107 protein-coding genes, 5 tRNA genes and 2 pseudogenes (1 of these 114 running past the window's edge) are annotated in these 113591 nt (G+C 61.2%); 74 read left to right on the top strand and 40 right to left on the bottom strand.

Features of this window, described 5'->3' with window-relative positions:
- Positions 1 to 608 carry the 5' portion of an ornithine carbamoyltransferase gene (argF, locus tag E4T66_RS09545; RefSeq protein ID WP_136848806.1) on the bottom strand. 283 nt of this gene lie to the left of the window's left edge, so 608 of the gene's 891 nt are visible here — the first part of the coding sequence; its start codon is at positions 606 to 608; its stop codon lies off the left edge, out of view.
- A 64-nt stretch (positions 609 to 672) separates the two neighbouring features.
- On the bottom strand, positions 673 to 1248 hold the full coding sequence (locus E4T66_RS09540; RefSeq protein ID WP_136848805.1) for a superoxide dismutase: 576 nt from the start codon (positions 1246 to 1248) through the stop codon (positions 673 to 675).
- Between the two features lie 162 nt (positions 1249 to 1410).
- Between E4T66_RS09540 and grxD the strand changes: the two genes are divergently transcribed.
- The gene (grxD, locus tag E4T66_RS09535) at positions 1411 to 1740 is read left to right on the top strand and encodes a Grx4 family monothiol glutaredoxin (protein ID WP_136848804.1); all 330 of its coding nucleotides are present in this window, start codon (positions 1411 to 1413) and stop codon (positions 1738 to 1740) included.
- A 69-nt stretch (positions 1741 to 1809) separates the two neighbouring features.
- Here grxD and E4T66_RS09530 read toward each other — a convergent pair whose 3' ends face one another.
- Positions 1810 to 2358, bottom strand: a complete 549-nt coding sequence (locus E4T66_RS09530) for a DJ-1 family glyoxalase III (RefSeq protein ID WP_136848803.1) — start codon at positions 2356 to 2358, stop codon at positions 1810 to 1812.
- A gap of 126 nt (positions 2359 to 2484) precedes the next feature.
- Between E4T66_RS09530 and icd the strand changes: the two genes are divergently transcribed.
- The gene (gene icd / locus E4T66_RS09525; protein WP_136848802.1) at positions 2485 to 4251 is read left to right on the top strand and encodes an isocitrate dehydrogenase (NADP(+)); all 1767 of its coding nucleotides are present in this window, start codon (positions 2485 to 2487) and stop codon (positions 4249 to 4251) included.
- A 74-nt stretch (positions 4252 to 4325) separates the two neighbouring features.
- A complete protein-coding gene (locus tag E4T66_RS09520) occupies positions 4326 to 5099 on the top strand; it encodes a competence/damage-inducible protein A (RefSeq protein WP_136848801.1) in 774 nt (257 codons plus the stop codon).
- A gap of 22 nt (positions 5100 to 5121) precedes the next feature.
- On the opposite strand, the gene E4T66_RS09515 is transcribed toward E4T66_RS09520, so the two are convergent.
- Positions 5122 to 5991, bottom strand: a complete 870-nt coding sequence (locus E4T66_RS09515) for a DMT family transporter (RefSeq protein ID WP_136848800.1) — start codon at positions 5989 to 5991, stop codon at positions 5122 to 5124.
- Between the two features lie 187 nt (positions 5992 to 6178).
- Here E4T66_RS09515 and E4T66_RS09510 point away from each other — a divergent pair, with 187 nt between their 5' ends.
- The 24 genes from E4T66_RS09510 (at position 6179) to E4T66_RS09395 (ending at position 31825) form a co-directional block, all read left to right on the top strand.
- Positions 6179 to 6604, top strand: a complete 426-nt coding sequence (locus E4T66_RS09510) for a response regulator (protein ID WP_248679591.1) — start codon at positions 6179 to 6181, stop codon at positions 6602 to 6604.
- A gap of 155 nt (positions 6605 to 6759) precedes the next feature.
- Complete coding sequence (locus E4T66_RS09505; protein WP_136848798.1) at positions 6760 to 7848, top strand: sensor histidine kinase; 1089 nt, start codon at positions 6760 to 6762, stop codon at positions 7846 to 7848.
- Between the two features lie 60 nt (positions 7849 to 7908).
- Complete coding sequence (locus E4T66_RS09500) at positions 7909 to 8202, top strand: FmdB family zinc ribbon protein (protein WP_136848797.1); 294 nt, start codon at positions 7909 to 7911, stop codon at positions 8200 to 8202.
- Between the two features lie 62 nt (positions 8203 to 8264).
- Positions 8265 to 8903 (top strand): DUF502 domain-containing protein, encoded by a 639-nt coding sequence (locus E4T66_RS09495; RefSeq protein WP_136848796.1) that lies wholly within the window; start codon positions 8265 to 8267, stop codon positions 8901 to 8903.
- A gap of 157 nt (positions 8904 to 9060) precedes the next feature.
- On the top strand, positions 9061 to 10881 hold the full coding sequence (gene aspS, locus E4T66_RS09490; RefSeq protein WP_136848795.1) for an aspartate--tRNA ligase: 1821 nt from the start codon (positions 9061 to 9063) through the stop codon (positions 10879 to 10881).
- Positions 10882 to 10906: 25 nt separating this feature from the next.
- Positions 10907 to 12268 (top strand): Ig-like domain-containing protein, encoded by a 1362-nt coding sequence (locus tag E4T66_RS09485; RefSeq protein ID WP_169577559.1) that lies wholly within the window; start codon positions 10907 to 10909, stop codon positions 12266 to 12268.
- Between the two features lie 103 nt (positions 12269 to 12371).
- Complete coding sequence (nadA, locus tag E4T66_RS09480) at positions 12372 to 13484, top strand: quinolinate synthase NadA (RefSeq protein ID WP_136848793.1); 1113 nt, start codon at positions 12372 to 12374, stop codon at positions 13482 to 13484.
- 120 nt (positions 13485 to 13604) lie between these two features.
- Positions 13605 to 14879 (top strand): serine hydroxymethyltransferase, encoded by a 1275-nt coding sequence (gene glyA / locus E4T66_RS09475; protein WP_136848792.1) that lies wholly within the window; start codon positions 13605 to 13607, stop codon positions 14877 to 14879.
- A gap of 19 nt (positions 14880 to 14898) precedes the next feature.
- Positions 14899 to 15438, top strand: a complete 540-nt coding sequence (gene nrdR, locus E4T66_RS09470; RefSeq protein ID WP_136848791.1) for a transcriptional regulator NrdR — start codon at positions 14899 to 14901, stop codon at positions 15436 to 15438.
- Positions 15439 to 15454: 16 nt separating this feature from the next.
- Positions 15455 to 16552, top strand: a complete 1098-nt coding sequence (gene ribD / locus E4T66_RS09465; protein WP_248679589.1) for a bifunctional diaminohydroxyphosphoribosylaminopyrimidine deaminase/5-amino-6-(5-phosphoribosylamino)uracil reductase RibD — start codon at positions 15455 to 15457, stop codon at positions 16550 to 16552.
- Positions 16553 to 16563: 11 nt separating this feature from the next.
- Positions 16564 to 17163: a riboflavin synthase gene (locus E4T66_RS09460; RefSeq protein ID WP_136848790.1), complete on the top strand. Its 600-nt coding sequence runs from the start codon at positions 16564 to 16566 to the stop codon at positions 17161 to 17163.
- Positions 17160 to 18305 carry a bifunctional 3,4-dihydroxy-2-butanone-4-phosphate synthase/GTP cyclohydrolase II gene (ribBA, locus tag E4T66_RS09455; protein ID WP_136848789.1) on the top strand — a complete coding sequence of 382 codons (1146 nt, stop codon included), beginning with the start codon at positions 17160 to 17162 and terminating at the stop codon, positions 18303 to 18305. The genes E4T66_RS09460 and ribBA overlap by 4 nt, the downstream gene beginning before the upstream one ends.
- Positions 18302 to 18829: a 6,7-dimethyl-8-ribityllumazine synthase gene (gene ribH / locus E4T66_RS09450; RefSeq protein WP_136848788.1), complete on the top strand. Its 528-nt coding sequence runs from the start codon at positions 18302 to 18304 to the stop codon at positions 18827 to 18829. The genes ribBA and ribH overlap by 4 nt, the downstream gene beginning before the upstream one ends.
- On the top strand, positions 18826 to 19266 hold the full coding sequence (gene nusB, locus E4T66_RS09445; protein ID WP_136848787.1) for a transcription antitermination factor NusB: 441 nt from the start codon (positions 18826 to 18828) through the stop codon (positions 19264 to 19266). Before ribH ends, nusB begins: the two co-directional genes overlap by 4 nt.
- Positions 19267 to 19278: 12 nt before the next feature.
- Positions 19279 to 20232 carry a thiamine-phosphate kinase gene (gene thiL, locus E4T66_RS09440; RefSeq protein ID WP_136848786.1) on the top strand — a complete coding sequence of 318 codons (954 nt, stop codon included), beginning with the start codon at positions 19279 to 19281 and terminating at the stop codon, positions 20230 to 20232.
- A gap of 19 nt (positions 20233 to 20251) precedes the next feature.
- Entirely contained in the window at positions 20252 to 20779 is a 528-nt protein-coding gene (locus E4T66_RS09435) for a phosphatidylglycerophosphatase A family protein (RefSeq protein WP_136848785.1), read from the top strand.
- A 105-nt stretch (positions 20780 to 20884) separates the two neighbouring features.
- Positions 20885 to 22693 (top strand): acyclic terpene utilization AtuA family protein, encoded by a 1809-nt coding sequence (locus E4T66_RS09430; protein WP_136848784.1) that lies wholly within the window; start codon positions 20885 to 20887, stop codon positions 22691 to 22693.
- Between the two features lie 143 nt (positions 22694 to 22836).
- Positions 22837 to 24498 (top strand): electron transfer flavoprotein-ubiquinone oxidoreductase, encoded by a 1662-nt coding sequence (locus tag E4T66_RS09425; RefSeq protein ID WP_136848783.1) that lies wholly within the window; start codon positions 22837 to 22839, stop codon positions 24496 to 24498.
- A gap of 60 nt (positions 24499 to 24558) precedes the next feature.
- Positions 24559 to 25305 (top strand): electron transfer flavoprotein subunit beta/FixA family protein, encoded by a 747-nt coding sequence (locus tag E4T66_RS09420; protein WP_136848782.1) that lies wholly within the window; start codon positions 24559 to 24561, stop codon positions 25303 to 25305.
- Between the two features lie 28 nt (positions 25306 to 25333).
- Positions 25334 to 26269, top strand: coding sequence for an electron transfer flavoprotein subunit alpha/FixB family protein (locus E4T66_RS09415; RefSeq protein WP_136848781.1), 936 nt, complete (start codon positions 25334 to 25336; stop codon positions 26267 to 26269).
- Between the two features lie 73 nt (positions 26270 to 26342).
- A complete protein-coding gene (locus E4T66_RS09410) occupies positions 26343 to 27206 on the top strand; it encodes an SDR family oxidoreductase (RefSeq protein ID WP_136848780.1) in 864 nt (287 codons plus the stop codon).
- Positions 27207 to 27314: 108 nt separating this feature from the next.
- Positions 27315 to 28940: an acyl-CoA carboxylase subunit beta gene (locus E4T66_RS09405; RefSeq protein ID WP_136848779.1), complete on the top strand. Its 1626-nt coding sequence runs from the start codon at positions 27315 to 27317 to the stop codon at positions 28938 to 28940.
- An 18-nt stretch (positions 28941 to 28958) separates the two neighbouring features.
- On the top strand, positions 28959 to 29777 hold the full coding sequence (locus E4T66_RS09400; RefSeq protein WP_136848778.1) for an enoyl-CoA hydratase/isomerase family protein: 819 nt from the start codon (positions 28959 to 28961) through the stop codon (positions 29775 to 29777).
- 56 nt (positions 29778 to 29833) lie between these two features.
- Positions 29834 to 31825 carry an acetyl-CoA carboxylase biotin carboxylase subunit gene (locus E4T66_RS09395; RefSeq protein ID WP_136848777.1) on the top strand — a complete coding sequence of 664 codons (1992 nt, stop codon included), beginning with the start codon at positions 29834 to 29836 and terminating at the stop codon, positions 31823 to 31825.
- A gap of 128 nt (positions 31826 to 31953) precedes the next feature.
- Here the strand turns inward: E4T66_RS09395 and E4T66_RS09390 are convergent, their stop codons facing one another.
- Together E4T66_RS09390 and E4T66_RS09385 are read right to left on the bottom strand one after the other, a co-directional pair.
- Positions 31954 to 33462, bottom strand: a complete 1509-nt coding sequence (locus E4T66_RS09390; protein ID WP_136848776.1) for an OmpA family protein — start codon at positions 33460 to 33462, stop codon at positions 31954 to 31956.
- Between the two features lie 738 nt (positions 33463 to 34200).
- Positions 34201 to 37044 (bottom strand): beta strand repeat-containing protein, encoded by a 2844-nt coding sequence (locus tag E4T66_RS09385; RefSeq protein WP_136848775.1) that lies wholly within the window; start codon positions 37042 to 37044, stop codon positions 34201 to 34203.
- Between the two features lie 123 nt (positions 37045 to 37167).
- Between E4T66_RS09385 and E4T66_RS09380 the strand changes: the two genes are divergently transcribed.
- On the top strand, positions 37168 to 38718 hold the full coding sequence (locus tag E4T66_RS09380; protein WP_136848774.1) for an Ig-like domain-containing protein: 1551 nt from the start codon (positions 37168 to 37170) through the stop codon (positions 38716 to 38718).
- 61 nt (positions 38719 to 38779) lie between these two features.
- Here the strand turns inward: E4T66_RS09380 and E4T66_RS09375 are convergent, their stop codons facing one another.
- Positions 38780 to 39925, bottom strand: coding sequence for an acyl-CoA dehydrogenase family protein (locus tag E4T66_RS09375; RefSeq protein WP_136848773.1), 1146 nt, complete (start codon positions 39923 to 39925; stop codon positions 38780 to 38782).
- Positions 39926 to 40096: 171 nt separating this feature from the next.
- Positions 40097 to 40960 carry a bifunctional methylenetetrahydrofolate dehydrogenase/methenyltetrahydrofolate cyclohydrolase FolD gene (folD, locus tag E4T66_RS09370; protein ID WP_136848772.1) on the bottom strand — a complete coding sequence of 288 codons (864 nt, stop codon included), beginning with the start codon at positions 40958 to 40960 and terminating at the stop codon, positions 40097 to 40099.
- 110 nt (positions 40961 to 41070) lie between these two features.
- Here folD and ccmA point away from each other — a divergent pair, with 110 nt between their 5' ends.
- The 15 genes from ccmA (at position 41071) to E4T66_RS09295 (ending at position 56191) form a co-directional block, all read left to right on the top strand.
- Positions 41071 to 41664: a heme ABC exporter ATP-binding protein CcmA gene (ccmA, locus tag E4T66_RS09365; RefSeq protein WP_136848771.1), complete on the top strand. Its 594-nt coding sequence runs from the start codon at positions 41071 to 41073 to the stop codon at positions 41662 to 41664.
- Positions 41661 to 42326 (top strand): heme exporter protein CcmB, encoded by a 666-nt coding sequence (gene ccmB, locus E4T66_RS09360; RefSeq protein WP_136848770.1) that lies wholly within the window; start codon positions 41661 to 41663, stop codon positions 42324 to 42326. Before ccmA ends, ccmB begins: the two co-directional genes overlap by 4 nt.
- Positions 42327 to 42336: 10 nt before the next feature.
- A complete protein-coding gene (gene ccmC, locus E4T66_RS09355; protein ID WP_136848769.1) occupies positions 42337 to 43101 on the top strand; it encodes a heme ABC transporter permease CcmC in 765 nt (254 codons plus the stop codon).
- Positions 43098 to 43253: a heme exporter protein CcmD gene (ccmD, locus tag E4T66_RS09350; protein WP_248679587.1), complete on the top strand. Its 156-nt coding sequence runs from the start codon at positions 43098 to 43100 to the stop codon at positions 43251 to 43253. The genes ccmC and ccmD overlap by 4 nt, the downstream gene beginning before the upstream one ends.
- On the top strand, positions 43250 to 43729 hold the full coding sequence (ccmE, locus tag E4T66_RS09345; RefSeq protein WP_136848768.1) for a cytochrome c maturation protein CcmE: 480 nt from the start codon (positions 43250 to 43252) through the stop codon (positions 43727 to 43729). Before ccmD ends, ccmE begins: the two co-directional genes overlap by 4 nt.
- Before the next feature lie 18 nt (positions 43730 to 43747).
- The gene (locus E4T66_RS09340) at positions 43748 to 45721 is read left to right on the top strand and encodes a heme lyase CcmF/NrfE family subunit (protein ID WP_136848767.1); all 1974 of its coding nucleotides are present in this window, start codon (positions 43748 to 43750) and stop codon (positions 45719 to 45721) included.
- Positions 45721 to 46239, top strand: a complete 519-nt coding sequence (locus E4T66_RS09335; RefSeq protein WP_136848766.1) for a DsbE family thiol:disulfide interchange protein — start codon at positions 45721 to 45723, stop codon at positions 46237 to 46239. The genes E4T66_RS09340 and E4T66_RS09335 overlap by 1 nt, the downstream gene beginning before the upstream one ends.
- Positions 46240 to 46301: 62 nt before the next feature.
- Positions 46302 to 46694: a cytochrome c-type biogenesis protein gene (locus tag E4T66_RS09330; RefSeq protein WP_441347699.1), complete on the top strand. Its 393-nt coding sequence runs from the start codon at positions 46302 to 46304 to the stop codon at positions 46692 to 46694.
- Entirely contained in the window at positions 46691 to 47914 is a 1224-nt protein-coding gene (gene ccmI, locus E4T66_RS09325) for a c-type cytochrome biogenesis protein CcmI (protein ID WP_136848765.1), read from the top strand. Before E4T66_RS09330 ends, ccmI begins: the two co-directional genes overlap by 4 nt.
- Before the next feature lie 48 nt (positions 47915 to 47962).
- Complete coding sequence (locus E4T66_RS09320) at positions 47963 to 48811, top strand: MaoC/PaaZ C-terminal domain-containing protein (RefSeq protein ID WP_136848764.1); 849 nt, start codon at positions 47963 to 47965, stop codon at positions 48809 to 48811.
- A gap of 90 nt (positions 48812 to 48901) precedes the next feature.
- On the top strand, positions 48902 to 49804 hold the full coding sequence (gene galU, locus E4T66_RS09315; protein WP_136848763.1) for a UTP--glucose-1-phosphate uridylyltransferase GalU: 903 nt from the start codon (positions 48902 to 48904) through the stop codon (positions 49802 to 49804).
- 52 nt (positions 49805 to 49856) lie between these two features.
- Positions 49857 to 52709: a 2-oxoglutarate dehydrogenase E1 component gene (locus tag E4T66_RS09310; RefSeq protein ID WP_136848762.1), complete on the top strand. Its 2853-nt coding sequence runs from the start codon at positions 49857 to 49859 to the stop codon at positions 52707 to 52709.
- Positions 52710 to 52771: 62 nt separating this feature from the next.
- Positions 52772 to 53965, top strand: a complete 1194-nt coding sequence (gene odhB, locus E4T66_RS09305; protein ID WP_136848761.1) for a 2-oxoglutarate dehydrogenase complex dihydrolipoyllysine-residue succinyltransferase — start codon at positions 52772 to 52774, stop codon at positions 53963 to 53965.
- Positions 53966 to 54074: 109 nt separating this feature from the next.
- Positions 54075 to 55103 (top strand): AraC family transcriptional regulator, encoded by a 1029-nt coding sequence (locus E4T66_RS09300; RefSeq protein WP_136848760.1) that lies wholly within the window; start codon positions 54075 to 54077, stop codon positions 55101 to 55103.
- Between the two features lie 194 nt (positions 55104 to 55297).
- Positions 55298 to 56191 (top strand): metal-dependent hydrolase, encoded by an 894-nt coding sequence (locus E4T66_RS09295; protein ID WP_136848759.1) that lies wholly within the window; start codon positions 55298 to 55300, stop codon positions 56189 to 56191.
- 27 nt (positions 56192 to 56218) lie between these two features.
- Here the strand turns inward: E4T66_RS09295 and E4T66_RS09290 are convergent, their stop codons facing one another.
- The gene (locus E4T66_RS09290; RefSeq protein ID WP_169577558.1) at positions 56219 to 57028 is read right to left on the bottom strand and encodes a class I SAM-dependent methyltransferase; all 810 of its coding nucleotides are present in this window, start codon (positions 57026 to 57028) and stop codon (positions 56219 to 56221) included.
- A 197-nt stretch (positions 57029 to 57225) separates the two neighbouring features.
- Between E4T66_RS09290 and lpdA the strand changes: the two genes are divergently transcribed.
- The 17 genes from lpdA to E4T66_RS09205 all read left to right on the top strand — a co-directional run bounded on the left by lpdA (position 57226) and on the right by E4T66_RS09205 (position 69346).
- Entirely contained in the window at positions 57226 to 58662 is a 1437-nt protein-coding gene (lpdA, locus tag E4T66_RS09285) for a dihydrolipoyl dehydrogenase (protein WP_136848757.1), read from the top strand.
- 74 nt (positions 58663 to 58736) lie between these two features.
- On the top strand, positions 58737 to 59318 hold the full coding sequence (locus tag E4T66_RS09280; protein WP_136848756.1) for a YfaZ family outer membrane protein: 582 nt from the start codon (positions 58737 to 58739) through the stop codon (positions 59316 to 59318).
- Positions 59319 to 59336: 18 nt separating this feature from the next.
- Positions 59337 to 60056 carry a YebC/PmpR family DNA-binding transcriptional regulator gene (locus tag E4T66_RS09275; RefSeq protein WP_136848755.1) on the top strand — a complete coding sequence of 240 codons (720 nt, stop codon included), beginning with the start codon at positions 59337 to 59339 and terminating at the stop codon, positions 60054 to 60056.
- Positions 60053 to 60568 (top strand): crossover junction endodeoxyribonuclease RuvC, encoded by a 516-nt coding sequence (gene ruvC, locus E4T66_RS09270; protein WP_136848754.1) that lies wholly within the window; start codon positions 60053 to 60055, stop codon positions 60566 to 60568. The genes E4T66_RS09275 and ruvC overlap by 4 nt, the downstream gene beginning before the upstream one ends.
- Positions 60565 to 61155 (top strand): Holliday junction branch migration protein RuvA, encoded by a 591-nt coding sequence (ruvA, locus tag E4T66_RS09265; protein ID WP_136848753.1) that lies wholly within the window; start codon positions 60565 to 60567, stop codon positions 61153 to 61155. Before ruvC ends, ruvA begins: the two co-directional genes overlap by 4 nt.
- On the top strand, positions 61152 to 62186 hold the full coding sequence (gene ruvB / locus E4T66_RS09260; protein ID WP_136848752.1) for a Holliday junction branch migration DNA helicase RuvB: 1035 nt from the start codon (positions 61152 to 61154) through the stop codon (positions 62184 to 62186). Before ruvA ends, ruvB begins: the two co-directional genes overlap by 4 nt.
- Positions 62183 to 62608 (top strand): tol-pal system-associated acyl-CoA thioesterase, encoded by a 426-nt coding sequence (gene ybgC / locus E4T66_RS09255; protein ID WP_136848751.1) that lies wholly within the window; start codon positions 62183 to 62185, stop codon positions 62606 to 62608. Before ruvB ends, ybgC begins: the two co-directional genes overlap by 4 nt.
- 125 nt (positions 62609 to 62733) lie before the next feature.
- Positions 62734 to 63420: a protein TolQ gene (tolQ, locus tag E4T66_RS09250; protein ID WP_136848750.1), complete on the top strand. Its 687-nt coding sequence runs from the start codon at positions 62734 to 62736 to the stop codon at positions 63418 to 63420.
- Positions 63421 to 63424: 4 nt separating this feature from the next.
- Positions 63425 to 63847: a protein TolR gene (gene tolR / locus E4T66_RS09245; protein ID WP_136848749.1), complete on the top strand. Its 423-nt coding sequence runs from the start codon at positions 63425 to 63427 to the stop codon at positions 63845 to 63847.
- On the top strand, positions 63847 to 64839 hold the full coding sequence (tolA, locus tag E4T66_RS09240) for a cell envelope integrity protein TolA (protein WP_136848748.1): 993 nt from the start codon (positions 63847 to 63849) through the stop codon (positions 64837 to 64839). Before tolR ends, tolA begins: the two co-directional genes overlap by 1 nt.
- A 78-nt stretch (positions 64840 to 64917) precedes the next feature.
- The gene (gene tolB / locus E4T66_RS09235) at positions 64918 to 66201 is read left to right on the top strand and encodes a Tol-Pal system beta propeller repeat protein TolB (protein ID WP_136848747.1); all 1284 of its coding nucleotides are present in this window, start codon (positions 64918 to 64920) and stop codon (positions 66199 to 66201) included.
- A 49-nt stretch (positions 66202 to 66250) separates the two neighbouring features.
- A complete protein-coding gene (gene pal, locus E4T66_RS09230; protein ID WP_136848746.1) occupies positions 66251 to 66769 on the top strand; it encodes a peptidoglycan-associated lipoprotein Pal in 519 nt (172 codons plus the stop codon).
- Between the two features lie 51 nt (positions 66770 to 66820).
- On the top strand, positions 66821 to 67720 hold the full coding sequence (gene ybgF, locus E4T66_RS09225; RefSeq protein ID WP_136848745.1) for a tol-pal system protein YbgF: 900 nt from the start codon (positions 66821 to 66823) through the stop codon (positions 67718 to 67720).
- An 18-nt stretch (positions 67721 to 67738) separates the two neighbouring features.
- On the top strand, positions 67739 to 68404 hold the full coding sequence (queE, locus tag E4T66_RS09220) for a 7-carboxy-7-deazaguanine synthase QueE (RefSeq protein ID WP_441347698.1): 666 nt from the start codon (positions 67739 to 67741) through the stop codon (positions 68402 to 68404).
- Positions 68405 to 68406: 2 nt separating this feature from the next.
- Positions 68407 to 69093, top strand: coding sequence for a 7-cyano-7-deazaguanine synthase QueC (queC, locus tag E4T66_RS09215; RefSeq protein ID WP_136848744.1), 687 nt, complete (start codon positions 68407 to 68409; stop codon positions 69091 to 69093).
- 46 nt (positions 69094 to 69139) lie between these two features.
- Positions 69140 to 69215 (top strand) — tRNA-Lys (locus E4T66_RS09210).
- Positions 69216 to 69269: 54 nt separating this feature from the next.
- Positions 69270 to 69346: transfer RNA gene (locus E4T66_RS09205), tRNA-Pro, on the top strand.
- Positions 69347 to 69357: 11 nt separating this feature from the next.
- On the opposite strand, the gene E4T66_RS09200 is transcribed toward E4T66_RS09205, so the two are convergent.
- The 3 genes from E4T66_RS09200 to hemP all read right to left on the bottom strand — a co-directional run bounded on the left by E4T66_RS09200 (position 69358) and on the right by hemP (position 71570).
- Positions 69358 to 70197, bottom strand: coding sequence for a heme ABC transporter ATP-binding protein (locus E4T66_RS09200; RefSeq protein WP_248679581.1), 840 nt, complete (start codon positions 70195 to 70197; stop codon positions 69358 to 69360).
- A complete protein-coding gene (locus tag E4T66_RS09195; protein WP_136848743.1) occupies positions 70194 to 71231 on the bottom strand; it encodes a FecCD family ABC transporter permease in 1038 nt (345 codons plus the stop codon). The genes E4T66_RS09200 and E4T66_RS09195 overlap by 4 nt, the downstream gene beginning before the upstream one ends.
- A gap of 147 nt (positions 71232 to 71378) precedes the next feature.
- Positions 71379 to 71570 (bottom strand): hemin uptake protein HemP, encoded by a 192-nt coding sequence (gene hemP / locus E4T66_RS09190; protein WP_136848742.1) that lies wholly within the window; start codon positions 71568 to 71570, stop codon positions 71379 to 71381.
- A 124-nt stretch (positions 71571 to 71694) separates the two neighbouring features.
- Here hemP and E4T66_RS09185 point away from each other — a divergent pair.
- The 4 genes from E4T66_RS09185 (at position 71695) to clpX (ending at position 75230) form a co-directional block, all read left to right on the top strand.
- Positions 71695 to 71779 (top strand) — tRNA-Leu (locus E4T66_RS09185).
- A 44-nt stretch (positions 71780 to 71823) separates the two neighbouring features.
- A complete protein-coding gene (gene tig, locus E4T66_RS09180) occupies positions 71824 to 73149 on the top strand; it encodes a trigger factor (protein WP_136848741.1) in 1326 nt (441 codons plus the stop codon).
- 94 nt (positions 73150 to 73243) lie between these two features.
- Positions 73244 to 73864 (top strand): ATP-dependent Clp endopeptidase proteolytic subunit ClpP, encoded by a 621-nt coding sequence (gene clpP, locus E4T66_RS09175; RefSeq protein WP_136848740.1) that lies wholly within the window; start codon positions 73244 to 73246, stop codon positions 73862 to 73864.
- An 88-nt stretch (positions 73865 to 73952) separates the two neighbouring features.
- Positions 73953 to 75230 (top strand): ATP-dependent Clp protease ATP-binding subunit ClpX, encoded by a 1278-nt coding sequence (clpX, locus tag E4T66_RS09170; protein ID WP_136848739.1) that lies wholly within the window; start codon positions 73953 to 73955, stop codon positions 75228 to 75230.
- Positions 75231 to 75314: 84 nt separating this feature from the next.
- On the opposite strand, the gene E4T66_RS09165 is transcribed toward clpX, so the two are convergent.
- The 4 genes from E4T66_RS09165 to E4T66_RS09150 are packed head-to-tail and all read right to left on the bottom strand — an operon-like array spanning position 75315 to position 80192.
- Positions 75315 to 77885 carry a TonB-dependent receptor gene (locus tag E4T66_RS09165; protein ID WP_136848738.1) on the bottom strand — a complete coding sequence of 857 codons (2571 nt, stop codon included), beginning with the start codon at positions 77883 to 77885 and terminating at the stop codon, positions 75315 to 75317.
- Positions 77882 to 78448, bottom strand: coding sequence for a TetR/AcrR family transcriptional regulator (locus E4T66_RS09160; RefSeq protein WP_169577557.1), 567 nt, complete (start codon positions 78446 to 78448; stop codon positions 77882 to 77884). Before E4T66_RS09160 ends, E4T66_RS09165 begins: the two co-directional genes overlap by 4 nt.
- Positions 78449 to 78498: 50 nt before the next feature.
- The gene (locus E4T66_RS09155; RefSeq protein WP_136848736.1) at positions 78499 to 79821 is read right to left on the bottom strand and encodes an aminotransferase class V-fold PLP-dependent enzyme; all 1323 of its coding nucleotides are present in this window, start codon (positions 79819 to 79821) and stop codon (positions 78499 to 78501) included.
- Positions 79815 to 80192, bottom strand: a complete 378-nt coding sequence (locus tag E4T66_RS09150) for a hypothetical protein (protein WP_136848735.1) — start codon at positions 80190 to 80192, stop codon at positions 79815 to 79817. The genes E4T66_RS09155 and E4T66_RS09150 overlap by 7 nt, the downstream gene beginning before the upstream one ends.
- A gap of 192 nt (positions 80193 to 80384) precedes the next feature.
- Between E4T66_RS09150 and E4T66_RS09145 the strand changes: the two genes are divergently transcribed.
- The 4 genes from E4T66_RS09145 to E4T66_RS09130 all read left to right on the top strand — a co-directional run bounded on the left by E4T66_RS09145 (position 80385) and on the right by E4T66_RS09130 (position 84213).
- Positions 80385 to 80747 carry a c-type cytochrome gene (locus E4T66_RS09145; protein WP_248679579.1) on the top strand — a complete coding sequence of 121 codons (363 nt, stop codon included), beginning with the start codon at positions 80385 to 80387 and terminating at the stop codon, positions 80745 to 80747.
- 19 nt (positions 80748 to 80766) lie between these two features.
- Complete coding sequence (locus E4T66_RS09140) at positions 80767 to 82176, top strand: D-arabinono-1,4-lactone oxidase (protein ID WP_136848734.1); 1410 nt, start codon at positions 80767 to 80769, stop codon at positions 82174 to 82176.
- Positions 82169 to 83479 carry a DSD1 family PLP-dependent enzyme gene (locus E4T66_RS09135; RefSeq protein ID WP_136848733.1) on the top strand — a complete coding sequence of 437 codons (1311 nt, stop codon included), beginning with the start codon at positions 82169 to 82171 and terminating at the stop codon, positions 83477 to 83479. Before E4T66_RS09140 ends, E4T66_RS09135 begins: the two co-directional genes overlap by 8 nt.
- 107 nt (positions 83480 to 83586) lie before the next feature.
- The gene (locus tag E4T66_RS09130) at positions 83587 to 84213 is read left to right on the top strand and encodes a porin family protein (protein ID WP_136848732.1); all 627 of its coding nucleotides are present in this window, start codon (positions 83587 to 83589) and stop codon (positions 84211 to 84213) included.
- An 84-nt stretch (positions 84214 to 84297) separates the two neighbouring features.
- On the opposite strand, the gene E4T66_RS09125 is transcribed toward E4T66_RS09130, so the two are convergent.
- From E4T66_RS09125 to ppsA, 4 genes are all read right to left on the bottom strand, one after another.
- Positions 84298 to 84373, bottom strand: a tRNA-Glu gene (locus tag E4T66_RS09125).
- Positions 84374 to 84382: 9 nt separating this feature from the next.
- Positions 84383 to 84458 (bottom strand) — tRNA-Ala (locus E4T66_RS09120).
- Between the two features lie 66 nt (positions 84459 to 84524).
- Positions 84525 to 85169 (bottom strand): ribonuclease T2 family protein, encoded by a 645-nt coding sequence (locus E4T66_RS09115; protein WP_136848731.1) that lies wholly within the window; start codon positions 85167 to 85169, stop codon positions 84525 to 84527.
- Positions 85166 to 87538: a phosphoenolpyruvate synthase gene (gene ppsA / locus E4T66_RS09110; RefSeq protein ID WP_136848730.1), complete on the bottom strand. Its 2373-nt coding sequence runs from the start codon at positions 87536 to 87538 to the stop codon at positions 85166 to 85168. Before ppsA ends, E4T66_RS09115 begins: the two co-directional genes overlap by 4 nt.
- A 69-nt stretch (positions 87539 to 87607) precedes the next feature.
- On the opposite strand from ppsA, the gene ppsR reads away from it, so the two are divergent.
- The 3 genes from ppsR to recR all read left to right on the top strand — a co-directional run bounded on the left by ppsR (position 87608) and on the right by recR (position 90949).
- Entirely contained in the window at positions 87608 to 88432 is an 825-nt protein-coding gene (gene ppsR, locus E4T66_RS09105; RefSeq protein WP_136848729.1) for a posphoenolpyruvate synthetase regulatory kinase/phosphorylase PpsR, read from the top strand.
- Between the two features lie 116 nt (positions 88433 to 88548).
- Positions 88549 to 90255: an alkaline phosphatase D family protein gene (locus E4T66_RS09100; protein ID WP_136848728.1), complete on the top strand. Its 1707-nt coding sequence runs from the start codon at positions 88549 to 88551 to the stop codon at positions 90253 to 90255.
- A 94-nt stretch (positions 90256 to 90349) separates the two neighbouring features.
- Complete coding sequence (gene recR, locus E4T66_RS09095) at positions 90350 to 90949, top strand: recombination mediator RecR (RefSeq protein WP_136848727.1); 600 nt, start codon at positions 90350 to 90352, stop codon at positions 90947 to 90949.
- 21 nt (positions 90950 to 90970) lie between these two features.
- Here recR and E4T66_RS09090 read toward each other — a convergent pair whose 3' ends face one another.
- Together E4T66_RS09090 and E4T66_RS09085 are read right to left on the bottom strand one after the other, a co-directional pair.
- Positions 90971 to 91306 carry a 4a-hydroxytetrahydrobiopterin dehydratase gene (locus tag E4T66_RS09090; RefSeq protein ID WP_136848726.1) on the bottom strand — a complete coding sequence of 112 codons (336 nt, stop codon included), beginning with the start codon at positions 91304 to 91306 and terminating at the stop codon, positions 90971 to 90973.
- Between the two features lie 77 nt (positions 91307 to 91383).
- Positions 91384 to 92235: an HAD family hydrolase gene (locus E4T66_RS09085; protein WP_136848725.1), complete on the bottom strand. Its 852-nt coding sequence runs from the start codon at positions 92233 to 92235 to the stop codon at positions 91384 to 91386.
- A 111-nt stretch (positions 92236 to 92346) separates the two neighbouring features.
- Between E4T66_RS09085 and orn the strand changes: the two genes are divergently transcribed.
- Positions 92347 to 92895 carry an oligoribonuclease gene (gene orn / locus E4T66_RS09080; RefSeq protein ID WP_136848724.1) on the top strand — a complete coding sequence of 183 codons (549 nt, stop codon included), beginning with the start codon at positions 92347 to 92349 and terminating at the stop codon, positions 92893 to 92895.
- 72 nt (positions 92896 to 92967) lie between these two features.
- Here orn and E4T66_RS09075 read toward each other — a convergent pair whose 3' ends face one another.
- From E4T66_RS09075 to E4T66_RS09045, 7 genes are all read right to left on the bottom strand, one after another.
- Positions 92968 to 94278, bottom strand: coding sequence for an ATP-binding protein (locus tag E4T66_RS09075; protein ID WP_136848723.1), 1311 nt, complete (start codon positions 94276 to 94278; stop codon positions 92968 to 92970).
- A gap of 86 nt (positions 94279 to 94364) precedes the next feature.
- Positions 94365 to 95042, bottom strand: a complete 678-nt coding sequence (locus tag E4T66_RS09070; protein WP_136848722.1) for a response regulator transcription factor — start codon at positions 95040 to 95042, stop codon at positions 94365 to 94367.
- A gap of 52 nt (positions 95043 to 95094) precedes the next feature.
- The gene (locus E4T66_RS09065; RefSeq protein ID WP_136848721.1) at positions 95095 to 95346 is read right to left on the bottom strand and encodes a hypothetical protein; all 252 of its coding nucleotides are present in this window, start codon (positions 95344 to 95346) and stop codon (positions 95095 to 95097) included.
- A 57-nt stretch (positions 95347 to 95403) separates the two neighbouring features.
- Positions 95404 to 96000, bottom strand: coding sequence for a glycine zipper 2TM domain-containing protein (locus E4T66_RS09060; protein ID WP_136848720.1), 597 nt, complete (start codon positions 95998 to 96000; stop codon positions 95404 to 95406).
- Positions 96001 to 96148: 148 nt separating this feature from the next.
- A complete protein-coding gene (locus tag E4T66_RS09055; RefSeq protein WP_136848719.1) occupies positions 96149 to 97531 on the bottom strand; it encodes a DUF1329 domain-containing protein in 1383 nt (460 codons plus the stop codon).
- A 49-nt stretch (positions 97532 to 97580) separates the two neighbouring features.
- Positions 97581 to 99932 carry an efflux RND transporter permease subunit gene (locus tag E4T66_RS09050; RefSeq protein WP_136848718.1) on the bottom strand — a complete coding sequence of 784 codons (2352 nt, stop codon included), beginning with the start codon at positions 99930 to 99932 and terminating at the stop codon, positions 97581 to 97583.
- 174 nt (positions 99933 to 100106) lie between these two features.
- Positions 100107 to 100742 carry a TetR/AcrR family transcriptional regulator gene (locus E4T66_RS09045; protein ID WP_136848717.1) on the bottom strand — a complete coding sequence of 212 codons (636 nt, stop codon included), beginning with the start codon at positions 100740 to 100742 and terminating at the stop codon, positions 100107 to 100109.
- A gap of 237 nt (positions 100743 to 100979) precedes the next feature.
- Here E4T66_RS09045 and E4T66_RS09040 point away from each other — a divergent pair, with 237 nt between their 5' ends.
- Entirely contained in the window at positions 100980 to 101621 is a 642-nt protein-coding gene (locus tag E4T66_RS09040; RefSeq protein WP_136848716.1) for an HD domain-containing protein, read from the top strand.
- Positions 101622 to 101635: 14 nt separating this feature from the next.
- On the opposite strand, the gene E4T66_RS09035 is transcribed toward E4T66_RS09040, so the two are convergent.
- From E4T66_RS09035 to E4T66_RS09020, 4 genes are read right to left on the bottom strand one after another with little or no spacing between them, the layout of a single operon-like run.
- The gene (locus E4T66_RS09035) at positions 101636 to 102052 is read right to left on the bottom strand and encodes a PspC domain-containing protein (protein WP_136848715.1); all 417 of its coding nucleotides are present in this window, start codon (positions 102050 to 102052) and stop codon (positions 101636 to 101638) included.
- Complete coding sequence (gene pspB, locus E4T66_RS09030; RefSeq protein ID WP_211242843.1) at positions 102039 to 102275, bottom strand: hypothetical protein; 237 nt, start codon at positions 102273 to 102275, stop codon at positions 102039 to 102041. Before pspB ends, E4T66_RS09035 begins: the two co-directional genes overlap by 14 nt.
- Before the next feature lie 36 nt (positions 102276 to 102311).
- On the bottom strand, positions 102312 to 103004 hold the full coding sequence (gene pspA, locus E4T66_RS09025; RefSeq protein WP_136848714.1) for a phage shock protein PspA: 693 nt from the start codon (positions 103002 to 103004) through the stop codon (positions 102312 to 102314).
- 38 nt (positions 103005 to 103042) lie between these two features.
- Entirely contained in the window at positions 103043 to 103324 is a 282-nt protein-coding gene (locus E4T66_RS09020; RefSeq protein WP_136848713.1) for a hypothetical protein, read from the bottom strand.
- 187 nt (positions 103325 to 103511) lie between these two features.
- On the opposite strand from E4T66_RS09020, the gene pspF reads away from it, so the two are divergent.
- Entirely contained in the window at positions 103512 to 104564 is a 1053-nt protein-coding gene (gene pspF, locus E4T66_RS09015) for a phage shock protein operon transcriptional activator (protein WP_136848712.1), read from the top strand.
- 408 nt (positions 104565 to 104972) lie between these two features.
- Here pspF and E4T66_RS09010 read toward each other — a convergent pair whose 3' ends face one another.
- From E4T66_RS09010 to E4T66_RS08980, 7 genes and pseudogenes are all read right to left on the bottom strand, one after another.
- A complete protein-coding gene (locus E4T66_RS09010; protein ID WP_136848711.1) occupies positions 104973 to 108197 on the bottom strand; it encodes a type I restriction endonuclease subunit R in 3225 nt (1074 codons plus the stop codon).
- A gap of 26 nt (positions 108198 to 108223) precedes the next feature.
- Positions 108224 to 108502: pseudogene (gene rhuM / locus E4T66_RS09005) on the bottom strand (RhuM family protein); the annotation flags it as partial.
- A gap of 133 nt (positions 108503 to 108635) precedes the next feature.
- Complete coding sequence (locus E4T66_RS09000; RefSeq protein WP_136848709.1) at positions 108636 to 110042, bottom strand: ATP-binding protein; 1407 nt, start codon at positions 110040 to 110042, stop codon at positions 108636 to 108638.
- Positions 110043 to 110062: 20 nt separating this feature from the next.
- Positions 110063 to 110461, bottom strand: a pseudogene (locus tag E4T66_RS08995) (virulence RhuM family protein); the annotation flags it as partial.
- Complete coding sequence (locus E4T66_RS08990) at positions 110458 to 111204, bottom strand: abortive infection family protein (protein WP_136849072.1); 747 nt, start codon at positions 111202 to 111204, stop codon at positions 110458 to 110460. The gene E4T66_RS08990 and the pseudogene E4T66_RS08995, both read right to left, overlap by 4 nt.
- Positions 111205 to 111283: 79 nt before the next feature.
- Entirely contained in the window at positions 111284 to 113050 is a 1767-nt protein-coding gene (locus E4T66_RS08985; RefSeq protein WP_136848708.1) for a GmrSD restriction endonuclease domain-containing protein, read from the bottom strand.
- Complete coding sequence (locus E4T66_RS08980; RefSeq protein WP_211242840.1) at positions 113047 to 113352, bottom strand: restriction endonuclease subunit S domain-containing protein; 306 nt, start codon at positions 113350 to 113352, stop codon at positions 113047 to 113049. The genes E4T66_RS08985 and E4T66_RS08980 overlap by 4 nt, the downstream gene beginning before the upstream one ends.
- Positions 113353 to 113591: the final 239 nt, after the last annotated feature.

Here is a 113591-nt window from a genome sequence, read left to right as displayed (position 1 = left end):
TCCGGCGTGCACAGCTCGATGTGCGTGCCGGCGGCAGCGACGAGTTCAGGATCGGGCTCATAGCCTTTGGGCGTCGCGATACGCAGTGTGAAACCGAACATCGCCGCGGCTTCGATCCAGGAATGGCAGACGTTGTTGCCGTCACCGATCCACGCGGCGATCTTGCCGGCGGGATCGCCGCGATGCTCGAACCAGCACTGCAGATCGGCCAGCATCTGGCACGGGTGGTGCAGATCCGACAGTCCGTTGATGACGGGCACGCGGGAGTTCGCCGCCAGTTCCTGCTGGTCCGCCTGCGAGTCGTTGCGAATCATGATGATGTCGCACATGCGTGACAGCACCTGTGCGGTATCGCTGATCGGCTCGTCACGGCCGAGCTGGGTTGCGCCCGAATGCAGGAACAGTGCGTGTCCGCCGTAGCGCGCCATGCCGGCTTCGAAGCTGACACGCGTGCGCGTCGAGTTCTTGGTGAAGATCATGGCCAGGGTCTTGCCGACGAATGGCCGGTACGCCGGATCGGGTTGGGTCTTCAGCGCGATGGCGCGCTCAATGACCTGTCGCGTTTCGACGGGGCTCAGATCGGTCAGGCGCAGAAAATGCCGGGCCATGGTGTTCTCCAGAAAAAGAAAAAGGCCGCGCCGGGCGCGGCCTCGACAGCATTCAAACGCAGGATCAGCCGAGGTTGGCCTCGACGAAGGCCCAGTTTGCCAGTGCCCAGAAGTGCTCCAGATACGACGGCCGCGCATTGCGGTAGTCGACGTAGTAGGCGTGTTCCCAGACGTCGCAGGTCAGCAGCGGCGTCTTGCCGTCAGTCATCGGGTTGCCTGCGTTCGAGGTGTTGACGATCGCCAGCGAGCCATCTGCATTCTTGACCAACCAGGTCCAACCGGAGCCGAAGTTGCCCAGCGCCGATTCGGTGAACTGCGCCTTGAACTGATCAACGCCGCCGAACGCCTTGGTCAGTGCGTCCGTCAGCTTCTGTGAGGGCGCGGTCTGATTCGGCGTCAGACAATTCCAGAAGAACGTGTGGTTCCACACCTGCGCGGCGTTGTTGAAGATCTTGCCGGTGGATTTCTTGACCATGTCTTCGAGGGACATGTTTTCAAACTCGGTGCCGGCAATCAGCTTGTTGCCGTTGTCGACATAAGCCTTGTGATGCTTGCCGTAGTGGTAGTCGAGCGTTTCCGCAGACATGTGCGGCGCAAGCGCGTCGCGGGCATAAGGGAGTTCGGGGAGAGTCAGAGCCATGATGGTGGTTCCTTAAAATCTTAGCGTTGGCATGCGCCGTGCTGGACGCAAATAGGGCGAACAAAATAGGCGGTCGAGGAGTCAAATTCAATAGCACACCTACACCGACGGATTGCGACGCGTATAATCCGCCGCCGTTCCCCATCCGGACAGGAGATGTCGATGGATGCCCTTGAGCGAATCAAGAAGCAAGTGACTGAAAACCCTATCATTTTATACATGAAGGGCACCCCTGATTTTCCCCAATGCGGGTTTTCTGCGCGGACTGTGCAGGCGCTGCGCGCGTGTGAAGTTCCGTTTGCCTCGGTCAATATCTACGAGGACGAAGAGATTTATCGCGCACTGCCGAAGTTCGCCAACTGGCCGACCTTTCCGCAGCTGTACGTGAAGGGCGAGTTGATTGGCGGCTGTGACATCACGCTGGATCTGCACCAGTCGGGTGAATTGCAGAAGATGCTGAAGGAGGCCGTCGCCGAGCCGAAGGCCGCCTGAACGGTGGGTGCAAGCGCCGCATCAAAAACGCCCGCAAGTCGCGGGCGTTTTTTTATGCGGGGTCTGAATTCAGTGGCCATGGTGCAGTAGGTCTGCGGCAATTTCCTTGCGTAGCGCGCTGCCCGCCAGTGACTCCACCAGCTGCAGCGCAAATGTCATCGCGGTCGCCGGTCCCTGGCTGGTAATGCAGTGGCCGTCCACGACGACCGGCAGGTCGACGAAATGCAGCAGCGCATCGCGAAACGCCGGGTAGCAGGTGGCCTGCTTGCCATCGAGCAGGCCGGCTGGCGCCAGCGCCAGTGCCGGCGCGGCGCAGATCGCGGCAGTCCAGCGGTGTGCATGGCGCTGGTCGTTCAGCATCTGGATCAGAGCAGCGTGCGCGCCCAGGGTGCGGGCCCCGGTTTCGCCACCAGGCAGAACGATCAGATCAAAGGTTTGCGCTGCAACATCCGCAAACAGCGCGTCTGCGGTCAAAGTGATTTCGCGTGTGGCCTTGACGGCCAACTGACCCGTGATGCTGGCGACCGTGACCTCGAATCCGGCACGGCGCAGGACGTTGACGACAGTGACAGTTTCGAGTGATTCCGACCCTTCTGCGACGGCTACCATTGCTTTCATGCGGCTGTTCTCCTTGAACTTTGGTCGCACGGTACTCCACCGTGATGGCGGTCGTCACTGCGCGGACGCAAACGAGCGTAAAATCGACCAGCATTCACACGCCTGAACCTTCCGGAGATTGCTCATATGTCCGCGTATCGCCATATCAAAATTCCCACCACCGGCGAAAAAATCACCGTCGAGAACGGCAAGCTGAAGGTGCCAGACCAGGCGATCGTGGGTTATGTCGAAGGCGATGGCATCGGGCCGGACATCACCAAAGCCTGCCTGCGCATCTGGGACGCTGCGGTCGAGAAGGCCTACGGCGGCACGCGCAAGATTCACTGGTGCGAAACCTACCTCGGCGAAAAGGCCGCAGGCCTCTACGACGGCAATTACTGCCCGGACGAAACCCTGAAAGTCCTGCAGGATCTGGTGGTTTCAATCAAGGGCCCGTTGACCACCCCGGTCGGTGGCGGCTTCCGCAGCCTCAACGTTGCGCTGCGCCAGGATCTCGATCTGTACGCCTGCGTGCGCCCGGTGCGTCACTATGCCGGTGTGCCAAGCCCGCTGAAGAATCCGGGCAAGGTCGATGTCGTGTTGTTCCGCGAGAACACCGAGGACGTCTACGCCGGTATCGAATACAAGACCGGCACGCCGGAGAACGAGAAGATCGCGAAGTTCTTGCGCGAGGAGATGAAGGCCAAGTTCTTCGAAGGTGCGGGCATCGGTATCAAGCCGATCTCGGAATTCGGTTCCAAGCGTCTGGTGCGCAAGGCGATCCAGTACGCGATCGACAACGGTCGCGAATCGGTGACCCTGGTGCACAAGGGCAACATCCAGAAATTCACCGAAGGTGCGTTCCGCAACTGGGGCTACGAAGTCGCACGCGAGGAATTCGGCAGCGTCACCATCACCGAAGAGCAGCTCTACGCCGAGTACAAGGGCAAGCAGCCCGAAGGCAAGATTGTCATCAAGGACCGCATTGCCGACATCATGTTCCAGATGATGTTGCTGCGTCCGGACGAGTTCGACGTGCTCGCCACGACCAATCTAAACGGGGATTACCTGTCCGACGCGATCGCGGCGGAAGTCGGCGGCATGGGGATCGCGCCGGGCGCAAATATTGCCGATCACGTCGCGGTGTTCGAAGCGACTCACGGCACCGCGCCGAAATACGCCAACCTCAACAAGGTCAACCCAGGTTCGCTGCTGTTCTCCGGTGTGATGATGCTGGAGTACATGGGTTGGAACGAGGCTGCAGATCTGATCACGCTGGTGTATCCGGAGGTGATCGCCGACGGCATCGTGACCTACGACTTTGCGCGTCAGATCGATGGCGCCAAGGAAGTCGGCACCAGCCAGTTTGCCGATGCACTGATCGAGCGCATCAACGGCGGCGTCGATCTGGAGGCCAAGCGCAAGGCATTGCAGGCGCAGCTGATCAAGGAGCGCAAGCAGCGCGAGATCCGTCGCCTGTTGCAGCCGATGGAAGAGATGATCGATTCCGGTCGCGTCCCGCAGACCGTGGCCGATCTGATGACGCGTTCCCTGATTACCGTCACCGATAGCGAAACGGTCGAAAGCGCAATGCATGTGATGACGGACAACGACGTCAGCTCAGTGGTTGTTGAGCCGAATGCCGATGGCGTCTGGGGCATCGTCACGCGCCGCGACATCGTCGCCAAGATCGTTCATGCCGGCAAGAATCCGGCGACCACGCGGGTTCAGGATGTCTGTACCCGCCCAGTGGCGTCAGTGCCGGCCGAGTTGAGCATCCGCGAGGCGGCTGCACGCATCTCGGATTCGGACTACAGCCGCATGACGGTCGAGCAGAGCGGCAAGATCATCGGCATCGTCACCGAGACCGATATCTTCAATGCCGTCGACAAGTTCGGCTGGGCTCAGGAATAGTTACGACAATTCTGGTCAGGTTGGACTGAACGAGGCGGCTACGGCCGCCTCGTGCTTATGGGGCATCAATCATCATGGCAATCGGACTGTTCGTGATTGGCGACGAGATCCTGTCGGGCAAACGTCAGGACAAGCATCTGTCGCGAGTGATCGAGCTGTTGGCCGCACGCGGCATGGCTCTGGCTTGGGCGCGATTTCTGGGTGACGATGAGCAGGCGATCGCCGATGCGCTGTGTGCCGCGGTCCGCGACGGCGACGTTGTCCTGTCCTGCGGGGGTATCGGCGCGACGCCGGATGATCGCACCCGGCAGGCTGCGGCACTGGCATTTGAGCGCCCACTCGAGCGGCATGCCGAGGCGGAGGCGCTGATTCTTGCGCAATACGGAGAGGTTGCACGCCCGAACCGGGTGTTGATGGCGGATTTTCCGAGTGGAGCCGGTTTGATCCCCAATCCGGTCAATCGGGTTGCCGGTTTTTTTGTGGGTGACTGCAATTTTGTTCCGGGCTTTCCGGAGATGGCGTGGCCAATGCTCGAATGGGTGCTGGATCAGCGTTATGCGAAGCTGCACCTGCAGCAGCCTCCGGTGGAGTATCGATTGCGTGTGGTTGGCACCAGCGGTGAGGGAGATCTGTTGCCGCTGATGGAGGAGACCCTGCAGCGATTTCCCGGCATCAAGCTGTCGAGTCTGCCCAGCCGCGGCGATGCTGAGCGAGCGCGTCATATCGAATTCGGCTTTCGCGGCTCGGTCGCCGATGCGGCGGCGGCGTACCGCCATTTCGAGCTCGGCTTGCGCGCATGGGCCGACATTGCTGTCGAGGCTCTGGCGCCGCCGCCTGCGGGCACCTGAGGCAGGCTTCAGGGGGAGCCGATCAGCCTGTGCGCGCAACGCGTGGTTTGGATAGCGTACTGACCAGAACGCAGGTTGCCATCACCAGCAACGCCCCGATCATTGACCATCGATCGGGCCGTTCCTGCCAGACCGCCCAGGCAAGCAAGCCGGAAAAAATCACGGCGAAATAGGTGAACGGGCCGATCAATGCGGCTGGAGCGCAGGCATAGGCGCGGGTCAGCTGCATCTGTCCGGCGGTGGCTAGCAGGCCAGCACCGAGCAGCCACAGCATCAGTTTTGGGGAGGGTGTTTCCCAGGCCCACAGCAGCGGAATCGCCGCGATGGTCGTGCCCAGCAGCGCAAAGTAGAAGACGATGCGTGCAGGCGGTTCAGTGTCCGAAATCCGCCGGATGCTGACCATCGCACAGGCCGCCATGACACCGGATGCAGCGCCGACGGCACCTGCGACTGGATCGATGTCGGCGAATCCCGGTTTGACGATCAGCGCTACCCCGATCAGTCCGAGTACGACGGACGGATAGACTACCGGTGCCGGTCGTTCGCCGATCCAGGCCCAGCCGATGAAGGGAATCCATAGCGGCGTGGAATAGGTCAACAGCATGGCTTCCGCCAGCGGTAATTTGGCGATGGCATAGAAGAAGGCATACATCGCCAGGATGCCGAAGCCGGCTCGCCACAAGTGACCCGAAAGGCGGGTAGTGCGTATGCCCAGGCCGCCGCGCCGGGTCAGCCACGGCAGCAGGATCAGCAGCGATACTGCGCAGCGCACGAACACGATGACCGCATTGTTGGTCTCGGCCGCGGCGACCTTGATGCAGACCCCCATCAGCGAAAATGCCAAGGCGGCGGCAATCGCGTGCAGGGCGCCGAGGCGCAGGTCGTTGCGCATGGGATCAGGAGGCGGGCGGGCGGAGTAATCGAAGGGGCAAACGGAGAACACCAATCACCCCCGTCGCGGTACAGTGTAGCGGTTGCCGTCGCCCGGAAGCGTCCAAAGCGCCACCATGCCAGAATCGTCCCCTCGCTCAGAAGTGTCTCCAAGCTCGACGCCGCAGGCAGCTGGGCCGCATGCGCCCGTGATTTTGCTGGTCGAAGACAATCCGGCTGATTTGCGCTTGACTCAGGAAGTGCTGCGGATGGCGGCGTTTCCACATCAGCTGATGGTTGCGCGGGATGGAGAACAAGCGCTGCATATGCTGCATCGTCGCTCCGGCTACGAAGAAGGCCTGCTTCCCGACCTGATTCTGCTCGATCTCAATCTGCCGCGGCTGGACGGACGAGAGGTGCTGCGCGAGATCAAGAACGACTCGCAGCTGCGCCGCATTCCGGTCATGGTTCTGAGTACTTCCAAGGCCGAACGTGACGTGCAGGCCTGTTACGACGCTCATGCCAATTGCTATGTCGCCAAGCCGGTCGATCTGATGGAGTTCACTCGCCTGATCGAACTGGTTCGCGACTTCTGGTTTGGCGTTGTGCGTCTGTCGACCCGGCCGTCTGATTAGTGTCCGGTGACTCTGATGAACAGTAGAAGCGCGTTGAGTTGTCGGATGGGCGTCGCCCGATCGCAACGCTTGGGCATCGCGCAGCGCCCATATCACCGCAGTGATCGACAGGGGCTAACGGCCGTGCATGCCATTGAGCAGCTGGCCCGAGCGTTATGAGCCTGGGCCTCGGAATTGAGTTTTTTGCTGCGCTGACGTCCGCAGCGGCGTTGGCAGCAACAGGGTGGCTTGCGCGCGCGCTGCTGCGTGGCCAGCTGCCCAGGAATGCGCGCAGCTGCACCGTGCTCGCGGTGCTGGCTGCATTTGCGCTCGAACGTGCCGCGATGGCTATGCAGTCGACAGCTCTGGCGGTGGTGGCAGCCGTTCTTTTGATGCTGGTGGCGCTGATCGGTCTGTGGGTGTGGAGGCCGATGCGCAACCCCGGATCCGATTCGGCCGGCGCCCTGGCGCGGGCGAATGAACGGCTGCAGCAGGAGGTGAACCTGCGCGAAGCCGCTGAGCGGAACCTGCGACAGACTTTGTCCGATTTGCGCAGAGCGGCTGTTGAGCAGGAGCAGTTCGCATACGTCGCCTCGCATGATCTGCAGGCGCCGTTGCGTAATGTCGCGGGATTCGCACAGTTGCTGGAACAGCGCGCCGGGGCTGGGCTGGACGCGGATTCCCGTGAGTTTCTGGGCTACATCAGTCAGGGCGTCAAGCAGATGCAGCAGCTGATCAACGATCTGCTGAAGCTTTCGCGTGTTGGACGCTCGGGCGGGGTCATGCAACCGCGACCGTTGGCGGATACGTTGGCACAGGCCTGCGAGCCTCTGCAGCCGGAAATCGCCAAGGCCCAGGCTCAGATCGTCAGCGCCGACCTGCCGGTGGTGATTGCCGATCATCAGCTGCTTGCGCAGTTGCTGCAGAATCTGATCGGCAACGCCATCAAGTTTCGTCGTCCCGATTTGCCGCCTTTGATCGACGTTCGCTGCACGCGCGAGCGTGACGACTGGCATCTGGTGATTCAGGACAACGGGATTGGCATCGCTCCGGATCAGCTGGAGCAGATCTTCGGAGTATTCAAGCGACTGAATCCACAGGATCTCTACGAGGGTACCGGGATCGGCCTGACGATCTGCCGCAAGATCGCGGCCTATCATGGTGGCCAGATTTGGGCAGAGTCGGCCGGTTACGGCACTGCGTTTCATCTGAAATGGCCGATCAATCCGCCTGCGATCGCTGGACCTGCGCGCGCGGCCGCTTGAAAATACGTCGCCTGTCCCCAACAAGCGGGGAAGGTGTTGAGTTTGTAAGGAAATCCAGTAATGCCAATCTACGAATACGTTTGCTCGGCATGCGGTGCCGAATCCGAGGTCATGCACAAGATTTCCGATCCGCCCGCACGCAAGTGCCCGGTGTGCGGAAAGCTGAAATTGACCAAGCTGGTGTCCGCAGCGGGCTTTCGGCTTGGCGGTGGCGGCTGGTACGAAACCGACTTCAAATCTGACGGCAAGAAGAATCTGGCCGGGGGCGCGTCGGAGTCCAAGGCAGAGACCACGTGTAGTCCTGGTGGCTGTGACAAACCCGCGTGTGCGGGCAAGTCAGACGCTGCGGCCTGAGACTTTGCTTCCGATCAACAGCGTCTGATTCCAGTGGCCGGATCAGCGCGGAGAACTTATTTTTGAGCACCCTTTTGCGGCGCTGGCTGATCGCAGGCATGTTGGTGTGGTTGCCGTTGGGCGCCACGCTGCTGGTCATCCGCTTCGTCATCAATCTGCTTGATATCAGCCTGTTGCTGATTCCCGAAAGTTATCGCCCTGAAATTCCGGGTCTGGGCGTGCTGCTGTCTGTGTTATTGGTGCTCGGGACCGGGGCAATCGCCGCCAACTACATTGGCAGCAAGCTGGTGGTCTGGACCGAGGCGATGCTGTCGCGGATTCCGCTGGTGCGCACGGTCTATGGCGGCATCAAGAAGCTGGCCGAGACGATTTTTTCTGAAAAGTCCGTCTCGTTCCGCCAGCCGATTCTGATCGAGTACCCGCGCAAGGGGCTCTGGTCGGTTGCGTTTGTTACCGGCGATCCGATTGGAGAGGTGCAGGACAAGACGGCAGAACACGTGCTGACCTGTTTTGTGCCGACGACGCCCAATCCGACGTCGGGTTTCATTGTGCTGGTGCCGGATCGCGACATCATCCGCCTCGACATGTCGGTCGAGGCTGCAATGCGTCTGGTCATCTCCCTGGGTGTGGTCACGCCGGAAGATGTTGCGCGGCGCGGTGTGCGAGTGGTTCCTGGCGCCGATCCTGCCTCCGAGATTTAAGCCGTTTTCATGGCCGCGCGATCGCGGCGCGGGTACACTACGCGGCTTTCGGTACTCCACTGCGGGTTCTGGCGCCGTCTTCCGGCGGCACCGCTGCGGCCGTGTCAACCGGACTTTCAACAGACGCCGCCGAGCGTCATGCGGGCAGAATATTCAGATGCGTAGTCATTATTGTGGGCTGGTCACCGAGCAACTGACGGGACAGACGGTGACGGTGTGTGGCTGGGTTCATCGGCGCCGTGATCATGGCGGAGTGATTTTCATCGATCTGCGTGATCGTGAGGGTCTGCTGCAGTGCGTGTTCGATCCGGATACGCAAGAGGCCTTTGCGGCTGCGGATCGTCTGCGCTCCGAGTATGTCGTGCAGATCACCGGACGGGTGCGCCCGCGTCCGGCCGGGACTGAGAATGCCAATATGACGACCGGCAAGATCGAGGTGCTGGGTCAGACGGTGACTCTGCTGAACCGGGCCGAGACGCCGCCGTTTCATCCGGATGACGAAACCGTCGGCGATGACACCCGCCTGAAGTATCGTTACATCGATCTGCGTCGTCCCGAGATGCAGAACAACCTGCGCCTGCGTCATCAGGTGATCAAGCGCATCCGCGATTTCATGGATGCCAACGGCTTCATCGATGTCGAGACGCCGATCCTGACCAAGGCAACGCCGGAAGGCGCGCGCGACTATCTGGTGCCGTCGCGTACCCATGCCGGGCAGTTCTTCGCATTGCCGCAATCGCCGCAGCTGTTCAAGCAGTTGCTGATGATGTCGGGCCTGGACCGCTACTACCAGATCGCCCGCTGTTTCCGCGACGAGGACCTGCGCGCCGACCGTCAGCCGGAGTTCACCCAGCTCGACGTCGAGACCTCGTTCATGGGGCAGGACGAGATCATGGCGCTGATGGAACAGCTGGTGAAGGACCTGTTCCAGGGTGTGATGGGCGTGGATCTCGGCGAATTGCCGCAGATGCCTTACGCCGAAGCCATGCAGCGCTTCGGATCTGACAAACCGGATCTGCGCAATCCGCTGGAGCTGGTTGACGTCAAGGATCTGGTGGCCGACGTCGACTTCAAGGTGTTCTCGGCCCCCGCCAACAACCCCAAATGCCGCGTCACCGCACTGCGAGTCCCTGGCGGTGCCAAGCTGTCGCGCGGCGAGATCGACAAGTACACGGATTTCGTCAAGGTCTATGGCGCACGCGGCCTTGCGTACATCGTGATCGAGGACAAGGACAAAGGCCGTGACGGCCTGAAATCACCGATCGTCAAGAACCTGCACGATGCGGCGCTGAACGGCATTCTCGAGCGCACCGGGGCCCAAACCGGTGACGTCATTTTCTTCGGCGCCGATACCTGGCGCGTGGTGAGCGATGCGCTGGGTGCGCTGCGTCTGCGCGTTGGCAACGACCTCGGACTGACTGCGAGCGGTTGGCGTGCGTTGTGGGTGGTTGATTGGCCGATGTTCGAGTGGGATGAGACTGACGAAGGCGGGCGCTGGGTCTCGCTGCACCATCCGTTTACCGCGCCCAAGCCCTTCGACGCTACCGCGCTGCGAGCAGACCCTGGCGCGACGCTGTCCCAGGGCTACGACATCGTGCTGAACGGCGTCGAAGTCGGTGGAGGATCGGTGCGCATTCATGCACCGGAAGTACAGCAGGCGGTGTTTGACCTGCTGGGCATTGGCGCCGAGGAGCAGCAGGAGAAGTTCGGCTTCCTGCTGGAGGCACTGTCTTACGGGGCGCCGCCGCACGCCGGCATTGCGCTGGGTCTGGACCGTCTGGTCATGCTGATGGCTGGCCGCACCAGCATCCGCGACGTCATCGCATTCCCGAAGACCCAGACCGCGCATTGCCCATTGACCAACGCCCCGAGCACGGTCGATGCACGCGCACTCAGGGAACTGCAGATCCGATCCACGGTCCAGCCTAAGGCCACACAGCAACAGTCACCGGCGGCGGATGCCCCGGGCGCTGCCTGAAATTCAAACGATGGAGAACTTCTGCATGTCGAGCAGCACGCATATCCGGGTCCGGATCGGCCTCGGACTGATGATGGTCGCGCTGCTGAGCGCTTGCGATATCCAAGGGATCGGGCACGGTAATCGGATCGAGACACTGACGATCCAGAAAGCGACCGCTACCGGTCTGTTCGGCAATTCGGACAACACCGCATATCTGTGTTTCAGTGACAAGCTGGTCGCAGTGGGCACGTTTACCGACGGCGGGCAGGCCGACTACAGTTCGCGGGGTCATTGGACCAGTTCGAATCCGGCCGTGATCAAAGTCAGTAACGGCGACATCCAGTTACCGACCGATGAGACCTTGGCATTCGCCTCTGGGTCCATCATTCCGGTTGCCGAGGGCACCGCGACGATTTCAGTCGACTTTGTTGGTCTGCATGCGAGCTACGACGTCACCGTCAAGCCGATCGAGTCGCTGACACTCAATCAAAGTTCGATCACCCTTGCTCCGGAAACATCGACGGCGTTGAGCCTGAGTGCGCAGGTCGCAGGCTACGAGATCAATGCGACCAACGCTGCAGCGTGGTCGTTCGATACCCCGGACGATGCGGTGGCCTCGATCGGTGCCGGAACCGGCAAGGTCACTGCAATTGCAGTGGGCGGTCCACTGACGGCGCGCGCAGAGCTGCCGTTGTGCCCCAGCTATGTGGCGGCGCAGGGGCTGACAGCGACGGTGAATGTCGCGGTGCCGGAAAGCCTGAGCCTCGAACGCGAATTCACCGACGCTCCTAATGGCGAATTGGTGGTGGGAACCACAGAGGCGTTGAAGGTGGCCGCGCACTTCGCCGATGGCAACTCGCAGGACCTGTCTCTGCAAGTGCCGGTCAGTAGTGACAATGTCGACGCGGTGGTTTCTTTGGGTGTGCTGCCCAATTATGTATCAGCGCCTGCAGCCGGGCAGGCCAATCTGACTGCGGTCTATGGTGGTGATGACGGCATCAACACGGAAGGCGACACCGATCCTCCGGAGGTTTCCAGCAATGTGCTGAGCCTGACGGCAGTTGAGCGCACGCTGGACAGCATCAGCATCACACCGAAGAATTCGCGCGTGACCGCGCTGGGAACAATTCAGCTGGAGGCCATCGGCAGCTACGACAACGGTGCCGCGACCCAGCCGGTCACGCGCAGCGTGACCTGGGCCAGCTCCGACACGTCGATTGTCACTGCGGGTAGCGGCTTGCTTTTCGGCGGCATCATGCAATCGCAGAAGCCCGAAGACGGCGCCGTCACGATCACCGCAACCTATGGCAGCGGCGATACCGCGCTGACGGACGAGACCGCGCTGTGCGTGTCGACGCCGGGGGCGCCGGTGACCGGCGAGTGCAGCGTCCCCGAGACCCCCTAGTCGCGGTTTATACAACCCGTGGACGCAAGTGGTAGTGGCGCCGCGGGCAAGCCGCTACAATAGCTTGTTTGTTGCAGGCGTATGAACGCCGGAGGCCGTAAGCATGGCAGCCGTCCTTGAGCCCACCGCGCTCGGCATCGACCATTACACATTGCTCGACGACGATGAGTGCGACGAGCGTATTCGCGCGGCCCGGCAGGCGCTGGGCGCGCGGCTGTGCATTCTCGGGCACCACTATCAGCGCGATGAAGTCTTCAAGCACGCCGATTTTTCCGGCGACTCGCTGAAGTTGTCGCAGATGGCGGCGCGCACCGACGCTGAGTTCATCGTGTTCTGCGGTGTGCATTTCATGGCCGAGGTCGCGGACATCGTCACCGATGGTCTGCGCACGGTCGTGCTGCCGGATCTCGCCGCTGGCTGCTCAATGGCCGACATGGCCAATCTGGCCAAGGTCCGCAAGTGCTGGTCGGAGATTTCCGAGGTGCTGGATCCGGATGAGATGGTCACGCCGGTCACCTATATCAATTCAGCAGCGGACCTGAAGGCCTTCTGCGGCAGTCATGGTGGCATTGTCTGCACCTCGAGCAATGCCCGGGCGGTGCTTGAGTGGTCGTTTGCCCGCCGGGAAAAGGTGCTGTTCTTCCCGGATCAGCATCTGGGACGCAACACGGCGTTCGAGATGGGTATTCCGCTCGAAGAAATGCTGGTGTGGGATTTCACCAAGCCCATGGGCGGTGCCACGCCGGAACAGATCCGTGCAGCGAAGATGATCCTGTGGAAAGGCTTCTGCTCGGTGCACCAGATGTTTCAGCCGGCGCACATCGACAATTTCCGTTCGCGCGTGCCGGGAGGCAAGGTCATCAGCCACCCCGAAAATGCGTTCGAGGTCTGCCGCAAGTCCGATTTCGTCGGCAGCACCGAGTACATCCTGCGCACCGTGCGGGCCTCACAGCCGGGTGATCACTGGCTGGTGGGTACCGAGCTGAATCTGGTCAATCGGCTTGCGGACGAGATGAAGCCGCAAGGTGTCAGCGTCGAATTCATGTCGCCGACCGTGTGCATGTGCTCGACGATGTTCCGTACCGATCCTCAGCATCTGGCCTGGACGCTCGACAACCTTGTTGCAGGGCGCACCGTCAACCGTATTCAGGTGACGCCGGATGTCGCCAAGCCAGCACGTGCGGCGCTGGACCTGATGCTGGAAGTCGTTGACTGAGACGCCTCACGATCACTGTGAGCGCCGTGCCGTATGAATGGCAGGCGCATTGCTGTCGGACCGCGATGTGCGCGGACACAGACCCTGAACCCCACCCAAGACCTCGGATTCGCCAGACCCATGTGGACCCACGCCAAGACTCTCGCCCAGTTTGATCCCGAGCTCGCTGCCTGCGTCAGCGCTGAAGCCGCGCGTCAGGAAGCGCATATCGAGCTGATCGCCTCGGAAAATTACGCCAGCCCGGCGGTGATGGAAGCGCAGGGCTCGCTGCTGACCAACAAATATGCCGAAGGCTATCCGGGCAAGCGCTACTACGGTGGCTGCGAGCACGTCGACGTTGCCGAGCAGTTGGCGATCGATCGCATCAAGCAGGTATTTGATTGCGATTACGCCAATGTGCAGCCGCACTCGGGCGCGCAGGCCAATGCCGCGATCTTCCTGGCCCTGGTATCGCCCGGCGACACCGTGATGGGCATGAACCTGGCGCAGGGCGGACATCTGACGCACGGCAATCCGGCGAATTTCTCCGGCAAGCAGTACAAGATCGTGCCTTACGGCCTCGACGTCGAGACCGGGCTGATCAACTACGATGAAATGGAGCGCGTGGCGCTGGAAACCAAGCCGAAGATGATCATCGGTGGTTTCTCGGCGTACTCGCGGGTCAAGGATTGGGCGCGCATGCGTCAGATCGCGGACAAGGTCGGCGCATGGTTCTGGGTCGACATGGCGCACGTGGCGGGTCTGGTCGCTGCCGGTGAGTATCCAAGCCCGCTGCCGCACGCACATGTCGTGACCAGCACCACGCACAAGACGCTGCGCGGCCCTCGTGGCGGCATCATTCTGTCCAAGGGCCAGGACGAGGCGTTCTACAAGAAGCTCAATTCGGCGGTGTTCCCTGGCATTCAGGGCGGCCCGTTGATGCACGTGATCGCCGCCAAGGCGGTGGCCTTCAAGGAAGCGCTGGACCCGAGTTTCAAGACCTATCAGAAGCAGGTGGTCGCCAACGCCCGCGCCATGGCCAAGGTCTTTCTGGATCGCGGCTACAAGGTCGTGTCCGGCGGCACCGACAATCACCTGTTCCTGCTGGACCTGATCGACAAGAACGTGACCGGCAAGGATGCCGAGGCGGCATTGGGCCAGGCACACATCACGGTCAACAAGAACTCCGTTCCGAATGATCCGAAGTCGCCGTTCGTGACCTCAGGACTGCGTCTGGGTTCGCCGGCATCGACCACGCGCGGCTTCGGTGAGGCCGAGATGGCGCAGATTGCGGGCTGGATTGCCGACATCGTGGATGCCATGAGTGCGAGCGGTGACGTTGACGCTGCCGTGTCCCAGGTGCGCGGCGAAGTCGGGCGTCTGTGCGCCCGTTTCCCCGTGTATCGCGCGGGCTAGGCGCACTCCGAGACGTCGCATGCACTGTCCTTTCTGCAAGGCGATCGACACCCGCGTCGTCGATTCGCGTCTGGCAGAGGACGGCGCCCAGGTGCGCCGCCGCCGCGAGTGTGAGCACTGTGGCAGCCGCTTCACCACATTCGAGCGTGCGCAGCTGTCGATGCCCAACATCGTCAAGCGCAGCGGCGATCCGGAACCGTTCTCCGAGGAGAAGCTGCGGCGCGGCATGGAAAGCGCGGTGTACAAGCGTCCGGTGTCGGCCGAGCGGCTGGATCATGCGATCGAGTCGATCAAGCGCAAGCTGCGCGCGACTTCGGATCGTGAAGTCAATTCGCAGCAGCTCGGCGAGTGGGTGATGGAGGAGCTGCGCGATCTGGATCACGTTGCCTACGTGCGTTTCGCCTCGATCTACCGCAGCTTCGAAGACGTCAACGCATTCCGTGAAGAGATCGAACGCCTGCAGACTTTGCCGACGGCCGAGCAGCGGCGCTCGCAGATGTCCTTGATCGATCCGGAGTCGCCGCAGACGCCGCCGGCGCCGCCGCGCGGCGTGCGCTGACGCAGGTTCAAGCACGATGTCCGATCTGACGCCGCCTGAAGTCTGGATGGCGCGTGCGCTGCAGCTGGGTGAGCGCGGGCGTATGACGACGCATCCGAATCCGCGGGTCGGTTGCGTCATCGTGCGCGACGACAAGGTAGTTGGCGAGGGTTTTCATCAACGTGCTGGCGAAGCGCATGCAGAAGTGCACGCGCTGGCTGCAGCAGGCGAGCTGGCGCGCGGGGCCGAGATGTTCGTCACGCTGGAGCCATGCAGCCATCATGGCCGCACGCCGCCCTGCGCTGATGCGGTGATCGCGGCGGGGCTGCGCAAGGTCTGGGTCGCGATGCAGGACCCCAATCCCGAAGTCGCCGGTCGCGGCATTGAGCGCCTGCGTGCTGCCGGCATCGAAGTCGAGGTCGGCATGATGCAGGCCGCCGCCGAGCAGCTGAACCGCGGATTCGTGAAGCGCATGCGTGCGCAGCGTCCGTGGGTCACGCTGAAGCTGGCGGCGAGTTTCGACGGCCGCACCGCGATGGCCAGCGGCGAGAGTCAGTGGATTACGGCAGAGCCGGCGCGCGCCGATGTTCATCGTTTGCGCGCCGAGGCCGGTGCAGTGCTGACTGGAATCGGCACCGTGCTTCAGGATGACCCGCAGCTCAGCGTGCGTGGATTGTTGCAGTCATGCCGGCAGCCGGATCGCATCGTGCTCGACAGTCGGGCTCGTGCGCCGCTGGATGCGCGCGTCTGGTCGCCTGGCGCGCGTCGCTTCTGGATCGTCGGGCAGGAGCCCGTAGCATGCCCGGCGGAGGTCAAGCCGCTGCAGGTGTCAATCCAGGACGGCCGTCTGTGTCTGGACGCCGTGCTGACCACGCTGGCTGCCGCACAGATCAACGAAATATTGGTCGAGGCTGGCGCCAGGCTGGCGGGTGCTTTGCTGCAGCAGGGCTGCGTCGACGAAATCGTCGCCTATGTTGCGCCCAGCCTGCTGGGTGACGATGCGCGGCCATTCGTGCGGCTGCCCGGGCTGCAGCGCCTGGACCAGCGCATACGGCTGCAATGGCTGGATTGCCGGCAGATCGGGCCGGACCTGCGTATCATCGCGCGCCCGATACCGGCGTTGGCCGCCGATTGAGGAAGGACCTAATGTTTACCGGAATTATTGAGTGTGTGGGCCGTATCGCAGCGGTGGAACCGCGCGGTGGGGACTGCCGCATGCGAATCGCCGCGCCGGACTATCTGTCGGGAGTGCGGATCGGTGACAGCATCGCCACCAGCGGCGTGTGTTTGACCGCAATCGAAATTGCCGACGGGACCTACGTCGCCGATCTGTCGGCGGAAACGCTGTCCTTGACCACTGCAGGCAGCTGGCAGGTGGGACGTGCAGTCAATCTGGAACGTGCGCTGACGCCGGACAAGCCCTTGGGCGGACATCTGGTCACCGGCCATGTCGACGGTGTCGGCCACCTGCTGGAAAAGACCGAGGATGCGCGTTCGTGGCGGCTGGAATTCGAGGCGCCACAAGAACTTGCACGCTATATTGCACGTAAGGGCTCGGTCTGCGTGGATGGCGTGAGCCTGACCGTCAATGCCGTTTCTGGCGTACGCTTCGGCATTAATATCGTGCCGCATACCGCTGCCCACACAACCCTGGGCGAGCTGAAGCCGGGCGATGCGGTCAATCTCGAAGTTGACCTGATTGCCCGCTATCTGGAACGTCTGTTGTCGAGTCGGGAAGAAGCATGAACAAAGTGACCAATCTGGAGCAGGTGCGCTCCTCCAAGCTCGATCCGGTCGAGGACATCATCGCCGCGTTCAAGGCCGGCAAGATGGTGATCCTGATGGACGACGAGGATCGTGAAAACGAAGGCGATATCGTCATGGCGGCCGAGCTGGTGCGTGCCGAGGACATCAACTTCATGGCGCGCTTCGGTCGTGGGCTGATTTGCCTGACACTGACCCAGGACCGGTGTCGCCAGCTGCGCCTGCCGCAGATGGTGTCGCGCAACGAAGAAAGTCACAAGACTGCGTTCACGGTGTCGATCGAGGCGGCCAGCGGTGTCACCACCGGAATTTCCGCGCATGATCGCGCGCATACGATCCGCACGGCGGTCAAGGCTGATGCCAAGCCTGACGATCTGGTCCAGCCGGGACACATCTTTCCGCTGATGGCGCAGCCGGGTGGTGTGCTGACACGTGCCGGCCATACTGAAGCCGGCTGTGATCTGGCGCGTCTTGCCGGCCTGACGCCGGCAGCGGTGATCGTCGAGATCCTCAATGAAGACGGCACCATGGCGCGTCGGCCGGACCTCGAGAAATTTGCCCGCGAACATGATCTCAAGCTCGGTACGATCGCCGATCTGATCCGCTACCGGCTTGAGAATGAGCACACGGTCGAGCGTGTGGCTGAAACCCACGTTGACACTGAATTTGGCGAGTTTCGTCTGGTGACCTATCAGGACACCGTCGACAACACCGTGCACCTGGCCATGGTCAAGGGCACCATCGACCCGGCCAAGCCGACGCTGGTGCGCGTGCATCTGCGCAATACCCTGCAGGACGTGCTGGGCGTTCAGCACGAGGACTTCGCCTGGCCACTGCGTCGCGGTCTGCAGCGTGTGGCCGAGGAGGGCAGCGGTGTGGTCGTGCTGCTGCGCAAGCCGGAAACGTCGCGCGAGCTGGTGCAGCAGATTGTGTCCTTGAACAAGGAGCAGATCGACGAGCACGGTGGCGATCACCGCCAGGTGATGTTGCGCACCTACGGAATCGGCGCACAGATCCTGTCCGACCTCGGCGTGCGCAAGCTGCGCGTGCTGTCAGCGCCCAAGCGCATGCAGGGCATCTCGGGCTTCGGTCTGGAAATTCTCGATTACGTGCAGCCTGAATGAAGAAGAAAAGTACTGCGGCGGCGGTGCCCTCCGACGCCAAGACCGGCTATGCCGCTCCGGAAGCGGCGGCGCCCGGCGAATTTGCCAATCTGCGTGTGGCACTGCTGATGACGCGCTGGAACGTCGGCATCGTCGATGCGCTCAGCGCAGGTGCGCGCAAATGTCTGCGTGAGTGGGGCGTCAAGCGAAGCGGTATTGTCGAGTTTCGTGCGCCGGGCGCCTACGAGGTGCCGCTGGCGGCGCAAATGCTGCTCGGTGATGGCGGATTTGATGCGGTGATCGCGCTGGGTGCTGTGATCCGCGGTGACACCCCGCATTTCGACTACGTCGCCGGAGAGTGCGCAAGCGGCATCATGCGGGTGCAGCTGGACATGAACAAGCCGGTCGGTTTCGGCGTACTGACAGTGAATACCGTACAGCAGGCCTGGGACCGAGCCGGCAAGGGCCGCGACAACAAGGGCTACGAAGCCACTGCCGCGGTACTGGAAATGATTCGTTTGTCGCGGAGTCTCGGCAGCCTATGAGCGATCCTCAGCCGCAAAGCCGTCGCGGACTTGCACGCCGTCTGACAGTGCAGGCGCTGTATCAATGGTTGATCAACGAGAACACGCCGGCTGGACTGGTGCGCCAGTTCCGTGAGCAGAAGGAAGGGCTCGGCCGTGCCGATCCGGACTACTTTGAAGAACTGCTCAGCGGCGTGGTCGAGCGGGCCGCCGACCTGACCGTTGCGCTGGTGCCGTACCTGGATCGTCCGATCAGTCAGCTTGATCCGGTCGAGCATGCGGTGCTGCTGTTGGGCGCCTATGAGCTCAGCGAGAAGCCTGAAGTGCCGTGGAAGGTTGTCGTCAACGAGTCGGTCAATCTGGCCAAGATGTTCGGCGCCGAGGACGGCTTCAAATTCGTCAATGGCGTACTCGACAAGCTGGCGCATCAGGTTCGCCCTCACGAAGTCGGCCGCTAGCCCGGATGCATCATGGATGAGTTCTCACTCATCCGCCGTTACTTCAGCGATATCGGCGGCGACTCCGGTGTCGTGCTCGGCGTCGGTGATGATGCCGCATTGCTGCGGCCCACTGCCGGCTGCGAACTGGCTGTCACCACGGACACGCTGATTGCCGGGCGTCACTTCCCGATCCGGACCGCTGCCGCGGATATCGGCTGGAAGGCGCTCGCGGTGAATCTGTCGGATCTGGCGGCGATGGGCGCGTTGCCGCGATGGTGCACGCTGGCGCTGAGCCTGCCGGACGCCGACGCCGACTGGTTGCGCGAGTTTGCCGCCGGCTTCGCTGCACTCGCGCATACACACGGTGTCGCGCTGGTCGGCGGCGATACCACGCGCGGTCCGCTGAGCCTGTCCGTGACCGCGATGGGTGAGGTGCCGACGGGACGGGCGATTCGTCGTGACACCGCGCATGCTGGCGATTGCATCTGCGTCACCGGTGCGCTGGGTGATGCAGCACTGGCGCTGCAACGGCTGAATGCTGCAAGTACAACGATGCAGTCTGAGGATGATCTTGCGCTGCGCGCGCGGCTGGATCGTCCGCAGCCGCGCGTGGCGGAGGGGCTGGCGTTGCGCGGCATCGCCAGTGCGGCGATTGATCTGTCCGACGGACTGATCGGCGACCTCGGACACATTCTCGAACGTAGCCAGGTAGGGGGCGAGATCCGCGTAGATGCGCTGCCGTCGTCTGCCGCATTCGCACGTTTGGCGCTCCCAGCGGAGCGCGCTGACTTACAGTTGGCAGGCGGCGACGATTACGAACTGTGTCTATGTGTACCGGAGGGCCGACTCGACGCGGCACGCGCCGCGATCGCATCCCCCTTGAGCGTGATCGGGCGCATCGTCGAAGGTCGCGGACTGCGCGTGCTGGGGGCTGACGGCGCTACCATGTCGCCCAGCCGGTCCGCGTACCGGCACTTCGAATAAGAGACCACCGGAGAAACCGATGACGACGTCGCCCTCGACCGCGCGACCGCCTGCGCAGCTGATCCTGAGCACGACGGAACACTTTGTCGCCTTTGGCTTCGGTGCGGGACTGTCGCCGTGGGCGCCGGGAACCATGGGAACCCTGGTGGCAATTCCGGTCTTCCTGGCGATGTCGTTGATGAGTCCGACGGTGTACGCCATCGCGGTTGCCGTGCTGTTCATCTTTGGCTGCTGGGTCTGCGGCGAAAGCGCGCGGCTGCTGGGTGTGCACGACTACGGCGGCATCGTCTTCGACGAGATCGTCGGTTATCTGATCGCCGCAGCGCCCTTGATGCTGATCGAACCGGCTTCCGTCGGGGCGTGTGCTGTGGGCGTTGCCGCGGCGTTCGTGCTGTTTCGCGTGTTCGACATCCTCAAGCCGTGGCCGATCCGCTGGCTGGATCGGCGTATCCATGGCGGCTTCGGCATCATGATCGATGACGTGTTGGCGGGCGTGATGGCTGCATTGCTGCTGTGGATCGCGCTGCATTTCATGCGGTCGATGTAATGAATATTGTTCTTGAGTGAGCAATATTTTCACGACACTCTAGGCGCTCAATCGTCAGCGACCCCGATGCTTGGGTAACACCTGTTTCCAAGTGTGTCGCCAGGAGTGAGTGTCTTGAATACGGTTCGAATCGGCTGTGCCTCTGCTTTCTGGGGCGATACCAACACCGCCGCCGCACAGCTGGTCGAACGCGGCCAGATCGATTTTCTGGTGTTCGACTACCTGGCCGAGATCACCATGTCGATACTCGCCGCCAAGCGCATGCGCGATCCGAATGCGGGCTATGCCAACGACTTCGTCGATCACGTGATGGCACCATTGATGCCGCAGCTGAAGGAAAAAGGCATCCGGGTGGTTGCCAATGCCGGCGGCGTGAATCCGCTGGCGTGCAAGGCGGCTCTGGAGGCGGCGGCAGAGCGCGCGGGGGTATCGCTGCGTGTCGCGGTGGTGCTGGGGGACGACCTGCTGCCGCGCAGGAAAGCCTTTGCCGACTGCACCGAACTCGACAGCGGGGCGCCGCTGCCGGCGACCCTGGTGTCAATGAATGCCTATCTCGGTGCCGTGCCGATCGCGCGCGCATTGGATGCAGGCGCTGACATCGTCATTACCGGGCGCTGCGTCGACTCGGCGGTGGTGCTGGGGCCGATGATTCACAGATTCGGCTGGGCTGCGGACGCCTACGATCAACTGGCCGCAGGATCGGTGGCTGGACACATCATCGAATGCGGGGCGCAGTGCACCGGAGGCAATTTCACCGACTGGGAGGAGATTGCCGCCGGCTACGCCGACATGGGTTTTCCGATCGTCGAAGCGACGGCCGACGGCAGTTTCGTCGTGACCAAGCCGCCGGGTACGGGTGGCAAGGTGACCGTGAACACCGTGCTGGAGCAGATGCTGTATGAGATCGGGGATCCGCGGGCTTATCTGCTACCGGACGTCGTCGTCGATTTCACCGCCGTCCAGCTGCGGCAGGACGGCGAGGATCGTGTGCGGGTGACGGGTGCGCGCGGGCAGGCGCCGACATCAACGTACAAGGTCAGCGCGACCGTGCCGGCGGGCATGCGCTGTGCGGCGCTGTTCATGATCGGAGGCATCGATGCGGCGCGTAAGGGCCGCGCGTCAGCGACGGCGATCGTCGAGAAGGTGCGTCGGCAGTTGCTCGCGGCGGGTCTGGGCGACTTCAGCGGCGTCGACATCCATTGCATCGGCGCGGAGGAAAGCTACGGTCCGCATGCGCGACCGGCGGCGACCGCGACGCGCGAGGTGGTGGTCAAGCTCGTTGTGCAGCACCCCAACCCCAAGGCGCTGAAGCTGTTTTCCCGCGAAATTGCACAGGCGGCGACCGGCATGGCGCCGGGCTTCACCGGGTATTTCGGTGCCGGGCGTCCCGAGCCGCAGATGATTCCGAAGCTGTTTTCAACGCTGGTACCCAAGGCGCTGGTGCCGATCGAGGTTGTAGTCGGCGACGATTGCTTTGCGGTCGAAGTGGATGTCGCAGAGGGCGTGCTCACGCAGGTCGACGACGCGGTCGTCGAACCGGCATTGTGTCTAGCCGCTGGCAGCGTCTCAGTGCCGCTGATCCGCTTGGCACTGGCGCGTTCAGGCGACAAGGGCGACCACGCCAATATCGGAGTGATTGCGCGTCGGCCTGAATATCTCCCCCACATCAGTGCGGCACTGACTGTTGACGCTGTGCGCGACTACTTCGCACATGTGCTGGCCGGGGGCGCGGCGCACGGGCGAGTATCGAAGTGGAGCCTGCCCGGCTCCCACAGCCTGAATTTCATGCTGTACCACGCGCTGGGCGGTGGTGGCGCCGGTTCGCTGCGGACTGATCCGCAGGGCAAGGCGTTTGCGCAGATGTTGCTGGACTTCCCGGTGCCGGTGCCCGCAGCGCTGGCCGAGAGCTTGTAGAACGAGGGAGGAGCTGGCCGCTCGGACAGCCGGTGCTGTAGCGACGGCGCTGCGATCAGGCGCTGTGTCGACTACAATGCAGCCCCCAAAACCTCTCAAGACCCATCCAAGCGCCCGGATTGGGCTAGCCAGGAAGCATGCGCATGTCTGTTGAACGTGATGTCATGGAATACGACGTCGTTATCGTCGGCGCCGGTCCCGCGGGATTGTCCGCTGCCTGCCGTGTCAAGCAGTTGGCAGCGGCTGCCGGTGCCGAGATCAGCGTCTGCGTGGTCGAGAAGGGCTCCGAGGTCGGTGCGCACATCCTGTCTGGTGCGGTGTTCGAGCCGCGTGCGCTCAACGAGCTGTTCCCGGACTGGAAAGAGAAGGGTGCGCCGCTGAAGACCCCGGTCAAGCGTGACGACATCTACTTCTTCACCAGTGCCGAGAAGGGCTTCAAGATGCCCGGCCTGTTTGTGCCCAAGACCATGCACAACGAGGGCAACTACATCATCTCGCTGGCGAATCTGTGCCGCTGGCTGGGCCAGCAGGCCGAGGATCTCGGCTGCGAGATCTATCCGGGCTTTGCCGCGCAGACCGCGATCATCGAAGACGGCGTGGTCAAGGGCATCACCGTTGGCGACATGGGCGTCAATCGCGAAGGCGAGCACAAGCCGGATTTTGCGCCGGGCATGGAGTTGCGCGCCAAGTACACGATTTTCGCCGAAGGCTGCCGCGGTCACCTCGGCAAGCAGCTGATCGCGCAGTACGGTCTCGACAAGAACGCCGATCCGCAGCACTACGGCATTGGTCTGAAGGAAATCTGGACGGTCGATCCGTCCAAGTTCGAGCCCGGCCTGGTGGTGCACGGTGCCGGCTGGCCGCTGGATCTGGTCGGGACCAGTGCGCTGGGTGGCTCGTTCCTGTATCACCTCGAAGATAACACGGTCTACGTTGGCCTGATCGTCGATTTGTCGTACTCGAATCCGTACCTGTCGCCGTTCGACGAGTTCCAGCGTTTCAAGCAGCATCCGGTGATTCGCCAGTATCTGGAAGGCGGCACCCGCGTGGCCTACGGCGCACGCGCGATCTGCAAGGGCGGTCTGAACTCGATGCCGGAGCTCGCGTTCCCGGGCGGCGTGTTGGCCGGCTGCGATCTGGGCACGATGAACTTCGCCAAGATCAAGGGCAGCCATACGGCAATGAAGTCCGGCATGATCGCGGCTGAGGCGATCACCGAGGCGCTGATTGCCGGTGCCGATGGCAGTGTCAAGCTCGACAGCTATGCGAGCAAGTTCAAGGCCAGCTGGCTGTATGACGAGCTGTATCGCAGCCGCAATTTCGGTCCGGTGATGCACAAGTTCGGCTCGCTGATCGGCGGCGCGATCAACTGGATCGAGCAGAACATCTTCGGTGGCAAGTTCCCGTGGACCTTTCATGACCTGAAGCCAGACTACAAGACGCTGAAGCCTGCGGCGGAGTCGCAGAAGATCGAGTACCCGAAGCCGGATGGCAAGATCAGCTTCGACAAGCTGTCGTCAGTGTTCCTGTCCAGCACCAACCACGAAGAGGATCAGCCGGTTCACCTCGTGTTGAAGGATCCGAGCATCCCGATTTCGAAGAATCTGCCGATGTACGACGAGCCGGCGCAGCGCTACTGCCCGGCCGGTGTCTACGAGGTGGTCGGCGAGGCCGGCGACAAGCGCTTTCAGATCAATGCGCAGAATTGCGTACACTGCAAGACCTGCGACATCAAGGACCCCGCCCAGAACATCAACTGGATCGCGCCGGAAGGCGGCGGTGGCCCGAACTACGCCAACATGTGATCCGCCGGGTTCGGGACGGATCGAATAAATCTGTGTGACTCAAGTAAAGAGATAGAACCGATGAAAGCACTCGTGAGCGTCAAACGCGTGGTGGACTACAACGTCCGCATCCAGGTCAAGTCCGACGGTTCGGGCGTCGTGACCGATGGGGTCAAGCACTCGATGAACCCGTTCGACGAAATCGCCATGGAAGAGGCGGTGCGTCTGAAGGAAAAGGGCAAGATCACCGAGATCATCGCCGTGACGATCGGTGGCGCGAAAGGCGAGGAAACGCTGCGTACCGCGCTGGCGTTCGGCGCCGACCGCGCGATCCACATCAAGGATGACGGTGAAATCCAGCCGCTGACCGCTGCCAAGGCGCTGGCTGCTGCGATGAAGAAGGAAGACGCCAAAGTGCTGCTGTGCGGCAAGCAGGCGATCGACGACGATGCCAACCAGACCGCGCAGATGGTGGCGAGCCTGCTCGACATCGCGCAGGCGACGTTCGCGTCCAAGGTCGAGATCGACGGCGACAAGGCCACGGTCGTGCGTGAAGTCGACGCCGGTCTGGAAACGCTGGAAGTCGATCTGCCGGCGGTGATCTCCGCGGACCTGCGTCTGAACGAGCCGCGCTATCTGAAACTGCCGGACATCATGAAGGCGAAGAAGAAGCCGATCGAGACGGTCAGCCTTGGCGATCTCGGCGTCACTCTGGCCGCCGGCCTGAAGACGACCAAGACCGCGCCGCCGCCGAGCCGCTCGAAGGGCGTGATGGTCAAGACCGTCGACGAACTGGTCGACGCACTCAAGGCCAAGGGCCTCCTGTAAGCATTCGCCAAACGAACCGGATCCAAAGATGAGCAAGATTCTGATCATTGCCGAACACGCCGAAGGCAAGCTGAACGCCGGCGTTTCGAAGACCGTCGCTGCCGCAAAGGGCATCGGCGGTGACATTCATATTGCCGTGCTTGCGGCCGACCCGGCCGGAGTTGCAGCAGAAGCTGCCAAGCTCGACGGTGTCGCCAAGGTCATCACGGTGGCCAACCCCGCCAACGCCAACCCGGTCGCCGCCGTGCTGGCGCCGCAGATCGTCGAGCTGGCCAAGGACGGTTACAGCCACGTGCTGTTCCCCGGCGGCACCTTCGGCAAGGACCTGGCGCCGCGCGTCGCTGCAAAGCTCGACGTGCACCAGGTCAGCGACATCATGGCCGTGCACAGCGCGACCAGCTTCGATCGTCCGACCTATGCCGGCAACGCCATCACCACGGTTGAAGCCCCTGCGGGCATCATCGTCGCGACGGTGCGTCTGGCCTCGTTTACGGCGGTCGGTGCCGGCAACAGTGCCGCGGTCGAGGCCGCCACGGTGTCGGCGACCCTGCCGTCACACACACGCTACGTGAAGCTCGAAGCGCAGAAATCGGAACGTCCGGACCTGCAGTCGGCGGCACGCGTCGTTTCCGGTGGCCGCGCGCTCGGCAGCTCGGAAAACTTCAAGGTGGTTTACGACTTCGCTGACAAGATCGGTGCGGGCGTCGGTGCCAGCCGTGCGGCGGTCGACTCGGGCTACGTGCCGAACGACATGCAGGTCGGTCAGACCGGCAAGATCATTGCGCCGGAGCTGTACTTCGCAGTCGGTATCTCGGGTGCAATCCAGCATCTGGCCGGCATCAAGGACGCACGCACCATCGTCGCGATCAACAAGGATCCGGAAGCGCCGATCTTCGAAGTCGCCGACTTCGGCCTGGTCGGCGATCTGTTCCAGGTGCTGCCTGAGATGACGTCCAAGCTGTAATGCGTTTTGGGAATTCCCGATGTCCTGGAAGGCCGGCTTATGCCGGCCTTCTTCGTTTGCGAGGAAAGGAAAGATGACTTACCGCTCAGTATTCCGTGCGGACTTGTTTGCGGGTCAGACCATCGTTGTTACCGGGGGCGGATCCGGCATCGGGCGCTGCACCGCGCACGAACTGGCCAGTCTTGGTGCGCATGTCGTGATCACCGGACGCAAGGCGGACAAGCTGGCGGCGACCGCGCAGGAAATCGTCGAGGACGGAGGGTCGGTGTCGACCGCGAGCTTCGATATCCGTGACGAGGAGGCCGTGAAGACGGCTGTGGCGCAGATTCTGGCTGAGCGCGGGCGCATCGATGGTCTGGTCAACAATGCCGGCGGCCAGTATCCGATGCCGCTGGCGATGATCAGCAAGAAGGGCTGGGAAGCCGTGGTCGCGAACAATCTGACCGGGGGATTCCTGGTGGCGCGCGAGGCCTATACGCAGTGGATGCGCGCCAACGGCGGCAGCATCGTCAACATGATCGCGGACATGTGGGGCGGCATGCCCGGCATGGGGCATAGCGGCGCGGCGCGTGCCGGCATGCTGAATTTCACCGAGACAGCTGCCGTCGAGTGGGCCAGCTCCGGCGTTCGCGTGAATGCCGTTGCGCCGGGGTACGTCGCGTCCAGTGGCATGGATCACTATGACCCGGCGTTTGCAAAGGAGGTGATCCCGAAGCTGCGCGAGCTGGCGCCGCTGAAGCGCATGGCCGAAGAGGCGGAAGTCAGCTCCGCCATCGTTTACCTGCTGTCCGAGGGCGCGGCGTTTATCACCGGTGACTGCATCAAGATCGATGGCGGCAGCAGTCTTGGCACCAAGGCCTTCCCTTTGCTCTCTCATGAAAAGTCGAAGCCGTATCAGGGCTTTCATCGGGCGGTGCGTCCTGAAGCGGTGAAGTGACGCTTCGTTCGGTTAGTTAATTCATTTGAGTAATTTATATTGTCCTAGAAAATATAGTAATAGACTGTAAAGATAGCCGGCATTCGAAGAAAAGCGGATTATTTGGAAATGCCGATTATCGATTCAGTGGCTGATGTCAGCGTGCCGCAGTTCCAGCAGAACCGTGCGCAAATGCTGGAGCTGATCGCGCAATGGCGCGCGATCGAGCAGAAGGGGCAGCAGGAGGAGGAGAGCAAGCGCGAGCGCTTTCATGCACGTGGCCAGATCCTCCCGCGTGAACGCGTGCATCTGATGCTCGATCGGGGATCCCCCTGGCTGGAGCTGGCGACGCTGGCCGGCTACAAGATGCACGACGACAAGGACGGCAGTCTTGCCGGCGGCAACACGATCGCTGGTATCGGCTATGTCTCCGGCACGCGCTGTCTGGTGACTGCATCGAACTCGGCGATCAAGGGCGGCACGATGACCCCGCAGGGCGTGCAGAAGGGACTGCGCATCCAGGAGATCGCCTTGCAGCAGAAGCTGCCGGTGGTGTCGATGGTGGAGTCCGGTGGCGCCAATCTGATGTACCAGGCCGACGTCTTCATTCCCGGCGGGCGCACTTTTGCCAACCAGGCGAGGCTGTCGGCCGCGGGCATTCCTCAGGTCACGATCGTGCATGGCTCGTCGACGGCCGGCGGCGCCTACATGCCCGGCCTGTCGGACTACGTGGTGATGGTGCGCAAGCGCGCCAAGGTGTTTCTGGCCGGCGCACCCTTGCTGCGGGCCGCGACCGGCGAAATTGCCGAAGAGGAGGCGCTCGGTGGTGCCGAGATGCACTGTCAGATTGCAGGCACATCCGAGTTCATTGCCGAGAATGACGCCGACAGTATTCGCATCGCCCGCGAGATCGTCCATAACCTGCACTGGAACCAGCGCCGGCCGCATCTGGAGCTGCGCCCGCTGCGCGCGCCGTTGTACGACATAGACGAACTATGTGGCGTGGTGCCGACGGACTATCGCAAGCCGTTCGACTGCCGCGAGGTGATCGCGCGCATTGTCGACGGTTCCGAGTTCCTCGACTTCAAGACCGAGTACGACAACCAGACAATCTGCGGGCGTGCGGTCATTCAGGGGCATGCGGTCGGCATCATTTCCAACAATGGTCCGATCACGACACAGGGCGCGACCAAGGCCGGCCAGTTCATCCAGCTGTGCTGCCAGGCCAACATCCCGATCGTCTACCTGATGAACACCACCGGCTATATGGTTGGTACCGAGAGCGAGCAGGGCGGCATCGTCAAGCACGGCTCGAAGATGATCCAGGCGGTGGCCAACGCCACCGTGCCGCAGATCACGATCGTCATGGGCGGGTCGTTCGGCGCCGGCAACTATGGCATGTGCGGGCGCGGATTCGGACCGCATTTCATCTTTGCCTGGCCCAATTCCAGGACCTCGGTGATGGGCGGCGAGCAGGCGGCCAGCGTGATGGAAATCATCACGCGGGAGAAATGGGCCAAGCAGGGCAAGACCATGTCCGAGGCCGATGAAAAGATGCTGGCGATGATTCGCAAGAACATTGTCGACCAGTTCGATCGGGAATCGCACGCATTTGCCGCGACGGCGCGTCTGTTTGACGACGGTCTGATTGATCCGCGTGATACGCGCAAGGTGCTGGGGATCTGCCTGTCGGTGTGCCGCGAGGCACAGGCGCGCAGTCTGCAGCCCAGCAGTTTCGGCGTCGCACGATTCTGACTTTCCCATTCAGGAGCCATGATGAATCTGCCTGACTGCGAGACCTTGGTACTGTCGCTGGATGGCGCAGTGCTGCGGGTTACCCTGAATCGGCCGGAGTCGCGCAATTCGATGACGGGAGCGATGATCAGTGAACTCGATCAGGTCTTCGAATGTGTCGCTGCGAGCGCATGCGCAATCCGCGTGGTGATCCTTCGCGGAGCCGGTGGGCATTTCTGTGCTGGCGCGGATCTCAAGGAGGTCATGAGTCAGTTGCGACCACCGCAAGCGGATGAGCCTGATCCAGTCGCGCAGATTTCACGCCGCTTCGGCAGCCTGCTGCGCAAGGCCGCCGCGCTCCCTGCCGTGGTCGTCGCGATCTGTGACGGCGCTGTGCTGGGGGGTGGCTTCGGTTTGGCCTGTGTGTCGGACATTGCGCTGGCCCATGTGGCTGCCAGCTTCGGTCTGCCGGAAACGACACGCGGATTGCCGCCGGCACAGATCGCTCCGTTTGTGGTCGAGCGCATCGGCCTGACCCAGGCGCGCAAGCTATGTCTCACCGGTGCGCGGTTTGATGGTGCTGAGGCCTTGCGCTTGGGTTTGGTGCATCAGACTTACGCCGATGAAGCGCAGCTGTCGCAGCAAATCGACGTGCTGCTGGGGCAGATTCTGTCATGCGCGCCGCACGCCAACGCGGTCACCAAGGCGATCGTGTTGAACGTCGGGCGCCAGGAGATGGACGAGGTGCTCGATGATGCGGCACAGAAATTTGCCGCCTGCGTTCGTGGCAGTGAAGTGCCGGAGGGGCTCGGTGCTTTCATGCAGAAGCGTGCTCCGCGGTGGGCGCGACAGCCTTGATCCGAGCCGCACAGCGCTCTCTTCGAACTCAATCTTTCAAAGGCGGTCGATCGACGATGACTCAGGGATTCAACAAGGTGCTGGTGGCCAATCGCGGCGAGATCGCGGTGCGTGTGATCACAGGCGCGCGTCGTGCGGGCTATCGCACCGTTGCCGTTTACAGCGAGGCGGATCGTGATGCCTTGCATGTGCGTATGGCGGACGAGGCGGTCTGCATCGGTCCGCCACCCGCAGCAGAGTCATATCTCGTTGCCGAAAAGATCATTGAGGCGGCACGGCGCAGCGGTGCTCAGGCGATTCACCCGGGGTACGGCTTCCTGTCTGAGCGAGATGATTTCGCGCAGGCGGTGGTGGGCGCCGGGCTGATCTTCATTGGGCCGGACGCGGCGTCGATTCGCGCGATGGGCAACAAATCGGCGTCCAAGCGTTTGATGCTGGATGCCGGCGTGCCGTGTGTGCCCGGCTATCAGGGCGACGCACAGGATGACGAAACCTTGAGTGCCGAGGCCCTTCGCATCGGGCTGCCGGTCATGGTCAAGGCGGCAGCGGGTGGCGGTGGCCGCGGTATGCGCCGGGTTGATGACGCGGCGACTCTGTCCGAAAGCATTCGCTCGGCACGATCCGAGGCGCAGAACGCGTTTGGTGATGGTCAACTGTTGATCGAGAAGGCTGTGGTCGATGCGCGTCACGTCGAGATTCAGGTGTTCGGCGATCGCCATGGCGGATTGGTGCACCTGGGTGAGCGTGAATGCTCGGTGCAGCGTCGTAATCAGAAAGTGGTCGAGGAGGCGCCCAGTCCCGCCGTCGATGCCGAGTTGCGTGTCCGGATGGGTGAGGCTGCCGTTGCCGCTGCTCGCGCGGTCAACTATGTCGGTGCCGGAACGGTGGAATTTCTGCTGGGCGCCGACGGACAGTTCTACTTCCTGGAAATGAATACGCGTCTGCAGGTCGAACACCCGGTGACCGAGATGGTCTACGGCGTTGATCTGGTCGATTGGCAGCTGCGCATTGCGCAGGGAGAGCCCTTGCCGTTGACGCAAGCGCAGATTGATGCGCGTCGCAATGGGTGGGCCATCGAGGTGCGTCTGTGTGCGGAGGATCCGAGCCGCGGCTACATGCCGCAGACGGGTTCAGTGCTGCAATGGCAATATCCGGAAGGTAGCGGGTTGCGCATGGATGCGGGTCTGCTGGAGGGGCAGCAGATTTCTCCGTTCTACGATTCGATGCAGGCCAAATTGATTGCATGGGGTGCGGATCGCGAGCAGGCAAGGGGAAGGCTGCTTGCGGCACTAGAGCAGACCCGTCTGAGTGGGGTTCACAGCAACAAGGCTTTGCTCGGAAAAATCCTGTCTCATCCGGAATTCGTCGCAGGATGTCTGTCGACTAATTTCATCGAGCGTAATTTTCCTCAGGCAGCCCTGGCCGCTGATCATCCAAGCATTCGCCAGATTGCCTTGGCGGCATTGGCACTTTATCTGGATGACACGCGTCGGCTAGCGGATGCCAACGGGCTGTCGACGGAGTTGATGGGTTGGCACAGCTCGCACGCGTCGGCGGTAGGCTTGATCTTGCGCTGCCGGGAAGTGGCCTACTCGCTCAGTGTGCGCAGCTTGGCGCAGCAACGGTTCATCGTGGAGGTTGCGGATGAATCGATTGAGATACAGATCGAGGCACAGGATCCGCAGCGGCTCGCGTTTGTGATGGATGGAGTGCGTGAGCAGGCGGCTGTTGCGCGCGACGCAGACACGATCTGGCTCGATGCCTGGGGGCGGTGCGAGAGCTTTCAGGATGTCACGTTCGCGCCGGCGGAAGCAGTACAGGCTGGTTCGGACGGGCGGCTGCTGGCGAACTCGGACGGCAAAATCGTGGCGATTCATGTTGCAGCGGGTGACGCGGTGCAGAGCCGACAGACTCTGGTCGTGCTCGAAGCCATGAAGATGGAGTTTCAGCTGACGTTGCCAGTTGGCGGCACCGTCGGTGAAGTTGCGGTCGTTCCGGGCCAGCAGGTGAAGCATCGGCAGCTGTTGCTGCGCGTCGATCAAAGCTGAGCAAGGGCGTACTGCCTATCGATTCATGCTTCTCGATTCACACATCGTCGCCGTGTGATCATCAGACAAGAAAAAGCCCCCGCGACTTAGTCGCGGGGGCTTTTTAGTGCTTGTTGCTGCGGGGTCGACTAGTTCTCGACCACGCGCAGTTCCACGCGCCGGTTTTCTTCGCGACCGATTTCGGTTTCGTTGGTCGCGATCGGGCGGCTCTCGCCGTAGCCCACCGGGTTCATGCGGTTTTCCTTGATGCCGCGACCCGACAAGTAGACCTTGACGGCAATTGCGCGACGTTCGGACAGTCCGAGGTTGTAGCTGTCGGAACCCACATTGTCAGTGTGACCTTCAAGATCAACATTGATGTTGGGGTATGCCTTCAGCGTTTCTGCAACCTGATTCAGGATCTCGCGAGCAGCCGGTGTCAGGCGGTCCGAGTCGAACTCGAACTTGACGCCGCGGAGCACAAAGCTCTGCTCCAGCGCGCAGCCGTTTTCATCGACCTGCTCACCCGGGCGTGGCGTGCGGCAGTCACCGGTCAGGGCGCAGCCGTTCGGCAGAACCTTGGCACCCGGGGGGCTCTTCGGGCATTCGTCGAGATAATCCGGGATGCCGTCGCCGTCGGAATCCAGCGGGCAGCCGTCAGGGCCGACCGGGATGCCTGGCGGTGTGCCGGGGCATTTGTCGAGTTCATCCGGAATGCCATCGCCATCGCGATCGGCCATCGAGCAGCCTTCCGCGTTGACCTGGGTGCCTGCCGGTGTGCCGGCGCACTTGTCGAGATAGTCCGGAACGCCGTCGCCGTCGGAATCCAGCGGGCAACCCACGGCATTGACCGGAATGCCTGCCGGCGTATTCGGGCACTGATCGCGGCTGTCAGGCACGCCATCATGGTCGGAGTCGAGCTCGCAGCCATCGGGACCCACCAAGGTGCCCTTGGGCGTGTTGGGGCACTTGTCGAGGTAATCCGGTACGCCGTCCTGATCCAGATCGGTTGGGCAGCCGTCGGAGTAGACCGCGACTCCGGGCGGAGTATCCGGGCAATTGTCCTGGTTGTCCGGGACGCCGTCGCCGTCCTGATCGTAGGGGTCATTGCCGAATTTGTAGCTGACGCCGATACCTGCATTCCACAGGTAGAACGTATCGCTAGGCACGATGCCTTCGCCACCCAGCGAATCGAGGTTGTAGCGCAGATCAAATCGGGCGTCCCACTTGCGGCCCAGCTTGGCCATCAAGCCGCCGCCGGCGCCCAGTCCGAGGCCGGACAGGTTTTCGCCGAGGAAGCTGACGGACTGTCCATGCCCGTTGACCAGCAGGTAGGGACGAATCGTCGACTTGTCATCGGTCAGGAAGCCCATCACGTTGAAGCCGAGGGCAAAGCGATCATAGCCGTTGTCAGTCGGCAGATCGGAAACGGCAAGGCTGCCGTAACCTCCTTCGAGTTCGACGCCGATGTGGGGCGTTACGTATTTGCCGATTGCCAGTGAGCCATACGCACCGGTATCGAGATTCTCGCTGTCGGAGAACAGGCCTCCAATCATCGGTGTGATGTACCAGCGATCATCAAACGCAGTGCTTTGCGCAGTGGCTGCATTCGAAAATGCAATTACAGCTGCTGTAATCAGCCATCCGTATTTCGACATCTACATGTCTCCAAACCCGAGCTAGTTCCCTATACAGCAACGAAGGCCGGTACCCGGCCTGTTTCCTTCAACGCCTCAAGCGCAATCACACCCTATCGCGCAACAAACCGAGCACATAACGGAAACAGATTTCTTCATTGCAACTTGACGCATTATGCGGTGCGTGTGGTCCGCAGTAAACAACCGGACAGAGCGTAATTGCTGGTGGATCAGCTCTTTCGGCCGTGTTGTAGGCATATTCCTATCGATTCACTGCCCCAGAATATCCGCCCGCAGTCGCGCCGACTCCGTAACGGCTGCTTCCTGTCGGTTTTCCGATTGCGCGATTGCGTTGACGCGAATTCGGACGCGTGGGCATTGGAGCCAGCAATTGAATAGGTGCAGCTGATCGGTGGGGCGTGTTTATTGCGCCAGCTGAGGGTAAGCCGGCTGCTGAGATTTCATGCGAAAGCGTGGTCGCACGGCTTAGGTGGGGGATGGATCTATTGGTGGTTCGTTCTGCAACGCGACGCCGCTGATTCTGCAATTGAGACAATCCTCTTTGCTGACCGGTATTGGGCAGGCCGGTCCAGACGTCGGATAGGCGTCGCCGCTACCAGGTTGGTTGAACGCTGCAGGCGGTCAGTTGCGCGCTGATGGCCTGTACCAAAGAGCGGTCGTGATTTCTGGCACCGAAGCAAAAAAAAGAGGGGCTCTTTCGAGCCCCTCTGAACAACCTCGTTGCTTTGGCGTGTGCCGTTACGGCGCCAGCGCCAGCGTCGGATCTGCCACCGCGCAGGCGTCATAGACCAGCACGTTGCTCAGCGCTGTAGCAATTCCAGAATTAAATGTCAGCTGAATGCCGTTGTAGGGCAGTGTGGTCGGAAGTGACGCAAGCAGAATCTGACTGCCGTCGACAACCGAGATGCCCAACAGATCCAGACGCAACGGGATGATCGGCCCCGTGCTTTCCTGGACAACGCCATTCAGCAGGGTATCGACCGTCAGGCTGGATAGCAGTTCTGCCGTCAATATGTTGCCGGCCGGGCGTCCGAGCACAAAGCCGGTCGACGGGCCTGCCGGCAGAACGGGTGCGGCATCAGGCAAGGTAACGGTGATCGATGTGCTGCCTCCCAGCAGGCTCACCGGAACCGTCATCGTCGCTGCTGTCTGCAACTGGCCATCAATGACATTCGACGTGTTGGCGACGTTGCAGAACAGGCAGAGGCCGGTAACATCACTTGCGACTTTCGCCCCATTCGCGGACAGGAAGCGCGTGGTGCACGCACCGTCCACGACAGTGACATCAGTTGTGATGGTGCGTGGCGTGCCGCTTGCGGCCACATTCGCCTTCAGGGTGGCCGTGACCTTGGCGGTTCCGGCCGACACCGCCGTCAGCAGTCCATTGACATCAACGGTTGCCACTGCGGTGTTGTCAATCGACCAGTTCAGATCGGCGTCGGCGATCTCAACTTCGTCGCCATTGGCAAGAACGCCGTAGGCGACAAAGTTCTTCGTCTGTCCAGCGATGACAGCGCCGTTGGCGGGTTCGATCCGCGTCAGCTTGGCCAGGTTGGTCTGCACTGGCGGTACCACGGTGCCGCAGGCCTGGAAGACCTGAACGTCAGTCAGTGCAGACGCAGCGCCCGAAAGGAGCGTCAGTGCCACGCCGTCATAGGGTGCGCTGGTCTGAATCGACACCAGTACCGCGTCGCTGCTTTGTCCGCCCAGCAGCTGAATCCCCAGAAGATCGACGCGTAGCGGGATCAGGTCTCCCGAGGATTCCTGGATTGCGCCGCCGAGCAAGGTCGACACTCTCAGCTGCGCCAGAAGTTCTGCGAGTACGAGGGAGCCGACAGGTTGGCCGATCACGAACCCCGCGTTGCTGCCGGCAGCGAATGGAATCGTGTAGTTCGGATTGGCATTGGCCGTCACTGCGGCCGACATCGTGGCGTCAATGAGGCCGACCGTTGTCGAAAGCGTCCCGAAGGTCTGATCGGAGCCGTCGATGATGGCGGCGCCATCGCTCAGCGAGCAACCGATACAGAGCCCCGTGGAGATGCCTTCGACTGTCGCGCCGTCTGCAGTCAGCAATGGCGTGGTGCATGCCGATTCAGTCACCGTCAGCTGTGCCGTCTCGCTGCCGCTGACACCGGATGCGGTTGCGGTAATCGTCGAAGTGCCTTCCATCACGCCAGTGGCAACGCCGTCGGCACCGATCGTTGCTACCGCAGTTGTTCCGCTGGTCCAGGTCACCTGGCTGTCGTCGATGTTGCGAACGACACCGTCGGAATACATACCCTGCAGGAAGAACTCGACAGAGCGGCCGGGATTGACCCGCGCAGTTGGCGGTGTGATTCCGACCAGAGACTGCAGAACCGCACTGGTTACGGTAACTCCGGTTTCATCGGTAATCGCCGGATCGCTGACTGCGGTCGCACGGATTGTTCCAGTGCCTACTGCCTGGCCAGTGATCTGAGTCGAGGAACCGTTGGCCGGATCGAACGTGACGATTCCCGGAACGGACGAAGAGGGAAGCGTCCAGTCAACGGCAACCGGCTTCGCGATGCCATCCGTGTAAACACCGCGTGCGGTGAGGGTCACCACGGTGCCGACCGCCAGCGAGGGATCGGTGGGTTCGATTGTCAGGTTATCGAGCACGGCAGGCGTTACCGTGAAGTCAGCCGTGTCCGTCAATCCGTCAACGGCGGCCGTCACAACAGCGTTGCCTGCTCTCAGGCCGGTGGCAATACCGCGCTCGGAGTCAATATTGGCAACGGCGGCCGGATTGGTTTCACCCAGCGCGTTGGACACCGTCCAGACGACGCCCGTAAGGCTGCCATCCGCTGTGTTCGCCGGAGTAGTGGTCGACGGGCCGGACTTGACGGTGCCGGTTGCCTGATACTGGAACGGCCGACCGGCTGGAGAAGTTCCAGAGTCTGGAACAATGGTCAGGCTCGTCACCTTGGCGCGAACGGTTGCGTTTGCCGTTGCCCCGATCGAGGTGCCGACCGCTGTGGCCGTGATCACGGTGGATCCTACGGCGATGCCGGTTGCGGTCGTCGTCGACGCCGGTCCTGCGGCTACCGTCAGGACATTAGGGTTGCCCGATGTCCAGTCAGCCGTTACCGGCTGCGTGCTGCCGTCGGAGAACCGACCTCGTGCTGTCAATGTTTCAGTGCCATCAACGGCAATGGTCGATGTGCTCGGATCAATCGTCAGTGACTGCAGCGCGGGTGGTCCGACAGTCAGGGTGGCCGACCCTTTCTTGCCGTTGGCCGATGCAGAGATGACCGTGGAACCCTGGGACACCGCGGTCGCCAAGCCGCTTACGGAATCGATGCTGGCAACGCTGGGATTTTCGCTGCTCCAGCTGACGTTATCGAGTGGTCGCGTTTCAGTCGTCGGATTGGAGCCCGGCGGAAGCGTGTACACGCCGTACGCAACATATTGCTGAGTCAGACCCGCCGCCACGGTGCCGGATGCCGGCGCGACCGTGATGGACTTAAGTACCGACGTGAAATCTGGGCTCTGAATGCTGCCGTCCCCACAGGCCGTAAGCACCAGCGCGCAAGCCGCAACCAGTATCCGAAATCCCTTCATTGACAAGCATCCCTAGATTTTGAAATTGACCTACCGTTACACTGCCCAGTGTAGCCCAGTGCGCGTCGCACTCACAATGCGCAGTGTCGCTCAGGCGATTGATTAACCGTTAGGAGTTGGGCGATGCGAGTAATGAGAGTAGGGGCTGTCATCTGCGCGCTGATTCTGGCGGGCTGCGGTGATGGCAGTATTCAAAGTCCGGATTTCACGCCTGAGCTGCAGCGAATCGAAGTGGCGCCGGCAACGAAGACGCTGGCGCTGGGGCAGACGCAGCAGTTTGTTGCCAACGGCATCTACACCACGCCGCCCGGATCGTCGACGGCCACACGTGCCGTGCCGTTGAATAATGTGACATGGTCGACCGATCCGACGGCGAAGGCGGATATCGACGGTGACGGCTTGGTGACCACCAAGGCGCAGGGGCGTGTCGAAGTCAAGGCCGTGTTTGACGGCAAGACTTCGACTGCGATTCTCGACATCACCGCGCCGGCGCTGGTGAGCATGACGATCGATCCGTCGAGCAAGACGCTGCCGCGGGGGGCTCAGCAGAGCTTCGTGGCACGCGGGACCTACACTGACTCTAGTACGCCGAGAACCATCACCAGTGGCGTAACCTGGACCTCAAGTGCAGATGGGATCGGGTCATTTTCAAGCACGACCAGTAACCCGACAACGTTCAAAGGTGAAGCCGAGGGGAATACGGTGCTTCAGGCGAGTGCTCTTTCTTCGTCGGGAAGCACGGTAACGGCAACCGCCCCGGTGTCGGTGGTCGCGGCGGTGCTTAATGGACTGCTTCGTGTTGAACCTGCAATTGCGTCGGTCGCCAAAGGGAATACGACTCAGCTTAACGCGATCGGTCAGTACAGCGACGGCAGCGAGGATGTAATCAACACGCAGGTCGACTGGACCTCCAGCGATGTGCTGATCGCCACGGTAGAAAACGATGATCCGGCGATTACCACTGAATCAGCTGGTCGCGCGACCGGCGTCGAGCAGGGCTCGGCGACGATCACGGCGACGATCAAGCCGGGTGTGGCATACAACGACGCCCAGTTGGGTTCGGCGAGTGCCGAGCTCAATGTCACATTCAGCGGGTGCAATATCCCGCTGCGTGAACCGGCCGCGACGGTGTCGACCGAGCAGGATCCGCTGCTGTGCCTGCTGTGCAACATCAGCGATGAGAACAATCTGATCGACAACGACGATACCAACTTTGCCGAGATTCAGGTGCCGGTTGGCCTGCTGTTCGGGACCGCGTCGATTCTGGTCAATGCCGGTCAGGAGTTTGATGCAGGTACGCCGGCTGGTTTCATTATCGGGCGTCCAGCGGGGCAGCTGCTGAATGCGGAAGTGATCTCGCAGCTGACGATAGAGACGCTGCTGAACGGCACGCCGACAGGTGACAGTTCGAGTCCGGCGGGCGGCAGCACCCCGTTGGGTCTTGCGCTGCTCGGGACTACCCTGGCAGGGCCGTATGAGAGCGATCTGGCGCTGATCAATATCCCGGAGAATGCGGTCACCAAGCCGTACAACGGCATCAAGCTGACGTTCGACTCGGGTATCGCCTCGGCGCTGGCCGATGTTCAGGTGTGGGCAGCCTGCGGTGATGCGGTGCTGCCGCCAACCCCAACCCCGACGCCAACTCCAACCCCGACGCCAACTCCCGCGCCGTAAGGCAGTGCATAGGGCATGGAAACGGGGGCGCTTCGGCGCCCCCGTTTCATTTTGCGGCCTGTCAGTAGCCGAGCTGGCGGCTGGCCAGTTCCTTCATGATTTCCTGCGAGCCACCGCCGATCGTCAGTACCTTGGTCTCGCGGTAAATGCGCTCGACTTTGCTGCCCTGCAGGTAGCCGGCACCGCCGAGAATCTGCATCGCCTCGTTGGCGATCCACTCCAGGCTCGTGGTGGCAAAGTTCTTTAGCAGGCAGACTTCAGCAATGGGCATCTGGCGTTGACTGACGCGCCAGGCCAGCATGTCGAGATTGGCGCGGACAGCCTCGATGCGCATGCGCATATCGGTCAGCTTGTGGCGGATCACTTGCTGCCGGATCAGCGGTTTGCCGAAGGTTTCGCGCTGCTTTGCATATTCGAGGGCTTCGTCATAGCAAACCTGGGCGAAGGCGCTGGCCTGGGCGGCCAGCATGATGCGTTCCTGGTTGAAGTTCATCATGATTGCGATGAACCCGGCGTTTTCGGGGCCGATGCGATTGGCCACCGGAACGCGGCAGCTGTCGAAATACAATGCCGCGGTATCTGAGCTCCACCAGCCCATTTTCTTCAACGGGGTGCGTGACAGTCCGGGTGTGTCGCCCTCGATTACCAGCAATGAAATGCCGCCCATGCCGGGGCCGCCCGTGCGCACGGCAGTAGTGATGAAGTCTGCGCGCATGCCGGAGGTAATGAACATCTTGCTGCCGTTGACGACATAGTGATCGCCATCCAGTTCCGCGCGGGTTTTCAGGTTGGCAACATCGGATCCGCCGGAGGGCTCGGTAATGGCCAACGCGGAAATGCGCTCGCCGGCAAGTACGGGCGCAACAAATCGCTGGCGTTGCTCGGCCGTGCCGACGTGCGCGATCGGTGGGCATCCAATGCCATGCGACATCAGGCTGGCGATGACGCCGCCGCTGCCTGCGCGCGCCAGCTCCTCGGTCATAGCGATGAGATAGAACAGGTCCGGAACCTGGACTCCGCCGCAGTCCTCGGGAAATCCGATCTGCAGCAGGCCCGCATCCGATGCCCGCCGATGCAGTTCGCGTGGAAGTTCGCCGGCATGCTCCCAGCTTTCGACGTTCGGCGTGATCTCTTGTGCGACGAAACGACGCACCTGCTGGCGGAACGCCTCATGTTCCTCGGTGTGAAAGGGGTGCCTATGGGTCATGATGATTACCGTTCATTGGTTCGCGAAATACCTAGTTATGAACGATACATCATTGCGAGGATCAGCTGGATGTTGATGTTTTAGGTAATAAAGAATACCAATCCGGATGCCCGCAGGTTCAGTTCGAGGAGACTTCGGGGAGTGTGTTCCGAGGTGAAGGGTTGATTTGCTTCAGGAGATCGGCGTGTCTGCAGTCTCGGCGGCTTGCAGTGTGTTCTGCATCAGCATCGCCACAGTCATGGTGCCGACACCACCCGGCACCGGCGTGATGAAAGCAGCGCGCTCTCGAGCGCGCTCAAACTCGCAATCTCCGACAAGGCGGCCGTCGGCGAGGCGGTTCATGCCCACATCGATCACGGTGGCTCCGGCTTTGATCCAGTCTCCGTGTATCAGTCCCGGCCGGCCGACGGCCACGACGACGATATCCGCACGCGATACCTCCTCGGCCAGATCGTAGGTGAACCGATGACAGACCGTGGTGGTCGCTCCCGTCAGGAGAAGTTCCAGGGCCATGGGGCGACCGACGTGGTTGCTGGCGCCAACAACCACCGCGTGACGGCGTTTAAAGGGCTCGCCGACAGACTTGAGCAGTTCAATCACACCAAGCGGCGTGCACGGCCGCAAGGTTGGCATCCGCTGGGCGAGGCGCCCGAGATTGTAAGGATGGAATCCGTCGACATCCTTGTCAGCGCGAATGCGTTCGATCACGCGTGTGGCATCGATGTGCCGGGGTAACGGCAGCTGTACCAGTACGCCGTCGATCAAGGGGTCGGCATTGAGCATATCGACGCGGGTCAATAGCTTTTCTTGCGTGACGTCCGCGTCGAAATGAACCGGAATCGATCGAATGCCGACCTTGTCGCACGCGAGGCGCTTGTTGCGGACATACACTTCGGAGGCGGGGTCATTGCCGACCAGGACGGTTGCCAGTGCCGGCGCGCGCAAGCCACGTTCTGTGCGCTGGAGGGTTGCTTGCAGGACGCGGTCGAGGACAGCAGCGGCGACCGCGCGGCCGTCGATCAGTTGAGCAGTCATGGCGATTGCCTTGGAAAATACCCCGTCATTGTAATGGGATGATGCACGGGTTCTCCGTCGTGTGGGCGCATCACTTAAACTGTGCAGCTTCATCATGACTTTGCACCCCCGTGCCTTTACTCGAACTTGATCAGCTGGCCGTCAGTCGCGGTGACCGAACGCTGGCCTCGGGCATCTGCTGGCAGCTCGAAGCCGGAGAGCTGATGCATCTGCGTGGCGCCAACGGAGCTGGAAAATCCAGCCTGCTGGAAGTGTTGGCGGGGCTGCGTCGGCCCGCAGCGGGGGTGTTGCGCCGCAATCCGGATCCCTTGCCGCTGCACTGGGTCGGACATCGCAATGCCCTGAACCCGCATCTGTCGGCGGTCGAGAATCTGCGCTTCTGGTGCGAGTTCAACGGTCAGGCGGTGCAGCGTGTCGCGCCAGCGCTTGATCGATTGGCGCTACCGGCTGGAGCGCGCCGTCGCGCGGTTCGTACCTTGTCAGCAGGCCAGAAGCGACGGACGGCGCTGGCGCGTCTGGTGCTGGCGCCACGCCCGTTGTGGCTGCTGGACGAGCCGCTCGATGGCCTCGACGTTGACGGTATTGCGACATTTGCCGGCTTACTGTCAGAGCACTTGAAGGGTGGCGGCATCGCCGTCGTCACAAGCCATCAGGCGCTGCCGAAAGATTTGCCCGCAGTACGAGAGTGGACCTTGCAGCGATGAGCGCGATGCTGGCGATTTTTCGACGCGAACTGCTGCTGGCGATGCGTGCGCGCACGGAGTGGCTGATGCCGCCGTTCTTCTTCATTGTGGTCGTCACCCTGTTTGGCTTGGGGACAGAACCCAATGACCCGAAACTCGCGGCATTTGCGCCTGCGATTCTCTGGGTTGCGGCGCTGTTGTCGACCTTGTTAACGCTGGAGCGGCTGTTTCGTGCGGACCTCGAAGATGGCACTTTGGAACAGCTCTGCCTTGGGGCGACACCATTGGCGGTCGTGGCCCTGGCCAAGTTGCTGGGTCACTGGGCGTTGACTGGGCTGCCGCTGGTTCTGCTGGCAGCGCCGCTTGCGGTGGGCCTCGGCGTGACATCTGCCTCGGTGCCAACGCTGGTCGCTGGGCTTGCGCTGGGAACGCCGTGCATCAGCCTGATCGGCGGATTCGTGGCTGCTCTGACGGTGGGCTTGCCGCGCGGTGGGCTGTTATTGCCGGCGCTGGTATTGCCGCTGATTACGCCGGCGCTGATCTTTGGTACCGGCGCAGTCCGCGCAGCCCAGCAGGGTCTGGATGCCGGGGCTCCGCTATACTTTCTGGCGGCCATCCTGGTGCTGAGTCTCACGCTGATTCCGTGGATTGCCAGCGCCGCTCTTCGCAACGCCTTCGACTGATCCGAATCCTATGTGGACCTGGTTTCACCGCCTGGCGTCACCGCCAAGCTTCTACCGACTCGCCGAGCGTCTTGCACCGTGGCTGGGTGCCGCCTCGCTGCTGCTGCTGCTCGGTGGATGGATTGACGGACTGATGTTTGCTCCGGCGGATTATCAGCAGAAGGACGCGTTCCGCATTATCTATGTCCATGTGCCGACGGCGGCGGTGTCATTGTCGCTGTACTCCGCAATGGCTGTGGCCGGTGTGGTTGCCGTGATCTGGCGTATCAAGCTGGCTGAGTGCGCCATGATGGCCATCGCGCCGGTTGGGGCCAGCATGACTGCTGTGGCCTTGATCACAGGCATGTTGTGGGGCAAGCCGATGTGGGGAGCGTACTGGGTCTGGGACGCACGCCTGACGTCGGAGCTGGTGTTGCTGTTTCTCTATCTCGGCGTGATCGGCCTGTACCAGGCATTTGACGATCCACGCGCTGGGGCACGTGCCTGTGCGCTGCTGGCAATCGTTGGCGCTGTGAACGTGCCGATCGTGAAGTTCTCGGTCGAGTGGTGGAATTCCCTGCATCAGGGTTCGACGCTGCTGAAAATGGGCAAGCCCACAATGAGTGCGGCCATGGCTGGTCCGCTGTACGCGGCGCTGGCCGGTACGATGCTGTTTTGTGCCTACGCGGTTCTGCGCCGGATGCAGAATGAACTGTTGGTGCGCGAGCGCGGCACGCGCTGGGTCGGGGAACTCCAGCGCGCGCAGGCAGTCGATGATAGGAGCGCGAGCGTATGAGCAAGCTGCTTGATCCCGCATTCTGGTCCATGAGTGGCTATGCGGTGTTCGTGTGGGGCAGCTTTGGGCTGACGGTGGCGGTTTATCTCTGGAACTGGCTTGCGCCGCAGCGCCGCCGGCGCGAAATCCTCGAATCGGTGACGGAAGAATGACCAAACGACAGACCAGAATGGTCGCAGTGGCAGGCCTTATTTTCGGACTCGGCGTTGCAGCCGCGCTGGCGTTCACGGCGTTTCGAAAGAACATGATGTATTTCTACACGCCGAGCGATCTTGTGGCGCACACGGTGCCGGAGGACGCCAAGATCCGCGTTGGCGGCCTTGTCGTTGCCGGCACGGTTCTGCGTGCTGACGATCTCGATGTGCGCTTCACATTGGCGGATTGCGAGCAAACGGTTCCCGTCCGTTATCGCGGCATCCTGCCGGACCTGTTCCGCGAGGGGCAGGGGATCGTGGCCACCGGGCGCATGGCGTCGGACGGTGCTTTTGTGGCCGATGAGGTGCTGGCCAAGCACGACGAGAATTACATGCCGCCGGATCTCAAAGAAGCCCTGACGACGGCCGATGGCCGCCATTCCTGCGCGCCCTTCAAGTCCGTGACCGGCGCGTCTCCCGCGGTTGCGGGCTGAGCCGGCGGAGCCGATCGCATGATTCCAGAACTCGGACACTTTGCTCTCCTGGCCGCCCTTGCGGTCGCTCTGATCCAGGTGATCGTGCCGGTTGTCGGTGTCCTACGCGCACGGCCGCGCTGGATGGAGGTGGCAGTTTCGGGGGCGCAGGCCCAGCTGCTGCTCATCGTTGCAGCGTACCTGTGCCTGACTTGGTCCTTCGTCACGCGTGACTGGTCAGTGGCGTATGTCGCGGCCAACTCTCACTCGCAGCTGCCTCTGATGTATCGGATCAGCGCGGTCTGGGGTGCACACGAAGGCTCGATGTTGCTATGGGTCTTGATGCTGGCGGGTTGGGGCGGGGCAGTTTCGGTGTTCAGCCGACGCCTTCCGCGCGATGTTCTGGCGCTGACCCTGAGTGTGCTCGGCGCAATCAGTGTCGGTTTTCTTCTGTTTATTCTGCTGACATCCAATCCCTTCGATCGGAATTTTCCGGTGCCGACGGATGGTCGCGACTTGAACCCGCTGCTGCAGGATCCGGGTCTCGTCATTCATCCGCCGCTGCTGTACATGGGCTATGTCGGCTTTTCCGTCGCTTTTGCTTTCGCTTTGGCTGCGCTGATCAGCGGGCGCATGGATGCAGCATGGACGCGCTGGACGCGCCCATGGACCACAACTGCCTGGTTGTTCCTGACGATGGGGATCACGCTGGGTTCATGGTGGGCCTATAACGAGCTGGGCTGGGGCGGCTGGTGGTTCTGGGATCCGGTCGAAAATGCCTCATTCATGCCGTGGCTGGTTGGCACTGCATTGATTCATTCTCTTGCAGTCACCGAGAAGCGCGGCGTGCTGAAATCGTGGACCCTGCTGCTGGCGATCCTCGCGTTTTCGCTGTCGTTGCTGGGAACATTTCTGGTCCGCTCAGGCGTTCTGGTTTCGGTTCATGCATTTGCAACAGATCCGGCACGTGGCGTCTTCATTCTCGGGTTCCTCTGCGCCGTGCTCGGAGTGGCGTTTCTGCTCTACGCGTGGCGCGCACCCAGCTTGGTCAATGACGCCGAGATCAGCCTGATGTCGCGCGAAGGATTGCTGCTGCTGAACAATGTGTTTCTGGTCGTCGCCGCCGCGGCAGTACTCATCGGAACGCTGTATCCACTGGTGGTGGATGCGTTCAAGCTGGGCAAAATTTCAGTTGGGCCACCGTACTTCAACGCGGTATTTCTGCCGCTTGCGGCTCCGCTGGGCGTGATTGTAGGTCTGGCTTCGGTGATTGGCTGGAAACGCGGGCAACGCGGTGAGCTGGTAAGGCGCCTGCGCTGGCCCCTGCTGGTGGCGGTCCTGACGAGTCTGGCGCTGCCGTGGATATTGCATCGGCAGACCCAGGTCGCTGCCATCGGCGGAAGTCTGCTTGCGGTCTGGGTCATGGTCGCGACGCTGGAGGGCATCTGGCATCGCCTGCGCAACCGTGACAATCGCTGGCGCGGCCTGCTGCAGATTCCTCGCGGTGTCTGGGGCATGAGTCTGGCCCACTTCGCACTGGGTGTGTGGATCCTTGGCGTGACCTTCGTCAGTCTCTACAGCATCGAGCGTGACGTGCGACTGGGACCTGGCGACAGCGTGGAACTGTCGGGATACACCTATTCGTTGATCGATGTTCAGGGCTATGCCGGCCCCAACTACGACGCTGATCGCGCTCGCGTTGAGGTTTCGCACGATGGAAAAGTCGTCGCCGAGCTCAGCCCGGAGAAGCGCCGCTATCGCGCGCAGGGCAGTGTTATGACCGAGGCTGCGGTGGACCACACACCCTTCCGCGATCTTTATGTGGCCTTGGCCGAGTCGCTGGAAGGCGGCGACTGGGCGCTACGGATCTACTACAAGCCGATGATGCGCCTGGTCTGGTTGGGTGGGGTGCTGATGGCACTGGGCGGCATTCTGGCGGTCAGCGATCGTCGCTACCGCCTGGAACGTGCTGCGCAACGCAGTGCCGTCCATGCGGCAGAGGCGGTGGCTTGATGCGCATCAGATACCTCGCACCGATCGCAATCCTGATTGGGCTGGCGGTACTGTTTGTCTTTGGGCTGGGTCATGATCCGCGCGAAGTGCCGTCGCCGCTGATCGGCAAGCCGTCGCCTGACTTCACGCTCCGATTGCTGGGTAGCGACGAACCCTATCAGCGCTCGCAACTGCTTGGCCGGCCGGTTCTGGTGAATTTCTTTGCCAGCTGGTGCGCCGGTTGCAAGGTGGAGCACCCGTTCTTGATGGAGCTTTCCCGGCGTGGCGTCGAGATTGTCGGCATCGACTACAAGGACACTGATGCTGACGCCCGCCAATGGCTCGGCGCGCATGGAAATCCATACGCAAGGGTGATCGTTGATGTGCAGGGCACCGCAGGTCTCGACTGGGGTGTCTATGGCGTGCCGGAAACCTTCGTGCTCGATGCGGCGGGCACCATCGTCTACAAGCAGATCGGGCCGATGACCGAAGAGGCATGGATCACACAGATCGCGCCATTGATGGGAGCTCAACGATGACGCTGCGTCATGTTTTTGCCGGTTTGATGCTGGGACTGGTGATGGTGTTTGCGTTGCCGTCGATGGCGCAGTCGAAGGAGCTCGAAGGCGCCGATCTGGATCGCTATCAGGGGATGATCAATCAGCTGCGCTGTCTGGTTTGCCAGAACCAGACGATTGCGGATTCCAATGCGCCGCTGGCGCAGGATCTGCGCGAACAGGTGCGGACGCAGATCCAGTCTGGGCGCAGCGACGCCGAAATCATCGAATACGTCACCGCGCGATATGGTGACTTCGTGTTGTATCGCCCACCGTTCAAACGTTCTACCTGGCTGCTCTGGGTCGGACCGTTTGCCTTGTTGCTTGGCGCCCTGGCGATCGCTGTTTCGCTGATGCGGCGGGGACGGCAACGGCGGGAGGCGACCGCGGTCGACCCTGATCGTTTGCGCAAATTGCTGGATGAGGAGTCGCGGTGACGATTGCATTAATGGTGGTATTGGCGCTCGCGGCAGTCGTGTGGATGACGCGGCCGCTATGGCGCGCACACCTGAGCAACGCCGGCGCGCGTCAGAGCTACAACGTTGCGGCCTACCGTCAGCGGGTTGCCGACATCGACGCCGATCTTGCGCTGAATACCTTGGAAGACGAGGCCGCCCAGCAGTTGCGCGAAGAGGCGGCGGCCCGTTTGCTCAGTGACACCACGACTGTCGATGCCGCGTCCTCAGACGCCGAGTCGGTACAGCCGCGTGCGTGGATTCTTGCGCTGGTCCTGGTGACTTTTGTTGCCGGCGTCGCCGGGGTGGGATATTTCCGTTCGGACAGCCGTCAGATCAGCGGCTGGATCGATTTGGCGCGCAAGGATCCGGAGGCCGCGAACGGGCTGGTGGTGTCGTCGATGTTGCAGCGGCTGGAGAACCGGCTGAAGTCGGAGCCGGACGACGCTGAAGGCTGGGCGATGCTGGGTCGGTCGTATTTCACGCTGGGGCGGCATGCGGAAGCCGCGCAGGCCTATGCAAAGGCGAATGCCCTGACCGCGGGCAGTCCGGATCCCGACTGGTTGGCCTCGGAGGGCGAGGCGCGCGCGTTCCAGCAACAGGGCGACATGAGCGGTGCTCCTGCGGCACTGTTCGCTGCAGCCCTGAAGGTTGATCCTGGGTACCCCAAGGCTCTGTGGTACGCCGGTCTGGCTGCGGCGCATGCCGAGCAGTACGGGGCCGCGCTGGATGCCTGGCTCAAACTGCGCGACCAGGATCTGCCGGATGATTTTCGCCAGATTCTTGAGCAACGTCTGCCTGAGTTGGCCAAGCTCGCGGCGCGCGAGTTGCCGCAGCGGACCGCGCAGGCTGCGCCGGGCGGTACTTCGTTGCATCTGAGCGTGGACATTGATCCGGCGCTCAATGCGCCGACTGACGGCAGTGCGACCTTGCTGCTGTTTGTGCGCAGACCGCAGGGCGGTCCGCCGCTGGCCGCAGTGCGCCAACCCTTTACCGGCCCGATCGAGGTGGTCCTCGACGACAGCAATGCCATGATCCAGGGCAATAATCTGTCCAGTGCCGATCAGTGGCAGGTGGTTGCGCGCGTCACTCGCGGTGGGGGCGTTCAGGCGCAGTCGGGCGATCTCGAAGGGCATCTCGCACTGAGCCGCGATGACGCCGCGACGCCACAGCGCGTGCTGATCGATCAGCGCGTGCCCTGAGGCGAGGGCCCTGTCACACTTCATCTTCAAAATCTCAAGGACTTATCGATGAGCCAGACCCTGACCGCGTTGCCGGATGCGCAGAAACTGTATCTGAAGGCAGCGTCCACCGTGCTGAGACGGAGCAAAGGTCGACCGTCATTGCCCGATCTGGCGGTGCATGTTCCGGGTGTGAACGTCGACGCTGTCCACCTGGCCCAGTACGGAGAGATCTGCGGGTTCGCCGAGTCGGCCGAATTGCCGATCACGTTTCCCCACGTCATGGCGGGTGCGCTGCATCTGCACTTGATGACGCAGAAGGCGTTTCCATTTCCGCTGCTGGGGCTGGTGCACATCCGCAACCAGATCCGGCAGACCCGCCCGCTGCTGGCGGACGAGCGTCTGGATCTGGACGTCCGCATCGGACAGTCGCGCGACGTGCGCCAGGGCATCGAGTTCGACCTGCTGACCGATGCGGCTGTCGATGGTGAGATCGTCTGGACCGAAGTCAGCACCATCCTGCACCGGATTCCCGGTCCGCGTGGCCCGGTTCAGCGTGCACCCGGCGTTGCAGCAGCGCTGACGCAGTACAAGAAATTTACAGCTCCGGCAGATATCGGGCGCCGTTATGCTGCGGTTGGCAGGGATTACAACCCGATTCATCTGGCCCCGTGGAGCGCCAAACTGTTCGGCTTCAAGCGGCACATCGCTCACGGCATGTGGTCGCTGGCGCACTGCGCTGCGCTGTTACAGGACGAGTTGGGACACGCGCCAAGCGAGTTGTCGGTGCAGTTCAAGCAGCCATTGTTTTTGCCGGGGCGCGCTGCCCTCAAGTTTGGCGTCAGCGCGTCCGGGATCGACTTTGCATTGCTGGCCGCGGGTTCGGACAAGACCCATTTGAGCGGGACTCTTCGCTAGCCGGAGCGGGTTTTTTGTTGGTGATTTCGACCAAGTGCTAATGATTTGTCGGGAACACTGAACTAGACTACGCAGCGCCAAGGAGAGCTCATGCGCATCAGAAAAGCCGTATTTCCAGTTGCCGGTCTCGGAACGAGGTTCCTGCCCGCAACCAAGGCGAGTGCGAAGGAGATGCTGCCCATCGTCGACAAGCCCCTGATCCAGTATGCGGTTCAGGAGGCGATCAGTGCCGGGGCGCAGGAACTGATCTTCATCACCGGCCGCTCGAAGAATTCGATCATGGATCACTTCGACAAGGCCTATGAACTTGAAGCGGAGCTGGAGTCGCGCGGCAAGACCAAGCTGCTCGAGACAGTGCAGGACATCGTTCCGCCGGGTGTGACCTGCATTTTCATTCGACAAGCCGAGGCGCTGGGACTGGGCCATGCAGTGCTGTGTGCCTGGCCGGCCGTCGGTGATGAAGACTTCTATGTGATTCTCGCGGATGACCTGATCGATGGACGCCTGCAGCCGGCACTGGCGCAGATGCACCGGGTCTACCAGCAGTTCGGCACCAGCGTGCTGGCGGTACAGCGCGTGCCGAAGGAAGACGTTGGCAGTTACGGCATCGTCGAGACGCAGCAAGTAGGCCCGGGGCTGAGTGAAATCCGCCGGATGGTGGAAAAGCCGAAGCCGGAGGAGGCGCAAAGCAATCTGGCTGTGGTTGGGCGCTACATCCTGACGCCGCGCATTTTCAAGCTGCTTGAACGTACTCAGCGTGGCGCCGGCGGTGAAATCCAGCTCACCGACGCGATCAGCGCGATGCTCAACGAGCAGACCGTACTGGCTTACGAGTTCGAGGGCACGCGTTACGACTGCGGCTCGAAGCTGGGCTATCTGCGGGCCAATGTCGAGTACGGGCTCAAACACCCCGAGCTCGCCGATGATTTTCGAGAGTACCTCCGCGGGCTGACTGCCGATTGGCAGGGCACCCCCAAGAAAAGCCGGGCCTGAGCGCAAGCTCGACATCGGAAAGATCGCGCACAGTTTCACCGGATCAACGGCAATGGCGAGCAGCAAGTACAGCACCTTCATCGAATCCTCCTCGATTCAGGGCGCCAATGCGCCTTACATCGAGGCGTTCTATGAGCAGTTTCTGGAGGATCCGGAATCGGTTGATCCGAGCTGGCGTGCCTATTTCCGACTGATTCAGGATCAGGGTGCGCCTCGCGAAACCGCGCACAGCGGCGTGGTCGCACGATTTGAGCGTCTGGCGCGGGAGCCGCGCAGGGTTGTCGCGGCTGAAGCCGGCTTCGACGCGCGTGCAGCCGAAAAGCAGGCCGGTGTGCTGCGCCTGATCAACTACTACCGCGTGCGTGGTCACCAGGCCGCGAAGCTCGACCCGCTCGGGCTTGCTCCGATTCAGCAGGTGCCAGATCTTGATCCGGCGTTCCACGGGCTGGGTCCCGAGGACATGGAAACGGTGTTCAACACCGGCAGTCTGGCGATCGATGCTGACCGCTTGCCGCTGAAGGAAATCATCCGTCTGATCAAGGCGGTGTACACCGACACCATTGGTGCGGAGTACATGTATCTGACCGAAACAGAGGAGAAGCGCTGGATTCAGAAGCGCCTGGAGCCGATGGCGTTTCAGCCCAAGGTTCCGATCAAGCGCAAGCGGGAAGTGTTGCGCCAACTGGTGGCGGCAGAAGGCCTGGAACGCTATCTGCATCGCAAGTACGTTGGACAGAAGCGTTTCTCGCTGGAAGGCGGCGATGCCCTGATCCCGGCGCTGGATGAAGTGCTGCATGCCTGCGCTGCGCGAGATGTCGAGGAAATCGTCATCGGCATGGCGCACCGTGGTCGCCTCAACGTTCTGGTCAACATTCTTGGCAAGTCACCCAAGGATCTGTTCGCCGAGTTCGAGGGCAAGTACACCGCCGAGGCGTTGAAGAAGGCGGGTGACGTCAAGTACCACATGGGCTTCTCGACCGATGTCGAGGTCAGTGGCAAACGCCTGCATCTGGTGCTGGCTTTCAATCCGTCACATCTTGAAATCGTCAATCCGGTGGTCGAAGGCTCAGTCAAGGCCCGCCAGACCATGCGCCGCGACGATATTGGTCACCGCATCGTGCCCGTTCTGATCCACGGTGATGCCGCGTTCGCCGGTCAGGGCGTGGTGATGGAAACCTTGCAGCTGTCGCATTCCAGTGGCTACGGGACGGGCGGCACGGTCCACGTCATCGTCAATAACCAGATTGGTTTCACCACGCCCAATCCGATCGAAGCCGAGGCCGGTCGAGAGGCGCGGACGTCACGTTACTGTACCGATCTGGCCAAGATGCTTGAAGCGCCGGTCTTCCACGTCAATGGTGACGATCCGGAAGCGGTCGTGTTCGTGACGCGGCTGGCGATGGATTTCCGCAACGAATTCCACAAAGACGTCATTGTCGATATCTGCTGCTATCGGCGCTGGGGTCACAATGAGGCGGATGAGCCGTCCGTGACGTCGCCCGTGATGTATGAGGCGGTCAAAAATCATCCGACGCCACTGTCGGTCTACGCACGCAAGCTCGAGGAAGAGGGCAATCTGGTCAAGGGTGCGGCCGAGTCATTGGTCGACGCCTATCGCGAGGGACTCGACAAGGGCGAAAACGCTGTGCGTGTGACGCTCGGTCTGGTCGGCAACAAGCACACGGTCGACTGGGCCAAGTATCGCAAGGGCAGTTGGGATAGCCCGGTCGATACCACCATCACCAAGGATGCGTTGCGTTCGCTGTCCAAACGTTTGCTGAGCCTGCCAGAGGGTTTCACCCTGCATCCCCGTGTGGCCAAGATTTACGAGGATCGCAAGCAGATGGCGGCCGGCAAGCTGCCGATGGACTGGGGTTTCGCAGAGACCATGGCCTACGGGTCACTGATCAATGAGGGATTTGCAGTCCGCCTGTCCGGGCAGGATGCACGGCGCGGCACCTTCTTCCATCGTCACGCTACTTTGCATGATTTCAAGACTGGCGAGCGTTATACGCCGTTGCAGCACCTGAGCAAGGATGCCGCGAAATTCGACGTCAACGATACGCTGCTGTCCGAAGTGGGTGTGCTTGGCTTCGAGTACGGCTATAGCACCACTGACCCTGAATCGCTGGTGATCTGGGAAGCGCAGTTCGGCGATTTCGCCAATGGAGCGCAGGTGCTGTTCGACCAGTTCATTGCCAGCGGCTACGCCAAGTGGGAGCGCCTGTGCGGTCTCACGGTCTTCCTGCCGCACGGTTATGAAGGGCAGGGGCCGGAGCATTCGTCGGCGCGCCTCGAGCGCTATCTGCAGTTGTGCGCTGAGAACAATCAGCAGGTTTGCGTGCCGTCGACGCCGGCGCAGATGTTTCACATGCTGCGGCGGCAGATGAAGCGCGGCTACCGCCTTCCCCTGATCGTGATGACGCCGAAGTCACTGCTGCGTCATCCGTTGTCGGTCTCATCGATCGAGGATCTCACCAAGGGTCGGTTCCAGCCGGTCATTCCGGAAGTCGAGGCGCTCGACGCAAACAAGGTCAAGCGGGTCGTGTTCTGCTCGGGCAAGGTCTATTTCGATCTGTTGCAGGCACGGCAGAAAGAAAAGCTTGATCACGTGGCGCTGGTGCGCATCGAGCAACTGTATCCGTTCCCTCGCGAGGGCTATGAGGCCGTGCTGGCCAGCTACCCCAAGGCCAAGGATATCGTCTGGTGCCAGGAAGAGCCTGAAAATCAGGGCGCCTGGTATCAGATCAAGCACCGGTTGGCGACCTATCTTGGCAGTGGGCACCGCATGCTGTACGCAACGCGCAAGGGTTCCGCCACGACCGCGGTCGGCTATCTCAAGGTTCACCAGATTCAGCAGGAAGAAGTGGTGCGTGAGGCGCTCAGCGGCGGCAATGTGATGTAGCGCAACCCGCGTATGGCAGTTCCAGATAACGCAAAGCTAAAGAACGAGGCATCGGAGCACGCATGGCGATTGAAATCAAAGTTCCCAACCTGCCGGAGTCGGTATCGTCGGCAACGATTGCGGCTTGGCATGTCAAAGCGGGGGATACGGTCAAGCGTGAACAGAACCTGCTCGATCTGGAAACCGACAAGGTGATGCTGGAGGTTCCTGCACTCGAAGACGGTGTGCTCACCGAACTGCGGATTGAAGCTGGCGCGACGGTTCAGGCGGGCGACATCCTGGGTGTGCTGGAGCCCGGTGCGGTAGCAGCTTCTACTCCACCTCCAGCAGCTGCCGTCGCCGCTGCTCCCGCAGTGACGACGTCTGCCGACAATGACGCACAGGGTCCCGCTGTACGCAAACTGCTGTCGGAAATGGGACTGTCAGCCTCGCAGATTCCGGGTACCGGCAAGGGCGGGCGCCTGACCCCAGAAGACGTCAAGAACTACGCGGCGCAGCCGAAGCCGGCAACGCCCGCTCCCGCGACCGTATCGGCGCCGGCGCCGTTGCCGGGCGCGCGTGAGGAACAGCGTGTTCCGATGACGCGCATCCGCGCACGCATTGCCGAACGGCTGCTTGATGCCAAGAACAGCACGGCGATGCTGACCACCTTCAATGAAGTCGACTTGAAGGCTGTGTCGGAGCTGCGTGCGAAGTACAAGACCGCCTTCGAGAAGACGCATGGCGTCAAGCTCGGCTTCATGTCGTTCTTCGTCAAGGCAGCGATAGAAGCGCTGAAGAAGTTCCCGGTGCTCAATGCATCGGTTGACGGCAACGACATCATCTATCACGGCTACTACGACATTGGCATCGCAGTTTCCAGCGAACGTGGTCTGGTCGTGCCGATCCTGCGCGATGCGGATCAGCTTTCAATGGCCGAAATCGAAAAGGCGATTGCCGACTTCGGTACGCGGGCCAAGGCCAACAAGCTGACGATGGACGATCTCACCGGGGGTACGTTCTCGATCACCAACGGCGGCGTATTCGGTTCGATGCTGTCGACGCCGATCATCAATCCTCCGCAATCAGCGATCCTGGGCATGCACGGCATCATTGAGCGCCCCATCGCCGTCGACGGCCGCGTCGAAATCCGGCCGATGATGTATCTGGCCATGAGCTACGACCATCGCATTATCGACGGCCGTGAGGCGGTTGTCGGTCTGCGCACGATGAAGGAAAGTCTCGAGGATCCGGCCAAGATCCTGTTGCAGCTGTAACGGCTGCCGCGCAGGCACCAGATTCTTGTCGCTGTATTTCCGGGCCCGCAATGCGGGCCCGGTTCGTTTCAGGGCGAGTGCGCCGGCACCTGCGGCATACTGCCGTGCGATGTCGAAGCCCATGCATCATCAGCCGCTGCCGTTCATCACTTTGCCCAACTGGGTCAAGGCGGCGACGGTTTGTGGTTTCAATATCCAACCGATCTTCGATCGTTACGCGGTACCGACCGATCTGATTCATCTTGAGGACGCCACGATCACGGCGCCACAGTTGGGCTTGGTCATGGAGGACTGTGTCGCCGCGGCGCGTTCGCAGCACTTTCCGTTCGTGCTGGGCGACACCTTCGCGTTCGACTACCTGCCGGATATCGGGACATTCCTGGCGACGAGCCCGAGTTTGCGACAGGCCATGCACGTTTTCGTGTGGGTGCGCGAGTTGATCAACCCGATGATCGAATTCCGCCTTGAGGAAACAGGTGACACAGCTGCACTGGTTCTCGTCGGCGGCAATGGTTCGATGACACCGCAGGATCGCTATTTCATTGAATCGATCTTTGCCGCCGTGGCCAAGTTCGGCCGCATGCTCGCCGCCGACATCGAGCCGTTCACGCGGCTGCGTTTCCGCTATGCGCAACCGAGCTATGTTCGAGCCTATGCCGAGTTCTTCCGGGTCCCGGTGACCTTTGATCAGCTCGATAACGCCTTGGAAATCCCGCAGGCCAGGCTTGATCGCCCGCTGGACGGCGCGTTTCCGAGCCTCCATCAGCAGGCAGAGCGCCGAGTGCTGCAACGGTTGGCGCAAATGCCGCCGCGGACAACCGGATTGGTTGCGGCCATCGAGGCCGCGTTCGAGCAGGAACCGAAGTTGCTGAAGCTGGGCATCGATGCGGTTTCGCGGCGACTCGGATTGCATGCGCGCACCCTGCAACGTCGTCTGGGAGACGAGCGGCAGGCGTATGGTGCGATCCGTGATCGCGTGCGCTATCGATTGGCATTGCGCGCGCTGCAGAACGCTCAGGCCGATCTGGAGGCGATCAGCGAACAGCTGGGCTTCTCCGATCGGCGCAGTTTCACCCGTGCGTTTACCCGCTGGGCCGGCGTGTCTCCGAGTGGATTCAGGGATCGCCGGAGCGGTTGACGCCGATCTGGCGCTGGATTTGTCGTTAGATCGCAGGTTCCGTTCGCTATTCCAATGGCCGGGAAAAGTCCACGTTTCCGCGGAGCCGGGACCGCGCTGGTCGTCACTGAAATCCCACGTTGATGTCGTGAAATGTTCCCTGGCGTCGTCCAGGGTCATAGCCGCTGCGGAGGCATGTCACTAGAGTCGCAGGCATGAACACGGAAATGTATCTGCCAATGGACTCCAACGCCCATACGATCGTGCAGCGCAAGGGACCGGATTTCGGCCTGGACGGCGATATTCCGCGCTACTGGTTCGGCGGAGACGCGTTCAAGTCCCGCTTCTTCGACGCGATGTCCCTGCTGTTTCCCGAGGGGGAAAAATTCTTCATAGCCTGTGTGCGCGACTACCGCGATGGTATCGACGATCCCGAGCTGGCGGCACAGGTCAAGGATTTCATGTACCAGGAAGGGCAGCACGGCATTGTGCATACCCGCTTCAACAACCGCCTCAAAGCGCAGGGCATTGCGGTTGACCACATTCTGGAGCGCCAGAAAGAGGTGATGTTCGGTTTTTTTCGGCGCTATTTTCCGAAGACCTTCACGCTGGGCCAGACCGCTGCGGCAGAACACATGACCGCGCTGATGGCGCATGGTTTTTTCGGCAACGGCATGTTTGACAAGGCTGATCCACGCATTCGTGCGATGTACGCCTGGCACGCGGTCGAGGAAATCGAACACAAGGCGGTGGCCTTCGACGTCTACAAGAAAGTGGCGCGTGGCGGATACCTGACGCGCATTCTCAGCATGTTGCAGGTGTCGTTCACGTTCCCGCTACATGTGTTCCTGATCATGGCGCACATGTTCAAGGTTGACGGACTGAAGCATCGTCCGCGGGTCTGGATCAAGGGTCTGTGGTGGCTGTACGGTCCCGGGGGCCTGTATCCGCGACTGATGCGGCACTATCTGAGCTATTTCCGGCCGGGGTTCCATCCGTGGCAACAGGGGCAGCTCGAGTTGTACCACCGCTGGGTCGAGACATTTGAGCGTAGCGGTGACGCCATCACCGCTGCGGATGCGGTGATGGAGGTAACTGTCGCAGCCTGACGTCGGGCAGGTCGGGATTGTTAGGGCTCAGCGGCGCTGGGCAACGATCAGGCGCGATGGAAACAGCGATTGATCGTCGAGCAGCTCAAATTCGTTTGCGCATAGCCACTGCTCGATCTTTCGGGCGTGCCACGCCCGCACAAATGGCTCGTTGACGAAGTGCGCCAGAGCGCGGAAATATAAGCCGCGCCAGCCGAATTTGCGCCACAGCTCGCGTGGGCCAGCTACGAACTGCATGTCAGAGGGTTCCAGGAGACTGAGACGGCCGCCAGGGCGCAGCACGCGTGCGAACTCCTGCAGCGCCTGCTCGGCGGCTGGTGGTGGCAGCTCATGGAACAGATAGCAGGCGCTGATGCCGTCGAGGGAGGATGGGGGCAGAAGGGTGCGCTCGGCCAGGCCTTGCTGGAATGACAACTCGGGGTATGAATTCTTTGCGTGGCTGAGCAGGTACGGTGAGGCATCAATGCCCAGGACCTGTCCAACGCCGGCTGCCTTGAGTGCTGCAGTGGAGCTGCCGTCGCCGCAGCCCATGTCGGCAACCCGGGTGCAGTGTTTCAGGGTTTGAGCCAGGGCGGCACGACCGCGACGCATTTCGCCCAGCATGACGCGATCGAAGCCGCGGCTGTAGCCGCGGGTGATCCGCTTTGAATAGTTTCCGTTGGGTAGATTGTGGAATTCCAGAAGCACATATGCCGGCAAGGCGACATTCAGTCGCAGCCCGGCCGGCAGCACGACGCGCCCGGTCTTGCGGAAAGCGACTTTGCTCAGAAAGAGCCAGAGATCACGCGGTCGCCACAACTGCAGCAGATCCGGCCAGGTCTCTGGCAAAGCGCCCATGATCGGGGCGTCGCCGTCCCCCGGTCTCGGCTGCCCGTTCCCTTCGGGTACCGTGATCGTCATTCTCTCCCCAGTTCAGCTGATGCTTTTGTTCATAAAGTTTAATCGAAGGCGTAAATGAACCGGGCATAGGGGTAATTCCGCCGTGACGTGCCTCAGCCAGCTCGGTAGAATGCCGACGCCAGGAAAGGAGCATCATGAGCGAGCAATTCGATGTCGTGGTAATTGGTGGGGGCCCCGGCGGCTACCCGTGTGCGATCCGTGCGGCGCAGTTGGGATTCAAGACGGCGTGCATCGATGGCTGGCTAAACCGCGACAGCTCGACGGCGTTTGGCGGGACTTGCTTGAATGCAGGCTGCATTCCGTCGAAGGCGCTGCTGGAGTCGTCGGAGCTGTATCACCGCATGCAGCATGAAGCGTCGGCTCACGGTATCGGCGTTGGCAAGCTCGCAATTGACCTGGAGAAGATGCAGGCGCGGAAGCAAACCGTGTCGCGCCAGCTCACCGGTGGCATCAAGACTCTGTTCACGGCGAACAAGGTCACCGGACTGCACGGATACGGCAAGCTGCTCGGCGGCGGTCAGGTCGAATTCACCGCTCACGATGGCGCGAAGCAGACACTGTCGGCCAAGTACATCGTCATTGCCACGGGTTCGGAGCCGGTCAATCTGAAAATTGCGGCATTTGATGGCGAGCGTATTGTCGATTCCTGGGGCGCACTGGACTTCACCGAGGTTCCCAAATCTCTGGGCATTATCGGAGCCGGGGTGATCGGGGTCGAGCTCGGCAGCGTCTGGAGCCGTCTTGGCGCCAAGACGGTGATTCTCGAAGCGTTACCAACATTTTTACCGATGGTGGATGCACAGATCTCGAAAGAGGCGCTGCGTCATCTGACCAAGCAGGGCCTGGACATTCGTCTGGGCGCCAAAGTGCAATCGGCCAAGGCTGGCGCCAAAGGCGTCGTCGTCGAATACGAGTCGGGCGGTGAAATCAAGAAGGAAACCTTCGACAAACTCATTGTCGCTGTGGGGCGCAAGCCGTATACATCAGGATTGGGCGCCGAAGAACTGGGCGTGGCCCTCGACGAGCGAGGTTTCGTCAAGGTTGACGCACACTACAAGACCAATATTGATGGCGTGTATGCAGTCGGCGACGTTATCGGTGGTGCGATGCTCGCGCACAAGGGTATCGAAGAAGGCGTGGCGCTGGCCGAGCAGCTGGCCGGCCACCATACCCAGGTCAACTACAACGCGATTCCCAGTGTGGTCTACACGGCGCCTGAAATTGCCTGGGTTGGTTTGACCGAAGAGCAGGCCAAAGCCAAGGGCTACGAGGTCAAGACCGGCATGGGGTCATTCGCGCCCAGCGGCCGCGCGAAAGCCATGGAGCAGGCTGCCGGATCGATCAAGGTCATTGCGGACGTCAAGACGGATCGGATTCTCGGCTTCCATATGTGTGGGCCCTATGTCTCCGAGCTTCTGGCCGAGGCGGTACTCGCGCTCGAATTTGCTGCGACCTGCGAGGATCTTGCATTAACGATGCACGGTCATCCGACCTTGTCCGAGACCCTGCACGATGCGGTGCTGGCGGTCGACGGTCGCGCGGTCCATGCGATCAACAAGCCCAAGAAATAGCAGGGAATTGCGGCCGGAGTACAGGCCCGGGGCGAACAGGCGTTTTTCAAAATAACGGGAACGGGGAAAAACTGATGAACAAGTTTCAAGGGGTGTTTGGTGTCCTGCTGTGTGTGCTGGCCGGTACGGCCCATGCAGAGATTCTGGATCTGAGTCTGCGTGACAACAGCTATCGCTTGGCGTTTTATGGTCCGTTGTCGCGTTTCGCGTCCGAAACCACCGGGCAGTATGACGCCGGGATCATTGTTCGGCCGGAGCGCAAGGATGACCTGCTGGTCGGCCATGTCGGTGCGTTGGTGACTGGTGACGCCGGCATGCGGGACTTCAATCTCGCCGCGGGGCTCGGTCTGCGTGGGGTCTATATCGGCCGTGACCATGACAGTGGCGGTGCTGCAGCTGTCGGCGGTCAGGCCGAAGCGCGGTTTCCCGGGTATGACCGCATTGGTGTTTCGGTCTATGGCTACTATGCGCCGAAAATTCTGAGCTTCGGTGAGTTTGACGGGTACCATGAGGTGGGGACTGCGGTCGACTATCAGGTCGTGCCGAATGCTTCTGTCTATATCGGGTATCGCAACGTCAAAGTCAGCCTTGAGAACGGTGGCGACATCACGGCTGACAATGGCTTGCACGTCGGCTTCCGCTTCAAATTCTTCTGATCAGCAATAAAGAGACTTATGGGCCGAGGACCAAGTATTGCCGCGCGCAAAGGGGCTGAAGATTCCCGCCGCGGCAAGTTGTTTACCAAGTTCATTCGCGAAATTACTGTCGCCGCACGTACCGGCGGCGGCGATCCTAGGTCGAATGCGCGTCTGCGCCTGGCGCTGGACAAGGCGCTTGCCGCCAATATGACCAAGGACACCGCCGAGCGTGCGATCAAGCGCGGGACCGGTGAGCTGGGTGCGGATCAGTTTGAGGAAATCCGTTACGAGGGCTATGGGCCCGGCGGCGTGGCGATCATGGTCGATTGCATGACCGACAATCCGACGCGCACCGTTGCGGACGTGCGGCATGCTTTCAGCAAGAACGGAGGCAATCTCGGTGCCAGTGGATCCGTGGCGTATCAGTTCGCTCATGTGGGTCAGCTGTTTTTCGAGACGGGCAGCGACACCGCGCTGGAAGAGAAGCTGCTTGAGGCGGCGCTGGAGGCGGGCGCCGACGACGTCGTCAGCGAGGATGGCTACACCGAGGTGCTAACCACACCGGAGGCCTTCGAAGGCGTCAAGCAGGCGTTGGTCGCTGCCGGATATGCGCCAATTGAAGCGGATGTCACGATGCGTCCTTCTGCCACCAGTGCGGTTGCGCCGGAGCACGCTGATGCGCTGCGCAAGCTGATCGATATGCTCGAGGATCTCGACGATGTGCAGAAGGTCTACTCGAACGCCGAATCGGCGTGACCCGTATCCTCGGCATTGATCCTGGCTCGAGATTTACCGGCTACGGCATCGTCGACAGCGAGGGTGATCGCCGTCAGGTCGTGGTCAGCGGACGCATTGTGGCCGGCGATGGCGATATGCCGCCGCGACTGCTGGCGATCGATACCGAATTGGATCAGCTGATTCGTATTCATCAGCCGGACGAAGTCGCGCTCGAAGAGGTTTTTGTCAGTCGCAATCTGCGCAGTGCGCTGGTCCTCGGGCAGGCGCGCGGCGTAGCAATATGTGCCGCAGCAAGAGCTGGTCTGCCGATTTCAGAATATGCTGCGACTCAGGTCAAAATGGCGCTGACCGGGAGCGGGCGGGCCGATAAGGATCAGGTGCAGCACATGGTGCGTGTATTGCTCAATTTGAAGGGCGTGCTGGCGTCGGACGCTTCCGACGCCTTGGCGGTCGCGTTGACCCATGCGCAGGTGCGGACAACGGTACTGCGCACAGGGCTGCCGCAGCGGCGCAGCTGGAGGCGCCGATGATTGGACGCATTCATGGACGCCTGGTCAGCAAGCAGCCGCCCCAGTTGCTGGTTGATGTAGGTGGCGTCGGCTACGAAATCGAAGCGCCGATGTCGACGTTCTATAACCTGCCCGCGGTGGGTGAAACGGTCACTCTGCATACGCACCTGACCGTGCGTGAGGACGCACACCTGCTGTTCGGCTTCGGCAGCCAGGCCGAGAAATCGCTGTTTCGTGAGCTGATCAAGGTTTCCGGCGTCGGGCCCAAGCTGGCGTTGGCGGTGCTGTCCGGTGTTGGTGTCGAAGAGTTCTGGGACAGCGCGCGCAATGGAGATGCTGCGCGCCTGACCAAGTTGCCCGGTGTCGGCCGCAAGACGGCGGATCGTCTGATAGTTGAAATGCGTGATCGGGCAGGAGGGTTCACCGACAGTCCGGTGGGCTTCAACGGTGTGGCTGTGCCCAGTAGTCCTCTGCAGGATGCCAAGCATGCGCTGGCCGCGCTGGGCTACAAGCCTGCAGAAATTCAGCGTTTGACCGATGCGGTGCATCGCGAAGACATGAGTACTGAGCAGATCATTCAGGAGGCGCTGCGACGCGCAGTCCGATGACAGACAGCAGGCAACTCGTATCTGCAGGTGCCGCCCCGGACGAGGAGCGGCTTGAGCGGGCGATACGGCCGCAGAGGCTGGAGGACTATGTCGGCCAGCCGGCGGTGCGCGAACAGCTGAGCATTGCCATCGAAGCGGCGCGACGTCGCGGCGAAGCTCTCGATCATGTGCTGATCTTCGGGCCGCCAGGTCTGGGCAAGACCACGCTGGCGCATATTCTCGCCAGCGAAATGGGCGTCAATCTGCGCCAGACTTCGGGCCCGGTGCTGGAACGGCCGGGCGATCTGGCTGCTCTGCTGACCAATCTGGAGCCGCGAGATCTTCTGTTCGTCGACGAAATCCATCGCCTGTCGCCGGTGGTTGAGGAAGTGCTGTATCCGGCGCTGGAGGATTTCCAGCTCGACATCATGATCGGCGAGGGTCCGGCAGCGCGCTCGATCCGGCTGGATTTGCCGCCGTTCACGCTGGTGGGAGCCACCACCCGTGCCGGCGCTCTGACCAGTCCGCTGCGCGACCGTTTCGGCCTGGTTCAGCGGCTGGAGTTCTACTCGGTCGAGGATCTGAGTTTTATCGTCGGGCGCAGTGCACGCATCCTCGGTGCTGACATCGACGCTGCCGGTGCAGCAGAAATTGCGCGGCGTTCACGCGGGACCCCCCGTATCGCCAACCGGCTGCTGCGTCGTGCGCGCGACTATGCCGAAGTCCGCGGAGACGGGCATATCAGCGCCGCATGTGCGGCCAGCGCGATGAAGCTGCTGAGTGTTGATAGCAACGGGTTCGACCTGATGGACCGCAAGCTGTTGATGGCGCTGATCGAGCGCTTTGATGGTGGTCCGGCCGGGCTGGACAATCTGGCGGCTGCAATCGGCGAGTCACGGGACACCATCGAGGACGTCATTGAACCCTTTCTGATCCAGAATGGGTATCTGATGCGAACACCGCGTGGGCGCATTGCTGGACGTCTGGCCTATGAACACTATGGTTTGCCCATGCCCGAGCGTCTGGGCACGCCGGATCTGTTCAACCCATGAGCGCCGTTTTCCGCTTTCCGATCCGCGTCTACTACGAAGATACCGATGCCAGTGGGGTGGCCTATCACGCCGGCTACCTGCGCTGGTTCGAACGTGCTCGTACCGAATGGTTGCGTGCGCTGGGTCTGCAGCAGGATGGACTGCACCGCCAGCATGGCGTCGTCTTTACCGTGGCGCACCTGGACATTGCCTATCGGCGACCGGCGCGCCTGGATCAGCTGCTGGAAGTCCACACGCGGGTGGCGGCAATGCGCCGTGCCAGTCTGATGTTCGAACAAACTCTGGTCGACGGTGACGCCGAGACTCTCCTGGCGCGAGCCATGGTGAAGGTAGGGTGTGTCGACGCGGTCCAGTTTCGCCCGATCGCACTGCCACAGGCGTTATTTGATGCCGTGGCTCGATGGACGCCTGCAGATCAATGAATGAACGGTGCTGCCGCTGCACCGGTCAGCCGTGGCACAATGTGCGTCGCCATTGCTTCGCACGGATGGTTCGGTCTGGCGCGGTTCTCCACTTTTTCCTGTTTGACGTTGAATAAAGCGACTTCATGAACGCCGAAATGTCTTTTTCCAACCTGATCATGCATGCCAGCGCGCTGGCGCAGGTCGTGCTGTTGCTGTTGCTGGCGGCTTCGGTGCTGTCGTGGGCAGTGATTTTCTCGAAGCGCAAGCTGCTGTCCGACGCGCAGAAGAACGCTTCGGAATTTGAAGATCGTTTCTGGAGTGGGGGCAGCTTGTCGACGCTGTATGAGACCGAGCGGCGCAATCCCGAAGCTAACGGTCTACCTGCAATCTTCATCTCGGGGTATGAGGAGTACACCCGCCACCAGACCGCCGGGCGTAGTGATCCCGAAGATGCGCTGGCTGCTGTTCAGCGTCAGATGCGGGTGACGCAGGTGCGCGAGGTTGAACGTCTGGAAGGCGGCTTGGCGTTGCTGGCAACGATTGGTTCGACCAGCCCCTATGTCGGCTTGTTCGGCACGGTCTGGGGCATCATGAACGCGTTCATCTCAATCGGTAACGTCAAACAGGCGTCGCTGGCAACGGTGGCTCCCGGCATCGCTGAGGCGCTAATCGCGACCGCGATGGGTCTGGCTGCTGCCATCCCGGCGGTCATCGCGTACAACTTCTTCACGCGTGGCGTCGAGCGGATTGAGAGTCGCTACCATACCTTTGCCGAAGAATTGATCGGCATCATCGACCGCGGCCTGCGCCACACCGACAGCAAGGGCTGAAACGATGGCCAGGCGTAAACTTTCGTCCGATATCAACGTCGTTCCGTATATCGACGTGATGCTGGTGCTGCTGATCATCTTCATGGTGACGGCGCCATTGATGACCCAGGGCATTGAGGTCGAGTTGCCGAAGGCCAATGCACAGTCAATGACTGTGCAGGAAGAGGATCTGATCCTGTCGGTTGGGCCGACAGGTGACATATTCCTCAGCATCGGCGATGCGCAGGACAAGCCAAAATCGGATGATGAGGTTCTGGACATCCTCGGCAAGGTCATTCGCGCCAATCCGGAACGCATGATCCTGATTCATGGCGACGCCGCCGTGGCCTACGATCGCGTGGCCCATGCGATGTGGCTGCTGCAGGAAATCGGTGCAAAGAAGGTCGGATTCGTCACCCAACCGCGTGAGGACGCGCCGGCGAAGTGATGGGACTCAAGCCCCGCTATCTGATTGCAGCCATTGTGCTGCATGTCCTGCTGTTCTCGCTGCTGTTCGTCAGCGCGCTGTTCACGCGCAAAATTGTTGCGCTGCCCGTATTCGAGGCGGTCTTGGTGAGCGACCCCAGCGTGGAAGCGCAGCGCCAGGCCGAGCTTGAACGCGAGCGTGAGCAGCAGAAGCGCGCCCAGGAACAGCAAGAGCGCGAAAAGGCCCGCCAGCAGGTTCAGGAAGAGCAGCGCCAGAAAGAGCAGGAGCGCAAGGCCGAGCAGCAGCGCAAGCAGCAGGAGCAGAAACAGCAACAGGTCGAAGAGGCGCAGAAGAAGATTCAGGAAGAAAAGCGCAAAGAACAGGAGCGGCTGCGGCTTGAGGCCGACGCCGAGCGCAAGCGCCAGGACGATGTCAAGCGCAAGGCCGAGGAAGAGCAGCGGCGTCAGGACGAACTCAAGCGCAAGCAGGAAGAAGAGGAAAAGCGCAAGATCGAGGCTGAGAAAAAGCGCATCGAAGACGAAAAGCGCCGGATCGAGGAAGAGCGCCAGAAGCAGATTGAGCAGGAGCGCCAGCGTCAGCTTGACGAAGAGCGCAAGGAGCTGGAGCGGATCAAGCGTGCGCGCGAGGCTGAAGAGCAGCAGCGCCGCAACGAGCTGGCGCAGATGGCAGCGGCAGAGGATGCTGCGCGTGCCGCTGCGGCCAGGTCTGCGGCGCAGGCGCCGTGGACGGCCGCGATTGTCGACAAGATCCGGCGTAATTGGCAGCGCCCGGCCAGTTCGGCGAGTCGCTTCAATTGCCTGGTCAGGGTGGAGCAACTGCCCAATGGCGAGGTCACACGTGCGCAGGTTTTGCGCAGTTGTGGCAATGCTGTACTTGATCGGTCAGTCGAAAATGCCGTGATCAAGGCCAGTCCGTTGCCGCTGCCGCCGGATCCCAGCCTGTTCGAGCGCGTTCTGAGTGTGACATTCTGCCCATCGCAGGATGCATGCTGAGGTGGTGTTTTTCGGCATCGTTCACCCGGCGTTCACTTCTTTTGATCACCATCACTTACTAAACGTACGAGCAAGCGTATGAAATTGATCAGGTTATGGTTGCTGGCGCTGCTGACCGTGTCCGGCGCGGCACGGGCCGAGCTCGAGATCACTGTCACTGGCGGCACCGAAGGTGCCTTGCCGATTGCGATCGTGCCGTTTTCACAGGGCACGGACGTTACCCTCGATGTGGCCCAGGTCATCGACAACGATCTGGCGCGTAGCGGGCGCTTTCGCACGCTTGCGCGCAACGACATGCTGCAGAAGCCGACCACGCCGCAGCAGGTTGATGTGCAGGCATGGCGGACCCAGGGCATCGACAATGTCGTGATTGGTCAGATCGCACGGGCCGATAGTGGGTACATGGCGCGCTTCTTCCTGATCGATGTGGTCAGCGGGCAGCAGATCCTGGGCTTCGACATTCCGGTCAAAGGGCTGGATCAGATGCGCTATGCGGCGCATCAGATCGCCGACCTGATTTATGAAAAGCTGCTCGGCATCCCGGGCTACTTCAATACCAAGATCGCCTACGTTTCAGCTTCGGGTTTGGGCTACAAGCGGACATTCCAGCTCGTTGTTGCCGATGCGGATGGCTGGAATCCCCGGGTTGTGGCGACTTCGCGTGAGCCCTTGATGTCTCCGACCTGGTCTCCTGATCGCCTCAAGCTGGCCTATGTCGGCTACGAACGGGGACGTTCGGCGATCTATCTGCATGACCTCGCCACCGGAAAGGTGCGCAGCCTGATCGCGGAACGGGGAATCAATGGTTCACCGGCGTTTTCGCCGGACGGACGTTCGCTAGCGCTGACCCTGTCCTTCGAGAGCAATCCTGACATCTACGTCATGGATATTGCCTCGGGCAAGCGCCGGCGCTTGACCGACCACTACGGAATCGACACCGAGCCCTCATGGTCACCGGACGGCACCAAGCTGGTGTTCACGTCGGATCGTGGTGGCCAGCCGCAGATCTACGAGATCAGTGCTCAGGGTGGTGACCCGAGACGCGTCACTTTCGAGGGGCGCCAGAATCTGCGGGCGAGCTACGCGCCGGATGGGCGCTCGTTGGTCATGGTCAACCTTGAAGGTGGCGCATACCGGATTGCGACCCTGGATCTGGCGACCGGCGACATGCGCATTCTGAGCCCGGGTCGACTCGACGAGAGTCCGAGTTTTGCCCCCGGCGGCGCGGTGGTGATTTACGCGACCCAGGGTTCGCGCGGTTCCGAACTTGCGACCGTATCGATTGATGGCCGGGTGCGGCAGAGCCTGCGCCAGGCAAGTGGTGATATCCGTGAACCGGCGTGGTCGCCGCTGGTTCGCTAGGCTTGATGTAACTTTGGTCTTACAGTAGTACCCCTTAAGGAGCGTGGTGATGAACAAGAAGTATTGGTTGCCGATCGTGGTTTCCGCTGCTTTGCTGGTCAGCGCGTGCGGATCTGACAAGACCCGTTCGGATGCTGGTGCAGTCCCTCAGACCAATGCCCCCTATACGGATAGCATTTCGCCGCTGCCCAGCACCCTGGATGGTGGTTATGACGCAACGGTTGCGGCTGAGCGTGCGCTGACAACCAATCTGATCTATTTCGACTTCGATGACACCGTCATCAAGCCGCAGTATCAGAGTGTCATCGATGCCTATTCAGCCTATCTGCAAGCAAATCCGACCGCCAAGGTGCGTCTTGAAGGGCACGCGGATGAGCGTGGGACCCGCGAGTACAACATCGGGTTGGGCGAGCGCCGCGCCAAAGCGGTCGAAGCCGCATTGCTGAATAGCGGCGTCAGTGCGGTGCAGCTTTCGGTCATCAGCTACGGCGAGGAACGCCCGGCTGACGAAGGCCACAACGACCAGGCATGGTCGCTGAATCGTCGAGTGCAGCTGGTTCGGCAGTAATTCGCAGACGTTGTGTGCGACGTCGTTCAGGGTTTTGACAAGGGGTCTGGTATGAATGGTTTGCGTCTTGGTGCGATCACGTTGCTCGTCGCACCATTGCTCGGATGTGCATCATCCGGTTATGGCGGCCCGATTTCGGGCGGCTCAGACAACCTTTCACCGTCGGAGCGTCGGCTGCAGGCCGTGGAAGGTCGCACCGCCGAACTTTCACGACGGCTTGACGCCGTCAACCTGACCGGCATGGATCAGGATGCTCAGCGCATTCGTGACGATCAGCGTCAGCTGCGTGGCGAAGTCGAACGACTGCGTTTCGAGTTCGATCAGGCGCAGAAGCGCAACCGTGATCTCTATCTGGACCTTGATCGACGTCTGCAGCGGTTTGAAAACCTTGGCGGCGGCGCTTCGGCGCCGCCCGCCGGGGTCTATGGTGGAACGTCCGGACTGACACCGAGTGCTTCCGCAACGGTGACGCCGTCCGGGACGGTCATGACGGCGCCGCCGATGCAGGCGCCGACGCAGATGCCAGCTCCGGGCGGCGCGGTCGCGCCGGTAACGATCTCGAATGGCGCCGGCGGCTCTCCCGAGGAAGAAAGCGCCTATCTGACCGCTTTCGATTCGTTAAAGAATGGCAAGTACGACGACGCGATTCGTGGCTTCAAGTCCCTGGTTGCGCAGTGGCCCGCCGGACGTTACGCGGACAACGCCCTGTACTGGACTGGCGAGGCTTACTACGTCAAGCGCGACTACAAGTCGGCACTGGCGTCGTTCCAGGAAGTGCTGCAGCGATTCCCGGCAAGTCCCAAAGGGCCGGATGCGCTGCTGAAAGTTGGCCTGACCCAGATTGAGCTGAAGCAGGAGGCAGAGGGCAAGGCCACACTGCAACGGCTGGTGCAAACCTATCCGCAGTCAAGCGCCGCACGGCTCGCAGAGCAGCGCCTCGGCGGTAACTGAGGGCGTTGAAGCGCACGCATTGGAGCTGCTGTCTTGAACGCTGCGCCACGGCTGCGCATTACCGAGATTTTCCGTTCGATTCAGGGCGAAAGCTCCAGCGTCGGATGGCCGACCGTGTTCGTGCGTTTGACGGGCTGCCCGCTGCGCTGCAGTTATTGTGACACTGCCTATGCGTTTCACGGCGGTCAGTGGATGGACGTGGCCCAGATCGTCGATCAGGTCCGTGCCTTGGGTGTCTCGCATGTGTGTGTGACCGGTGGAGAGCCATTGGCACAAAAGAATTGTCAGGGTCTGCTGACGGCCCTTTGTGACTCAGGCTATCAGGTGTCCCTCGAGACCAGTGGAGCGCTCGACGTTTCGTCGGTAGACCCGCGGGTGATGCGAGTCATCGATCTCAAGACGCCAGGCTCCGGCGAAGAGGGGCGCAATCTGTGGTCGAATCTCTCGTCACTGAACGCCAAGGACGAGATCAAGATGGTGATCTGTGATCGTGGCGACTATGAATGGGCCAAGGCGGTGATTTCTAAGCACGCATTGCCGCAGCGTTGCACGGTGCTGATGTCTCCGAGTCAGTCGCAGCTGGAGCCGTCGGCTTTGGCTGACTGGATTCTCGAGGACCAGTTGCCGGTCCGCTTTCAATTGCAGCTCCACAAGGTCTTGTGGGGCAACGTGGCGGGACGCTAGGGGTGGTTGAGCGGAAAAAGGCTGTGGTGCTGGTGTCGGGCGGTCTCGACTCGGTCACGGTACTCGCGATGATGCGCGAGCAGGATTACGAGATCTACGCGTTGAGTGTTGCCTATGGTCAGCGTCACGATGCCGAGCTGCGGGCGGCTGCAGCGGTTGCTGCCCGCTATGGCGCAGTGCGCCATGAGTGCATCGACGTTCAGCTCGGAGCGGTGGGTGGGTCGGCATTGACCGATCACTCAATTGCCGTCCCGCAGGAGCCCTCCACGGGGATTCCGGTTACCTATGTGCCAGCGCGCAATACGTTGTTTCTGGCCTTGGCTTTGGGATGGGCGGAAGTCGTCGGCGCCGAAGAAATCTTTATCGGGGTCAACGCGATCGACTACTCCGGATATCCTGATTGTCGTCCCCCCTTCATTGAAGCCTTTGAAAAACTCGCTGCTGTCGCGACGAAGGCAGGTAGCGAAGGCAGACCCCTGCGGGTGCGGGCGCCACTGATCCAGATGAGTAAGGCCCAGATTATTGCCGAGGGCACGCGTCTGGGGGTTGATTACGCGCAGACGGTGTCCTGCTATCAGGCCGATGCGCAGGGGCGGGCATGTGGCGAGTGTGATTCCTGCCGCCTGCGCAAAGAGGGCTTCGCGGAAGCGGGGATTGCCGACCCGACGCGATATATCGCAAACGGGTAGGACACAGCAGTCGATTCCGGTATCATGCGCGCCCTGTTGCGAGAGCGGGTCGTTAGCTCAGTCGGTAGAGCAGCTGGCTTTTAACCAGTTGGTCGGTGGTTCGAGCCCACCACGACCCACCATCATCGCATCCGCGCCAGCGGATCAGCGTTGTGCAATGATGCCGTTGAAAACGTCGGGGCGTAGCGCAGCCTGGTAGCGCATCTGCTTTGGGAGCAGAGGGTCGCAGGTTCGAATCCTGTCGCCCCGACCAATTTCAAGAATTCAGAGGCCCGCGAGGCCTGAATTTGTGGCCGTCGCCGCAAAGGCGTCCGTCGATGCGATGCGTTCACCGGCGACTCGAATCCAGCGATGCTCTGCCACTCCAACGACGTCGATCGGCACGCCGTACATCCGCTCCAGTGTCGGTGATTGCAGCACATCGGCGGGCGTGCCCTGAGCCAATACTTCGCCGTCACACAGCAGGGTCACCTCATCGGCGTAGTCTGCGACCAGATTCGGGTCGTGCAGGATAATCAGGACAGCGGTGCCGCTGGCGGCGAACTGCCGCACACGCTGCAGACAGTAGTGCTGATGTGCCAGGTCCAGGCTGGCGGTGGGCTCGTCCAACAGCAGCATTCGGCCGCAGTGTGCGTCAGCGTTCCAGATCTGTGCGAGCACCCGTGCGAGTTGTACGCGTGCGCGCTCGCCGCCGGAAAGTTCAGGGTAGCGACGATCACGCAGATGTGAAGTGGCGGTTGCGACCATCGCTGCATCGATGATCGACTGTTCCTGCGGTGCGGATTGCTTCAGCGCCGGATAGCGCCCGAGCTGAACCACTTCTTCAGCGGAAAATCCAAAGCCCAGTTGTTCGCGTTGAGGTAGTACGGCACGCAGCTGCGCCAGCCGCCGGGCCGGCCATTGCGCCAGTGCTCGACCGTTAAACAACAAGCGGCCTGAATTCGCGGCAAGCTCCCCGGAAAGCAGGCGCAACAGGGTGGATTTTCCGGCGCCATTGGGGCCGAGAACTGCATGTACCTTTCCCTGCGTCAGCCGCAGGTTGACGTCATGCAGAACCCTGCGGCCGTCAGGGCGATAGCCGAGATTGGACGCCTCGAGAATCACGGCAGGGTTTCTCGGCCCAGTTGACGCATCAGCAGGAACAGGAAGAACGGCCCCCCGATCAGCGCCGTCAGAATGCCGATCGGCAACTCGGCGGGAGAAAATAGCGAGCGCGAAGCCGTATCAGCCAGCAGGAGCAGCAGGCTGCCGGCCAGCGCTGAAAAGGGAAGGACACGCCGGTGATCCGGCCCGAACCACAGGCGCACCAGATGTGGAATGATCAGTCCAACAAAGCCGACAATGCCGGCCAGGGATACGCTGACCGCCACGGCTATGACGATCAATGCCAGCAGACGGCGCTTGAGACGTTCAACGTCAACGCCGAGGTGCTGAGCTTCCGCTTCGCCCAGCTGCAGCGCATTGAGCGGGTTGGCGGCCAGGGGAATCAGTAGCAGCGGGATCAGCAACAACGGGAGTGCAATGCGCAGCTCGGGCCATCCCGCTTTGCCCAGGGACCCGAACATCCAGTAAGTCACCGATCGTAGGGCGGTGTCGTCTGCCAGATAGGCCAGAAATCCGATGCCGGCGCCGGCAATCGCGTTGATCGCCAGACCGGCAAGCAACATCGTGGTCACGCTGGTGCGCCCATAGGCGGAGCTGAGCCTGATTACCAGATAGGCGGCAGCCAAGCCGCCGCCGAACGCGGCTACGGGGGCGCTCACATAGGCGGGCAGGGGCATTAGGTTAGTGCCCAGGACGATGGCTGCGGCAGCAGCCAAGGCCGCGCCGCTCGCCACGCCAATCAAGCCCGGATCTGCCAGCGGATTGCGCATGAGGCCCTGCATTGCCGCCCCGGACTGCGCGAGCGCTGCGCCGACGACGATGGCGAGAACGATGCGTGGCACCCTGATCTGCCACAGTGCCAGCACCTGGAAGGCTGAGTCCGGGCTGCTGGCACCCGATTGATGCAGTAGCGCGGGGATCTGTGCCAACGAGATTTCCAGCGGACCGGTAGCGAGCGCGAGCAGGGTTACGACGCCAATCGCGGTACACAGTGTCAGCAGTGAGATAGTGGATCGAATGGAAGCTGAGGGCATCGGTGTGGCACTGCGGATTCACATCACCAGACCATGCGAGTGACGGATGGAGGCAGCGTAGCCGATCCAACCGCAGCTTGGGTGGTTACAAGGGCGATCCTGTTGCTGAGCTTCAGAAAATTGCGACCGATCCTGATCGCTAGAGAGTTATTTGTTCAGGATCAGCCGGTCATTTCGGGTTCGCAGCAGGCGATATTCTTCGCCGCGATGTTCGATCACGATCTCACGTGCGCCACGCAGCAGCTCGTCGCTGCTGATACGGACCGAGCGCAGTTGTGTTGGCGTGGCGTCGGCTTCGGATGTTCTGGGCGACAGGGTGCTCGGTGTCAGGCTGGACATCAGATGCTCCGGTAGAACGTTATAGAAATGATAGTCATTCGCAACAATAAGTCAAACAGCGGAATCAGTTTTCGCCTGCTGGCGAGCTTATGCCGCGATGCCGCTGGTATACTGCCCGGCTTTCGCGAAAGTGGCGGAATTGGTAGACGCACTGGATTTAGGTTCCAGCGCCGAGAGGCGTGAGAGTTCGAGTCTCTCCTTTCGCACCAATGCGTTGCTGTTCATCATTAGATCCCATACCGAGTCTTGAAGAATGGAAGTGAATGTGAATTCGCCGGGCGGTCTTCGCCGGGAAATGCATGTGCGAGTGCCCGCCGAGCGTGTTGCCAAGGCATTCGATAGTCGGCTGCAGTCATATGCCAGCCGCGCCAAGCTGCCGGGCTTCCGTCCGGGCAAGGCACCGCGCAAGGTGATCGAGCAGCAGTATGGTGAATCGGCGCGCATGGATGCGGTGTCTGACATCGTGCAGCAGACCTACTCTGAAGCGCTGCAGAAAGCCGGTGTCGAGCCGGCAGGGCAGCCGAAGATTGACATCACGGTCGAGAAGGTCGGTGAGCCGCTGGAATATGTGGCGCATTTCGAGGTCTACCCGGAAGTTGCTCTGCAGCCTCTGGAGACGCTTGCGGTTGAGCGCCCGGTCGTGGAAGTGACCGAGGCGGATGTGGACACCTTGATCGAGAACCTGCGCAAGGCGCGCAAGACCTTCGAGGCGGTCACGCGAGCTGCACAGGCAAACGACAAGGTCACGGTCGATTTTCTCGGCAAGATTGATGGCGAGGCATTTGCCGGTTCCGAAGGCAAGGACGTCTCGATGGAGCTTGGTTCCAGCCAGTTCCTGCCGGACCTGGAAAATGGCATTGTCGGCCATGCGGCCGGCGAGAATTTCGTCGTCGACGTTCATTTCCCGGCTGACTATCGCGCTGAGAATCTGCGCGACAAGACAGCGCAGTTCGAAGTGACGCTGAAAGACGTCAGTGAACCCAAGCTGCCGGAGGTTGACGCCGAGTTTCTGAAGGCGCATTCCGTGTCCGGTGAGGAAGGCGTGGCGGGTTTGCGCCAGAAGTGCCGGACCGCGCTGGAAAAAGAGCGTGACAAGGCGGTGACGACTAAACTGAAAGGACAGGTTCTGGATGCCTTGCTGGCGGCCAACCCGCTGGAATTGCCCGAAGTCGCGCTGCAGCAAGAAATTCCGCAGTTGCGCCAGGAAGCAGCTGCTCGCATGAACATGGCGAAGGTTGATCCGAGCAAGCTCGGCGAGCTGCTGCCGGACGCGCTGTTCGAGCAGACAGCACGCCGTCGTGTGGCGCTGGGCCTGCTGATTGGCGAGGTCATCAAGTCCAAGGGAATCAAGCTGGATCCCGAGCGACTTGAGCGCACACTGGATAGCATTGCTGCAGACTACGAGCAGCCTGATCAGGTTCGCGCCTATTACCGCTCGCGTCAGGATCTGATGCAGGGTCTGGGCGCAATGACCCTGGAAGAGCAGGTGGTCGATGCCTTGGTCAGTGGTGCGGTTGTGACCGAGAAGGTCACCAGCCTGGACGAGCTGTTGAAACCACAACAGGCGCCCCAATCGTAATATCGTACCGAGCGCTCCGAAGCCACCCTGTGTGGCTTCGGAGCGTGCCTTGCCCGGCCTCGCGGCCGGCTATGCCGATGAGCCAGGGATTCGCATGACCGATATTCTGACCCGTGCCCAGCACCTCGTCCCGATGGTGGTTGAGCAGACTGCGCGCGGGGAGCGTGCCTTTGACATCTTTTCGCGCCTGTTGAAGGAGCGGGTGGTGTTCATCGTCGGTCCGATCGAGGACCACGTGGCCAATCTTGTGGTTGCGCAGCTGCTGTTCCTTGAGTCGGAAAATCCGGACAAGGACATCCACCTGTACATCAATTCTCCCGGGGGAGTCATTACCTCGGGGCTGTCGATTTTCGACACCATGCGTTTCATCAAGCCGGACGTCAGCACGATGTGCATCGGACAGGCTGCGAGCATGGGCGCATTCCTGCTTGGGGCGGGCACCAAAGGCAAGCGCTTCGCATTGCCCAATGCGCGGGTGATGATTCACCAGCCGTCGGGGGGGGCGCAGGGGCAGGCATCGGACATCGAAATTCAGGCGCGGGAAATCCTGTTTCTGCGCGAGCGCCTGAACCGAATGATGTCGGAATTCACTGGTCAGCCGATCGACAAGATCGAGCGCGACGTTGAGCGCGATTTCTTTATGAGTGCGGAAAGCGCCAAGGAGTACGGTCTGATCGACCATATTCTGGCCGAACGGGGCGGCTCGGCCGCTTGAAGGCCAGTCTGCGGTTCAGGTTTTGCAGCAAAATGACACTGTGCTATACAGGTGTCGCCGGGTGGTATTGCCCGGATGAGGATGGAAGATGACCAACGAGACACGGAGCGGATCACACAGCGGACGCGTTTTGTACTGTTCGTTTTGCGGCAAGAGCGAGCACGAAGTCCGCAAGTTGATCGCGGGTCCGTCGGTGTACATCTGCGACGAATGCGTCGATCTGTGCAACGACATCATTCGCGAGGAAGTTCACGCCAAGCCGCATGCCAAGGGACTGCCCAAGCCGCAGGAAATCCGCGCGGTACTTGATGAATACGTGATCGGTCAGGATACGGCCAAGAAGATTCTGTCGGTTGCCGTCTACAACCACTACAAGCGCCTGTCGCTGAAGGGTTCGGCTGATGGCGTCGAGATCGCAAAGTCCAATATCCTGCTGATCGGTCCGACCGGTTCGGGCAAAACGTTGCTGGCAGAGACTCTGGCGCGATTGCTGGATGTGCCGTTCGCGATTGCGGATGCCACGACGCTGACCGAAGCCGGTTATGTCGGCGAGGATGTCGAGAACATCATCGCGCGCCTGTTGCAGAAGTGCGACTACGACGTCGACAAGGCGCAGCGCGGCATTGTCTATATCGATGAGATCGACAAGATTTCACGTAAATCCGAAAACCCCAGCATCACCCGCGACGTTTCAGGTGAGGGCGTGCAGCAGGCGTTGCTGAAGCTGATCGAGGGCACGACTGCCAGTGTGCCGCCGCAGGGTGGGCGCAAGCATCCGCAGCAAGAGTTCCTGCAGGTCAATACGGCCAGCATCCTGTTCATTTGCGGCGGTGCGTTCGCAGGTCTGGACAAGGTGGTTCAAGCCCGTACCGAGCGGACCAGCATCGGCTTCTCTGCCGACGTGAAGTCGGAAAAGGACAGTGCCCACGTTGGCAAGCTGCTGGCGCGTGTCGAGCCGGACGATCTGATCCGGTTCGGCATGATTCCCGAGTTCATCGGACGTCTGCCAGTGATGGCGATGCTAGAAGAGCTTGATGAGGAAGCGCTGATGGCGATCCTCAAGGAGCCGAAGAACGCGCTGATTAAGCAGTACGCCAAGCTGTTCAACATGGAAGGTGTGCAGCTGGAGTTTCGCGAAGAGGCCTTACACGCGATTGCGCTGCGTGCGAAGGAGCGCAAGACCGGCGCTCGCGGTTTGCGCACGATCATGGAGAATATTCTCCTCGACGTTATGTACGATCTGCCGTCGATGCAGAACGTCAGCAAGGTCGTGGTGGACGACGCTGTGGTCCGCGGTGAAGCCAAGCCCTTTATCGTCTATGAAAACGCCGATAGTGCGGGTTCGGCCAAAAGCACCGCGGCCTGATTTGCTTCTGTCCGGCTGATATGCGAAGCCCCGCCTAATGGCGGGGCTTCGTCGTTTGTGCGGGCTGTGCTGTGCCGGAACCGCTTACCAGTTGATTGAAATGCTGCCGAACAACTGGCGTCCGCCGCCCAGTTGTGCGAAGTAGGTGCCGGGGAAGAATGTCGCGTCGGTGACCTGATTCAGAACGCGGCGATCAGTCAGATTGCTGCCCCCGAACGTCACCGCCCACAAGCCTTGTTCGTCGCTGAGGCTGATGCGCGCCGAATACATGGTGTAATCATCGACGTAGGTATTCGGGTCGAGGTCGGTGTCTGTGTACTGGTCGCCCTGATACAGCACGTCGACGCTCAGCTGCGTCACCAGACCTGCGAACAGCGGCAATGACAGCGTTGGCGTCAGTGTCGCGGTCTTGCTCGGTGCGAATGCGATGCGCTTGCCACTCAAGTCCTGCGTATCCTGCGCTGAGCCGTATGGAGCCGGCGCGCTGTCGTAGCCTTTGTAGCGGGCGTCGAGGATGCCCAGCGAGCCGCTGATGCTCAGAGGTTCAAATGGAGTCAGCCACATGAAGTCGGCTTCGAGGCCTTGGGAGTAGGCAGATGCGGCGTTGCTGACATCGAAGAAGAAGCCGTTGAAGGCAAGGACCTGCAGGTTGTCAAACTCCGTGCGGTACAGGGTTGTATTCAGACTCAGCGTGCTGTCGAAGAATTTCCCCTTCATGCCCAGCTCGTAAGTCTGGGCGGTTTCAGGTTCGTACTCGATATCCTCGCCGGTGAATGAGATCGCGTTGAAGCCACCACTCTTGTAGCCACGCGCGTAGCTCGTGTAGAAGTTCAGGTCGTCATTCCAGTAGTACTGCAGTACGAATTTGGGCGAAATGTCGGACTCATTGCGTCGCAAGTTGGGATAGTCATACGGATTGCCCTGCACCAGTGCCTGCATGATGCAGGTCTCCAGCGCTTCGGTTCGGCAGTGACCACCGCCTTGAGCAAACACATCCTTGCTCTCGCGATTGAGACGAATGCCTGGTGTGATGGCCCAATGGTCATTCAGATACCAAGTGAATTGGCCAAAGGCGGCGTAGGCAGTGATGCCCTGGGTGTAATCGAAGCCGTAGTAGTCGTCTCCGACCAGTGGCGAGGTAATGGTTCCGAGCAGTGGCAAGCCCGGAAGGCTGATCCCGCCAAACAGTCCGCCGAAGCTGGTGCCGGAAATCAACTCTAGTGCATCACCGGTAACCGCGTAGGAGCCAAGATCCTGTCCGGCAATGACCTTTGCGTTGATGGCGTAGTCGGAGTCGAAATAGTACAGGCCACTGACGAACTCGAGCCGATCGCCTAGGCCGAACAAGCCGTCGCTATGTCCGGTGAAGCGCAGTTCCACCGTGCGCTGATCGTGATCCTCGTGGCTGTCGAGGCGGGCGATATCCGAAGGAGATACATCCAGATCATTCAGCTGATCGATGTAGAACTGCGAGATGCCGACTACAAGAACGGATTCGAAGTCCTGAATGCCGCCTAGATCACCCATCGCCCAGCTGGTCTTGAGGCCTGCCGTCGTCGAGCCTTTGTTCAGATAACCGACCGTATCCATGGAGGTCAGATCATTGGGCTGATCTTCAACTTCGGGATCGAATGTGCGCAGGTAGGCGAGACTGCCGGCGTCAAGTTTGTACAGCTGATACGGCCAGAACGCGATGCTGGTGTCCGAGTCGACCACGGTCAGCTCCATGTCGACGGAGTCTGATGCGTAAAGCTTCAGCTTCAGGCGTTCAGCGCGCTGATCCAGCTTCTCTTCGTCACGATTCAGATAGGTGTTGTACAGCTGCCCATCGGACTTGCGGTCAAGCATAGATACCCGGATTCCGGCCCAGTCGGTGAGCATGCCGCCCATTCCGACCTCAATGCGGCGGTCCCCATACGATCCCGTGGTGTAACGGGCATCACCGGAGAACTCCTCGGTGGGGCCAGCACTGGTGACGTTGAATACGCCAGCGATGGTGTTTTTGCCGAACAAGGTTCCCTGTGGACCGCGCAGAACCTCGATGCGATCGATGTCGAACATCGATTCGGTGAAGTAGCCGCCGCGTCCAAAAAAGACTTCGTCCTGAACGAAGCCGACCGAACTTTCAAAACTCGGATTGAATGTATTGGTGCCAAAGCCGCGGATAAATACCTGCGGCGAGCCCGGGTCGTCGGTATCGACGCGGACGTTCGGGACATAGGCGGCGACGTCGGTCAGATCCGCAGCGCCGGTATTCTTGATGAAATCGCCGCTCAGTGCGGTCACTGACAGTGGCACGTCCTGCAGCGACTGTTCAGTCTTCTGCGCGGTGACCACGATTTCTTCAATCTGCCGGCGCGGCGGCGCAGCGACCACCGTGGGTTGCGGCTCTTCGCGCAACGGGGCCACGGGCACAACGTCGGGGATGATCGGCTCGTCAGTCTCGCTTGCTGCGCTCGTCTCAGGCTGTGGTTCATCCGCTGACGGTTGTGTTCCAGCCTCGGGTTGCGGTTCTGCAGGTGGCGCGTCTGCAGGCGCTTGAGAAGTTTGCTCGGGTGCAGTGTCTTCGAACAAGAAGTCCAGATCGTCGTCCTTTGCGAACACTGCAGTTGCAAACAGGCATGCAGTGGCAATCAGCAGCTGCCGAGGATTCATGATGTCTTCTCTTTGAAACTCTGGTGGTGAAGGGACTGCAAAAGGTGATCCATTTCCGTGGCCAGCTCGGCGCACGTGGCTGCGGCGTTATCGGCGCCCGCAATTGCGACGTTGGCCTGCAGAATTGCGCCAAGCAGCAATGTTGACAGCGCGCTCAGCGACGGAGAGCGCAGCTCGCCGCTGTCTCTGCCGGCTTGCAGCCCGGTGTTGATGATCGCGCCGGCAAGCTTTGAGTCGATACGCAGCCACTCATGCCAGCCGAGCGCTGCGGGTCCCTCGATGTACACCAGACGGCCGTAGCGTGGCTGGATGCACAATTCAAAATTGCGCCGCATGCCGCGGCGAATCATGTCGAGCGGGGTTGTGCCGGTGAGCGCAGCTTCCATCACCAGATCGGACATTTCGCGGTCGATTCGTTCGAACACGGCCAGGAACGCAGAAAGCTTGTCGTTGAAATGGTGGTAAAAGGCGCCTTTGGTGACGCCGGCTTGCTGCACAATGCGATCGATGCTGACGCCCTGATACCCCTCTTCGACAAAGAGTGCCTCGGCGACTTCGAGCATGCGCTCACGGGTTTGCTGGCCCCGACGCGACGGGCGGCGTGTTGCTGTAGTCATGCGCGGCCTGCGATCTGCGCCACCGCGGTTGTGGCGCGCTCAATATCCGCTTCGTCATTGCAAATGTGCGGGCACAGCCGCAGATACAGCGGCAGGGGCTGATCAGCGGCAATGCGTTCGATGTCGCCGACAATGCGATGTTCGTGAATGAAAGCGGCCGAAATCTGTCGTGTTTCGTAGAGCGAACGAAAGGCGCTCATTGCGTCGCTTGGGCCGACATCAACGACAGTGACTCCCAGGGCGTAGCGCTCGTTTGACGGCGTCAACACCGTCAGGCCGATCTGGCGCAGTTTCTCGCGCAGTTGGCGGCCGAGTTCGGAGATGCGTGCCTCGATTCGTTCCGGGCCGAGATCCAGATGGAATTGCAGCGCCGCGTTCAAGCCGCTGAGTGCGGCGTCGTTGCGTTGTCCCAGGCACTCGAATCGCGCCGCGGTCTGTGGAAGGTCGGCTTCCGGGTAGTCAAATCGATAGTCGTAACCGATGGTGTTGGCGTGCATGCGTGCCGCCCACGCGGGGCGCACATAGAGAATGCCCAGTTCGCGCGGACCGGCGAGCCATTTGTGAGCGCTGGCGGCATAGCTGTCGCAGTCCATTGCCGCCAGGTTGAGCGCGGCGGCGCCCCAGCTTTGTGCGCCATCGACATGAATGTAGATGTCGGGGCGAACTTCGCGTATCGCTGCGCACAGCGCAGCGGCTGGCAAGCGCAAGCCGCTGGTATTGGAGATGTGGCTGAAGCTGACGACGCGGGTCTTGGGTGTCAGCACGCTGAGGAACGGCGCGATCAGTGCAGTGTCGTCGACTGGATCGGTCGGCAGATCAACCACGCGGATGGCGAAGCCGTCACGTTGTGCGCGGTAGGCCCAGCTGCGGTTGTTGGTGTGATGATTCTGGCTCCAGAGAAGAACTTCATCATCGCGCGTGAGGGGCAGTCCATTCACGACAATCGAATTCGCTTCGCTGGTGTTACGGACCAGTGCCACATCTTCTTTGTGCGCGATGCCGAGGTGTCGTTCCAGCATCGGCCCCAGAGCGGCACGTTCTGTCTGCTGATACAGCAGGCGATGATGAAACGAGGCGTCCAGATCGAGGCGCTGGGCGGCCGCGTGAACGCGGTCGGTCACCATGCTCAGCGCCGGACACAGATTGGCTGCGTTCATCGGGATCGGCGCATTCGACGTCGATGCAAACGCAAAACCGGCGCGGACCTCGGACCAAGACGCGTTCCTGACGCTCATGGCTGAGCCGGACGAAAAGCTGCGCGCCGCCGCTGCGGCTGCGCCGGCGGCTGACCACCCCAGCAGCTGTCGGCGGCTCAGCATGCCGTCTTCTCATGAGGGCGTTCGCCCCACAGCCGCATGCCTGCAGTCAGCATTAGCAGCAAAGACCCGGCGGCGATACCTGCACCGATCAATACATTGAATCCGAGTTGGAATGCGATCCGACGCAGATGCTGTGCAAGTACAGGGTCTGCCGTCAGATCGGCACTCAGCCAGCACGACATGAGCAGCAGTGTCAGTGCCATCAGCGCCAAAGTGGAAACGAGACGGAGCAATCTGCTGCCGCGCCCGGATCCGATGCGCGCCACCATCAGTGCGGCGCCAACCAGCATCCACGCAAGCGACGGTACGGATGCGAGTTCAGCGATGGCAAACAGGGATTCCCATTGCCGTTGGGTGAGCCAGGTGATCATCAGGCGGGAGAATAGCGGCGGGTCATCGAGCTTGGAGTAGGAAAGTCAGCCCCATGCGGGCACGGAGCGTTGACGTGCGACGGATCATATCCATACGATCGCAAAAAGCATACCGACGGTATGGAACTTGCGTTATGACGGCGTCGGGCCATGACGGCGACTACTCCACTGATGACTTCGATGCGGATAACAATGAAAAAAGGCTTGATTGCACTGGTGATGTTTGCGGCAACGGGGCTGGTTGGCTGTGGAAAGGAATCTGTCCCTTCTGCGCCGGCGGCGGCTGATCCGGCACTCGTTGCCCGACTGCCGGCTGATGCCGATCTCGCGCGTCTGTACGAGCAGACCTGCAAGGCATGTCATACCGCGCCGCTGAGTGGTGCGCCGCAATCCGGACGCCCGGCTGACTGGGCGGCGCGTCTTGCACAGGGCACTGAAATACTGCTCGATCACACGATCAACGGCTACAAGGGAATGCCGCCGCTGGGGTCCTGCATGGACTGCAGCGAGGATGATTTTCTGGCGCTGATCGATTTCATGTCGAAGGCCGATTGACCGCCTCATGGGGAACGGAATGAACCGACGAGAATTTTTGGCCGCAACGTTCAGTGCGGCCTTGGCCGGTGGCCTGACTGCGTGCGACGACCATGGTGCCTCCGAGATGCCGAAAGCACCGGTGACCAGCGTCGGCCCCGACGGAAAACGCCGTATTCCCTGGCAGAATTGGTCCGGATACCAGCATTGCCTGCCGCAGTCGCGAACGTCACCCAAGTCAGAAGACGAGCTCGCTGAGCTGTTGAAAACAGGTGCAGGCCCCATCCGCCCGGTCGGCGCCGGTCATTCGTTCACGCCGCTGGTGCCGACCGATGGCACCATTGTGTCGCTACGTCATTTTTCCGGTCTGTTGTCGCACGATGCCGCAGCGATGACTGCCAGTTTTGGTGCAGGGACCAAGCTTGGGCAGATCGGCGAAGTCCTCGACGGTGTCGGGCAAGCACTGCAGAACATGCCTGACATCGACGAGCAGTCGATTGGTGGTGCCATTGGCACCGGCACACACGGAACCGGCGCCGAGCTGGGCGCCCTGCATTCGTTCATCACCGCGTTACGGCTGGTGACACCATCCGGAGACGTGCTCGACTGCAGTCGTACTCAGCATCCTGAGATCTTCGATGCTGCGCGTGTTTCCATGGGCAGCCTGGGCGTGATCACCCAGGTGACGTTCCAGAATGTGCCGACCCATCGGCTCAAGCGCAAAGTCTGGCTGGAGCCGGTGGATCAGCTGATCGAACGCTTCGATGAGCTTGCCGCGGCCAATCACAGTTTCGAGATGTACTTCCTGCCCAACTGCGATAGCGGAGTGGCGATCACGATCAATCCGACCGACGAGCCCCTGCGCCCGCGCACGGCCGAGCCGGATAACGATGCGGTCATGCAGATGAAGAAACTGCGTGACGTACTGGGCTGGTGGCCCGGAGCGCGGCGCTGGTTGCTGAACCGCGCGACTGCGGACTATCAACCGGAAGAGGCGGTGGACGTCTGGTATCGGATTTTTCCGTCGGACCGGGCGGTGCGCTTCAACGAAATGGAATATCACTTTGATCGCGAGCATCTGCTGCCGACGCTCAAGCAGGTCCGCCAGCGCGTTGAGTCGAAACACAGCGAAGTCTTTTTCCCGATCGAGGTTCGCGTCGTGCGTGGCGACGACGCATGGCTGAGTCCATTTTCCGGTCACACGCATTCCGGATCGATTGCGGTTCATCGGTATTTCGCCGAGGACCCGCTGCCATACTTTAGTGATATCGAGGCGCTGTATCAGCCGGTCGAAGGTCGGCCACACTGGGGCAAGATGCATACGCTGGGAGCTGATGTGCTGAGTCGGCGCTATCCCAACTGGAAACAGTTCCAATCGGTTCGCGAGGCGCTAGATCCCCAGGGCCGAATGCTCAACGCGCATCTGAAAAAGGTATTCGGTCTTGTCTAATCAACCCGTCAACCGGCGCCGTCGTGCGCTACTCGGCGCTGCACTGCTAGCCCCGGTCGCCGCAGCAGTCGCACTGAAGCCGCGTGAACTTGGGGGAGGGCACAATGAGGCGTTTCTGCGCATGCAGACTGCGTTGCGCGACGCCGGCCTGTTCCGCCCGACATTGGTCATCGATCGTGCGTCCTTGCTGCACAACATTGGCCGCCTGAAGGCGAACCTGCCGAAAAGCAAGCACTACCGCATCGTTGCTAAATCGCTGCCAAGTCTGGACCTGATCCGTACCGTGCGGCAGCTGACCGGGACTGACCGTCTGATGGTGTTTCACCAGCCCTTTCTGAATCTGGTGGCAAAGCAGATGCCGGATGCGAGCTTGCTGGTCGGCAAGCCGATGCCGATCGGCGCGGCGGCGCGGTTCTTCGAGCACCTGACCGACGCCACCGTGTTCGACCCTGCGGCACAGGTCGACTGGCTGATCGACACGACGCAGCGCTTGCAGGAATACCGTGATCTGGCGCGAGCCAACGTCGCGGCAGGCAGTGCGCCAATGCGAGTGAACCTTGAGCTCGACATCGGGCTGCATCGTGGCGGATTCCGCACGGCCGAGGCTGTGGCCGAGGTGATTCAGGTTCTCAAGGCGGAGCCATCGATGCGATTTTCCGGCTTCATGGGTTATGAAGCGCATGCGTCGAAAATGCCCGGAATTCTCGGTGGGCCGCAAAAGGCGCTGGATAAGGCGATGGCGCAGTACTCGTCGTGCGTCGATGTGGCACGCGAGCTGCTGGGATCGGACTTTGATCCAGATGCATTGGTGCTCAATGCCGGTGGCAGCTCGACCTACGAGCTTTATACCGACGCGTCGCCGTGCAATGAAGTGTCGATGGGATCGGGCCTGGTGATGCCCACCGACTTTGACAAGCCGACGCTGGCCGATCACCGCCCGGCAGCATATATCGCCACGCCGGTGCTCAAAGCGCTGGATCGAACCGATCTGCCCGGTTTGGAGTCGATGACCGGGCTGTTTTCGAGCTGGGATCCGAATGCCGCCCGGACGTTCTATACCTACGGTGGCTACTGGCATGCCGATACGGTTTCGCCTCCGGGGCTGCAGCACAACGCGATCTGGGGGCACTCCACCAACCAGGAAATGCTCAACGGGTCTGCGCAGGTGCAGCTGGCCGTTGACGACTTTGTGTTTTATCGGCCGCACCAGAGCGAATTCGTCTTCCTGGAGTTCGGCGACATTGCGGTTTATGCCGAGGGCCGCATTGTCGACAGCTGGCCGGTATTCAGTCAGGGCGCATAGCGCCCTCTGCATGGCGTCTGGCTGAGCTCCGGCGACTTGGATGCATTCCACGTGCATGCGCTATGCTCGTGCGAAATTGAATGCATTGCGAAGACCCAGGAGAACATATGAAAGCTCGATCATTGCTTGCAGCGGTGACCATGGTGACGGTGAGCACGGCCGCGACCGCCGATGAAACTTTCGGCAAGTTTGATGTCTATGGGGCGGCGCTGACGATCGACGGTCGGAATACCGAGGACTTTGACGGCATCGGTGGCGGCTTGCGGTACATGGCGGGACTGATCGAAGGCACCTTTCTGCAACTCGAAGCGCAGTACGTTCCGACGGATGCGCGGGGCGTTGACCTGGATGTGACCGAATACCGCGCGGGGTTTGGCTATGCCGCTCCGATCGCAGCGGCGCGCAGTGTCGTCAAGCTGCGTGCCGAGTACGTTGGCATGACACATCAATTGGATTCGAGCGTGCTGTCACTAGAAAACCATCGTGACGGCTACGGAATCCATTTTGAATACGATCAGGCGATCGTCGAAGGATTGGGCGCCTACATGGGGGCCGGTTACATCAACGTCGATGACGACGACAACCTCGATGGCGGTGAGTACCTGCTCGGCTTCGACTGGACGCCGGGGCCGGCCGGCATCTTTACCGAATATCGCTACAGCAACCTCAATGGCGACAACCACAGCAGGGTCAATCTGCGCGAGTTCAAAGCCGGTTTCCGCTTCTCGTTCTAGATTCGTGACGAGGCGAGCCCTGGCGGGCTCGCCTCATGATCGTACGGGCAAAAAAAACCCACCTGACGGTGGGTTTTTCTTTATTGGCGTCCCCACGGGGATTCGAACCCCGGTTACCGCCGTGAAAGGGCGATGTCCTAGGCCTCTAGACGATGGGGACAACAAACTTTGGTGGAGCTAGTCGGGATCGAACCGACGACCTCTTGCATGCCATGCAAGCGCTCTCCCAGCTGAGCTATAGCCCCACACGCTAGGGGCGCGCATTATACCTAAACAGAGACGCAATGGAAGTGTCTTTTTGAACGGAATTATTACTGGCGAAGTCGCGAGTTGCGCAGCGGCCGAACGACGACTTCGGATGCGTTGCAGCGATCACGTACATCGTCGCCGCACGCGCGTGGCTGCAATGCCTTGTCGAGGCAGATCCGGATCTCCTTGAGCCAGCGGCCGGAGCACTGCAGCGCAATACCGTCATGGTCGAGCGTGGGGTTGAGTTCAATGAACTTGTCCTCGATCGCGGGTACCGAGGTTTCGATGTAGTCCTCGGGATCGCGGAAATCCGGCGGCATGACCAAGCGCCGGTAGGCGCGCTCGACGTTCTGGAAGTACTGATCCATCGACATGCCGCTGCAACTGCCGTGTTTGCGCCACTGGTAGCGCACGAGTTCCTTGCTGGGCATCCATTCCAGCATGCGTTCCTCAAGCGCGTCCGGAACTTCTTCGGAGCGGCTGCCGCAGTAGTCCGGATATCCGCGCTCATGCTGCGGCCACAGGCCGTGAACGACAAAGGCGCGCGGCTCCACACACTCGGACTCCGCCGGGTTGCTCTTGCAGTACTGCGGCGACCAGCTCAGGGCCAGAACCCAATAGTCGAAGTCGCCAGCGCGATCGCGTGCGATCGCGCTGGACGTCGGTGTCAGCAGCGCGGCTATAAGCAGCGCGACCGCTCTCCTCATGCTTTCTGCCCGGCCAGGAACAGCCAGGTTTCGACCACGGTGTCGGGATTCAACGACATCGATTCGATACCCTCATCGAGCAGCCAGCGCGCCAGATCCGGATGGTCGGAAGGGCCCTGGCCGCAAATGCCTATGTACTTGTTCTGTTTGCGGCAGGCCTGGATCGCCATGTGCAGCATGGCCTTGACGGCATCGTTGCGCTCGTCGAACAGATGCGCCACAAGCCCAGAGTCACGATCCAGCCCCAGCGTCAGCTGGGTCATGTCGTTGGAACCGATCGAGAAGCCGTCGAAGTACTCCAGGAACTGGTCAGCCAGTACGGCATTGGAAGGCAGTTCGCACATCATGATCAGTTCGAGCCCATTGTCGCCGCGCTTCAGACCGTTGGCGGCGAGAATCTCGACGACCTGACGGGCTTCGTCCGGCGTGCGTACAAACGGAATCATGACCTTGACATTGGTCAGGCCCATTTCGTCGCGCACGAATTTCAGCGCGCGGCATTCGAGCTCGAAGCAAGGACGGAAACTCTCGGCGATGTAGCGCGAGGCCCCGCGGAAGCCGATCATCGGATTTTCTTCGTGCGGCTCGTAGCGCTGTCCGGCGATCAGGTTGGCGTATTCGTTGGACTTGAAGTCGGACAGGCGCACGATGACCGGCTCGGGCGCGAACGCGGCAGCAATCGTCGCAACGCCTTCGGCCAGACGCTTGACGAAGTAGTCCACCGGCGAGCCGTAGGGTGCGATCATCGGATCGATGATGCGGCGCTCTTCGGGAGGCAGTTTGTCGAGTTCAAGCAGCGCCTGCGGATGAATCCCGATCTGGCGGTTGATGATGAATTCCAGACGCGCCAGACCGACACCGTGATTGGGCAGCGCGGCGAAGTCGAAGGCCTGTTCGGGCGTGCCGACGTTCATCATGATCTTGACCGGTAGATCCGGCATGCTGTCGAGTGCGACCTCGTCGACCGCAAAGTCGATGTTGCCGTCGTAGACATAACCGGTGTCGCCCTCGGCGCAGGACACCGTGACCGGATTTCCGTCGGTGAGGCGCTCGGTGGCGTCGCCGCAGCCGACGACCGCGGGAATGCCGAGTTCGCGCGCGATGATCGCGGCGTGGCAGGTGCGGCCGCCGCGGTTGGTCACGATCGCCGAGGCACGCTTCATGATCGGCTCCCAGTCGGGATCGGTCATGTCGGTCACCAGGACGTCGCCCGGCTGGACGCGATTCATCTGCGCAATCGAACTGAGAATGCGGACCGGGCCTGCGCCGATTTTCTGGCCGATGGCGCGGCCTTCAATCAGGCGCTGGCTCTGACCCTTCAGCTTGTAACGGCGCAGGACGTTGGCCGATGTGCGCGATTTAACCGTCTCGGGGCGCGCTTGCAGGATGTACAGCTTGCCGTCGACGCCATCCTTGCCCCACTCGATATCCATCGGCCGACCATAGTGTTCTTCGATCGTCACGGCCTGGCGGGCGAGGGACTCGACTTCGGCGTCGGTGATGCAGAACTGCTGGCGCTGAGCCGGCGCGACATCGACGAACTCAATGGTCTTGCCGACGGTGCGATCCGTGGTGTAGACCATCTTGCGGGCTTTTTCACCCAGGCCGCGGCGCAGCACCGCGGGGCGCCCGGCGCGCAGGCCGGTCTTGTAGACATAGAACTCATCCGGGTTGACCGCACCCTGGACCACAGCCTCGCCGAGGCCGTAGGCGGCAGTGATGAAGACGGCATCACGGAAGCCGGATTCGGTGTCCATCGTGAACAGGACGCCGCTGGCGCCGAGGTCAGAGCGCACCATGCGCTGGATGCCGGCCGACAGGGCGACGGCGGAATGCTCGAAGCCGTGGTGCACGCGGTAGGCGATCGCGCGGTCGTTATACAGCGACGCGAAGACTTCCTTGATCGCGTGCAGCACATTCTCTATGCCGTGGACATTCAGGAAGGTTTCCTGCTGACCGGCGAATGAGGCGTCCGGCAAATCTTCCGCGGTGGCGGAGGAGCGTACGGCGACGGAGATCTCGGCGCCCGATTCTGCGACCAGCTCGGCATAGTGGCTGCGGATGTCGGCTTCAAGCGCCGCTGGAAACGGGGCGGCGGCGACCAGTTCGCGGATGGTCTTGCCGGTGCGGGCCAGTGTTTGAACGTCCTCGATATCGAGGCTGTCCAGCATCTCCTTGATCCGGTCCGCCAGGCCTTCGTGCGCGAGAAATTCGCGATACGCCGAGGCCGTGGTGGCAAATCCGTTGGGGACCGTCACACCCGACTGGGCCAGATTGGCGATCATTTCGCCGAGTGAGGCATTCTTGCCGCCGACGATTTCGACGTCGTTCATGCCCAGTTCGGAGTACCACAGGACGTTGTTGCTCATGCCTTACCCAATGCTGATCAATCGTGAATGGTGCTATGCCGGGCACGATGTCCGTGACATAGTTTGCCGATGAGCTCCGCACGCCCCGTATTTTTTGTTTCCGACGGCACCGGCATTACGGCCGAGACCCTTGGCAACACGCTGCTGACCCAATTCGACGGTCAGGATTTCGAAAAAACCACCCTGCCATTCATCAACAGCGCCGAGCGGGCGCAGAGCACCGTGGACTATATCAATTTCGTCGGCGAACAGACGGGATTGCGGCCGCTGGTGTTCAGTACCACAGTGACCGATGAGGCTCGAGTTGTCCTGCGCAAGGTCAATGGCCTGTTCCTGGATCTGTTCGATCTGTTCATCACCCAGGTCGAGGCGGAACTGGGGGTTGCTTCCACCCATGCGCAAGGTCTGGCGCATGGATTGTCCGACCAGCGCCGGTATTCGGCGCGAATCGAGGCGATGAATTACGCCATGGAGCACGACGACGGTGCTTCGACCCGCGATCTGAGCCGTGCCGAGATCATCCTGATCGCGCCGTCGCGCTGTGGCAAGACGCCGACCAGCATGTATCTGGCCCTGCAGTTTGGTCTGTATGCGACGAACTTCCCGCTGACCGAGGACGATCTGGAGCAACAGAAACTGCCGTCATCGCTTCGCGGGCTGGAGAAGCGCTGTTTCGGGCTGACGTCTGATGCCGAGCGGCTGTCGCAGATTCGCTCGGAGCGGCGTCCAGGTTCACGATACGCATCGTTGGCGCAGTGCTCGTATGAGCTGCGTCAGGCCGAGCAGTTGTACCGACGTTGCGGGATTCCGTTTGTCAACTCGGCGAACATGTCGATCGAAGAGATTGCGGCGCTGGTCATGCACGAAAAGACGCTGCGCAAGCGTGCGTCCTGATCCGCATGCTTTTTGTGCTGGTCGGGTGTCACTGAACCGACACGAAATCGTCATATGCTGCGCGCCCGCGTCAACGTAGTGTTGACGCTTTTGCCGCTTATCCAGAGGCCACCGCCATGTCCGGACCCCGTCGTCGTCCCCCGCGTTCCAAGGCACTGACGCGCCGTGATTTTCTCAAGCGCGCCGGACTCGGCTCGGCAGCGCTGACGGCGCTGCCGCTGGTGCCCGGCTGCGGATCGAGCGATCCAGTCGGCAGTCGTGGCGGTGGTTCGGGAGCTGCCGAATTTCGCCATGGGGTCGCCAGCGGCGATCCGCTCAGCGATCGGGTGATTCTGTGGACCCGGATCAGTGGATACGATCATTCCAATGTCACGGTCGACTATGCCGTTTTCGCCGATCCCGAGCTGAGTGTTCGCGTCACTGGCGGCAGTGCTACCGCGAGCCCGGACCGCGATTACACCGTCAAGGTCGATGTGCAGGGGCTGCAAGCCGCGACCACCTACTACTATCGATTCAATGTCGGAGACGTGCAGTCGCCCATCGGTCGCACGCGGACGGCTCCTGCAGGTCCGGTAGAGCGCCTGCGTCTGGCCGTGGTGTCTTGTTCCAGCCTTGCGCACGGTTACTTCAATGCCTATCGCCGCGTCGCCGAGCGTGCCGACCTCGATGCCGTGTTGCATCTGGGCGACTATATCTACGAATACGGCAGTGGTGAGTACGGCGATGCCCGCGAGTACCAGCCTGCGCATGAGATTCTGACGCTGGACGATTACCGCACGCGGCATGCCCAGTACAAGACGGACGCGGATCTGCAGGAAGCGCACCGCCAGCATCCTTTCATTACGGTGTGGGATGACCACGAGACGGCAGACAACTCCTGGCGCGAGGGTGCGAACAACCATGCCGAGGGCGAGGAGGGCAGTTGGGCCCAGCGCAAGGCTTGGGCGATTCAGGCCTATTACGAGTGGCTGCCGATCCGAGCGGTCGATCCGTCGCACCCCGAGCGAATCTACCGCAGCTTCCGTTACGGTGACCTTGCGGATGTTGTGATGCTGGATACGCGCCTGTACGACCGCGATCTGCAGGCCGGCATGACCGATGCTGCATCAATCAATGACGCGGCGCGGACCCTGATCGGGTCGGAGCAGATGGCGTGGCTCAGCGGGCAGCTGGCAGCACCGGGCACGGTCTGGAAACTGTTGGGTCAGCAGGTCATGTTCGGCCAGCTGCGGATCCCGAGCTTGCCGGAGCTCTCGGCACTGACCAATGTTCCGGTCGAGCAGCTGCAGGCCTTGCTGCAGAGTCTGCCGCTGGTCAGTACCGGCGGCCTGGTGATCAATACCGACCAATGGGATGGTTACCGTGCCGAGCGCACGCGCGTGTTCGACTTGCTCGAAGCCCTGCAGGTGGACAATGCGGTGGTGCTGACCGGGGATATCCATACGTCCTGGTCCATGGATCTTTCCCGCGATCCGGCGAATTTGCTGGTGTACAACCCGCTGACCGGCGATGGCTCGCTCGGTGTCGAATTCGTTTGTACTTCGATCACGTCCCCGGGCCTGGAGCAGGCGGCGCCGCTGACGCCGGTGCTGCAGTTGCTGAATCCCCATATCAAGTACGTCGATCTGGCGCAGAAGGGTTATCTGATTCTCGATGTCACGCCGCAGCAGTTGGTCGGCGAACATTGGTATGTCGACCGGATTGACGCGCCGAGCGAAGGGCAAAGTCTGGGCGCCGCCTATGCGGTGGATGCCGGCACTCGCCATCTGCGTGCGGCCGAGGCCACCGAGCCGCTGGCGAATCCTCCAGCGCCCGCGCCCTGAAGCGGGCGGCAAGCGGCTATCCTATGGCGGTGGCGGACGTTCCCGTCACCGCCGTGCCGAACCGGCCGGTGCGACCTGCTGTTGAAACCTGCCCGTGAGCACGTATTCCCCGCGTTTGACTCAGCTGATTGATGCGCTGCGCCGGCTTCCTGGCGTCGGCCCCAAGTCTGCCCAGCGCATGGCGTTCCATCTGCTGGATCGCGATCGTGATGGTGCAGCGCAGCTGGGGATTGCCATCGGTGCGGCCCTGGACGGCATCGAGCGCTGCCCGAGCTGCCGCATGTTCTGCGAGGACCAGAGCTGCCGTTACTGCAACCCGCAGCGTCAGGCCAGCGGGCAGATCTGCGTGGTCGAAAGTCCTGCGGATCTGATCGCGATCGAGCACAACACTGGCTATCGCGGACGATATTTCGTGTTGATGGGACGGTTGTCACCGCTGGATGGCATCGGGCCCGAGGAGCTGGGCCTGCCGGCCCTGGCGGCGCTGCTGGAGCGCGGGCCTGTCGAGGAGTTGATCGTGGCGCTGAACCCGTCGGTGGAAGGCGAAGCGACGGCCTACTACCTGATTGAGATGGCACACGCGCGGGGCATCAAGGTCACCCGGATCGCGCACGGGGTGCCGATGGGCGGCGAACTGGAGTACGTCGACGGCGGAACCCTGTCGCACGCGCTGGCCGGGCGCACGCCAGCGTGAAGCTCGCAGCCTGCTGACAGATCAGCTCAGCAGTGCGTCAATCTTGGCGGCGCAGATGAAATCGTTTTCCGACAGGCCGTCGACTGCGTGGGTCCAGTACTGCACCGTGCACTGCTTGTAGCCGAAGCTGATGTCTGGATGGTGATCCTGGGTATGCGCAATCCACGCGACGGCGTTGACGAAAGCGGTGGTCTGCCAGTAGTTGTCGAAATCGAACACCGCCTGGATCGCCTTGCCGTCACGCAGGATCTTCCAGCGCGGCGCCAGCTGGGCCTTGAGGCTGACCGCTGCAGCCAAGTCCAGCGGCGGGACGCCGCCTTCACAGGGTGCGCAGGTTTTCTTGGAGAGATCGGACATCGCACTTCCCGGATGATCAGGCCGCGATTCTAATCGTCTGACGGACGCTCTGCCGACGGCTGCAGGCCGGGCTTCGGTTAACCCTGATAGGTGCGCTCCGCCAGCGCAATCTCGGATGCCAGATTGCGCACCGCCATGATCAGAAAGCGACTGAGGTCGGAGTCTTCGGCATAGTTGGCGGACAACAGATTGGTCACACGGCCATCACGTACGAACTGATAGGCGCTGCCCCATTTTTCTTCATGGTTGGGGTCGTACACCGCGATCGGAACGCCGCGATGCTGGCGCAGCAGTGAAAAGCAGGGAATATCGGTGTAGCCGTCGCCGACGAAGATCATGCGGTTCAGGGGTACGCGCAGCTGTGCGTCGCTGAGTTTCCGGTTGACCTCAAACGGCTTGCCACGGTGGCTGGGGCCGATCAGGCCTTTCTGGATGTGAAACAGGTAGCGAGTCTTGTCGGTAAAGCTGACGACCCGTTTCGGGAATGCAGCGACGCCATCGTGACCGTAGTGGAATTCCGAAGCCCAGATTTCGCTGAACGCGGCGGCGATCCGGGTATTGCGCACGATGTCGCCAATGCCGCTGGAGATCACGTAGTACTCGACATGTGCGCGCGGGTTCGCGTCGTGTGCTGCAGTCGAAAGCCGCTCGAACAGGGTCTCGACGCCAGGATGCAACGGAGCCTGGCGTCCCCAATCGGCGAGCCGCTCCGCTGTCAGGGGTGGAATCCTTCCACTGTTCGACGCCTGGATCATCTGATACAGATAAGCCGGTACAGGATCCCAGTCATGATCGTTGGTCAGCGGCGCGACTTCGTTTTTCCAGAATCCAGCGAGATCCTCCAGGCCGCTGTGGCGAAGAAATCCGCTGGTGGTGTCCGGAGCAAGGGTATCGTCGAAATCGAAAACGACGGCAAGGGTTTCGTGCATGGGTGGGCGTTACGGGCTTGAATCTGGATAGCCCGTGGCGTCGATGCAAAGCAGACGCCTCGGGTACTATGTCGGAGTTCACGATAGCACTGACCACGAGCTGATGCCGCCATGCCTGCTGCTGCCAACCGTTTGATCTGGATTGACCTTGAAATGACCGGCCTGGTACCGGAGCGTCATCGCATCATCGAGATTGCGACGATCGTGACGGATGAACAGCTCAACGTGATGGCCGAGGGCCCGGTGTTCGCCATTCATCAAGCCGAGCACGAACTGGCGGCAATGGATGAATGGAATACACGCCAGCACGGACAGTCTGGTCTGGCTGACCGGGTCCGCCAAAGTGCCGTCACTGAGGCGGACGCGGAACGCGCGACGATCGAATTTCTGGCGGAATGGGTCGTGGCGGGGACCTCACCGATGTGCGGCAATTCGATCTGTCAGGACCGTCGCTTTCTGGCGCGCTGGATGCCCGGATTGGAGCGCTTTTTCCATTACCGCAATCTGGACGTCAGCACGCTGAAGGAACTGTGTGCGCGCTGGTCGCCTGAGACTGCCAAGGGCTTTCAAAAGCAGTCATCGCATCTGGCGCTGGACGATATCCGGGATTCGATCGCCGAACTGCGCTACTACCGCGAGCATTTCATCCGGCTAGGCTAGGCTAGCGCGAGCAGCGGCAGTCGGGCCGTCCGCGGTTCCGCAAAACCGTGTGTCTGCGTGTGTTATCAGGGGTCAGTGCGGCGCCAGCGTCACGATCACGCGCGCCCCGCCGAGCAGCGCCGAGCGTTCCAGCAGCAGCCGTCCACCATAGGCCTGCACGACCTCGACAACCGATGCCAGGCCCAGTCCTTGCCCCGGTTGCCGCGTATCCGCGCGGGCACCGCGTTGCAATAGAGATTCTGCATTTTCGGGAAAGCCGTCGCCATCGTCCTCGACGACGATTGCGAAGTGGCTGGCGTCCTCGATGACATCAACGCGAACGTGATGTCGACCGTACTTGGCAGCATTGTCGAGCAGATTGCCGAGCAGCTCATACAGATCGGCTTGGTCTGCGCGAATGCGCACCGCGGGTCCGACACGATTGTCGAAAACGACGGCTTTGTCAGCATAAACCTTGGTCAGCGCTGCGGTCAGCTTCTCCGCCAACGGGCGCACCGGAACGGGCTCGGTCAGGGAGCGACGTCCGGCAGCAGCAGCCCGGCGCAGTTGATGGTCGACGATGTGTCGCATCCGATCGACCTGCTCCTGAATCAGGCGATTCTGCTCTGACTGCGTTTCGATTCCACGCAGTACCGCAAGCGGTGTTTTCAATGAATGCGCCAGATCGCCCAAGGCATTGCGGTAGCGCGTGAGCTGATTGCGCTCGCTGATGATCATTGTGTTGAGGTCACGGGCCAGTGGCTGCAATTCGTCCGGGTATCGTCCGGCAATCTGCTGCTGGCGTCCGGACTCGACGGCCTGTAATTCACGTCCGAGACGTCGCAACGGCGCAAGGCCCCAGCCCGTCAGGAACAACAGGATCGCAGTGAGTCCCACCAGCAAGGTGCCGAGCCAGCCCCACAGTTTGCGGCGGAATACGCCGACCTGGCGATCGTAGGCGACGGCATCTTCAAGTACCACAACGGTATATCGACGGGGATCGTCGGACGCATCGATCCAGCGCATTCCGAATGCTAGCGAGAACGCGTTGGGCTCGAGCAGACGCTCGAACTGCCACTCACCAACCGCCGGTGCCGAAGGCTGGGTCAGACTGAGAAAATCCGTCGAACTCCAAACGATGACGCCGTCTTCGTTGAACAGCGCTGCCTCCAGTCCAGACAGCGGTTGGCGCAGGCGCGGGTCGGGGACCGCATCGATGGAGATCAGCAACTCACCGTCGGCGCCAGGCGATGCAGCACCCAGCAATGAATAGATCAGTGTCTGCATCTTGTCCTGCTGTGCCTGTTGCAGGCCGCTCTGGAATGCGCGCTCGAGGGTCAGTCCGGACAAGGTGCCGAAAGCGGTCAGCACCAGCGCTGCCGAAAGCAGCATGCGCGCGCGCATCGAGTTGAACGTGATCCTGCCGACGCCGGCAAGGACTGCGGACTGGGTCCGCCGCAGGATCTGGAGTGTATTCAGGCGTCCGCCACTCAGTCGCGCGGCAGATCCCAGCGATAGCCGGCGCCGCGGATCGTCGTGATCGGATTGTATTGATTGTTGGCGTCGAGCTTGGATCGCAGTCGCCGGATGAAGACCTCGATGACGTTGCTGTCGCGTTCCTCATCCTCGGTATACAGATGTTCGGTCAGTTCCAGCTTGGATACGACCTTGCCGGCCTGATTCAGCAGGTATTCGAGCACCCGATATTCGTAGCTGGTCAGTTCAACCGGCTTGCCGTCACAGACGACGGTTTTGGCGCCGCTGTCGATGACATAAGGCCCGGAGGTCAGGAGTGCTGAAGTCCAGCCCCCAGCCCGGCGCAGCAGAGCGCGTACGCGTGCCAGCAGCTCTTCGCGGTGGAACGGTTTGACCAGATAGTCGTCGGCTCCTGCTTCAAGTCCCTCGACCTTGGATTCCCAGCCGTCGCGCGCGGTCAGAATCAGAATCGGGTAGCGGCGTCCCGCTTTGCGAACCCTGCGGATGATGTCGATGCCGGGTGTGCCGGGCAGACCCAGATCCACCACCGCGACATCGGCTGGGTATTCCTCGGCCATGTAGGCGCCCTGGTCCCCGTCGGCGGCGCTGTCTACCGCAAAGCCGTCTTCGGTCAGGAACCGGATTACCTGTTCCCGCAAATCGATGTCGTCTTCAATGACCAGAGCACGCATGGGGTTCTAGATTCCTTGAGTTTCGGTGAGTTGCGCAGGTTGTGGACGTATTTCAGGGCTCAACGACGTACATGCGTACTTCGCCATCTTTGAGAACCTTGACACGATAACCGCCGCCCTGCGGCTGCACCGACAGAACACGGCCGCCATGTTGCCGCTGCACCTGACGCGCGGCTTCAGCCGGGGAAATCTGCGGTGATGCAGGTCGCATGAAATCCTCGCGCAGGTCAATCTTGGCGGGAGCCTTGCCCGGCAGCAACTTGCGTCCGCCATCGCCGGCCGTGGCCAAGCCTGCGGCTGCCATCAACAGGCAACCGCAGGCCAAGCGAAGAAGCGGCGAAGTCGTGCGCATGGAACTACTTTAGTAGCCGACCGGCTGAACGTCCACGCTCACTGCGATCCGATTGCCCGGATCATAGGGCATCTGCGTGTGATAGAGACGCCCGTTGAACTTGTAGGTCACGTCATAGCCGTCGACACGCTGATCGACGTAGCTGGACTGCCGGGCATCGCAGCGCTGCTGATACCCGGTTCGGGAATAACCCGAGTTGCTGCGTCGATTGCCTTCCTGGTGTCCGATGCCGGCACCCAGCAGCACGCCGGCAACGGTTGCTGCATCGCGGCCTTTGCCTTTGCCGAACTGGTGTCCAACAACGCCACCGGCAATAGCACCAATCAGGGCGCCGGCAGTGTCCGGTGCAATCGCGTAATTGCCGCGATCGTCGTATGCCGTGTGGCCATAGGCGCCACGATCATCCCAGCACTCCTGGCGCGGATTGTTGACCCGAACCGAGCGGTAGATCGGTGTTGCACTGACCACTTTGGCGTATTCGTAGTTGCCGCGTTCGCCGCGGTCACGGTAACCATTGTAGTCATCGTCATATCGCGAATCTGCAAATGCGGTCGAGGTTGCCAGCATCGCCGTCGTCACCATGACCGTGGTCAGCAGTTTGTTCATCTTCAGTCTCCGTCTCGGGCCCGCGTGACTCGCGTCCTTGGGTAGCAGAGTAGGGTGGTGAGCTGAATTGCGACTGAACTCTGAGTGATGGCGCCGAACGGTCCTCTGCGATGGATCAGCGGTCCCGTTCGAGCGAAGTCTCTACTGGTCACTTCTGCGACGTTGTCGCAAACCGCTTGAGCCCAGACGGGGTGAAGTATCCGGGATCCGCCTCCCAGTCGTACTCGATCAACTTCCGTTCTTCATTGGTCATGTTGATGATGACGTAGCGCCGCGATTGCAGGTCGTAGTGCACCTGCACGCCGTTGACTACGACGGGCACGTTGGCAAAAGCAATTGAGTGCGATTCGGCGGTGCGCCAGAACTGGTCGCGCTCGTCGTATATGTCTTGCACGTGCACGATCCACGAGTCCTCGTCGAGATAGAACGTGCGTCTCTTGTAGCGATGTGCGAAGCCGGGTCGGACTTCGGCCTCGATGATCCATACACGATGCAGTTCGTAGCGCGCGAGATCCTGGTTGATGTGACCCTTGGTAACGATGTCCTTGTACTTGATGGTGGGGTCATACAGCTTGTAGCTGTTGTACGGAATGATCATGTCTTTCTTGCCAACCAGCTTGATCGTGTAACGGTCGAGCGGTCCATTGAACATGTCCAGTTGGTCGTGCGTCATCAGTCCGTCGAACAACGGATTGTCGTATCCAACCTCGCCGATGCGTCGCGCCCGACCGATGCTGTTGCTGTACACCCAGACTCCGGTCTGATCCTTGATGCGGTCGATCGGAACATGCAGCAGATGTGCTTCGCCAGCCTTGTTCGGGGGGGATACGGTCTTCGTGAAGGCGTACAGGTTCATGCCGCGCAGCGAATCAACTGTCGACTTGATGTTGTTGTAGGCGTAGGACAATTCCACATAGTCACGTTCGACGACGTAGGCGCCGTCTGCCGCAGTAGCGGCCGAATCGAGAAAGCCGCGATAACCCTTCGTGTTGTAGCGCATGATGTGGTTCCACATCACTTCAGTGCCGCTCTTCGGAATCGGGAACGGGTAACCTTTTGCGGCACAGCAGAAGCCGAAACCGTCGCCCGTCAATGACACTGCGGTCGCGTTGCGCTGTGTTGCCTCGTAGAACCACTGCGGGTATGACGCTGAACGGCGGCTGGGATAGACCGGCATCCGGTAGTCGGGAAATGTTTTGAACAGTGCCTTGTAGCCTTCGCTGAGGTGCGCCTCGTGCTGTGCCAGATTTGCGGCAGTGATGGCATAGAGCGGCTTGTCCGTGGCGTGGGGATTGTCGCCTCGGGGCGTTTTGCGTTGCGGCAGTCCGCCGGTCCACTCTGGAATCGTGCCGTCGGCGTTGCCGGCGCGCTCGGCGCCGATTGGTGTCAGCTCCTTTCCGAGCCTGGCGGCCTCGGCATCGGTCACGCGTGCGTTCGCATTGGCTGACGCCAACATCAGCAGTGCGAGAGTCAATGAGCGCGCGACGTGACTCTTGCTGCCAACAATGATGTTCTGCGTCAGATTGTTCATTGAAACTGGTCTCCCGGCAGGGCCGGTTTTTCCTTGGAGCCAGTCTTGATTATGCAGATCGCGTGCTCGTTGTGCCGGGACTGCGCACGACGAGCCACGCCAGTGCCGGCAGCAGCAGGATCGCTCCGATCAAATTGGTACTGAACATGAACAACAGCAGCAAGCCCATGTCCGCCTGAAACTGCAGGCTCGAGAACAGCCACGTGAAGACGCTCAGCAGCAGCGATGCGGAGGTGAAAATGACCGCTTTACCGGTATGACGCAGTGCCTCGAAGTAGGCGTGGCGTAGCGTATCTCGCTGTGCCAGCTGCGATGCCAGAACGCTCCACAGGTAGATGCTGTAGTCGACACCGATGCCGACGCCGAAGGCCGCGACTGGCAGGGTGGCGGGCTTCATGCCGATGCCCAGGCTTGCCATCAGTCCGTAGGTCAGCAGCGAACACAGCACCAGTGGTGTCAGTATGCAGAACACGGCGCACAGCGTTCGGAACGACAGCCACGCAAACAGCGCCAGTGTCATGTGGACCCAAATGATCACCAGCAGTTCGCGATCACGGATTTCCGCGTTGGTGGCGGCCATGACGCCGACATTGCCGGAGGCTAGCTTGAAGTCGACTCTTGCTGCGGCATTGTCGCGTTGAAACCGCTCGACAACGTCGACCACGCGTTGGATCGTTTCGGCACGGTGATCGCGAAGAAAGATCAGCACGGGCATCACACTGCAGTCCGGATTGTTCAATCCCATCGACGTTGGTACCGGCGCCACCAGTTCGGCCATTGCACCTTGGTTGCGGGGCAGCACGCGCCACTTCGGCGAGCCGTCAAACCAGGCAACGCGAACCTGACGCGCGAGTTGAGGCAGGGACAGCACTGATTGCACACCCTGCGTGTTTTGCAGGTGCCAGGCGAAGCGGTCGATCAACGTCATGTTGGCCGGATCGATGCAGCCATACTCGCCGGATACTGCGAGGACCTTGAGCAGGTCAACGCCAACTGCGAAATTTTCACTGATCGTGCGGGAGTCACGGTTGTAGCGGCTGTCTGCGCGCAGTTCCGGAACGCCGACCTGCTGGTCTCCAATCGTCAGCCGGGGGTACATGTACAGCGCCCATGCCAAGGCTGTGACTGCCACAGCGATGACGCCCAGTGCAGGGCCGCGTGTGGCAAAGGCCGATAGCGTGTGCCACCAGCGGTCAGTGAGTTCGATGCGCCGGTGCGCGCGGCGCCGGAATCCTGCAACGTCCGGCAGGTGTACCCATGACAAGACGATGGGTAGCATGACCTTGTTGGTGATGATGACTGCGGCCATTCCCATGACTGCGTTCAGGGCCATTTCCCGCACGATATCGATCTGGATGAACATCAGTGTTGCGAATCCCAACACGTCGGTAACGATGGCCACCGTGCCGGGAATGAACAGGCGCCGAAACGTTTCCAGAGAAGCGTCGAGTGCATTGCGGCCGTTTTCTGCAACTTCGTGCGACCAGGAATTGATGTATTGGACGCCATGCGAAACCCCGATCGACAGGATCAGGAATGGCACCAGGATGGCGAATGGATCGAGCCCGAAGCCGGTCAGCTTGAGCAGGCCCAGCTCCCAGATTACGGCGCTGATCGCGGCGCCCAGAGGGAGCAAGGCGAGTCGCAGTGAGCCGCAGAACAGCCACAGCAGCAGTAGGGTCGACAGCAACGCGATTGCAAAGAAACCGATGACCTCCAAGCTCGCATCGGTGACGTCGCCCACGACTTTGGCAAATCCGATGACGTGAATCGATAGCCCGTAACCTTCGAAGCGTGTACGGATCGATTCGAGTGCCTGGGCAACCTTGTGATAGTCGAGTTTCTGGCCGGTGCTCGGGTCATGTTCCAGCAGCTCAGCTACCACCAGGGCACCGTGCTGGTCGAGCGAAACCAGGCGACCGATGATGTCGGCCTTCGCGACGTTGCTGCGAATCAGCGCCAGCATCTCCGACGTCGGCTGGTAGTCCCGGGGGACGACGTCGCCGGAGGCGAAGCCCCCTTCCACGATCTCGATGTAGCGCACGCCTGGGGTGAACAGCGAGGTTACTCGTGATCGATCAACGCCGGGTAGAAAAAACACTTCGTCGGTGACTTTGCGGAGTGTTTCCAGAAAGCGTTCGTTGTAGATTTCGCCGCGGTGATCGATCACTGCTATTGATATCAGATTGGCGCCACCGAACGCCTGTTCGTACTGCTTGAATACCTGCATGTACGGGTGTGCCAGCGGAATCTGCTTTTCAAATCCGGCGTCCGGTTGCAGGCGCAAGGCCATCGACAGCATCCACGCGGTCAGGGCGATCAGCAGGCCAAACGTCAGACGGCGTCGGGCATACACCAGCGGGATGACTTGATGAAGCACGCGATCTGCCAGTGAGCCCACGTCTTCTCCAGGGTTTCTAGCGCAACGTCCTGGCGGACGTTAGCGGCATCGAGTTTCCGGTTCTGACACTCCGACCAGGGTCAGCGGCGAGATCGATCTCAGGTCTGAACGGCTTGCTGCCGGAATGGTGCTGTGCGGATGGCGCATGCCGGTGCCGCGCTCCGAGCCACGGATTCAAAGTCGATCGGTCAGTTTGACGACGTCGCCTGACCGCGCATATGCCCGGAACAGCGTTCGGGCAAGGACCGCGAGGATGCCGCGGACCTCATCCGGGCCTTGGTGGCGCATGGGCAGTACACAGGCTTCGACCAGAGAGATGATCGCCCGGGCCATGTCGTCCAGATCGCCGCCGAAATCGAGCTGCCTCGCCTCCACGCCTCGATGCAGTACGTCACGAAGCGTCGCAATCGATGAGGTTTCGAAGTCACGTTGCGCACGGGTCAATGCCGAATTTTCCTGGCGTGATGGCACCAGCCAGTACCCAGCGACACCATTCTCGACCCGAGGGTCTTTCAGCAATTGCTGTAGGCCGGCAAACAGGTCGACCACTGCTGCGGCGGGGTCCGACTGCCCTCGCATGGGCTCGAAGATGTAGTCATTGAAAATGGTATGCAGCCGCTTTAGGCAGTCGAGGTAAAGTTCCTCTTTTCCATCGAAATGCCAATACAGCGCGCCTTTTGACAGCTTGGCCGCCTTGGCGATATCCCCGATCGAAACGCCGTCGTAGCCGTATCGGCCGAACAATTCGAATGCGGTATTTTCGATCGCTTGAAGGGTGTCGAACTGTTCGTGGGCAGGTTTACGCGCCATTTCGGGGGTAGTTCAGGACTGTAGTCGTGTGTCAGAGCGAAAGTTTGACCGATCGGCCCTAGATTTGTCTCGTAAGGCGGCGCTGCTGCGACCGCATGCCGGTTTCATTGCCTCGTTCGTCGCGGCCTGATTGCGCTCGCGCCACGGCCGTTTAGGCTGGGTCCGGAGAATGTGCCGAAGCGGGTGACGGAGCGTGGGTGACGCGCGAGAAGGGCACGCAGGATCGATGGATATTCCATGAGCAATCTGGCGCGATGGACCGAGATTTTCCGGGAGATGGGTCTGCACGGGGATCCGATCGTGCATGCGGAGCTGCGTCGTCGGCACAGTGAACCGTCGCGGGTATTTCACACTCTGCATCGGGTCGCTGAATGCCTGGATCTATTCGAGCAGGTCAGGGATTTGTGCGATCAACCGGCTGAGGTGGAGCTGGCCATCTGGTTTCACGATGCGCTCTACGATGTGCGCCGTGCGGATAACGAGTTGCGCAGCGCTGACTGGGCGCGGACAGTACTGCAGGTCGCCGGCGCTTCAGACACGGTGATCGATGCGGTTTGTGGTTTGATTATCGCCACCGCCGCCCAGGCTGAGCCGGTTACTGAGGATGAGGCGCTGATGATCGACATCGACCTGTCGATTCTGGGTGCGCGCCCGGCGCGTTATGCCGAGTACGAGAGGCAGCTGCGCCGGGAATCCCGGCATGTTCCACAGCAGCTGTACCAATCGGTGCGCAAGAAAGCGTTGCGAGACTACCTTGCCCGACCGCGGATCTACTTCACCGACTGGTTCAAGTTGCGCTACGAGACCCAGGCGCGCGCCAATCTCCAGCGTTCGCTGCGCCAGCTGTCGGGAGGCGGTCTGTTGCAGGGTGCAATGTAGCGCTGTGAGCGCTCTTAGCTTTCAAGCTTGCGCAGTTCGCGGCGCAATTCGAACTCGCTGCTGGTCACGCAATCTTCCATATTGCGCAGGCGTTGCTCCAACCGCGCGAAACGGCTGCTGAGTTCGGTGTTGCTTGCGGTGTGCGGCGATGGCGGGGTGCTTGGGCCGCCGCTGGGAGTGTACGGGCGCGACCTGCCGGCGTCGTCGAGTTCGGCTTCGTCCATCAGGTACCACAGCGCCAGATAGATCACGCCCACCGGAAAGAAACCGCTGACGACAAAGCTGGCGATCAGCAGGACCCGGATCAGCTTGACGTTCCAGCCGAAAAACTCGCCAAGCCCGACGCAGACACCGGCGATCCAGCCTTGCTTGGGATAGCGGCGAAGCCGCGAGAACAACCCGCCTGAGCGGACGCGATCACGAATGTTCATGATATTTCTTTCTCCATCCGGGCGATTCGGTGTCGAGAATCTGCTCCAGGGCGTCAATCCGGCGTTCCATGCGTTCGGCCACGGCCGTCAGCTGCGCGTTGCCGGAGGATTGTGTCTGGTTTTCGTGCCGCCAGCGTCGTCGCCGGTCTGCGAAATACATCGCCATCCCAGGCAAAATCACGAAGATGGAAAGGATCGCAACCAGTGGAATCACTTCATCCACGAAAATGTCCCCTCGCTACTTTGGTCGTAGGTCGATTCAGGAATTGGCCGAGTCGTCCGCAGCTGGGGCCGCCGGCTTGGCGAATTTGGCACGCAATTTTGCCAGTTCTTCCTCGACCTTGTCGTCGGCTTCAAGTTGGGCAAATTCATCCGCGATGGAACGGGTGCCCAGATCATAAGCCTCGACTTCGGCTTCCATGCGGTCGATCTTGCCTTCGTACTGTTCCATGCGCAGCATGGCTTCGCTCATTTTGCTGTCGTTGATCTGCGATTTCACGCGCAGACGCGAACTGACTGACTGCTGTCGCAGGACGATGGTCTTCTGCCGCTGACGGGCATCGGCGAGCTTGGCCTTGAGCTTGGAAGTGTCGTCATCGAGCTTGGCAATTTCCGAGTCGATGTGGACCATTTCCTGTTCGACCGAGCTCAGGTGATCGATGACCCGCTGGCGTGCGCCGAGAGCGCCTCTTGCGAGATCTTCGCGATTCTTGCTCATGGCCAGTTCAGCCTTGGCCTGCCAGTCGGCGGCTTCGGCGCCGAGGTGTGCAATCGTGCGCTGCAGCTCCTTCTTGCGGGCCAGTGTGCGCACGGAGGTCGAGCGGACTTCGACCAGGGTGTCTTCCATCTCCTGGATGATCAGGCGAACCATTTTTTCCGGATCCTCGGCCTTGTCGAGCATGGCGTGGATATTGGAATTGATGACGTCGCTCAGTCGGGAAAAAATGCCCATGATTACAGTCCTCAGTCAGTCTCGAAGTTTATGTTTGGCTACATCGATGTCCGCGTATCGGTCCCGGCCAGTCGGACTGGCGCGGACTCTCCGGACTGCTCGGGATTCGGCATCAGCGGCGATACCGTCTCAATCAGGCGCTGCTGCAGTTCCTCGCGAATCTGCATTAGCGCGGCGTTGCCCTGTGCGGCAATGACCTGACCGACGCCCGTCGCAACCCGTTGCGTCAGGCTCTCATCGGCCTGCGCCGAGACGCTGACACCCAGTAGCGCGACGGCGGCGAGTGCGGTCTTCAGAATGTTACGGTGCGGGTGGTTCATGATCGGGCTCCTCATTCAGCCTTTGGTTGTGCCTAGGGATACGCCAGCAGCGTGCCAAACCGCGATGAATTTATAAGACATTGAAAAATAAAGACAATCGTTAAGTCCGGAGTGTGTGGGGCGATGAGTTCTGCAACGAGCTGACCGCATGATGGCGAAATAAGCCAACTGTAGGCAGAATCGGCCAATGGACACTAATGCCGCACCGGACTCAATCCTCGGGCAATCCGACAATTTCCTTGCCGCACTGGAACGAGTCTCCCGTGTTGCGCCGCTGAACAAACCCATACTGATCATCGGCGAGCGCGGGTCTGGAAAGGAGCTGATTGCGGCACGACTGCATTACTTGTCCGAGCGCTGGTCGCGCCCCTACGTCAAGTTCAACTGTGCCGCGCTAAACGAGGAGTTGCTTGAGTCCGAACTGTTTGGCCACGTTGCCGGTGCTTTCACCGGTGCAGCGCGCGCACGGGTTGGACGTTTCGAGCTGGCCAACGGCGGCACCATTTTTCTTGACGAACTGGCGTCAATGTCCCAGCGATTGCAGGAAAAGCTGCTGCGGGTTATCGAATATGGTGAATTCGAGCGTGTAGGTTCGTCCGAGACGCTGAGGGTCGACGTGCGACTGGTCGGAGCTGCCAATGTTGACCTGCCGTCACTGGCCCGAGCCGGAAAGTTTCGAGAGGATCTGCTCGACCGTCTGTCCTTTGACGTGATTACCGTGCCGCCACTGCGCGAGCGCCGGGATGACATCCTCCTGTTGGCGCAGAAATTCGCCGAGAGCATGGCGACCGAAATGGGGCGCGAGTATTTCGCAGGGTTTTCACCGGCAGCCGAGCGCGCGTTGCTGAGCTACGACTGGCCAGGCAATGTGCGTGAGCTGCGTAATGTTGCCGAGCGGGCGGTTTATCGGCTTGATTCGGCCCGGCAGGTGGTGGACCGGATCGAGTTCGATCCTTTTGCATCGCCCTATCGGCCTCACGCGGTACAAGCGAGGGTCGCGAGTGAGCCGGTAGCGGGCGAGGCGAGCTCCCGTGCGGAGACCACGGTGGAGGTGGCGAAAGTGCCGCAGCTGCCACTGGATTTTCACCAGAGTGTCGCGGACTACGAGACCGGGTTGCTGCAGCAGGCACTAGAAGATGGACGCTTCAATCAGAAACGTGCAGCGGAATTGTTGTCATTGACCTACCACCAATTTCGCGGCCTGCTGCGCAAGTACAAGCTACTCGCACCTGAGCGCTGATTGATGCAACGCGTGAACCCCGCCGTCCGGGCATGCAAAGTGTTCGGCGTAAAAAAACGCCCGCTCGGGTGGGCGGGCAAAGCGGAGTCGAGGAGGGATCCTCGGTCAGGGCAATGTGACCGATGCTCCGCGCCTCTCTATACGTGGAAACGCGGCGCTTGGATGCTCGGACAGTAGCTTCCTGTTGGAGGCAATGGATCAATAAAAAACCCCGCATTTCTGCGGGGTTGGTTTACTTCTAGGGACAACGAATTGGTGGGGTGGCGTCACCTGAATAGGCGAAGCAATTCATTGTTTATATGAATTATTTTGTGTTCGGATTTCCGGCAATACCCCCAAAGATACCCCCACAGCTTTGTGCCGCAGTCCTGGTGAGCGTTCGTTTCGAACAGTCTTTGTAAAAGCGTCTCAGAGACGCGGCTGCCACGCGGCCGATAGCACCTCGGCCTGCTGCAGCACAGTTTGCACGGCGGCATCCTGCAAATCCGGCGGATAGCCGTACTTGCGCAGGATGCGTTTGACCAGCACACGCAGGCGTGCTCGTGCGGATTCGCGGTGTGCCCAGTCGACCGCGACGTTCTCTCGCAGGCTCACCAGCAGTTCATGCGCAATGACGCGCAGCTTGTCGTCACCCATCACTTCAACAGCGGATTCGTTCTCCGCCAACGCGTCATAGAAGGCAATTTCCTCGTCGGTCAGCCCCTGTTCCTCGCCACGGCTACGTGCCGCGCGGATGTCCCGCGCCAGCGTGATCAGCTCCTGCAGCACTTCGGCGGTGGTGATCGCGTTGGCGTGGTAGCGCGAGATGGCGTCTTCCAGGCGTTCGCTGAACGCCCGGCTTTCGACGACATTGGTTCGCGTGCGCGAGCGGATGCTGTCGTTGAGCAGTTTGCGCAGCGCTTCCAGCCCCAGGTTCTTCTGCTCCATCTGCTGCACTTCGAGCAGAAACTCGTCGGAGAGAATCGAGATGTCCGGCGTCTGGATGCCGGCAGCGGCGAGGATATCGACAATTTCTGTCGAAACTACCGCGCGGCTGACGATCTGCTGGATCGCCAGATCGCGATCCTGACGGCTTGCGCCGGCGCCCGCAGCCGATTTGACCAGCGCGGCGCGGATCGCTTGAAAGAAACCCACTTCCTCGCGGATGCCGCGCGCTTCGTCGCTGCTGGCCGCCAGGGCGAAGGCCTTGGACAAAGCCAGAACGCCGTTGGCGAAACGCCGCTGCGCCTGCTTCTTGGCCTCAGGCGTCTTTTCAGCTGCCGCCCACTGCTGCTGCTTGTCGAGTATCCACTCGATCGCCGCCGCCATCATCGCCAGGCGTTGGCCGGGCGTTCCGCTCAGGCCGGGGAGGTACTCGAAGCCGTGGAACATGTCACGGACGACTTCATATTTTTCCAGCAGCACCGCAACGGCCTCGGCCTCGTCGATGCCGGTCTTGTCTTGGTCGGGCTTGGAGTACTGCGCCAGCGCGGACTTGAGGTTCTGTGCGATGCCGATGTAGTCCACGATCAATCCAGCCGGCTTGTCGCGGAACACGCGATTGACGCGCGCGATGGCCTGCATCAGGCCGTGTCCGCGCATCGGCTTGTCGATGTACATCGTGTGCATGCTCGGCGCGTCGAAGCCGGTCAGCCACATGTCGCGCACGATCACCAGCCGGAGTGGATCCTTTGGATCGCGCGCCCGTTTCGCCAGCAGGTCGCGCCGGGCCCGTTGCCCGGACGAGCCGCCGATGTGCTGCTGCCACGCCGGCGGGTCCGAAGCCGCGCCGGTCATCACGATCTTGATGCTGCCGGCCTTGTCGTCCTCACTGTGCCAATCCGGGCGCAACTGAATGATCTGATCGTACAGCGCCACGCAGATGCGTCGGCTCATGCAGACGACCATGGCCTTGCCGTCCAGCGCCGCCACCCGGTCCTCGAAGTGCTGCACCAGGTCCTTCGCCACCAATGCGAGGCGCTTGTCGCTGCCTACCAGGGCCTCCACCGTCGACCACTTCTGCTTGGCGCGCTCTGCGCTGGGCTCGTCCTCGTCTTCCAGCAACGCCTCGATCTCGGCATCGATGCGCGGCTTCTCGTCCTCGTCCAGTTCGATGCGGGCGAGCCGGGACTCGTAATAGATCGGCACCGTCGCGCCGTCTTCCACGGCGCGGCTGATGTCGTAGATATCGATGTAGTGGCCGAACACCGCCGGCGTATTCACGTCGGTCGCTTCGATCGGCGTGCCGGTAAAGCCGATGAAGGACGCACCGGGCAGTGCGTCGCGCAGATACTTGGCGAAACCGTAGGCGATCTCGCCGGTCTTGCCGGCAAGCTTGGCCTTGAAGCCGTACTGGCTGCGGTGGGCCTCGTCGGCGATGACCACCACATTGGAACGGTCGGTCAGCATCGGAAAACCGGTTTCGCCCGCTGCCGGGGAAAACTTCTGCAAGGTCGTGAAGATCACGCCGCCGGAGGCGCGGTTGAGCAGCTTGCGCAGATGTTCGCGATCCTCCGCCTGCACCGGCGTCTGCCGGATCAGGTCCTTGCACATCGCAAAGGTGGCGAACAGCTGGTCGTCCAGATCATTGCGGTCCGTCAGTACCACCAGGGTCGGGTTGGCCATGCGCGGGTCGAACACCAGCAGGCCTGCGTAGAACGCCATCAGCAGACTCTTGCCCGAGCCCTGCGTATGCCAGATCACCCCGGCCTTGTGATCGCCCGGCGGCTGGTCCCTGACGCTGGGCAGCCCGTACACCGCTGGGTCTTCCGCGATCGCCGTTTGCTGGGCCGTCCGACTCGCGCGCAGCGTCGAGATCACCGCCTTTTTGACCGCGTGGAACTGGTGATAGCCGGCGATGATCTTGATCAGGCCGCCGGGGCTCTCGCCGAACACCGTGAAATGACGCAGCAGATCCAGGAAACGGCCGTGTTCGAACACGCCCTCGATCAAAGTCGCCAGCTCCGGAGTGCCCTTGGCTTCGATTGAACGGCCGTCGGTCGTACGCCACGGCATGAAGCGCTCGTGATCCGCGGACAGCGAACCGACCCGAGCCGACAGGCCGTCGGACGTCACCAGCAGCGCATTGCTGCGGAACAGGGCAGGGATCTGCTGTTTGTACGTCTGCAGCTGATTGAAGGCCCCGTTCAGTGTGGCGTTTTCGCCGCCGGGGGCCTTCAGTTCGATCACCGCCAGCGGCAGGCCGTTGACGAAGATCACCACGTCCGGCCGGCGCTTGACCTGGCCCGCAACCACTACGAACTGCTGCACCGCCAGCCAGTCATTGTTGGATGGCGTGTCGAAGTCGATCAGCCGGGCCTTGCCGGCCGTGAGCACGCCGTCGTCCGCGTAGTACTCCACATCCGCGCCTTCGATCAGCAGCCGATGCAGACGGCGGTTTTCCTCCAGCAAATTCGGCAGCTCGGCCTGCGTCAGGCGACGGATCGCATCGGCCTGCGCCTCGGCGGGCAGATGCGGATTCAGCCCGGCAACGGCCTGGGCGAGCCGGTTGCCCAGCACCACTTCGTCATGGGCGGTGCGCTCCGGTTGTGCGCTGTCCGGGCCGATCAGCTCGTCCGAGACGCAGGCGTAGCGCAGGCCGGCCAGTTGTTCCAGCAATGCCGCTTCCAGCTGCGCCTCGGACAGAAAAGCCATCAGGCAGGCTCCCTATTGCTCCGTTGCTGATTCGCCAAGGTTCGCGCCAGCAGGCTCGGCGCCTGCTCGAATTCGATACCGCGTCCTGTGAGCTGGCGCTGGTTTAGCGCGTAGCCATTCATCAAGTGCTGTCGCATGAGCCCGGTGGCCCAGATCCGGAACTGCGTGGCGCGGGCCGAGCTCACGCCATATCCGACGGAAATATTGGCGTCGAGGTTGCCGTGCTTGAGCTGTCTTTTGACTCGTTGGTGACCTTCTTGCCGAACTACCGAGAAATCCTCGGCAGTTGACGGCTCATCCAACTCCTTCCGCTTTAGCAACGTGACGGAGGCGGTGTCGCGTGCGCCTCTCGGGAAACGCTTAAATAAGCAAGTTACTGTTTTTATATAACTTTTTTTGTTCAACTGCGTTCTCGCACAAGTATCGCTTAAATGAAGATCAAGCCCAGAAGGGCAGGTAGCGGGCGTACTTACGTGATTTTCCGACGCTCTCGTCAGACTTGATCATCCCGGCCTCTATTGCAGCTGCGATGATTTGCGACGCGATGGCAGCCTTGTCCTCTGCCAGGTGAAAACGCTCACGAAGCGACTGGTTGGTCATTTTTTCGGACATTACCCACCTCAGCGCACAGTGCTGGTAGCAAGCGCGAACCCGGTCGTTGCGGTCCATGTCCTCGAAGGGCTTCGGCCCGTAGAGGATAACCACAGTGCGGCGGTGCGCGGCACGGAAGTCCGGCGCCGGCAACTGATAGAGTTCTGCCGCTTGGATCACGCGGTCGATGCCACTGCTCTTCTCTTCGCAGATGCCAAGGCGCCGCATCAGGTCGGCGAGCCGTTCGTTACGTGACTGATAGCCGTCAATGAAGCGATCCACTGGCACGATTGGCTCCCCCGGATTCGAAAACTCCACCCGGTTCGTGTAGATCTCAATCATGACCGACGCCCCTCCTACGGCGAAGTCCTGATGGACCAGAGCATTGGCCGCCAGCTCTCGAATCACGACCTCGGGAACCAGCTTTACTGCCTTTCTCAAGGCATCCTCGATCACTTCGTTTTGCGGCAGCTGATTCATTACGAAGTGCACCAAGCCCTGGAAGCCGACGGCATAGCCCTTGACCCCGTTCTGGTCGAGCCGGGTTTCCAGCTTGGACGTGCCGGCGTATACCACCACCCGCGGTGCCTTGCGCGCTATATCGGGAAAGTCCTCCAGTCGTCTCGCCAACAGCAGCGCACCCAGCCGACGTATGGCATAGCTGCCGTTCTGTTCATCCACGAGCCGTTCGCGAAGCAGGCGGTCGATGACCCCAGCACGATCGGTTGGGTACGGCAGCTTGAGCAGTTCGAAAAAAGTCTGGACATCCAGCAACTCGACCACCTGCTGCGCGTCCAAATCCGCCAGCGAATATTCTTCGAGCCAGTCCGGTTCGCCTTCGGCAAAGATGCGACGCAACTGATCTTCACTCATCGGCACCAAGGCTTCGCCTGCGCGCATCAGGTACTTGCCTTCCAAGTGGTAGGTGGTGCCTCGTGGTCGAGAAGGAATGTGAAACACCAGCACGCGTCCATCCGGGTGCAACACTTCCTCGATGTCGACGCGAAAGCCAACCGCCTGAAACAAGTCTTGCGCGGCCTTGACGGTATCCTGGAATGCCTGTGAGCCAACAACCGGACGCGGAGGCTTGTCTGCCACTCCGAGCAGTAGCGTGCCGCCCCCTTCATTGGCCAGCGCTACGCAGTACTGCCTCAGCTTGTTGTTGTCGAACTGATTCTTGGCCTCTTTGAATTCCAGCCGCTGGTTTTCCGAGGGAGCCCGGCGCCAGAGGTCGATCTGATCCGGCGTGGTCATGTTGCCAGTACCTCCCGCGCCTGCTCGAATTCGACACCGCGCTCCTGCAGCCGGCGCTGGTTCAGCGTGTAGCCGTCCACCAGATGCTGGCGCAGCACGCCGGTTGCCCAGATGCGGAACTGGGTGGCGCGGGTGGAGCTGACGCGATAGCCAACGGAAATAATGGCGTCGAGGTTGTAGTGCTTGAGCCGGCGGCGGACTTGGCGGGCGGCTTCCTGGCGAACTACCGAGAAATCCTCGGTAGTTGATGACTCGTCCAGCTCATTGTCTTTAAGAATATTTTTCAGGTGGAGACCGACGTTATCCGCTGATATGTCGAACAGCTCAGCCATCTGCGATTGGCTCAGCCAGACCGTCTCTCCCTCCAGTCGGACCTCCACTTGGCGGTCGCTGGACTCGAAGATCACGAGGTCCGTCACGATGCAGTCTCCTCCACCTCGTCGTCGGCTTCGTCAGAACCCATACCGCGCGTGGCGTTCAACGCTTCAACGTAGGCCTCACGGTCAAGCTGGTAAAGCAAGCGGCTGACCTCGATGCCAACCGGTAGGACGTCGCCGCTAGGCAACAGAAATTGTAGGGTGGTTCGCCCGTCATCGTCAGTGTCAACCGCCAGCCCAATTTGGGCATCGATCAATGCATTTTGTTCAGCAAACCGTTCCCAAGGCTCGCGAGAACTGGCTGGATCCAGTTGTGCATCCAGATAGGCCTTGTGCAAGAACGCCACGATGGCATCAGCCGCCAGTACCGCCGAGCGGCGGTGGTGGATCGCCAGTCGCTCCAGATACGGATCCTTGCCGTGACTGGCCGTGCCGGCATGGTTGCGCAGATCATTGAGTGCAGTCGACAGCTTGTGATGGCTGGAGACCAGTTTCTTGAACTTCTCGTCACGGATATCACCGAGCTTCAGGGCGCGCACCGCGGCAGTGAGCCATTCTGAGAGGCTGGGCGTCTCCGCTTTCGGTTTGAGCGGCGCCAGTGGGTTATCAAAGCTCTCGACGATTACCTGACACACGACTTCAACAATCGCTTTGGCGCAGTCGATACAGGCATCGTTGTCCTGTTCCAGCGTTTGCTCCAGCGCCTCCAGGCTCTGCTGCAGCATCGGAGCATCGCGCCAATGTAAGCAGGCTTCCCGGATGCCTGGGCACCAGTCCACATTGATCTCTGTGCTCATCGTCTGACGTGTCCCCAAAATCCTTGCTGGTGGCGTTGCCCCAAACACTGCCTTGCTTTCGGGCAATTCACAGCAGAGTCTCGAAGCCGCGCCGCACGATGTTGGCCATCAGCTTGCGGCGGGCGACCAGAAAGTCCGCATAGTCCATCTGCTCCCAGGCATTCGGCAGGGCGTGCAGTTCATGCATCCGCTGCCACTCCTCTGCGCTGAAGCGGGTCCGGATCTGGGGTACATATTCGGCTGGCGGATCGTCGCTGATGTCGATGTTGTCCGGCCATTCCAGCAGCGCATAGTTCGCCATCTGGTTGATGATCTTCAAATCGCTTTCGCCTTGACGCTCCAGCCAGGCCCGCGGGAACAGGTGATGACGCTCCAGCGCCTTCTTCTTGGTCTTCAGCGCCGGGTCCAGCAGGTCGCTGAGCTTTTTGTGCGAGAACAGCACAGGGGCATGCAGCCGGTTCTGGGCCGCCACGTAGGCGAACAGTTCCGGGTTGCGTGCTGACGAGCTGTTCAAGTTGGCGGGCAGGGTGGTGCTCCAGTAGTCGCCGGTCAGCTCGTTGCTGATCAGGTCATCGAGCACCGTGACGAAGGCCTCGGCACCGGTGATGCCGCGCAGTCGATTGAGATCGCCGTCCATCACCGATTCCGGCGAGCTGGTGTAGCGACCGGTGAGGCTGGCAAAGAAGAACCAGCGCCCGATCACCTTCTGCAACTGATGCTCCGGCACCTTGCACTGCGTCCGGCCGATCAGATACACCGCATAGGCGTACAGCAGCGCATTCTGTGACGAAATCATTTCGCCGCTGCGAAAGCCCGCGCCGACCAGCGCACTGAGAAACTGATGCCAGCAGGTCAGATCCAGTGTCCGGGTCTGCGCCTGCTGCAGAACCGCGAACTGCGCCTCCCGGCGCTCGGCGGAAAACTCGCCGGTGTCCAGATCCTTGCCCCGCAGCACCTGGTAGACACTCTTGAGCCGGCCGCGGAAAAACCCGAGCGCGACCGAAACCCGCAGCAACTGGTCCGGATCGGGTTCGATGAAGTGATTGAACGGGGAGGCCGCACCGCCGGCTGAGGGCGCCTGCCGGGAGTGCCGGCAGAACGTCTCCAGCTCGGCGCGGCCTGTATCCCAGAACACCGACAGCAAGGTCAGCACGAAGTCCGCCTGATTGAGCTTCACGCCCTCGCTGTTGATGCGCACGAAGATGTCTGCCACCTGCTCCTCGTCGACGGTCGAGGCGATCTCCAATGCGGTGAACGGGTATTTCTGCAGGTCGAACAGGCGGTCCAGGTTGTGGCTAATCTGCTCTTCCTCCTCCTCGGTCAGCTCGGTGCGGGCAGAGAGCCCCTTCAGGAAGCCCTTGACCATCTTGAAGCTGGAATTGCCGGACGCCCACAGCTCGGAGATGTTCGGAATCCACTCCGGGTCGCGCTTGATCGCGGCATCCGCGACATCGAAGGCGCCGGTGCGCGGGCAGAACGCAATCTCGATCCGGCGTTCGCGATAGTCGGCGTCGAGCACTGGCTTGCCGCGAAACACCGCATACAAGGACGTCAGCCGTTGCTGTCCGTCCACGATCAGTCGCGACGGCGCTTTGTGCGCCTTCTCGCCGATGCCGATCTGCTTCGCTCCCGGCGCCTGTGCGTTTTCCCACAGCAGGAAGTAGCCGACCGGGAAGCCGCGATACATCGAATCGAACAGATCCCGGACCTTGGCGTTGGACCAGACGAACGGTCGCTGGATGTCGGGCAGGCCGATATCGCCGATATCCAGGTAGTGCAGCAGGTTGGAGAGATCGTAATCCACCCGCTTGAAGCAGGTCTTCATGTCACTCATGGGCTGCGTTCCTCGATGAAGCGTTCGGCGTCCTTCACGCGCAGTTCCCCGGAGATCAGCTTGGGCAGCAGGGCGTCGCGGAGTTTCGCGAGCGATCGAGATTCAAGCTCGTTTTGAATGGATTGCTCGACCAGCGGAGCCATCAATGGGTCCATTTTCTCCATCAGTTCACCAGATGGGCAAATAGTCATCGCCGTTTTGAGATGGCCGCGCTGAATATGCCCCATGGTAGTCGCCTTCGATGCGGCGATGGACTGAAACTCTTCAAGGTGGTGATGAACCCAGTGGCTCACGAACCACATCGGGAAGCGCTCGGAGGTAACCTTGAACAGGTGTTGATTCAGAGCCCCTTCGCCTTCGGTCCAGAACTTCGCCAGTGGGTTCTACCCCGATGACTCGGACACTTTCGAGAAGGCCGTGGACTTCCCCTGCGGCAGTAGGCATCGCCGGCCTATGATTTGAGCATAGGAGGAAGTGCATGAGTACCCAGAGATTTACACCAGAGTTCAAGGAGGAGGCTGTCCGCCAAGTTCTCGAACGC

This window comes from Sinimarinibacterium arenosum (assembly GCF_005047655.1).
Lineage (GTDB): Bacteria > Pseudomonadota > Gammaproteobacteria > Nevskiales > Nevskiaceae > Solimonas.
This window is presented reverse-complemented; position numbering and strand designations above follow the sequence as displayed.

Bases quoted from the DNA above. Each gene is read 5' to 3' on its own strand.
- E4T66_RS09540 (WP_136848805.1), bottom strand. From the start codon at position 1,248: ATGGCTCTGACTCTCCCCGAACTCCCTTATGCCCGCGACGCGCTTGCG.
- grxD (WP_136848804.1), top strand. From the start codon at position 1,411: ATGGATGCCCTTGAGCGAATCAAGAAGCAAGTGACTGAAAACCCTATC.
- E4T66_RS09530 (WP_136848803.1), bottom strand. From the start codon at position 2,358: ATGAAAGCAATGGTAGCCGTCGCAGAAGGGTCGGAATCACTCGAAACT.
- icd (WP_136848802.1), top strand. From the start codon at position 2,485: ATGTCCGCGTATCGCCATATCAAAATTCCCACCACCGGCGAAAAAATC.
- E4T66_RS09520 (WP_136848801.1), top strand. From the start codon at position 4,326: ATGGCAATCGGACTGTTCGTGATTGGCGACGAGATCCTGTCGGGCAAA.
- E4T66_RS09515 (WP_136848800.1), bottom strand. From the start codon at position 5,991: ATGCGCAACGACCTGCGCCTCGGCGCCCTGCACGCGATTGCCGCCGCC.
- E4T66_RS09505 (WP_136848798.1), top strand. From the start codon at position 6,760: ATGAGCCTGGGCCTCGGAATTGAGTTTTTTGCTGCGCTGACGTCCGCA.
- E4T66_RS09500 (WP_136848797.1), top strand. From the start codon at position 7,909: ATGCCAATCTACGAATACGTTTGCTCGGCATGCGGTGCCGAATCCGAG.
- aspS (WP_136848795.1), top strand. From the start codon at position 9,061: ATGCGTAGTCATTATTGTGGGCTGGTCACCGAGCAACTGACGGGACAG.
- E4T66_RS09485 (WP_169577559.1), top strand. From the start codon at position 10,907: ATGTCGAGCAGCACGCATATCCGGGTCCGGATCGGCCTCGGACTGATG.
- nadA (WP_136848793.1), top strand. From the start codon at position 12,372: ATGGCAGCCGTCCTTGAGCCCACCGCGCTCGGCATCGACCATTACACA.
- glyA (WP_136848792.1), top strand. From the start codon at position 13,605: ATGTGGACCCACGCCAAGACTCTCGCCCAGTTTGATCCCGAGCTCGCT.
- nrdR (WP_136848791.1), top strand. From the start codon at position 14,899: ATGCACTGTCCTTTCTGCAAGGCGATCGACACCCGCGTCGTCGATTCG.
- ribD (WP_248679589.1), top strand. From the start codon at position 15,455: ATGTCCGATCTGACGCCGCCTGAAGTCTGGATGGCGCGTGCGCTGCAG.
- E4T66_RS09460 (WP_136848790.1), top strand. From the start codon at position 16,564: ATGTTTACCGGAATTATTGAGTGTGTGGGCCGTATCGCAGCGGTGGAA.
- ribBA (WP_136848789.1), top strand. From the start codon at position 17,160: ATGAACAAAGTGACCAATCTGGAGCAGGTGCGCTCCTCCAAGCTCGAT.
- ribH (WP_136848788.1), top strand. From the start codon at position 18,302: ATGAAGAAGAAAAGTACTGCGGCGGCGGTGCCCTCCGACGCCAAGACC.
- nusB (WP_136848787.1), top strand. From the start codon at position 18,826: ATGAGCGATCCTCAGCCGCAAAGCCGTCGCGGACTTGCACGCCGTCTG.
- thiL (WP_136848786.1), top strand. From the start codon at position 19,279: ATGGATGAGTTCTCACTCATCCGCCGTTACTTCAGCGATATCGGCGGC.
- E4T66_RS09435 (WP_136848785.1), top strand. From the start codon at position 20,252: ATGACGACGTCGCCCTCGACCGCGCGACCGCCTGCGCAGCTGATCCTG.
- E4T66_RS09425 (WP_136848783.1), top strand. From the start codon at position 22,837: ATGTCTGTTGAACGTGATGTCATGGAATACGACGTCGTTATCGTCGGC.
- E4T66_RS09420 (WP_136848782.1), top strand. From the start codon at position 24,559: ATGAAAGCACTCGTGAGCGTCAAACGCGTGGTGGACTACAACGTCCGC.
- E4T66_RS09415 (WP_136848781.1), top strand. From the start codon at position 25,334: ATGAGCAAGATTCTGATCATTGCCGAACACGCCGAAGGCAAGCTGAAC.
- E4T66_RS09410 (WP_136848780.1), top strand. From the start codon at position 26,343: ATGACTTACCGCTCAGTATTCCGTGCGGACTTGTTTGCGGGTCAGACC.
- E4T66_RS09405 (WP_136848779.1), top strand. From the start codon at position 27,315: ATGCCGATTATCGATTCAGTGGCTGATGTCAGCGTGCCGCAGTTCCAG.
- E4T66_RS09400 (WP_136848778.1), top strand. From the start codon at position 28,959: ATGATGAATCTGCCTGACTGCGAGACCTTGGTACTGTCGCTGGATGGC.
- E4T66_RS09395 (WP_136848777.1), top strand. From the start codon at position 29,834: ATGACTCAGGGATTCAACAAGGTGCTGGTGGCCAATCGCGGCGAGATC.
- E4T66_RS09390 (WP_136848776.1), bottom strand. From the start codon at position 33,462: ATGTCGAAATACGGATGGCTGATTACAGCAGCTGTAATTGCATTTTCG.
- E4T66_RS09385 (WP_136848775.1), bottom strand. From the start codon at position 37,044: ATGAAGGGATTTCGGATACTGGTTGCGGCTTGCGCGCTGGTGCTTACG.
- E4T66_RS09380 (WP_136848774.1), top strand. From the start codon at position 37,168: ATGCGAGTAATGAGAGTAGGGGCTGTCATCTGCGCGCTGATTCTGGCG.
- E4T66_RS09375 (WP_136848773.1), bottom strand. From the start codon at position 39,925: ATGACCCATAGGCACCCCTTTCACACCGAGGAACATGAGGCGTTCCGC.
- folD (WP_136848772.1), bottom strand. From the start codon at position 40,960: ATGACTGCTCAACTGATCGACGGCCGCGCGGTCGCCGCTGCTGTCCTC.
- ccmB (WP_136848770.1), top strand. From the start codon at position 41,661: ATGAGCGCGATGCTGGCGATTTTTCGACGCGAACTGCTGCTGGCGATG.
- ccmC (WP_136848769.1), top strand. From the start codon at position 42,337: ATGTGGACCTGGTTTCACCGCCTGGCGTCACCGCCAAGCTTCTACCGA.
- ccmD (WP_248679587.1), top strand. From the start codon at position 43,098: ATGAGCAAGCTGCTTGATCCCGCATTCTGGTCCATGAGTGGCTATGCG.
- ccmE (WP_136848768.1), top strand. From the start codon at position 43,250: ATGACCAAACGACAGACCAGAATGGTCGCAGTGGCAGGCCTTATTTTC.
- E4T66_RS09340 (WP_136848767.1), top strand. From the start codon at position 43,748: ATGATTCCAGAACTCGGACACTTTGCTCTCCTGGCCGCCCTTGCGGTC.
- E4T66_RS09335 (WP_136848766.1), top strand. From the start codon at position 45,721: ATGCGCATCAGATACCTCGCACCGATCGCAATCCTGATTGGGCTGGCG.
- E4T66_RS09330 (WP_441347699.1), top strand. From the start codon at position 46,302: ATGGCGCAGTCGAAGGAGCTCGAAGGCGCCGATCTGGATCGCTATCAG.
- E4T66_RS09320 (WP_136848764.1), top strand. From the start codon at position 47,963: ATGAGCCAGACCCTGACCGCGTTGCCGGATGCGCAGAAACTGTATCTG.
- galU (WP_136848763.1), top strand. From the start codon at position 48,902: ATGCGCATCAGAAAAGCCGTATTTCCAGTTGCCGGTCTCGGAACGAGG.
- E4T66_RS09310 (WP_136848762.1), top strand. From the start codon at position 49,857: ATGGCGAGCAGCAAGTACAGCACCTTCATCGAATCCTCCTCGATTCAG.
- odhB (WP_136848761.1), top strand. From the start codon at position 52,772: ATGGCGATTGAAATCAAAGTTCCCAACCTGCCGGAGTCGGTATCGTCG.
- E4T66_RS09300 (WP_136848760.1), top strand. From the start codon at position 54,075: ATGTCGAAGCCCATGCATCATCAGCCGCTGCCGTTCATCACTTTGCCC.
- E4T66_RS09295 (WP_136848759.1), top strand. From the start codon at position 55,298: ATGAACACGGAAATGTATCTGCCAATGGACTCCAACGCCCATACGATC.
- E4T66_RS09290 (WP_169577558.1), bottom strand. From the start codon at position 57,028: ATGGGCGCTTTGCCAGAGACCTGGCCGGATCTGCTGCAGTTGTGGCGA.
- lpdA (WP_136848757.1), top strand. From the start codon at position 57,226: ATGAGCGAGCAATTCGATGTCGTGGTAATTGGTGGGGGCCCCGGCGGC.
- E4T66_RS09280 (WP_136848756.1), top strand. From the start codon at position 58,737: ATGAACAAGTTTCAAGGGGTGTTTGGTGTCCTGCTGTGTGTGCTGGCC.
- E4T66_RS09275 (WP_136848755.1), top strand. From the start codon at position 59,337: ATGGGCCGAGGACCAAGTATTGCCGCGCGCAAAGGGGCTGAAGATTCC.
- ruvA (WP_136848753.1), top strand. From the start codon at position 60,565: ATGATTGGACGCATTCATGGACGCCTGGTCAGCAAGCAGCCGCCCCAG.
- ruvB (WP_136848752.1), top strand. From the start codon at position 61,152: ATGACAGACAGCAGGCAACTCGTATCTGCAGGTGCCGCCCCGGACGAG.
- ybgC (WP_136848751.1), top strand. From the start codon at position 62,183: ATGAGCGCCGTTTTCCGCTTTCCGATCCGCGTCTACTACGAAGATACC.
- tolQ (WP_136848750.1), top strand. From the start codon at position 62,734: ATGAACGCCGAAATGTCTTTTTCCAACCTGATCATGCATGCCAGCGCG.
- tolR (WP_136848749.1), top strand. From the start codon at position 63,425: ATGGCCAGGCGTAAACTTTCGTCCGATATCAACGTCGTTCCGTATATC.
- tolA (WP_136848748.1), top strand. From the start codon at position 63,847: ATGGGACTCAAGCCCCGCTATCTGATTGCAGCCATTGTGCTGCATGTC.
- tolB (WP_136848747.1), top strand. From the start codon at position 64,918: ATGAAATTGATCAGGTTATGGTTGCTGGCGCTGCTGACCGTGTCCGGC.
- pal (WP_136848746.1), top strand. From the start codon at position 66,251: ATGAACAAGAAGTATTGGTTGCCGATCGTGGTTTCCGCTGCTTTGCTG.
- ybgF (WP_136848745.1), top strand. From the start codon at position 66,821: ATGAATGGTTTGCGTCTTGGTGCGATCACGTTGCTCGTCGCACCATTG.
- E4T66_RS09195 (WP_136848743.1), bottom strand. From the start codon at position 71,231: ATGCCCTCAGCTTCCATTCGATCCACTATCTCACTGCTGACACTGTGT.
- hemP (WP_136848742.1), bottom strand. From the start codon at position 71,570: ATGTCCAGCCTGACACCGAGCACCCTGTCGCCCAGAACATCCGAAGCC.
- tig (WP_136848741.1), top strand. From the start codon at position 71,824: ATGGAAGTGAATGTGAATTCGCCGGGCGGTCTTCGCCGGGAAATGCAT.
- clpP (WP_136848740.1), top strand. From the start codon at position 73,244: ATGACCGATATTCTGACCCGTGCCCAGCACCTCGTCCCGATGGTGGTT.
- clpX (WP_136848739.1), top strand. From the start codon at position 73,953: ATGACCAACGAGACACGGAGCGGATCACACAGCGGACGCGTTTTGTAC.
- E4T66_RS09165 (WP_136848738.1), bottom strand. From the start codon at position 77,885: ATGAATCCTCGGCAGCTGCTGATTGCCACTGCATGCCTGTTTGCAACT.
- E4T66_RS09160 (WP_169577557.1), bottom strand. From the start codon at position 78,448: ATGCTCGAAGTCGCCGAGGCACTCTTTGTCGAAGAGGGGTATCAGGGC.
- E4T66_RS09155 (WP_136848736.1), bottom strand. From the start codon at position 79,821: ATGCTGAGCCGCCGACAGCTGCTGGGGTGGTCAGCCGCCGGCGCAGCC.
- E4T66_RS09150 (WP_136848735.1), bottom strand. From the start codon at position 80,192: ATGATCACCTGGCTCACCCAACGGCAATGGGAATCCCTGTTTGCCATC.
- E4T66_RS09145 (WP_248679579.1), top strand. From the start codon at position 80,385: ATGAAAAAAGGCTTGATTGCACTGGTGATGTTTGCGGCAACGGGGCTG.
- E4T66_RS09140 (WP_136848734.1), top strand. From the start codon at position 80,767: ATGAACCGACGAGAATTTTTGGCCGCAACGTTCAGTGCGGCCTTGGCC.
- E4T66_RS09130 (WP_136848732.1), top strand. From the start codon at position 83,587: ATGAAAGCTCGATCATTGCTTGCAGCGGTGACCATGGTGACGGTGAGC.
- E4T66_RS09115 (WP_136848731.1), bottom strand. From the start codon at position 85,169: ATGAGGAGAGCGGTCGCGCTGCTTATAGCCGCGCTGCTGACACCGACG.
- ppsA (WP_136848730.1), bottom strand. From the start codon at position 87,538: ATGAGCAACAACGTCCTGTGGTACTCCGAACTGGGCATGAACGACGTC.
- ppsR (WP_136848729.1), top strand. From the start codon at position 87,608: ATGAGCTCCGCACGCCCCGTATTTTTTGTTTCCGACGGCACCGGCATT.
- E4T66_RS09100 (WP_136848728.1), top strand. From the start codon at position 88,549: ATGTCCGGACCCCGTCGTCGTCCCCCGCGTTCCAAGGCACTGACGCGC.
- E4T66_RS09090 (WP_136848726.1), bottom strand. From the start codon at position 91,306: ATGTCCGATCTCTCCAAGAAAACCTGCGCACCCTGTGAAGGCGGCGTC.
- E4T66_RS09085 (WP_136848725.1), bottom strand. From the start codon at position 92,235: ATGCACGAAACCCTTGCCGTCGTTTTCGATTTCGACGATACCCTTGCT.
- orn (WP_136848724.1), top strand. From the start codon at position 92,347: ATGCCTGCTGCTGCCAACCGTTTGATCTGGATTGACCTTGAAATGACC.
- E4T66_RS09075 (WP_136848723.1), bottom strand. From the start codon at position 94,278: ATGCGCGCGCGCATGCTGCTTTCGGCAGCGCTGGTGCTGACCGCTTTC.
- E4T66_RS09070 (WP_136848722.1), bottom strand. From the start codon at position 95,042: ATGCGTGCTCTGGTCATTGAAGACGACATCGATTTGCGGGAACAGGTA.
- E4T66_RS09065 (WP_136848721.1), bottom strand. From the start codon at position 95,346: ATGGCAGCCGCAGGCTTGGCCACGGCCGGCGATGGCGGACGCAAGTTG.
- E4T66_RS09060 (WP_136848720.1), bottom strand. From the start codon at position 96,000: ATGAACAAACTGCTGACCACGGTCATGGTGACGACGGCGATGCTGGCA.
- E4T66_RS09055 (WP_136848719.1), bottom strand. From the start codon at position 97,531: ATGAACAATCTGACGCAGAACATCATTGTTGGCAGCAAGAGTCACGTC.
- E4T66_RS09045 (WP_136848717.1), bottom strand. From the start codon at position 100,742: ATGGCGCGTAAACCTGCCCACGAACAGTTCGACACCCTTCAAGCGATC.
- E4T66_RS09040 (WP_136848716.1), top strand. From the start codon at position 100,980: ATGAGCAATCTGGCGCGATGGACCGAGATTTTCCGGGAGATGGGTCTG.
- E4T66_RS09035 (WP_136848715.1), bottom strand. From the start codon at position 102,052: ATGAACATTCGTGATCGCGTCCGCTCAGGCGGGTTGTTCTCGCGGCTT.
- pspA (WP_136848714.1), bottom strand. From the start codon at position 103,004: ATGGGCATTTTTTCCCGACTGAGCGACGTCATCAATTCCAATATCCAC.
- E4T66_RS09020 (WP_136848713.1), bottom strand. From the start codon at position 103,324: ATGAACCACCCGCACCGTAACATTCTGAAGACCGCACTCGCCGCCGTC.
- pspF (WP_136848712.1), top strand. From the start codon at position 103,512: ATGGACACTAATGCCGCACCGGACTCAATCCTCGGGCAATCCGACAAT.
- E4T66_RS09010 (WP_136848711.1), bottom strand. From the start codon at position 108,197: ATGGCTTTTCTGTCCGAGGCGCAGCTGGAAGCGGCATTGCTGGAACAA.
- E4T66_RS09000 (WP_136848709.1), bottom strand. From the start codon at position 110,042: ATGACCACGCCGGATCAGATCGACCTCTGGCGCCGGGCTCCCTCGGAA.
- E4T66_RS08985 (WP_136848708.1), bottom strand. From the start codon at position 113,050: ATGAGTGACATGAAGACCTGCTTCAAGCGGGTGGATTACGATCTCTCC.
- E4T66_RS08980 (WP_211242840.1), bottom strand. From the start codon at position 113,352: ATGTGGTTCGTGAGCCACTGGGTTCATCACCACCTTGAAGAGTTTCAG.